We start from the raw sequence: 111,799 nt of genomic DNA, 5'->3' as shown, positions 1-111,799 counted from the left end.
CCCGGCGCCGTCTGGTACCGGGCCAACCTCAACCAGGACGTCGCCTTCGACCGCCGGCACCGCGACTTCCTGGCCTGGGTGGCCCGGCACAACGACGTCTACCGGCTCGGCCGTACCGAGGAGCAGACCTCGTTCGCCTGGTACGCGATGCGCGCCCGGCTGCGCGAGCACCCGGCGGGCGGCGTGGTCGGGCCGAGCGAGCTCGACGACGTCTTCAGCGCCGGCGGCTACTCCGACCGGCTCTGGCCCCAGCTCGCCTCCCTCTGGTCCCGGTACGTGCGCCAGGGCGAGGTGAGCGGCCTGCTCGACGGCTACGACCGGCTCGGCGGCCACACCACCGAGGACGAGAACGGCTACGCCGTCTACCTGAGCGTCCAGTGCGCCGACGCGCCGTGGCCGCGCGACTGGGCCGCCTGGCACGCCGACATGGCCCCGTTGCACCTCAGCGCCCCGTTCCTCACCTGGCCGAACGCCTGGTACAACGCCCCCTGCGCGTTCTGGCCGCAGCCCGGCGGGAAGCCCGTGGACGTCCGCGGCGGCGCGGGGCTGCCGCCCATCCTGATGATCCAGTCGCGGGGTGACGCCGCCACCCCGTACCAGGGGGCGCTCAACCTGCTGCGCAGGCTCCCCACGGCGCGGATGGTCGTCGAGGGCGGCGGCAACCACGGCGTCGCCCTGAGCGGCAACGCGTGCGTCGACCGGCATCTGACCGCCTACCTGAGCGAGGGCAAGGTGCCGCGGCGGACCGCCGTCTGCCCGGCCATGCCGGAGCCCCGCGCGGTGGACCGGATGGCCGCCCCGCGCTCCCACGGACAGGAATCCCTCACCCGGGCGCTGTCAGGATGAGCTAATCGGTGGGCCTTCGCGTAGTCTGACCATGTGATGCTGCGTACATCGGCGTCGCGCGTGCTCGACGACAGCGACCGGGACGAGGCTCTGGCCTTGCTCGACAGCGACCCGGTCGCGAACGTCTTCGTCTCCTCCCGCGTGCGGACCGTCGGCCTCAACCAGGCCCGGCTCGGCGGGCAGATGTGGGGGTTCGGGCCGCGTGGCGGGCTCGTCTCGCTGTGCTATGCCGGCGCCAACCTGGTGCCGGTCAACGCCGGCCCGGAGGCCGTGCACGCTTTCGCCGACCGCGCGCGCAAGCAGGGACGGCGCTGCTCGTCCATCGTGGGCCCGGCCGACGCCGTCTCGCTGCTGTGGGAGCGGCTGGAGCCGCACTGGGGCCGGGCGCGGGCCATCCGGTGGGCGCAGCCGGTCATGGCCATCTCGCAGAAGTCGCCCGTGCCGCCGGACCCGCTGGTGCGCCGGGTGCGGCCGGAGGAGTTCGACATCCTCCTGCCGGCCTGCGTGGCGATGTTCACCGAGGAGGTCGGGGTGTCGCCCAACCTGGGCGACGGCGGCGCCCTCTACCGCACCCGGGTCTCGGAGCTGATCCGCATCGGCCGCTCGTACGCCCGCATCGAGGACGGGCGCGTGGTGTTCAAGGCCGAGATCGGCGCGGTGACGCCGTTCGCCTGCCAGGTGCAGGGCGTGTGGGTGGATCCGGAGCTGCGCGGCCAGGGCTTCGCCGTCTCCGGCATGGCCGCGGTCGTCGAGGCGGCGCTGGCCTGCTTCGCGCCGGTCGTCAGCCTGTACGTCAACGACTTCAACACCCCGGCCCGGGCCGTCTACCGCAAGGTCGGCTTCCACGAGGTGGACACGTTCATGTCCGTGCTCTTCTAGAGCCTCACCAGCTTGTCGAAGAGGCGGGCCAGCTCGGTGCCGGGGTCGGCGGTGAGCCCGGCGTGCACCGGGCCCGCCTGCACGATCGTGCTGCGCGGCGCCGTGAGCCAGCGGAACCTGCCGCCCAGCGACTCGCCGGTCAGCGGCCCCGCCTCCTCGCCGCAGGCCAGCTCGTACGCGCCGAGGGCCCGCCCGACGGCGTCGAGGTCGGCGTCGGGGTCGAGGGCGCGCAGCCGTACGGCGTCGAGGTGGACCCGCGCGCACAGGTAGCCGCGCGGCTGGCAGTACAGGAGCACGCCCGCGTTGATCAGCTCGCCGCGCTCGACCCGGGGCACGACCCGGATCACCGCGTACTCGTAGACGTCCCTCACCAGGGGCTCCGTGGTGGTCATCGGCCGCCTCCCCGCCAGAACTCGCCGACCGACCCCGGACCGGGCCGGCGCGCGGGCGGCGGCTCGTGGGTGAGCCAGGCGCGGGGTCCGTGCGCGCGGCTCAGCAGGTGCTCGACGTAGGCGTCGCGGACGTCCTGCGCGGAGGCGAAGCCCGGCTCGCCGTCGAGCCACTCGTCGGGCACCAGCGCCGTGACCGTGCGCAGCAGGTCGGGCGTGATGCGCGCGGCCAGCTCGGCGCCGGCCGCCTCGACGGCGGTGGCGAACGGGGCCAGCACGTGGTCTCCCGCGTCGAACGGGCGCTGCGGGTCGGCGGTGCGCCAGTTGTGGTGGAACCACAGCGCCGCGCCGTGGTCGATCAGCCAGATGTCGCCGTGCCAGAGCAGCAGGTTGGGGTTGCGCCAGCTCCGGTCGATGTTGTGGATCAGCCCGTCGAACCAGACGACCCTGGAGGCGAACGCGGGGTCGGGCGTCCAGGCGAGCGGGTCGAAGCCGAGCGCCCCGGGCAGGAAGTCGATCGCGAGGTTGCGGCCGGAGCTGGCCTTGAGCAGGTCCTGGACCTCCTCGTCCGGCTCGCGGACGCCGAGCTGCGGGTCGAGGTCGATGAGCTTGAGGTCGGGCGTGCGCAGGCCGAGCCGCCGGGCCAGCTCCGCGCAGATGATCTCGGCGACGAGGACCCGCCGGCCCTGGCCGGCCTCGCGGAACTTCACCACGTACGTGCCCAGGTCGTCGGCCTCGACGACCCCCGGCAGCGATCCGCCCTCCCGCAGCGGCGTCACGTAACGCGTGGCCGCGATGGATTCCAGCACGCCACGAGGGTATCGGACCAGGGGCGCCGTACCGATCTCCGCGTCCCCCGCCGATCGTCACGCCGGGACCGGGCGGCCTTTTGCGTACCCGGACGCGTTCGGGCGAGGCGTCGATACCTCCGTACGGTTGCGTGTGGCGGGGACTGTACGCGACCGTACGGAAGCGCCCCTCGCGGGCGCCGGGACCGGGGAGAGGAGCGGGGATGACGCGGTTGACCGCGGACGACTGGGCGGCGGCGGCGCTGGCGGCGCTCGCGGAGGGCGGGCTGTCCGCCGTGGCGGTCGAGCCGGTCGCGCAGCGGCTCGGCGTGTCGAAGGGCAGCTTCTACTGGCACTTCGCCAACCGCCGCGCCCTGGTCGAGGCCGCACTGAGGCGCTGGGAGGCCGACACCGAGCGGGTCATCTCCGGGCTGGAGCGGATCCCCGAGCCCGCTGAGCGGATGCGGGCCCTGCTGGAGCGGGCCTTCGGCGACCCCCGCGACGCGGCCGTCTCCTTCCGGCTGATCAGCGAGGCCGACGACCCGCTGGTGGGGGAGGTGGCGCGGCGGGTGAGCAGCCGCCGCCTGGCGTACATGGAGGAGATCCTGCGGCAGGCGGGCCGCCCGGCCGAGGAGGCGCGCGGGCTGGCGGTGTCGGCGTACGGCAAGTACCTCGGGCTGGCCGCTCTGGTGCGCGTCGGCGCGCTCGACGAGCCGCCCGCCTCGGTGGACTCGGCGACGGCCGAACTCGGCCTGTGACGCCGGGCCGTGACGGCCCGGCGCGCCCCGCCGGTGCTCACGGATGCCGGGCTACAGCTTGGCGATGACCTCCTCGGCGAAGCGCTCCATCGTGGCGATCTTGAGTTCCAGGGTGCCCTCGCCGTGCCGGGCCTTCTCCTCGGGCGTGGCGAGCCACCACGGCGCCGCCATCGTCCCCGTGACGCCCTTGGCGGCGAAGCGGCGGTAGGTCGCGGCGTCCGGCGCGACGGCCAGCGGCGCGACGATCTCGAAGCCGTCGTCGTCGCGCCCGTGCTCGCGCAGCGACGCCCGCAGATCAGCCAGGACGCTCTCGAACTGCTCCTCGGTGTAGACGCGGTTGCCGATCCAGCCGTCGCCGAGCCGGGCGGCGCGGCGCAGCGCGGCCTCGCTGTCCCCGCCGACGATCACCGGGACCGGCCGGTCCGGCACGGGCGCGATCGACAGCTCGGGCAGGCCGTCCACCGTCACGGCCCGGCCGGTCCACAGCTCGCGCAGCACCGGGATCATCGCGTCGAGCCGGCGGCCCCGCGTGTGGAAGTCCTGCCCCGTGGCCAGGAACTCCTCCTTGCACCAGCCGACGCCCACCCCGAAGCTCACCCGGCCGCCGGACAGCACCGCCGCCGTCGAGACCTGCTTGGCCACGGTGAACAGGTCGCGGGCCGGGGCGATGTAGACGTTCGGCGCGAAGCGCAGCGTGCTGGTCACGGCGGCCATCGCGCCGATCGTCACCCACACGTCCGGCCAGTGCGTGTCCGCGTCCCAGCGCGGCCGGCCCGAGCGTGAGTAGGGGTACGGCGAGGCGAAGTCGGCGTAGAACAGGTGGTCCGACAGCGTCAGCGTGTCGAACCCGCACCGCTCGGCCGCCCGCGCCAGCTCCAGGTACTGGCCGGTGTCCGAGAACGAGGCCCCCAGCCAGAACCTCACTGGAACTCCGGGATGACCTTGGTGGCGAACAGCTCCAGGTTGCGCTTGACCGTGTCGAGCGGCAGCACGCCCTGCTGGCCCTGCATGTACAGGCCGAACCACTCCAGGTCCGGCATCCGGTCCAGCATCCGCTGGATGCCGCGCTTGACGTCGTCCGGGGTGCCGAACAGCGCCATCTCGACGTCGTTCATCCGCTTGGCGTCGCCCTTCTCCGGCGAGATGGGCTTGTGCTTCTCGTCCTCCTTCTTGCGCAGCACCTCCAGGTAGCCGAACGGGCCGAAGAAGGCGGCGAAGTCCTTGGGGATGCTGCGGCCGAAGGTGTTGATGGCCTCCTCGGTCGTGTCGGCGATGCCCACGATCTTGAGGATGCCGGTGTGCTCGCCGAGCTTGTACTCGCGGCCCTGCCGGGCCGACTCCTCCTGGTAGAGCTTGGCCTTGGCGGCGTGGTCGTCGGGGTTGGGGGTGAACATCCACGGCAGGATGTCCTCCTGCGCCGCCCTGATGACCGAGCGGTCGGAGATGGTGAACGGCTGCCACAGCTCCGGGTAGGGGTTCTGGTACGGACGCGGGCAGACCGAGACGGCCCGCACCCTGCCCTCGTCGTCGAGCTCGCCGGGCGCGCCGAAGGTCCGGGTCCAGTCCTGGGCGGGCCAGCCCTCGATCCCCTCGTACGGGTAGGGCACCTCGTACTCCAGCACGTCCGACTTGTAGCGGAGGGTCTCCTGCGTCCACGCCATCTTCATGATCTTCAGCACCTCGCCGAAGACGTCGAAGTTGCGCGTGTCGGAGGCCGAGCCGTCGGAGCGCGCCGCCGCCGCGTGCCAGCGCTGCCCGAGCACGTTCATCCACCGGTTCTGGTAGCCGCGCGCCACGCCCAGCCGCAGCCGGCCCTTGCAGAACTGGTCGAGCAGGGCCACGTCCTCGGCCGCCCTGATCGGGTCCCAGGCGGGCAGCACCATGCCGAGCGGCGCGAGCAGGATCCGCTCGGTCCGGGCCGCCAGGTCGGTGAGGAACATGAGCGGGTTGACCGAGAACTCCATGCCCTCCGAGTGGAAGTGGTGCTCGGTCATCATCAGCGCGTCGAAGCCGATCCGGTCGGCGTGGACGGCGATCTCCCGCACCTCGTGCAGCAGCCGCTGGTACGACTCCGTGTCGCGCCCGATGGGGCGCTTGGCCTTGGCGTTCTCCTCAGCCGCGTATCCGGAGCCTGGAATCTGCGGATTCAGGAAGATGGAAAACTTCACCGGGAGACCTCTTTCCACGGGGCGCTTCTCTGAGCGGCAAGCTACTCTAGAAATCTTAGCCGAGCAATCGCTTGGTTGATGTCAGGGAGGGCGCATGCTGCTCGGGGTCACGATGTTCGCCACCGACCGGGCCATGCCGGTCCACGAGCTCGCCCGGGCGGCGGAGGAGCGCGGCTTCGCCTCCCTCTACCTGCCCGAGCACACCCACATCCCGGTCTCCCGCCGCACGCCGCCGCCCAACGGCGAGGCCGAGCTGCCGGAGCCGTACCGGCGCACCCTCGACCCGCTGGTCGCGCTGTCGTACGCCGCCGCCGTCACCGAGCGGCTGCGCGTCGGCACCGGCATCCTGCTCGCCGCCCAGCGCGACCCGGTCGTCACCGCCAAGGCCGTCGCCACCCTCGACCACCTGTCGGGCGGGCGGGTCGTGCTCGGCGTCGGCTTCGGCTGGAACGTCGAGGAGATGGCCGACCACGGCGTCCCGTACGGGGCACGGCGCGAGATGGCGCGCGAGCACGTGCTGGCCATGCGGGCGCTCTGGCGTGACGAGGTGGCCTCCTACGACGGCCGGTTCGCGCGTTTCGCGCCCTCCTGGTCCTGGCCCAAACCGGTCTCCGGGCCGCCCGTCCACATCGGCGGCGCGGCGGGGCCGAAGATGTTCGCCCACGTCGCCGAGTACGCCGACGGGTGGATGCCCATCGGCGGCAAGGGGATCAAGGCGGCCCTGCCGGCGCTGCGTGAGGCGTGCGAGAAGGCCGGGCGGCCGATGGCCCGGGTGATCCCGTTCGGCACGCTGCCGACCCGCGAGAAGCTCGCCTACTACGCGGAGCTCGGGATCGAGGAGACGGTGGCGAGCCTGCCGAGCGGACCGGCCGACGTGGTGCTGCCCGTCCTGGACGAGTACGCGAAGCTCATCCAGCGGCCCGTCTGACAGCCGGGCTTACCCCGGCGGGGAGCATCGTGCCGCCCCGGGGTGCCAAGGATGTCACCACTTCGCGAAATGTCCGGCGGTTTTCTGACCTTGAGTGTCACGGTCCGGTGGCGATGCGGGCGGGACCGTTGACTGTCCGGCGTCGTTTGCCTTCAGTGGAAGGTGATGTGGGGTGGCGGCGAGGGGAGGCGCCCCGTGCCAACGGCGCAGCCGCTCAGGACGGGGGACCCGCGGCGGCTCGGCACGTACGAGCTCACCGGGCGCCTGGGCGAGGGCGGACAGGGCGTGGTGTTCCTCGGTTCGAGGGGCGAGGAGACCTACGCGGTCAAGCTGCTGCACGGACCCGTCGGGGACGAGCGGGCGGCGTTCCTGCGGGAGGTGGAGCTGGCCAAGCACGTGGCCAGGTTCTGCACCGCGCAGGTGATCGAGGCCGGGTTCGACGAGGGCCGGCCGTACATCGTGAGCGAGTACGTCGACGGGCCGTCGCTGCAACGGCACGTCGTGCTCACCGGGCCGCGCGGCGGCGCCGCGCTGGAACGCCTCGCGGTCAGCACCGCGACGGCGCTCGCGGCGATCCACCGGGCCGGCATCGTCCACCGCGACTTCAAGCCGCAGAACGTGCTGCTCGGCGTGGACGGGCCGCGCGTCATCGACTTCGGCCTGGCCAGGGCGCTCGACGCGGCCGCCACGGTCAGCGGCAGGGGAGTGGGCACCCCCGCGTACATGGCGCCCGAGCAGATCACCGCCTCGGCGGTCACCGGGGCCGCGGACGTGTTCTCCTGGGGCGCCACGATGTGCTTCGCGGCCAACGCGGTCGCGCCGTTCGGCCAGGACTCCGTGGCGCCGGTGCTGCACCGCATCCTCACCGCGCCGCCCGAGCTGGGCCGGCTGGACGGACGGCTGCGGGAGATCGTGGCGGCGTGCCTGGACAAGGACGCCCGCAACCGGCCGAGCAGCCGGGAGCTGCTGCTGGAGCTGCTGGGCGACGCGGAGGGCGTGCCGGCGGAGGTGCTGCGCTCGCCTCCGCCCCACATCCTGCGCACCCCGCCGGCGCCGGACCCGGCCGTCCCGGGCGAGGAGGGCGCGGCGTTGCCGTCGTCCCACGTGGCGTACGCGCTGGCGGGGCCCTCCCCGCTCGCGCAGCCCGAGGCGACCGGCGCCCCGTACGGCTACGTCCTGCCCGAGGCGACCGGCGCCCCGCACGACCAGGTCCTGCCCGGGGGCGCCTCCTTCCGCGCCGGGCGTCCCCCCGAGGGCGGCCCGTGGCCGAGCGGCGCCGTCCCTCCCGCGACGTACGGCTCCCCTCTCGGCACCGGCCCCGTACCGGGTGACACCGAGCAGACCCGGCGCGTCGGGCAGGCGTTCAACCGGGCCGGCCTCGCCGTCTCCGCCGCCCTCCTGGTGAGCGCCGCGGTGCTGGTCACGGTCGTGGTGCCGGCGTTCCGGCACGCCGGCCCGGACCCGGTCGCGGCCCGTCCCACCGTCATCACCACCGCCCGCGCCGGCACGATGCCCGACACGGGACACGCCACCCCCCACCGGGAACGGCACAGCACCGGGGCGCGGCAGCCCGCCGGCGACCCCGCCACGGCGCCGGCCGCCGACCCTCCGGCCCGGGTCCCCGCGGGCATCCAGGTCCCGTCGCTGACCGGTCTCGACCGCGGGGCGGCGGTCAAGGCGCTCCAGCGCGCCGGTCTGGTGCCCGGCGCGGTGACCCAGGTGGACTCCCCGCGCGAGGTCGGCCAGGTGCTCGGCACGCAGCCCCAGGCCGGGGCGGCCGTGCCCAAGGGGACATCGGTCGCGCTGCGGGTCTCGGCCGGGCTGGTCGTGCCCGCCGTCACCGGCCTGCGCCGCGGCGCCGCCGAGAGCGCCCTGACCGGCGCCGGGCTCGCGCCTGGCGCGGTCACCACGTCCTGCTCCGCCCGCCCGGACGGTCAGGTCCTGTCGTCCAGTCCGCAGGCGGGCACGCGGGTGGCCGGCGGCGGCAAGGTGGCGCTCGTGGTGTCCAAGCACGGGACGAAGATGCCGGGCGTGCTCGGCCGTACGGGGGAGGGCGCGAGCGGCACGCTGCGTACCGCCGGGTTCACGGTGACGCAGGACACGCGGCTGGTGACCGACGAGGCGCGCGCCGGCACGGTCCTCGCGCAGAGCGTCGCGGCCGGCACCTGCGCGAAGCCCGGCACGGGCGTGGTGCTCACGGTCGGCGTCCTGGCGCAGAGCGACCCCGACCCCACGGAACCCTCCGAACCCCCGGCCACGGAGAGCCCGGCCCCGACCTCCACCGCCACCGACCGACCCGCCTGAGAGCCCGCGCCCGGCTCACCTGAGGCTCGCGCCCGGCTCACCTGAGGCTCGCGCCCGGCTCACGTGAGGCTCGCGTTCCGGCGCGCGCTCCACACCGCCAGCGCGGCCATGAGGAAGAGCACGCCGGCCAGCCACAGGACGGCCTGGAGCGGCAGCGTGTCGACGATCGCGCCGCCCGCCAGCGCGCCGAGACCGATCGAGAGGTTGAACACCGCCACCCACAGGGCGGACGCCTCCTCGACGGCCCGGGGCGCGGCCTTGATCATCCACGTCTGGAGGCTCGTGGAGACCCCGCCGTACACCAGGCCCCAGACGACGAGCAGCGCCACCCCGCCCGCGCCGGTGAGCCCCGCCACGGGATAGGCCAGCACGGTCACCGCCAGGGCGACGGTGATGGCGAGGACCGTCCGGTGCAGCCGCTTCGCGACCGCGGCGCCCGCGACGAAGTTCCCCGCGATGCCGGCCACGCCGAATCCGAACAGCAGCGGCCCGACGAGCTGCTCGTCGATGCCGGACAGATCCCGCAGCACCGGGCCGATGAACGTGTAGGCCGAGAAATGGCCGGTCACGATCAGGAAGGTCGCCACGATGCCGACCAGGACGCCCCGGTCGCGGAGCCGGCCGGCCAACCGCCCCAGGCTGACGGGCCGGTCGGCGGCCAGCGGCGGCAGCACCGCCAGCAGGGCGGCCAGCACGACGAGCGCGAGGGCGCCCAGCGCGCCGAACGCGATCCGCCAGCTCGCCAGCCCGCCGATCACCGTGCCGACGGGGACGCCGAAGACGTTCGCGGCGCCGACGCCGCCGAAGATGATCGCGGTGGCGCGCGGCACGTGCGTGGCCGGGACGAGCCGGACCGCCAGGCCGCCGGCGACCGCCCAGAAGCCGCCGATCGCCACTCCGACCAGCACGCGGGCGGCGATCAGCAGCGGATAGCTCGGCGCCAGGGCGGAGGCCGCGTTGGCGAGCGTCATGAGCCCCATCAAGGCGACGAGCAGGAGCCTGCGGTCCAACCTGCCGACGAGCACCGGCACGACCGGCGCGGCCACGGCGGCGACGACGCTGGGGACCGTGACCATCAGCCCAGCCGCGCCCTCGGAGACCGACAGAGCCGATCCGACCGGAGCGAGCAGCCCGATGGGCAACTGCTCGGCCGTCACCAGGAGGAACGTGCCGAAGGCCACAGCGGACACCGCGAGCCACCGGCTCCTCGCCGGCGCGGCGGGCTGGGGCGGCGGCGCGGCGGGCTGGGGCGGCGGCGCGGCGGGCTGGGCCGGCATGGATGGGGTCGCCGTCATGTCGGAGGTCTCCTCTCTTATTTGGGAGCGATCGCTCCCGTATAACGGCACACCCTAATACGGGAGCGATCGCTCCACAACTCTGCTAGAGTGGCGCCATGGCACGACCTCGGGAGTTCGACGAGCAGGACGTGGTGGCCAGGGCGACCCGGCTGTTCTGGCGTCGCGGGTACAACGCCACGTCCGTCCGCGACCTGGGCGCCGAGCTCAGTCTCAAGCAGAGCAGCCTCTACCGCACCTTCACCGACAAGCGCACCCTGTTCCTGCGTGCGCTCGACCACTACCGGGCGACCGACTCCACGCAGGCCGAGGAGCAGCTCAACGCCCCGGGCCCCAGCCTCGACATCCTGCGCGCGTGGCTGATCTGGATGGTCAGCCACGACGCCGGTCTCGGCTGCTTCGTGGTCAACACGGCCGCCGAACTCGGCACCACCGACCCCGAGGTCCAGGAGCGGACCGAGGCGGCGTTCGAGGTCACCCGGGCGACCCTGGCGTCACTGCTGCGCCGCGGCGTCCGCGACGGCGACCTGCCCGCCGCGCTCGACGTCGACGCCGCGGTGGAGTCGCTGTTCACGACGGTGCTCGGACTGCGCGTGCGTGAACGCGCCGGGCACGACCCCCGGAGGCTCGCCACGGCGATCGACTTCGCGATCGGAGCGCTCGCGACCTCACCGTGAACGCGCCCGGGACGCCCGGAGAGCCCGGAACGACAAAACGACCTCGCGGGGCCGCAAAACCAGGCTGGAGGTGACCGGCCTGGGTCCCGCCCAGGGCTCAGCTCATCAAAAACCAGGTCACAGCCCCCTCGGCCGGGGCAGTCTCGGGACAGCCGGGGTGTTGTGGCGGAGGAGGGCGGGGGAGGTACCAGGACCCGCCAGAGATATCAAACGGAGAACACCATGTCTATCCTGAAGTACCTGGGCCTGCCCTACGTGCCGGTGTTCGATCCTCATCGCTCACCAGAGGACGACAGCTCTGGCGCGTCACTCGCGCGCCGCCGGCTCCGCAACCGTCACTGAGCTCGCACCCGACCCGGAAAGAGGCTCGGCGGGGAACCCCCTCGCCGGGCTTCCCGCTGCGGGCCCCAGGTGCGCGGGCGCGGAAACCCGCTGTCCACGAGGTCCGCGCCGCCGATATCTTCCGATCATGGACGAGCTGGCGCTGCTCAAGCACTCCGACGGCCCGGTGACCCGCGACCGGATCGCCCGCGACCTCACCGCTCTCGGCCTCGCCGAGGGGGACGTCGTCATGTTCCACACCCGCATGTCGGCCATCGGGTACGTGTCCGGCGGCACGCGAACCGTCATCGACGCCCTGCTCGACGTCGTGGGGGAGCGCGGCACCCTCATGGTCACCTGCGGCTGGAACGACGCCCCGCCGTACGACTTCACCGGCTGGCCCCGGCCGTGGCGGGAGGCCCTGCGCGAGGGGCATCCCGCGTACGACCCGGAGCTGAGCGAGGCCGACCACGCCAACGGCCGCCTGCCGGAGGCGCTGCGCCGCCGGCCCGGCGCGGTCCGCAGCCGGCATCCGGACGCGAGCTTCGCCGCCCTCGGCGCGTCGGCCGCCGAGCTGATGGCCGACCACCCGTGGGACGACCCGCACGGCCCCGGCAGCCCGCTGGCCAGGCTGGTCGCCGCCGGGGGCCGGGTGCTGCTGCTGGGCGCCCCGCTGGACACGCTCACCCTGCTGCACCACGCCGAGGCGCTGGCCGACGCGCCGGGCAAGCGGTTCGTGGAGTACGAGCAGCCGATCCTCGTGGACGGTGAGCGGGTCTGGCGCCGCTTCCGCGACATCGACTCGGAGGACGGGGCCTTCGACTACTCCTCCGTGGTGCCCGAGGGCCGCTGGCCGTTCGCCGTCATCGCCGAGGAGATGATCGCCGCGGGGATGGTGCGGCGTGGCCTGGTGGGCGCGGCGGACAGTCACCTGTTCGAGGCCGGGGACGTGGTGCGCTTCGGCGTCGCCTGGATGGAGGAGAAGCTGGGGAGGTCCTGACGGCGCATGCGCGGACGTCGCTCCTTCGGGCGTCCTGATCGACCTGACCGTCATGCGAACGAAAACGGGTTGCGGTCGCGGATCGGGGCGCGGGACGCTCACCGGCGTGAAGATGCACGCCGGCCAGCTGACGCTGACGCCCGACACGGTGCGGGCGCTGGTGGAGGAGCAGTTCCCGCAGTGGCGCGGGCTGCCCGTCAGGAAGGTCGCCTCCCAGGGAACGGTCAACGCCATCTTCCGCATCGGCGACGACCTGGCGGCTCGCCTCCCGCTGCAGCCCGGCGACGCCGAGTCGATCCGGCGCGTGCTGAGGACCGAGGCCGAGGCGGCCCGGGAACTGGCCGGCCGCACCCGGTTCCCGACGCCCGAGCCGGTGGCGCTCGGCGAACCCGGGGCGGACTACCCGCTTCCGTGGTCGGTGCAGACGTGGCTGCCCGGTGTCGTGGCCTCCGACGAGGACCCGGGGGAGTCGGCCGGATTCGCCCACGATCTCGCCGATCTCATCGGCGACCTGCGCGCGATCGGCACGCGCGGCCGGACCTTCTCCGGCGACGGCCGAGGGGGCGACCTGCGTACCCACGACGCGTGGGTGGAGACCTGTCTCAGGCACAGCGAGGAGCTGCGGGAGGCCGGCCGGCTGCCCCTGGACGTGGACCGGCTTCGCGACCTGTGGGCGAAGATGCGGAACCTGCCCCGCGACCCGGCGGGGGACGTGATGACCCACGGCGATCTGATCCCCGGCAACGTGCTGGTGTCGGACGGCCGGCTGAGCGGGATCCTCGACGTCGGCGGCTTCGGGCCCGCCGACCCCGCCCTCGACCTGGTGAGCGCGTGGCACCTGCTGGAGACCGGGCCGCGGCAGGTGCTCAGGGAACGGCTCGGCTGCGACGACGTGGAATGGGAACGGGGCAAGGCGTGGGCGTTCCAGCAGGCGATGGGGCTGGTCTGGTACTACCTCGACAGCAATCCGGCGATGAGCCGCCTGGGCCGGCGCACCTTGGAACGCATCCTGGCCGAGGCGTAGCGGCTCGTTGTCGACCGGATGTGCCATGACGTGGTGATCCCGGCGACCTCGTCCCGGGTGGGGCCAGACGCGGGTCATCGCTTGGATCGAGCCAACGGATGATCAAGCTAGAGGCTTGGTGGGCGCATGTGAAGATGGCCGCATGACCGGGACGATCCGTGGGGGAAGATCCGCGTTACGCAGAGCCGCGTACTGGGGTGCCGCGCGGTATCTCACCGGAAACCGCTGCACGAGGCGCTGCTCGGTCAACCGAGGGCGTGTGGGAACGTGCTGGATGCGGCGTCAGGCGGCCGGGCGGGGTGTGTCGTGCCGGTCGAGGAGGGCTCGACCGGCGTGGGTGGAGTGATGCAGGACACTGCTGTGATGCCGGCGTGTGGTGATCAGGCCGGCCTCGCGCAGCACGGCGGTGTGCTGGCTGATGGCCGCCGAGGAGACGTCCAGGCGCCTGGCCAGGGCGCCGGTGGTGTTCACGCCGTCGGCGATGGCGGTGAGCACCGACGCGCGGGTACGCCCGAGGAGGTTGGCCAGCGCCCGCGTCGTCGGGCCGCCCGTCCAGATGCTCGCGGCGTGGTCGACGCCGAGCGCGGCAGGATAGATCAGGATGCAGTCGGCGGGGTTGCCCGGTTCGTACATCACCGCGGGGAAGCGCAGGAAGAACGACGACACCAGGAGCAGCCCCCGCCCATTGAGGGGAAAATCAGCGTCGAACTGGCTGCTGTCGACATGGAGGATCGGCGGCGACCACCGGATGCTCGGGTGCAGGCTGGACAGCAGGCCGTCAACGCCGCGGTCGAGCAGGACCGTGCCGCGCTGGGCGCGCTCGGCGTCGAGATGGGCGCGAATACCCCGCCAATGCGGCCCGACAGCGCCACGATGGTACGCCTCCACCGTGGACAGCACCTCCCGCCGGGCGGTGAGGGTGTCGACGATCCCGGCCAGCGCGGCCGGCACCCGGCCGTGGTGGCCGGCGTAGAAATCCAGCTCCGCCCGGACAGCCTTCCTGGGGCTGGCCAGGAAAGTCTCGGCGTTCTCGGCCAGGTCGCGGCCCCGCCCGGCGAGCAGGGCCATGTCAAAGCTCGGCGGTCGCGCGGGGGTGATGGCGGCCAGGACGGCGAACCGCGAGTCGATGCCGCCGCGCACCCGGCGGCGCCACGCACCGAACATCGTCTCCTCCGCCCGCCCGCGCAGCGCGTACAGGCTGAACAGGGTCTCGGCCATGGGACCTAACGTCGGCGCCACCCGCACCCGCGCCAGGTCGTCGGCCGTGAAGTGAATTCTGTGCATCCGCCCCCCCACATACGCGTCGCAATCGCCTTAACGGAATGCCGCCGAGCGGTCACACAAGGCCCTGAGCGGCACGGTTAAGCCAGAACTTACAAGCCTCGCGGCACGCGATTTCTTCCTGCGACAGTGAGCAGACCGACTTTCCGAAGAAGGGACGGCACCGCCTGATGCCGGCCCACGGGATGAAAGGGTTCACTGAGCATGCGTGACCGAATTCGCACCACGCTGATGAGCCTGGCTGTCATGGCAACTGCAGCCGCCGGCACCGGACTGGCGCCGACGCCGACAAGTGCCGCGGTCGCCGCGCCGGTCACCCTGACACCGGCGGCCCAGGCAACATTGGCCGACTCCGGCTTCACCATGGAGCCGGCGAACGTCGGAGCCCAGGCGGCGGGCTACGTAAGGAACAAGGCCACGAACCGATGCCTGGAGCAGGGGTTCGGTGGCGCGGTGGGGCACGTTTTCACGAGTCCGTGCAACTACGGTCCCGCCCAGACCTGGACTTGGGTCGGTGGGGGAAATTACAGATCCCTGGTGAACTCGTGGAGCCAGGAGTGTCTCGACGGAACCTCAGCCACCGGCAGCGTCTACACGCTCGCCTGCAATGGCGGCGATTACCAGAAATGGAGGCTGTTCGACACCGGTCACATCATCCAATGGGAGTCGGATCAAGCCCTCGACAGCAACTGGGAGGGCTCGGTCTACCTTTCCCCGATCAACCAGGGCGACTACCAGAAGTGGTACTGAGCTCTCCTCGATCCGAGTGGAAAGGATCTTCTCGTACTCGGAGGCAGCTGGTGCCTCTGGTGCTTCAGAGAAATCGGCACGGCGCTCAGGCGCCTGTCCTTGCGTGAGGGATGAATGACTCTTCTCAAGGCCGCGACCAGATTCGCCGTAGCGGCGGCGGCAGTGGCGAGCGTCGCTTTTATGGCGCCGGCCGCTCAAGCGTCGTCCGCCGCCGGCGGAACGATCGCCACATATGTCGACCGCGAAGGCGGAGCAGGTACCGCTGAGGCTCCGATAGGGAGACAATGTGGCGCCTACCGAGACGCCACTCATCTCTGGTACAAGCATTGCGGGGACACTTACATCGTGGTCGAGATCGACAAGATCAACAGGTCGAACACGTTCACGTGCGTGGGTCCACGAGCAGACGTGGTCCTGGATTCACTTCTGTTCTCCGACAATGCATGGTATGCCGGGCAGCTGTGCTAGCCGAGCTCTCCTGAGAAAGCGTCCGGCTGCTTGCTCTCTGGAGTGGCGCTCTCGTCGGTCCTCGAAACTCTCCGGCGCATCATCTGTGCCTGGTGTCATCAACCTGGAAGGAGCGCGTATGTCGCTCGCACGTTGGGTTCGCCTGGCCCGCGGCGGAATGGTCGCCGCCATGGCGGCACTGGTGCTCGGTGCGTTCACGGCCATGCCCGGGACGGCCGTCGCGAGCACTCCCCGAGCGATGGACGCCCCGTCCGCGTCACCCGACACCTGGGTGCGCTGTGACGAGTGTGTCTACTACCGCAGTTACTACGATGACCTGCGATATGTAGCCGGGGATCGGTGTTCGGTCGACGGGCAGAACGGTCTCAGGAGCGCTTACTGGCGCAAGTTCGAGTGCCGGTACACCAACAACTACTACGGCGCCGACCTCTTCGTCCTGTGGAATGCATAGAAGGTCCGGCGGGTCGTTCGAGCGACGCCCTGGGCCAGGATTCGCGCCGTCGGACACGATGTTCATGCCCTTCCTCGCGCTCCGCGAGGAAGGGCATGTCATGTGCGCGGGGCTGTCGCAAAGGTCGAATTCGTCTTTTGTGTATCGCGTTTCACGCTCCGGTTCGTCGCCATTTCTCCCGGGCTGCGGTCCGTCCCCGGTCGATCGAGGACGGGACGGCACCAAGCATCGCCTGATCACTCCTCCGGCAGGTCCGTCGTGTGCACCACGGCCCACTGCAACGCTCCCAGCACCGCCCAGCCGCGTACCCGCGCCGCGGCGTCCGGTTCCGGGCCGACCGGTCGGGCGAACAGTTCGTCGCGGAAGGTCCTGATGGCTTCGCCGGGTGAGCCGGGTGGTGCGTCGTCGGCCCCGCCGACGTCCTCCATGACCAGGCGTAGCACGGTGCGGTGCCGGACGGTGAAGGCGACCAGCGCGTCCAGGAACGCCCCGCGGTCGGGGAACTCGGCGCCCAGCAGCGCGATGACGTCGTCGGCGCAGGGGGCGAGCAGTTCGGCCGCCAGCCGGTCCTTGGGTGGAAGTGGTAGGCGACGGCGGTCTTGGTCGGGCCGACGGCCGCCGCGGTGTCGGCCAGCGACGGGCCGTATGAGCCGGATGGGCCGGCGCACCTTGGAACGCGTCCTGGCCGACTCGTAGCCGCCGGAGGCCGTAGCCGTTCGACCGTTTTGCCGAGTCCTTGTCCTGACATAAACACTTTCGGGAGAAAACGGCCCTAATGCTGGCACAGATAGGGGCACACTCACGAATGTCATGATGCGATTCGCCGAACATCGTTCGAGCATCACCATCATCCGGGAACCAGGGGCATGCGTCGCACCACACGAGCCGCTCGGCTCACGGCCTTCGTGGTCGCCGCGGCGGCGACCCTGGCGGCCGCGGCCTGCGGCCCTGTCGCCTCTCGGGAGGCCGGGGAGCCCGAGATCAAGATCGGGCTGATCACCAAGACGGAGGCGAACCCGTACTTCGTGGCGATGAGACAGAGCGCGCAGGCCATGGCCGCGGCCCGGAGCGCGACACTGATGACCGCGGCCGGCAGGTTCACCGGTGACAACGCGTCCCAGGCCACCGCGATCGAGAACATGGTGAAGGCGGGCGTCAAGGGCATTCTGATCACCCCGAACGACGCCACGGCGATCGTCCCGTCGATCAGGAAGGCCAGGGCCGCGGGGGTGCTCGTCATCGCGCTCGACACGCCCACCAAGCCGCAGAACGCCACGGACGCCCTGTTGGGCACGGACAATTTCAAGGCCGGTCAGCTGATCGGCATGTACGCCAAGGACGTGATGGGCGACAGGCCGGCCAGGGTTGCCATGCTGGATGCGGCGCCGGTAAGTTCCACCAGCCGGCTCCGGCACGCCGGCTTCCTGAAAGGCTTCGGCCTTGCCGAGGGCGACCCGTCGATCGTGTGCTCCACCTACAGCTACGGCGACCAGACCCTGGGCCGGATCGTCATGCGGGACTGCCTGCGCGCAGTTCCTGACCTCAATGTGGTGTACACGGTCAACGAGCCCACCGCCTTCGGCGCCCACGCCGCCCTCAAGGCCGCAGGCGTGGAGAAGCACGTGCTCGTCGTGTCGGTCGACGGCGGTTGCGCCGGCGTCCGGGCCGTGGAGGTCGGTCAGATCGCGGCCACTTCGCAGCAGTCTCCGCTGAAGATGGCGGAGATGGGCGTCCAAGCCGTCGTCGAGTACGCGGAGTCGGGCGTGAAGGCGTCCGGTTTCACCGACACCGGCGTCAAGCTCATCACCAACAAGCCCGTCGCCGGCCTCGCCTCCAAGAACACCTCCTTCGGCCGTCAGTTCTGTTGGGACTGACTTCTCCCAGGCCAGGCCGCGAGTGGAGGTGGATCGTCCGCGATCAGACCACGGACCGTGCTACCGGGGCCATGGCCTCCCGTCTCGTGAGCGCATCCTGGCCGACGGGTGGCGGCTCGTCTCAGAGGAGGCGATCGAAGGTACCTCTGGGTGAGGCGTCGAACGCCTCGTCACCCCGCCAGCGTGTCAGCACGTCCGCCACCTCCTCCGGCGCCGCTGAGAAGAACTCGTGCGATCGCCTGGCGTATCCGTGGGGGTGGCCGAGAAGATTGTTCAGCACGTTGTTGACCGCGACGTCCCGCGCGTCGGCGTCGTCCACGTGCGGCCATGACGTGGGGATCGCGGCGACCTCGTCGCGCGTGAGGCCCATGAGGGTGTCGAACTCCCAGTCCTCGAAGACGGGCCGTGGACGGCGGCGTCCCGGCACTCCTGGATGATCCGCAGATCCCGCGCGGACATCGCTTCGATCGAGCCGACCTCTTCCACTCGTCGGCAAAGGGTACTGGCACGGGTTGGGAGTGTCCGCGATATATCACCGGAACGTGGTACCAAAAAGTGGTACCGTCGCCGGCATGGCTGAGACACGGCTTCGGCTGCCGGATGAGACGTACGAGCAGATCAAGAAGATCGCCGGTGATGACGGGCAGAGCGTCAACTCGGCGATGGTGGCGGCGATCGACGACTACATCGCCCGTCGGCGGCGTGAACGCTACCGGGCGATCGGGCGGAAGGTCGCCGAGCGCGACCGGGAACTCCTCGAGAGGCTCGCGCGGTGACCGGCTACCCGATCACCGAGGACCTTTTCGCTCTGGCCGAGGAGGTGCTGCCCGAGGTCTGTCTCCGCGACGGCGGCCAGATGCACGGCGCGGTGCTGCGCCCGCAGACGACCGTGTTCGGCGACGACGCCTATCCGGATCTGTGGGAGAAGGCGGCGGCCCTGATGCAGAGCATCCTGATCGGGCACCCGCTGGTGGACGGCAACAAGCGGCTCGCCTGGACGGCCGCCGTCGCCTTCCTGGAGGACAACGGGGAGATCCTGGAGTACCGGGACGTGGATGAAGCCGAAAGGCTGATCATCGCGGTGACGACGGGAGAGTTGGAGGACATTCCGGAGCTGGCGGGACGGCTTCGCCACTTGGGTGAGTGAGCGCGATGATGCCTGCCGAAATGTGCAGTTGAGGCGAGGAATGCGGTGGATCGGTGAATTTCGGATGCCGACGAGGTCCTGTGGCGCGGACGCAAGCAAACGCAGAGGTTCGACAAGCGCTTACCCGCCCGATGAGGTGCGCATGCTGGTTATGACCGGCGGCCGCTGGCGTGACGCGGGATCCAGATCGAGCCGTGGGCAGGAACCGCCCTCGCGCTTGCCGGTAGACGGCAGCTGACTCGCTGATATGAATCAGACCTGGCCACCCTCGAAGAGGAGGGGAGAACACATGATTTTCGATCGCTTGTCGACGAGAACCTCTCACAAAGGGTCGCCGAGCTGCTGACGAAGGCCGGCCATGACGCCGTCCATGTTCGCGACCTCCAGGCGACGAGTGCACCTGACACCATGGTCATGTCCCTTGCTGTGGCAGAGCAGCGGGTCATCGTCTCGGCGGACACGGACTTCGGCTTCCTCTCCGCTGAATTCCTCGAATCCGTTCGAGGCGCCTTCTTGCTGACCTGGTCCGGGACCGGGGGCGTGGGGGCCGGTAGGCCCCCACTGGGGGCGTAGCCCCCGGTAAGGCGTCCGAGCGGAGCGAGGGCCGTGCCCTTGGCGGGGGTCGAAGGGGGCGGGAGCCCCCTGGGAGGCGCTGCCCGAGCGCCCCTCGCGCGGAGCGCGTCCCTCTGTGAGGACCTTGCCTTCGAACGAACAGTCAGATCGCCTGGGCGGCGTGCAGCAGGACGTCTCGGACCTGGTCCTCCGGCAGGTCCGTCGTGTGCACCACGGCCCACTGCAACGCTCCCAGCACCGCCCAGCCGCGCACCCGCGCCGCGGCGTCCGGTTCCGGGCCGACCAGTCGGGCGAACAGTTCGTCGCGGAAGGTCCTGATGGCTTCGCCGGGTGAGCCGGGCGGGGCGTCGTCGGCCCCGCCGACGTCCTCCATGACCAGGCGTAGCACGGTGCGGTGCCGGACGGTGAAGGCGACCAGCGCGTCCAGGAACGCCGCGCGGTCGGGGAACTCGGCGCCCAGCAGCGCGATGACGTCGTCGGCGCAGGGGGCGAGCAGTTCGGCCGCCAGCCGGTCCTTGGGGTGGAAGTGGTAGGCGACGGCGGTCTTGGTCAGGCCGACGGCCGCCGCGATGTCGGCCAGGGACGTCTGCGCGTAGCCGCGCTCGGCGAACAGGCGGCGGGCGGCGGCGAGGATCCTGCTGCGGGTGTCGTCGGCTGTGGTCATCGTCTCATTTCCGTACTCGCCTCAGCCTTCGGGGATATATCGATCTATGGTAGCCCTGTACGACCGTACAGGACGGCCGTCGAGGAGGGGGCCTGCGATGACGCGGTTCTTGGGGCGGCTGGGCGGCTGGTGCGCCCGGCACGGGATGGTGGTACTGACCTTATGGGTGGTCGCGGCGGCCGGCCTGATGGGCGCCAGCCTCGTGCTCGGCAGCCCTGTCAGCAACGACGCGACGATCCCCGGCACGGACGCGCAGCGCGCTCACGACCTGATGCGCTCCGGCTTCGGCCCCGGTTACGAGACGGGCGGCACCGTGCAGCTCGTCCTCTACGCGCCTCAGGGGCAGCTCATCGACAAGCCCCGCAAGGAGGCCGTCGAACGGGCGATCGCCGACATCCGCGCGGTCCCGCACGTCAAGCAGGTCGACACGCCGTTCCGCCGCGGCGGCATCGCCTCCAACCTGCAGATCGGCCTCATCACCGTCCGGATGGAGGGTCACGACCCCGCCAAGCCCGCCGAGGCCGCCCAGGCCGTCTCGCGGGCCGCGCAGCCGGCCCGGGCGGCCGGCCTGGAGGTCGTCGCCGCCGACAGCTCCACCCCGGCCGACAAGGAGATCAAGACCGGGCCGAGCGAGATCATCGGCGTGCTGTGCGCGCTGCTGGTGCTCGTCCTCGCGTTCGGCACGCTGACGGCGGCGCTGGTGCCGATCTTCACCGCGCTGGTCAGCGTGGCCGCCGGGCTGGGCGTCATCGGCCTGCTCGGCCACGTCGCGGACGTGCCGAAGCAGGCCGGCATCATGGCCACGATGATCGGGCTCGGCGTGGGCATCGACTACGCGCTGTTCCTGCTGTCGCGGCACCGCAAGCTGCTGGCCGACGGCGTGCCCGTCCAGGAGTCGGTGCGCCGTACGGTGGCGAGCTCGGGCGGGGCTGTGGTGTTCGCGGGCGGCACGGTCATCGTCGCGCTGAGCGCCCTCGTGCTCGGCGGGTTCCCGCTGCTGCGCACGCTGGGCCTGGTCACCGGCGTCTCGGTGGTCACCGCCGTGCTCACCTCGATCACGCTGGTCCCGGCCCTGCTCGGGCTGCTCGGCCACCGCGTGAACGCGCTCAGGCTGCCCTTCCTCGGCCGGCGCCGCGGCGGCGACTCCTCCGGCTGGGCCGGGCTCGGCGCGTGGGTGGCCCGCCGCCCGTGGCGGGTGCTGATCGGCAGTGTCGTCGTGCTGGCGGCGATCACCGCGCCCGCGCTGGCGCTCAAGCTCGGGCCGCTCGACGACGGGTACGCCGCGCAGGGCTCCGAGCCGCGCCGCGCGTACGAGCTGATGGCCTCCGGCTTCGGCCCCGGCGTCAACGGGCCGCTGCTGGTCGTCGCCGAGCTCGACGAGAAGGCGGCCGACGCCAAGGCGCCCGTGGTGAAGCGGCTCAGCGACGCCGTCGAGAACGTGGACGGTGTCGCGCACGTCGCCCCCGCCAAGGTCGGCGACACGGGCCGGACGGTGCTGATCCAGGCGATCCCCGAGTACGCGCCCAGCGACAGCCGCTCCGCCGACGTCGTGCACGACGTGCGGGCCCTGTCGGTCCCCGGCGCCACGCTGCACGTCGGCGGCAAGGTCGCCGCGCTGACCGACGCCGGCGACCGCATGGCCGAGCGGACCCCGCTGGTCATCGGCGTGGTCGTGCTGCTCAGCGCCCTCCTCCTGCTGCTGGCCTTCCGCGCCCCGGTCGTCGCGCTGAAGGCCGCGGTCATGAACCTCATCTCGCTCGGCGCCGCCTTCGGCACGCTCGCGATGGTCTTCTCCGTCGGGCTCGGCAGCCGGCTCGTCGGCATGGACCCGCCGCTGGAGTCGTCCTCGCTCCAGACGTTCTTCTTCACGGTGCCGATCGAGAGCTACGTGCCGCTCATGCTGTTCGCGGTGCTGTTCGGGCTGTCGATGGACTATGAGGTGTTCCTGCTGACGGCCGTACGGCAGGCGTACCTGCGGCACCGGGACAACTCCCGCGCGGTCGCCGAGGGGCTGGGCTCGACCGGCCGGGTGATCACCTTGGCGGCGCTCATCATGGTGTCGGTGTTCGTGGCGTTCATCGCCTATCCGGACCCCATGGTCAAGACGTTCGGGGTGGGCCTGGCGGCGGCCATCGCGGTGGACGCCACGATCATCCGGGGCTTCCTCGTGCCGGCGACGATGGTGCTGCTCGGCCGGGCGAACTGGTGGTGCCCGCGCTGGCTGGACCGGCTGCTGCCCAACCTGTCGGTCGAAGGGCACGAGGAGGACGACCACGACGTCCGTCCCGGCGGCGGCGCCGGCCAGGAGCAGCGCGACGACCTGCCCGAGCCCGTGGGCGCCCGCGGCTGACCCGGCCTCGCCCCGCACAGGACCGCACGGGACCGCGCGAAACCGGACGGGACCGCACGGGACCGCACGGGAAGGGCCCCGCACCGCCCAGGCGGTGCGGGGCCCTTCGTCCACCGGGGAAGGTGTCCAGAGGTCGCGGGTTACGGCTTCTTCGGCGGCGTGCAGCTGTGGAAGCCGCTCATGTAACCGTTGCGGTAGCCCATGCTGAACGGGTCCGAGCCGGTGAAGTTCAGGTCGAACGGGGTGCCGGCCTTGCAGTCGAACCGGCCGTCGCTGAAGCCCTTGTTGTAGCCCTTGTTGTAGCGCTTCTTGCCGGGCTTGACGGCCACGGTGTGCACGGTGGCGCTCGCCTGGGCGACCGCTGCCGGCGCCTTGGCGGTGCCCGCGGAGGCGGACGCGGGAGAGGCCGCGGCCGGACCGAACGCGAGCGCGCCGAGGAGTGCCGGACCGGCCAGCATCATCACTCGCCTGGTACGCATTCCTGTCTCCTTGATCCCGCCGGCCCGCGGTGACGACCACCTGCGGGTAGTCCGGCGCTCACCAGAAAGCATGGCGGGGTTCCAGTCACCGCCCCGTGATGCCGGCGTGACGGCGGCATCACCGGCGTCGTCTAGCGCTCCTCCGGCGGGCGCAGGCCGGCGACCAGGCCGCGCAGCCGGGGCGTGGGCGACAGGCTGAGCTCCTCGCGCAGGCCGCGCACGTAGAGCCGGTACTGGCGCAGCGCCTCGGCCTGGTTGCCCTCGGCCAGGTGGGCCTCCACCAGGGCCGCGCAGGCGCTCTCCCGCAGCGGCTCGGCGTGCAGGGCCACGCTCGCCGCGGCCACCGCGTCGGCGAACCTGCCCGCCCGGACGAAACGGGCCGACAGCGCCTCCAGGGCGTGCAGGCGCTGCTGGTGCCACTGCTCGGCCTCGCCGAGGACCCAGTCGTCGTACCAGCCGGGCAGCAGGCCGTGCGACAGCACCTCGATGGCGCGGCGGTCGAGGTCGGGGCAGGCGGCGGCCGGGTCGAGGATCCGCTCGGCCAGGGCGCGGGCCTCGTGCAGGTCGACGTGCGTGTCGGGGGCCAGGCTCACCTCGGTGGCGCCGACGCGCAGCATCCGGCGTCCGGAGGCGTCCAGGCGGGCCAGCGCCGAGCGCAGGCTCGCGTACGCGCGGTGCTCCGGCGCGTCGGGCCACAGCGTGGCCGCCGCCAGGTGGCGTGAGACGGCCCGGCAGCCCAGCGCGATGAAGGCGAGCAGGCGTTCGGAGCCGTTGGAGACGTTGATCTGGTCGTCGCCGGCCAGAAGCCGGAAACCGCCGAGGAGTGCGAGACGGAGACTGCTGCCCATGGCCTTCGGTCCCTTCACTGTCCCGGATCGGAAACCCTTGGTCAACGCTCGGTGCCCGTGTGATTCACGCCCGTACTGTCCCGATATATACCCCTTTGTGGCGGTTTGTCAGCCGGGGGTGGTGGACCGCCCCGAGCGGCGCCAGCCGGTGATGCCTCCCTCCAGCGACAGCGCCCGGAAACCGTTGCGCCGCAGCACCCGCACCGCCTCGGGCGACACGACGCAGTACGGCCCGCCGCAGTAGGCGACGATCTCCGCCTCGCGTGGCAGCTCCTCCAGGCGGTCGCGCAGCTCGGCCAGCGGCAGCGACACCGCGCCCGGCAGGTGGGCCGTGGCGAAGGCCGTCGCCGAGCGCACGTCCACGACGATCGTGCCCGGGTCCTCCAGCCGGGCGGCCAGCTCGGCGGCCGTCACGCCCTCGGGTGAGCCCAGGTGGTGGGCCACCGCCTCGCGCAGGTCGGCCAGCCGTCCGTGCGCGAACGCCTGCATCTCCCCGAGGAAGCGCGACACCCCCTCGTCGGCCAGCCGGTAGAAGACCTTGGTGCCCTCCTTCCGGCTGGTGACCAGGTGGGCGGCACGGAGCTGCTGGAGCTGCGCCGAGGTGTTCTTCAGCGCGATGCCCGCCTCCTCGGCCAGCTCCTCCACCGTGCACTCCTGCTGGTCGAGCACGTCGAGCAGGCGCAGCCGCACCGGGTTGGACAGCACCTTGCCGATGCGGGCGAGCTGCTCGTAGATCGGCTCTTCGGGGAAAGCGGCCATCAGACCATGTACTGGTCGTGGCGGAGGAAGAGCTCGGTCCACTCCTCCTCGGTGAGCTCCCGGCCGGTCGTGGCGATCTCGGCCAGCTCCTCGAAGTACCCCTCGCGGGGGGCGCCGGGGGTGAACAGGATGAGCATGGTCGCCGGGGCGCCCGACTCGTTGCGGAAGCCGTGGATGCCGCCCTCGGGGACGAACAGGAAGTCGCCCGGGTTGCCGTCGATCCACCGGTCGCCGTTGAACAGGCGCACCGAGCCGTCGAGGACGTAGAAGGACTCGGTGATGGTGCGGTGGAAGTGCGCGCCGGCGCCGCCGGGACGCGGGCCCATCTCCCAGCGGTAGAGCCCGAACGCGCCGTTGGTGGTGGCGCCGGTGCCCAGGTGGTGGACGTGGGTGCGGCGCTGCGCCGGGTCGTCGGTGTGGGGGCCCATCACCAGGTCGGCGGGCGTTCCGGCGGGGCGGAACCGGGCGCTGACCTCGCCCTTCTCGGCGAGGTAACGGGGCTCGGGGTACGACATGACCATCTCCTCTGCTTTTCTAAGGATCGTTAGAATAACAGAGAAGTCGGGCGGTCAGAAGACGATGACCGTACGGGCGACCGTGCCCTGGCGGACGTGGGCGACCGCGTCGTTGATCTGGTCCAGCGGCAGCCGCTCCGTGATGAGCCCGCCCAGGTCCAGGCGGCCCCGCTGGTACTGCGCCGCGAGCATGGGCAGGTCGCGGTGCGGCGCCGCGTCGCCGCCCTGGGTGCCCATGAGGCGACGGGAGGAGAACAGCAGCGACGGGTCCACCTCCACCGGCCGGCCCGCCGGCGGGCTGCCGACCATGACGGTGGCTCCGCCCGGGGCCGTGGCGGCGAACGCCTGGGCGAGCACGCCCGGCACCCCCGTCACGTCGAAGGCGTGGTCCACGCCGCCCCGCACCACCTCGCCGACCTGCGCGGGCAGGTCCCCGGGGATGAGCGTGTGCGTGGCGCCGAAGCGCTCGGCGAGCTTGAGCTTGGCCTCCGCCACGTCGGCGGCGATGATCGTGGTCGCGCCGGCGAGCACCGCGCCCTGGATGACGTTGAGGCCGACGCCGCCGCAGCCCACGACGAGGACGCTGGAGCCCGGGGCCACCCGCGCCACGTTGAGCACGGCGCCGACCCCCGTCACGACGCCGCAGGCCAGCAGGGACATCACGTCGAACGGCGCCTCCGTGGCGATCCGCACGCACATGGGCTCGTTGACCACCGTGTACTCGGCGAACGAGCCGATGCCGATGAAGCGGCGGGTCTGCGCGCCGTCCAGCGTGACGCGCGGCTCGCCGCCCATGACGGCCCGCATGCGGGCCGGGCCGGAGCACAGGTGGAAGCGGCCGGCGCCGCAGTGGCGGCACCTTCCGCAGGGGCCGTTCATCGAGATGATGACGTGGTCGCCGGGCCGGACCGTGGTCACGCCCGGCCCGACGCTCTCGACGACGCCGGCGCTCTCGTGGCCGAGGATGTACGGCAGCCGCGCGACGACCGGGCTCTTGCCGTCGATGGCCTTGAGGTCGGAGCCGCAGACCCCCGACGCCTTGATCTGGACCCGCACCTCGCCGGGGCCGGGGTCGGCGATCTCCACCTCGCGGATCTCCATCGGCTGGTCGAAGGCGGTCAGCACGGCGGCGCGCATGAGCATGCGCTCACGCTAGCCCGGCCGCGCGATGTGAGCAAGCGATTGCTCGGCAAGATCTCGTCGTCCGTTGACACCCTCCGGGGCCGAATTTACGCTGGCCGAAACCAAGCGAGCGCTAGGCCAAGACGGGGGCGTGGCGCACGCCGTACCCAAGAGGTGAAGGCGATGGTGCGACGACATCACGAGGTGCGGCGGAGCACGGCGGGCCTGGCGGGCGCGCTGGCCGTGACGCTGCTGCTGACCGGCTGCGCCGCCGAGCGCAGGACACCCGCCACGACCGGCGGCGCCGCGCCCGGCGTCACCGCGACCACCGTCAAGGTCGGCGGCGTGCTCACCAAGACCAGCGCCAGCGGCTACTCCACCAAGGACGCCGAGATCGGCGCCAGGGCCCGCTTCGGACGGGCCAACGCCGAGGGCGGCGTCCACGGGCGCACGATCGAGTTCGTCGGCGCCGAGGACGACGGCCAGGACGCGGCCAAGGGCGACGCGGCGGCCCGCAAGCTCGTGCAGAAGGACCAGGTGTTCGCGCTGGTGCCCGTGCACGCGCCCAACTTCGGCGGGGCGGCGTTCCTGGAGCAGCAGGGCGTGCCGTGGTTCGGCTGGGCCACCGGCCCGCAGTGGTGCGGGACGAGGACCGGCTTCGGCTACAACGGCTGCCTGGCGCCCCGCAAGGGGGCCGGCTCGCAGACCTGGTGGGGCAGGCAGATGGCCGACCTGCTCGGGGGCGCGCGGGGCAAGAGCGTCTACGTCCAGACCACCGACTCCAGCGGCAGCAAGTACGGCGGGACGACGATCTCCCAGTCGTTCGCCGCGGCCGGGTTCGAATTGGCCGGCGTCAACTCCGGCCTGCCCGCCGCCGCGCCGCCCCCCGACTGGCTCCCGTACGTCAACAAGATCATGACCTCGGACGGCGGCGAGCCGCCCGACGTCGTCGTGTCGGTCATCGCCGGCACCAAGTTCAACGTCGGCCTCTACGCCGCACTCAAGCGCGCCGGCTACCGGGGCGTGCTCACCGACGCCACCAGCTACGACGCCGCCGTCCTCAAGGACCCGGCCAGCGCGCAGGCGCTGGAGGGCGTCGTCGCCGCGCCGATGTTCGAGCCGTTCGAGTCGACCGCCCCCGAGATCGCCGCGTTCAAGGCCGACGTCCAGAAGGTCGCGCCCGGCGCCACGCTCACCCAGCACATGGCGATCGGCTACTGGGCCGCCGACATCTTCCTCGACCTGCTCGCCAAGACGGGCAAGGACCTCACCCGCGAGAGGTTCCTGGCCACCGCCAACAGCGGCTACTCCTACGAGAACGCCGGATTCGGCCGCATCCGCTTCCCGCAGGACCACACCGAGCCGAACGGCTGCGGCGCCCTGGTCAAGCTGGAGGGCGGCGCGTTCACGGTGGCCAAGAGCCTGAAGTGCTTCGACAACGTGCCGCTGAAATGATCACCGGATACCTCCTCAGCGGGCTCGTCACCGGCGCCGTCTTCGCCGTGATGGGGGCGGGGCTCACCCTGTCGTACGCGGCCACCGGCGTGTTCAACTTCGCCCACGGCGCCGTCGGCTTCATGGCGGCGCTGCTGTTCTACCAGTGCGACCGGGCCGGGCTGCCCCCGTGGCTGTCGGCGCTGCTCGCGGTCGGCCTCTTCGCGCCCGCGCTCGGCTACGTGCTGCACCGCGCCATGTTCCGCGGCCTGGCCCGGGCCGGGGAGACGGCGCAGATCGTCGCCACCATCGGATTGACGATCGCGCTGCCCGCCCTCGGCCTGCTCGCCGTGGACCTGCTCGGCCTGCCGCCCGCCGACGCCACCGCCCTGCCGCGCGGCGTCGGCCCCCACCCGGCCGTCGCCCTCGACGTGCTCGGCGTCCGTCTCGACACCGACCAGCTCATCACGTTCGCGCTCTCCGCGCTCACCGCCGCCGGCCTGTGGGCGTTCCTCCGGCACACCCCGTACGGGCTGCGCATGCGCGCCTCCGTGGACCGGCGGCGCCTGGCCACGCTGCGCGGCGTGGACGTGGACGCCACCTCCGCCCTGGCCTGGATGCTCGGCTCCGGCCTGGCCGGGCTCGCCGGGGTGCTGGCCGTGCCGGTGATCGGGCTCGACGCCACCGCGTACACGGTGCTGCTGTTCGCCTCGGCCACGGCGGCGGTGTTCGGGCGGCTGCGGTCGGTGCCGTGGACGTTCGCCGCCGGGCTCGGGCTGGGCGTCGTGCAGAACCTGGTCGCCGGGTACACCGACTTCCTGGAGCAGGTCACCGGGCTGCGGACCGCCGTGCCGGTGATCCTGCTGTTCGCGGGGCTGGTGCTGCTGAACCGCTCCCGCGAGCGGGTGGCGGGCAGCACGGCCGAGGACGCGCCGCCGCCCGACCACCTGGCCGGGGTGCCGCCGTGGCGGCGCCGCCTGCCGTGGGCGCTGGCCCTGGCCGCGCTGCTCGCCTTCACCGCCGTGGGCCCGGAGTACTACGTGGGCGTCGCGGCCAACGGGCTGGTGCTGGCGCTGATCTTCTGCTCGTTCGTGGTGGTCACCGGGATCGGCGGCATGGTCAACCTGGCCCAGGCGTCGTTCGCCGCGATGGCGGCGCTGACCTGCGGGTGGGCGTACGCGTCGGGGCTGCCGTTCTTCGCCGCGATCCTGCTCGGGGTGCTCGCCGCGTGCGCGGTGGGCCTGCTGGTCGCGCTGCCCGCGCTGCGGCTCGGCGGACGGGTGCTGACGCTCGCCACGCTGGCCCTCGCGCTGCTCGCCGACCAGGTGCTGTTCCAGGTGGACGCGTTCAGCAACGGCACGATCGGCTGGCCGCTGCCCGCGCTGTCCCTCGGGTTCGCCGACACCTCCGACCCGCGGGTGCGGGTGGTGCTGCTGCTCGCGCTCGTCGGGCTGGCCGGGCTGCTGGTGCGCAACCTCGAACGCTCGGCCTCCGGGCGGGCGATCCTCGCGGTCCGCTCCTCGCCGGCCGCCGCCGCCACCTCGGGGCTGTCCGCGCCCCGCGCCAAGATCCTGCTGTTCGTGCTGGCGTCGGGGATCGCCGGGCTGGGCGGCGTGCTGTTCGCCGTCTCCAAGGAGTCGATCACGGCGACCGACCTGCCGGCCTTCTCCGGGTTCGTCTGGCTGGCCGTGGTGGTGCTCCAGGGGGTGCGCCGGGTCGGCGGCGCGGTGCTCGGCGGGCTGGTCGCCGCGGCCATGCCCGAGCTGCTGGCCGCGTGGGGTCTGTCGGCGCACGTGGGGGCCATCCTGTTCGGGGCGGGCGGGATGGTCCTGGCCCGGCATCCGGACGGGGTGCTGGCGCAGTTCGCCGAGTCCCGCCACCGGCGCCGGACGCGCCGCCGGACGCGCGACCAGGAGACGGAGCCCGCGGCGGCGCCCCCGCCGCGTGACGCCGCGGACCGGCCGTCCCCCTCCGCGTCCCCCACCCTCGACCGCGGACAGCCGTCCTCCCACCTCGACCGCGGGCGGTCGTCCTCCGCCCTCGACCGCGGGCGGTCGTCCTCCGCCCTCGACCGCGGGCGGCCGTCCCCCGTCCTCGACCGCGGGGAGCCCGTCCTGTTCCGGCTGGAGGACGTGATGGCGGGCTACGCCGACTGCACGGTGCTGCGCGGCGTCGAGCTGTCCGTACGGCCCGGCGAGGTGGTCGCGCTGCTCGGCGCGAACGGCGCCGGCAAGTCCACCGCCTGCGCCGTCGCCGCCGGCGACCTGCCCGTGGCCGCCGGCCGGGTGCTGCTCGACGGCCAGGACGTCACGGCGTGGCCCGCGCACCGCAGGGCCAGGGCCGGGGTGCTGCTGGCGCCCGAGGGCCGGGGCGTCTTCCCCGGGCTCACCGTGGAGGAGAACCTGCGCACCTGGCTCGACGACCCCGCCCCCGCGTACGAGCGGATGCCGCAGCTCGCCGCTCGCCGCGCCGTGCTCGCCGGGGAGCTGTCCGGCGGCGAGCAGCAGCTCCTCACCCTGGCCCCCGCGCTCGTCAGGCCGCCCCGCGTGCTCATCGCCGACGAGCCGTCGCTGGGGCTGGCCCCGCTCGTGGTCCGGCAGGTGTTCGAGGTGTTCGCCGAGCTGCGCGAGCGCGGGGTGGCCCTGCTGCTGGTCGAGGAGAAGGCCACCGAGGCGCTGGCCGTGGCCGACCGCGTGGCGTTCATGCGGCTCGGCCGGATCACCTGGGCCGGCCCGCGCTCCGAGGTGGACGCCGACCGCCTGACCGCCGCCTACCTGGGGGTGTCGTGATGCTGCGGGTGAGCGACGTGTCCGTGTCCTTCGGCGGCGTCAAGGCCCTGGACGGGGTGTCGTTCGAGGTGCCCCGGGGGCAGGTGTGCGGGGTGATCGGGCCGAACGGCGCGGGCAAGACGACGCTGTTCGACGTGGTGTCGGGGCTGCGCCGGCCGGGCGCGGGACGGGTGAGCGTGGCCGGGGAGGACCTGACCCGCGCGTCCGCGGTCCGGCGCGCCCGGCGCGGGCTGCGGCGCACGTTCCAGCGCACCCAGGTGTTCGGGCGGCTCACGGTGGCCGGCAACGTGCTAGCGGCCCTCGACTGGCACGGCGGCGGAGGCGGCCTGGCCGCCGACCTGGTGGGCGGGCCCGCGCGCCGGCGGCTGGAGCGTGAGCGGCTGGCGCGCGTGGCGGAGGTGCTGGAGATGTGCGGGCTGACCGCGCTGCGCGACGCGTACGCGGCGGCGCTGCCGGTGGGGCAGCGGCGGCTGGTGGAGCTGGCCCGCGCCCTGGCCGACCGGCCGAGGCTGCTGCTGCTCGACGAGCCCACCTCCGGGCTCGACGCCGAGCAGACCGCCCGGCTGCGCGCGGTCGTCGCGGCGCTGGACACCACGGTGCTGCTCGTCGAGCACGACATGGGTTTCGTGATGGACGCCTGCGACCGGCTGGTGGTGCTCGACCTCGGCCGGGTCATCGCCACGGGGCCGCCTGAGGAGGTCCGGCAGGACCCGGTGGTGCGGGCCGCGTACCTGGGCTGACCGCGAGCGGCGTGATCAGCGAGCGGCGTGATCAGCGAGCGGCGTGATCAGCGAGCGGCGTGATCAGCGAGCGGCGTGATCAGCGAGCGGCGTGATCAGAAGGAGGGGACGGCGCGGATCGCCGCGAGCAGGTGGGCGTGGACGCGGGCGACCGGCTCGGCGGACAGGCCGCCCGAGCGGACCGCGAGGTAGCCGGTGTTGATCGGCGGCACCTCCGGCTCGGCCAGCGCCACCAGCGCCCCGGACGCCAGGTGCGCGCGGCACAGGTACGAGGGCAGCACCGAGCACCCCATCCCGGCCAGCACCGCGTTCAGGACGCCCCGCAGGTCGGGGATCACCATCCGGGCGTCGGCCGACGGGCGGCGGCCGAAGACCGTGCGCCAGTAGCGCCGCACGATCGGCAGGTCCTCCGCGTAGGCGATCAGCGGCAGCTCGTCCGGCCACCGCCCCGCCGCGGCCGCGGCGGCGACCAGCACGAACTCCTCGTCGTACACCGGCTCGGCCTGGATGCCGCGGTGGCGCGGCCGGATCGTGGAGACCACCAGGTCGAGCCGCCCGGCGGCGAGGTCGGCGAGCAGGTCGTCGGACAGCCCGAACGTGAGGCGCACGCGCAGCCCGTCGCGCACCAGCGGCGCCAGCATCGGCACCACCTGCTCCGACAGGAACTCCGCCGGCCCGCCCAGGTGCACCGCGCGCCCGACCGGCAGCCGCGCGCCGACGACGGCGTCCAGCGTGTCCAGGGACGCGGCCACCCGGCGGGCCAGCTCGTCCGCGGCGGCCGTGGGCGTCACCCCGCGCGGCATGCGGTCGAACAGCGGCCGTTCCAGGGCCGCCTCCAGGGACTTGACCTGGGCGGTGACGGCGGGCTGCGACAGGCGCAGCGTCTGCGCCGCCGCCGTGATCGACCCCGTGCGGTAGACCGCGAGGAAGGTCCTGAGCAGATCCAGTGATACCGACATATCAGTATTCTGATGGCTGGACGGGCTGTGCGCTATTGGTGACTGATGGCGGCGCGCGGCATCCTGGGGACATGACCAAGCGCATTCTCATCGCACTGACCAGCCATGACGACCTCGGCGGCGTGCGCCGGACCGGCTACTACGTGTCCGAGGCGGCCCACCCGTGGGAGGTGTTCCGCGCGGCCGGGTTCCAGGTGGACGTGGCCAGCGTGCGCGGCGGCGAGCCGCCCCAGGACGGCCACGACCCGTCCGACGAGGTGCAGAACGCCTTCCTCGCCACGGAGGCGGCCCATGACACCGCCAGGCTGGCCGACGTGGACGGCTCCGCCTACGACGCCGTCTTCTACGCCGGCGGCCACGGCACCATGTGGGACTTCCCGCCGGACCCCGACGTCGCCCGCGTCGGGAGGGAGGTCTACGAGCGCGGCGGCGTGGTGGCCGCCGTCTGCCACGGGCCGTCCGCGCTGGTGAACCTCACGCTGTCCGACGGCACGCACCTGGTGGACGGCAAGCGGGTCGCCGCGTTCACCAACAGCGAGGAGAAGGCCGCCGGCGTGGCCGAGGTCGTGCCGTTCCTGCTGGCCGACGCGCTGGTGGAGCGGGGCGCGCGGCACGAGGGGGCGCCGGACTGGCAGGCCCAGGTGGTCGTGGACGGCCGCCTCGCCACCGGCCAGAACCCGGCCAGCGCGGCCCCGCTGGCCGAGCGCGTCGTCGAACTCCTCGCGTAGGCGCCGGCGAGGGTACGGGGCCCCGTACCGAGGAAAGACATGGGGCATGACGCTGCACCCCAACCTCGACCCGGAGCTGCGCGAGGCCCTGGAGCGGGCGCCGCTGCACACGCTGGAGGCGGCGACGCTCACGCCCGAGGTCGTCGCGGCCCGGCGGGCCGAACTGGACGCCCTGCTGGCGCTCGTGCCGCCGCCGGGGCCGGGGGTGGTGGTCGAGGACCGGCGTGTGCCCGGCCCCGAGGGCGACGTGCGCCTGCGCGTCCTCCTCCCGGCGGCCCCGCCCTCGGCCGCGGCCGGTAGGCCATGTCTGTACTGGATCCACGGCGGCGGCATGGTCTTCGGCCGGCCGGAGATGGACGACGGCCTGCTCGCCGGGTACGTGGAGCGGCTCGGCTGCGTCGCCGTCTCCGTCGACTACCGGCTCGCGCCCGAGCACCCGCACCCCGCGCCCGTCGAGGACTGCTACGCCGGGCTCGTGTGGACCGCCGCGAACGCCGCCGGGCTCGGCGCCGACCCGTCCCGGCTGGCCGTCGCCGGGATGAGCGCGGGCGGCGGCCTGGCCGCGGCCACGGCCCTGCTGGCCCGCGACCGGGGCGGCCCGGCCGTGGCGTTCCAGCTCCTGGCCGGCCCGATGCTCGACGACCGCGGCGTCACCCCGTCCAGCCGCCGCCTCGCCGACGCCCCGCTGTGGGACGGCGCGGCCAACGCCTTCGGCTGGCGGGCCCTGCTCGGCGACCGGGCGGGCGGCGCGGACGTCTCCCCGTACGCGGCGCCGGCCCGGGCCGCGGACCTGGCCGGGCTGCCTCCGGCGTTCGTGGACGTGACGGAGCTGGAGATCTTCCGGGACGAGGCGCTCGACTACGCCCGGCGGCTCGCCGAGGCGGGGGTCTCGACGGAGTTCCACCTGTATCCGGGCGGCTTCCACGGGTTCGACGTGCTGCTGCCGGACACCGAGCTGGGCCGGGCCGTCTCCGCGACCCGGCTGGCCGCGCTGCGGCGCGCCTTCCGGCCCCGATGAGGGACCGTCACGCGGGACCGCCGTGGCCGGAGGCCCGCAGGACGCCGCGCAGGGGACGCAGGCCCTCCTCGACGTAGCCGGCGATGGGGCGGCTGCCGCCGTCGAGGTACCACTGCTCCAGCGCGGCGAAGTAGCCGAAGACGAGGGCGTTCGTGACCACGCGGGCCTGTGTCCCGGTCAGTTCGCCGGCCGCCGCGAGCAGCGGCGCGATCCGCCGGCTCGCCCGGTCGAGATTGGCGAGGACGGCCACGCGGACGGACGGCTCGGCGAAGAAATAGCGCACCCTGCGCCACGGGCTCCTCGCGGCCTGAGGGCCTGTGGACGCGTCCGCGGAGCCGGTGGCGGCCTCCGGCGCGGCCTCGTAGGCGCGCACGGCGCGCAACAGGCTGCCGACGGGATCGCCGGGGTCCAGGAGGTCCGCCGGGTTCATCCGGTCGAACTCGTCGGCCACCACGATGCCTTCCTTGGTGCCGAAGTAGCGGTACACCGACGACGGCGACACCTCGGCCGCGGCCGCGATCTCCTCGATCGTGACCGCGGCGAACCCTCTCTCGTCGAACAGGTCGAGGGCGCATTCCTGGATGGCGCGCATGGCCTTGTCCCGCCGGCGCTCGCGAAGCCCGCTCATGCGGTCACCGTACCAGGACTCAGCATGTCACTGTCAGAAGACATTGACTGTCTCGAAGCTCGAAGCTTAGAGTCACTTTCAGAAGATAGTGACTTTCTGAATGAGGGGCTTCGCGCCATGACCGAGCTGAGGCAGCGACCGCGCAACCGGACACCGGTGGCGATGATGTACGTCGGGGCGGGACTCACCGTGGTCGCCGCCGTCTACCCGCTGATCGACCGGAGCGTCCTGGCCGACCACATCAAGGCGGGCTATCCGGCCTACGGGTCCGGCGCGATCGACTCCGCCGTCACCGCGTACCTGGCGATCCTGTCCACGATCGGGGTGCTGGGACTGCTCGGCTGGCTCGGCACGGCGTGGGCGGCCCGGGCCGGCAAGCGCTGGGCCCGCCCGCTGGCGGCCGGGCTGCTCGCGATCGCGGTCTGCGTCGCCGTCGCCGGCCTGACCGTCCGGGACACCTCGGGCGATGTCGGCCTCGCGCCCCTGCCGGGCTGGCTGCAGGTCCTTCCCTGCGTCGCCGGTCTCGCCGCGGTCGTGCTGTGGAGGAGGACGGAATGACCGCAGGGGCGCGCGCCGTCGTACGCGGGTTCGCGGCGCTCAAGCGCGCGATGTACCGGCGCGGGCGGCCGAACGCGTTCATGCGGCTCGTGAACCGGCTCGACGTCATGTTGTACGGGGCCCGGCGGCTGTCACCGCGCCAGTGCGCGGTGCTGAAGGTGGCGGGGCGCCGCAGCGGCACCGTCACGGCGGTCCCGGTCGCGGTCGCGGCCCACCGCGGCGGCGAGTTCCTCGTGTCGATGCTCGGGCCGGACGCGAACTGGGTGCGCAACGTCCGGGCCGCAGGGGGTGAGGCGGTGCTGCGCCGTCAGGGGCGCGAGACCCGGATCGTGCTGGAGGAGGTCCCGCCCGGGCGGCGCGCGGAGATCCTGCGCCGCTACCTGGCCGTCGCGCCTGCCGCCCGGCCCCACCTGGGACTGCGGCCGACGGACCCCTTGCCGGAGTTCCACCGCATCGCGCCGCGCCATCCCGTCTTCCGCATCCGTGAGGCCGGCGTCGCGGAGCAGCGCGCCGGAGTGTGAGCGGCGTCCCTCCCCGGCCGCGAGCCGCGGCGCCTGGTCAGCTAACCAAGCGTGCGCTAGGTTGGTCTCGTGGATCTCGACTTCACCAGGGCCGAACGGGACTTCCGCGCCGAGGTCCGCGACTGGCTGGCCCGGCACGTACCCGAGCGGCCGCCGTCGATGGACACCCCCGAGGGCTTCGAGGCGCACCGCGCCTGGGAGGCGCTGCTGGCCTCCGCCCGCCTGTCCGCCGTCTCCTGGCCCGAGGAGTACGGCGGGCGCGGCGCGTCGCTGGTCGAATGGCTGATCTTCGAGGAGGAGTACTGGGCCGCCGGCGCTCCCGGCAGGGTCAGCCAGAACGGGATCTTCCTGCTCGCCCCGACCCTGATGGCGTTCGGCACCGAGGAGCAGCGGCGCGCCTGGCTGCCCGGCATGGCCCGCGCCGACCAGGTCTGGGCGCAGGCGTGGTCCGAGCCCGAGGCGGGCAGCGACCTGGCCGCGCTCACCTCCCGCGCCGAGCGGGCCGACGGCGGCTGGCGGCTGTACGGGCAGAAGACGTGGAGCTCCCGGGCCGCGTACGCCTCGCACGGGTTCGGCCTGTTCCGCACCTCCGGGGCGCGCCACAAGGGGCTGACCTACGTCATGTTCCCGCTGGAGGACGTCGCCGTGCGGCCCGTCGCCCAGCTCGACGGGCTGCCCGGGTTCGCGGAGCTGTTCTTCGACGGCGTGTACGTGCCCGACACGATGGTGATCGGCGAACCCGGCGACGGGTGGCGCATCGCCATGGCCGCCACCTCCTCCGAACGCGGCCTCACCCTGCGCAGCCCCGGCCGCTTCCTGGCCACCGCCGACCGGCTCGTCGCCCTGGCCCGCGACGCCGACCCGGCGCTCGCCGACCGGGCCGCCCGGTGCTGGATCGACGCCGAGGCGTACCGGCTGCACACCTTCCACACCGCCCGCCGCATCACGGCCGGGGAGGAGATCGGGCCCGCGTCCAGCATGGGCAAGGTCTTCTGGTCGGAGCTGGACCTGCGGATGCACGGCCTGGCCATGGAACTGCTGGGCGAGCGGGCGGGGACGACGCCGTGGCTCGACGGGTTCCTGTTCGCCCTGGCGGGGCCGATCTACGCGGGCACCAACGAGATCCAGCGCACGATCATCGCCGAGCGCGTCCTGGGGCTGCCCCGGTGACGCCCACCCCTCGTGTGCGTACCGAGTCCTGTCCGTGCCGAGCCGGGAGGCCCCCTCGATGGACTTCGCCTTCACCCCGGACCAGCTCGCGCTGGCCGAGACCGTACGAGACGTCCTGACCGAGCACTGCCCGGCCTCGGCGTTGCGCAGCGAGCGGCTGCCCGCGTGGGACCGGCTCGCCGCCGTGGGCTTCTTCGGGCTGCTCGTGCCCCCCGAGGCCGACGGGCTGGGACTCTGCCTGGTGGACGCCCTGCCCGCCCTGGAGGAGACCGGCCGGGCCTGCCTGCCGGGGCCGGTCGTGGAGACGGCCGTCGTCGCGCCGTACCTGCTGCCGGGGGTGCCCAAGCTGGCCTCCGGGGCCGTGCGGGTGAGCGTGGTGCCGCCGGGCGGCGCCGGCGCGCCGGACGCGGACCTGGCCGACCTCATCGTGGTCGCCGCGCCGAGCACGAGGGGACGTGACGGCGGTGCGGTGGTGGTGGGACGCGAGGCGGCGCGGCTGCGGCCCCTGCCGGGACCGGACCCGTGCCGGCGTCTGTCCGAGGTGACGTACACGGAGTCCACGCCGCTGGACCGGCCGCTCGCCCCGGCGCTGCGCGCGGCCACCGTGGCGACCGCCGCCCAGCTCATCGGGGTGGCGCGGAGGCTGCTGGAGGTCTCCGTGGCCTACGCGCGGAGCAGGAGGCAGTTCGGCGCGCCGATCGGGTCGTTCCAGGCGGTCAAGCACCGGCTGGCCGACGTGGCGGTCGCCGTCGCCTTCGCCGCGCCGCTGGTCCACCGGGCCGCACTGGCCGTGGAGGCGGCCGTACCCGATGCGGGTCTGGAGGTGAGGGCCGTGCCTGATGTGGGTCGGGACGTGAGCGCCGCCAAGGCGGCGGCCGGCGAGGCCGCCGACCTCGCCGCCCGCGCCGCGCTCCAGACGCACGGCGCGATCGGCTACACCGAGGAACTCGACCTGAGGTTCTGGCTGGCCCGCGCGTGGTCGCTGTCGGCCGCGTACGGCGGCGCGGCCGAGCACCGGGCCAGGATCCGCGAGGCCCTCGCCGGCGGCGACCTGCGGCGGTACCCGTGAAGTACGGCGTGCCCCTGGGCCTCATCCACCCGGCCGCGTGGAAGGACGTCGCGGTGGCGGCCGACCGGCTCGGGTTCGAGTCGGTGTGGCTGCCCGAGCATCTGGTGTTCACCACCGACCTGTCGTCGGCGGTCTACCCGGGCACCTCGGACCCGGGCATCAAGCCGTCCACGCCCCTGTTCGACGCCCCGGCGTACCTGTGCTGGCTGGCCGCGCACACCACCCGCGTCCGGCTGGGCACCGCCGTGCACCTGCTCGCGTTGCGGCACCCGTTCGTGTCGGCGCGCGCCTTCGCCACGCTCGACGTGGTGTCGTCCGGCCGGGCGATCTGCGGGGTGGGCGCCGGGTGGTACCGGGGCGAATGGGACGCGGCCGGGGTGCCGTTCGCGGACCGGGGCGCCCGGCTGGACGAGGTCATCGAGGTGACCCGGCGGCTCTGGGACGAGCCCGTGGTGGCGCACTCCGGGAGGTTCTACTCGTTCCCGGAGGTGGCGTTCGAGCCGAAGCCCGTCCAGCACCGGCTGCCGATCCTGTGCGGCGGCGAGTCGCCCGCCGCGCTGCGCCGGGCCGCGCGGCTGTGCGACGGCTGGATCAGCATGCCGCACACGCTGGAGTCGATCCGGCCCCAGCTCGACCGCCTCGCGGCGCTCGGGGGGACGAGGTCGGTGACGGTCCACGCGTACGAGCTGGGGTCGCCGGACGAGGTGCCGTCCTGGGCGGCGCTCGGGGTGAACCGGCTCATCGTCCGTCCGTGGAAGCGGAGCAGGGACGCGGTGTCGGCTCTGGAGTCCTTCGCGGCCCGGTACGGCGTCACGCGCGCGTAGGACAGGGCATCGCGCGACTGACCGCGTTCTAGTCCGTCAGGACCGAGACGCCCGAGTTCCAGGCCCGCACGCCCGAGAGCTTGGTGTACAGGGCGGAGCAGTCGGTGCCCCCGGTGATGAGGCCCTGCGCGATCACCGTGCCGTCGCCGGCGTGGCGGGGCGGCCGGTCTCCACGCCGAATCGGCGGGGACGCGTTGGCGTCGCGAGGAGCCGGGGTCCCCGTGGCTTCCTCGTCGACGCCGTGGGCGTCAGGCGCGGTGGCGGCCCCTCCGGCGGCGGCCGTCCCGGGCGGGGGAGTCGGTGACCGCGGCGGCCGGGGAACGGTCCGAGACTCCCAGGACGGGGGTCGAGGGCGTGGGCTGACCCGTCGTCGCGCTCGCGGCGCCCGCGAAGACCCGGCTCTCCGTCGACGCCTCACGGAGGGGCGGCGCCGAGAGCGGCGGCGTGGCGGGCAAGCGGTGGCGGCGGCCCCGGAGCGGTCCATCCTGGGCGAACTGGTCGGACCAGCGGGGCTCCAGCTGGCGCACGTCCCACCGGCCACCCGCCCGGTGGGCGTCGCCGCGATGGGCGTCGGACCCGTGGGTGGTGGAGCGACGGGAGTCGCCGGGGTGCGCGTCCGCGTGAGGGGCGGCGGGCGTGTGGGAGTCGCTCCGGTGCGAGTCCGGGTGGTGGGGCGGAGTGTGGGAGTCGCTCCGGTACCAGTCCGCGTGGTGGGGCGGCGTGTGGGAGTCGCCGTGGCGGGACACGGGCTGCGGGTGGGCCCAGTAGGGGTCGATCCGGCGGGCGTCCATGTGGTGCGGCTGCTCGGCGCGGTGCTGCGCCGCCCCGCGGTGACGGCGGCCGCGAGGGGCGGCGTCGGGCGAGAACGCGGCCGGCTCCTCGACGGGGTGCCCGCTGCGCCGCCTCCGCCCCCGGTAGCCGCCGCTGGAGCGCGCCGAGCGGTCCCGGAGGCCGTCCTCGGTGCGGGCGTGGCCGCCGTGGCCGCCGTGGAGGCCGTCCGCGGCCGCCGCTCGTCCGTGAGAGGCGCCGCGAGGGCCGTCCAGGAGGGCGTACGGGGCGGGGGAGGGCTCGCCGGGGCCCACGGGCTCGCCGAGGCCCACGGGACGGGACGTACGGCCGAAGGCGTCCCACGGGTCCTGCTCGCGCGGCAGGCCCTGGGCGTCGCGCACGAGGGTCTGAGCGTCACGGAGCAGGTCGGCGACGTCCGGCATGGCGACCGGCATGGCGACCGGGCGGGCGCCGAACGCGTCGAACCGGCTCGTCGCCTCCGGGATCGCGAACGTGCCGGGCGGCAGCGACAGACGCGCGGCGATCGTCTCCAGAGGCGGCCCCCACTGCGCCGCGGCCGTCTCCAGCGGCACGAACCTGGGGTGGGCCGCCGGGTCCGGCGAGGTCTCGGCCGGGACGATGCGGCGGGCGCCGAGCGCCTCCAGCGGCGTTCCCTGGTGGATGGCCGTGGGCTCCAGCGGAGCCGCGGACGCGTCCTCCGAGAGGGAGGCGAGGATGTCGGGGTGCAGGGGCATGGGGCCCGTGGCGGCCGGGTCGACCGGGAAGAAGTCCGCGGAGGACGCGGCCCCGGCGCCGTACCCGGAAGCGGAGCGCGACGCGGAGGGGGAACCGCCGAGTGCCGCCGCGCGCGACGCGCTGACCGGCTCCACCGTCTCCAGCAGGGCGTCGGCGGCCCGGTGAGCGGAACGCCCCGCCCCGGCGGCAGAGGAGGCGCCGCCCGCGAGAGCCGCCGCGCCGCGGGCCGTGGTGATCGCGACCAGTGTCGCGCCGGCCGTGGCCGTGGCGCCGGCCGCCGGCGCCGCTCCGGCCGTGGCGCGGGCCGCGGCGGTGGTCCGGGTCGTCAGCGTGGCGTCCGCCGTCGTACGGCGCACCATCGTGGCCATGACCGGGGCGCTCCCGGCGGCCGGGGCGGCGGCCGGGCGGCGGGGACGGCGGTGGCGGCGGCGGCCGGGCGCGGCCGGCGCGGCGGCGGCCGGAGCGGGCCGGGCGCGCATGTGCCGGGTCTTGGCCACCGCGAGCAGCGCGAGGGCGGCCACCAGCGCGGAGCCCACCAGCGTCGGCGAATCCAGCACCGGGGACGGGTGCGAGGCGGAGGCGTCCACGAGCGGCGTCAGCGGCTCTCTGGTGACTGCCTTGGTGTCGGCCGTGGCGGGCTTGGCGTGCTTGCCCTTCTTGGCGGCCTTGTCGGCGTTCGTGGCGGCCGAGCTGGTGGCCTGCGGCAGCGCCTGAGGCTGGGTCTGGGGCTGGGCCTGCGGCTGGGCCGGCTGGCGCTGAGGCGTGGGGTCGGCGGCCTGCTGGGCGCCGTTGGTGGGCTTCGCGCTCGGCTGGGCGCGGGCGGCCAGCGGCGGCTGGACGATGGTGACCTCGGAGTACGGGATCAGCGCCCCGAGCGTGCTGTCGGTCTGCTGGAGGAGCCCGGTGTCGGTGTTCGCCGGAGGCAGGACGGGATCCACCTGGTTCTGGCGGGCCTCGCGGTCGAGACGCTCCTTGATCCGCCACGGGTAGCCGTAGCCGACCACCTTGCTCGTGTCGCGTTCCTTGCGCTTGAGGACGCCGCCGTCGATGTTGCCCTCGATCGTGTGGATCGTGTGGCCCTCGACCCGGGTCACGATGCCCACGTGGTCGATCCGGTCGAGGTCGTGGGAGCCGCTCCAGTCGAAGAAGACGAAGGCTCCGGGCTCGGGCTTGCGTCCCCAGGCGTCGTGCTTGCGGAACCACTTGGCGTGACTGACGGTCCAGGCGAACTGGCCCATCCACTCCTCGTAGCCGAGCTTGTGCGCGGCCCACGAGAGCATCATGTCGCACCACGGCGCGGAGGTGTAGTCGGCGTCGAACTCGACGTTCTTGCCGTACCAGTCGCCGAACTTGGTGTACGCACCGCCCCGCTCCGAGTAGCCGAGCTGGCTCTCGAGCAGGTCGATGAACTTCCGCATCTCTGGCGTCATGTAGTGCAGAGAAACCTTCCGGGCAAGACCGGATTCATCCGCGCAACCTGGGGTACACGGGGTACCCGGGACACGTGTGACAGATCCGGAGGCCTGTAGTTTTCGTGACGATCGAGGCTACCGTGACGAATAGCCAGGTAAAGCACCCGTCAAGCGCGTGTCGCGCTGATGGCGGAGGTGAAGGTGCAGGTCAAGAGCTTGCCAGATTTGTCCAAAGAACGTGCCGTTTATAGGCAAAAGATCTAGGTCTAGCGCCGAAGATCCTGATTTGCTAGAACATGTTCTAAGATGCGGCCATGACGATCGACGTCGCCGCCCAGGACGCCCGCCTCGAAGCCCTCTGCGCCCTCGCCCAGGAGACCAGGGACTTCATGGACGCCGTCGCCCTCACCGAGGTGGGCGGGAGCGAGATCGCCGCCGTCGCCGCCGAACTGGCCGCCCTGACCGCGCGCCTGCGCGCGGCCGCGCGGGAGACGCCGCAGCCGCTGGAGATCGGCGCGGACGGCACCGTGCGGCATCTCGGCAACGCCGTCACGGGCGCCGCCAACCCGCACGCGCTGCCCCTCGTGGTCGAGCGCGACCCCGAGCGCGGCGTCCGGGCCGACATCGCCTTCCGGCCCCTGCACGAGGGGCCGCCCTCCGCCGTCCACGGCGGGATCAGCGCGATGGTCCTCGACCACCTGCTCGGCCAGGCGGTCGCCGCCGCCGGGGTGGCCGGGCTCACCGGCACGCTCACCGTCCGCTACCGGGCGACCGTCCCGTACGGCCGGCCGCTCGTCGCCACGGCCGAGCACACCCGGTCGGAGGGCCGCAAGTCGTGGGCCGACGGACGCATCGCCCTGCCGGACGGCACCGTGCTGGTGGAGGCGACCGGCCTGTTCATCACCCCGGCCGAGTGGGTCGGCCTCAAGGTCACCTGAGCGAGGAAGCCGGCCGCCCCGCGTTCTCAGTAACCGGCGCCGGTGGTGAGGCCGCCGTCCACCGTGAACTCGCTGCCCGTGCAGTAGCTCGACCGGTCCGAGGCCAGGAACGCCACCACGTGCGAGACCTCCACCGGCTTGGCGAACCGTTTGATCACCATGGCGCGCACGAACGCCTCGGCGTCGACCTCGCCCATCATGTCCGGGTTCATGGCCATGGACGTGTTGATGGCGCCGGGGTGCACCGAGTTGACGCGGATCTTGAAGGGGGCCAGCTCCCGCGCCGCCGACTTGGTCACCCCGCGCACCGCGAACTTCGAGGCCGCGTACGCCGACAGCCCCTCGGCGCCGACGAAGCCCTCGATCGAGGAGATGTTGACGATCGAGCCGCGCCCGGCCGCCTTCATGGGCTCGATGACCGACTTGACGCCGAGCCACGTGCCCTTGAGGTTCACCTCGATCACGCGGTCGAACTCCTCCGGCTCCATATCGGCGATACGCCGAAATTTCAGGATCCCGGCGTTGTTGACCAGGACGTTCAGGCGGCCGTGCAGCGACACGGCGGTCTCCACGGCCCGCGCCCACTCCGCCCGGTCGGTCACGTCGTGGTGCACGAAGGTCGCGCCCGTCTCCTCCGCGAGCGCCTTGCCCTCCTCGTCCAGCACGTCGCCGAAGACCACCTCGGCGCCCTCCTCGCGGAACAGCCGCACGTGCGCCTCGCCCATGCCCCGCGCGCCGCCCGTGACCAGCGCCACCTTGCCGTCAAGCAGTCCCACCGCGACCTCCCGCCGCTCCCACGCCCACGCCGGCCGCTCCCGCGCCGGCCTTCACGATCCCGCCCGCCCGAATCCCCGCCCGAGCTCCGGCCCGTCACCGGCGCGCCCGTCTACGGCGGGTCCCTCAGTGGCGCGCCCGTCAACGGCGCGTCGCTCTACGGCGCGTCCGTCAACGGCGGGTCCGTCAACGGAGCGTCCGTCACCAGCGCGCCCGCGCCCTTCTGCGACAGGACGGTCCGAGGGGCGTCCGTCTCCGGCAGGCCCGTTCGAGAGGCGCCCGTTCGAGGGGTGCCCGTCCGGGGTGAGGCGGTCCAGTGTCCGGCCGGCCGCGACCGCCACCGCCGCCGCCTCCATCGACCGGTACACCGGGACGCCCGCCCGCGCGGCGATCCGCCGCACCTCGTCCTCCACCCCCGCCGGCGCGCACTCGCCGTTACGCGTGACCAGCGTGAACCTGGTCCCGGCCAGCTCCTCCTGCGCCCCGCCGAGGGCCCGGGCGTACTCCAGCAGCGGCTCGGCCGCCGTGCCGTAGGTGAAGAAGCTCTGCACGTTGACGTGCGCCACGACGTCCCGGTACGGCTGTCGCCGCAGGATCGCGGCGACGGCGTCGCGCACCAGATCGGGGCGGCTGCGCGGGCCGACGGGCACCTCCAGCGGGTTGGCCAGCGTGCTGCCCGCCCCGAGACCGAGCCCGCGCAGGTCCGGCAGGGCGCCCTCGGGCAGCGGCTCCAGCCGTACCCCGGCCTGGTCGAAGGCGTCGGCCGCGAGGACGCTCGCCCCGCCGCTCGGCCCGATCACCAGCACCCCGTCACCGGACGCGGGCCGCGCCCCGTGCGCCTGGAAGAACGACAGCACGCCGATCAGGTCGTCCTGGCTGCCGACCAGCGCGGCGCCGGTCTGCTCGGCCAGCGCCCGCCAGATCCGCCCGTCGCCGACCAGCCCGCCGGTGTGGGAGGCCGCCGCCCGGCGGCCCTGCGCGCTGCGCCCACCGACCAGCAGCGCGACGGGCAGCGTGGTCGCCGCCAGCGCCTCGTACAGGGCCCGCCCTTGGCGCGGGTCCTCCAGGTACAGGCCCACGGCCCTCGTCTCGGGGTCGTGCGACAGCCAGCGCAGCAGCTCGGCGGGCGTGACGTCGGCGGCGTTGCCCACGGTGGCGACCCGGCTGAAGGCCAGGCCGCGCCGCTCGCCGACCTTGATCACCTCGCCGGCGAGGCCGCCGCTCTGCGAGATCAGCGCCACCGTCCCGGGCGGGCCGAGCCCGCCGCCGGTGAACGTCTGGCGTCCCCGCGGGCAGTACACGCCCATGCAGTTGGGGCCGAGCAGCCGCGTGCCGGCCGCGCGCGCCGCCTCCACCAGCTCGGCCTCCAGCTGGGGGCGTCCCGCCTCGCCGAACCCTCCGCTCATGACCTGCGTGTACGCCACGCCGGTCGCCTGCCGTACGACGTCGGCGCAGCGTTCGGCGGGGACCGCGACCAGCGCGTAGTCGGCGCCCGCCTCGGCGAGCGACCGCACGGCCGGGACACCGGCGACCTCGGCGGCCTCGGGGTGAACGGCCACCACGGGCATCCCGGCGGCCCGGTAGAAGCCGAGGAACATGTTGCCGAAGTTCGGACGGGTGGTGGAGGCGCCGACCACGGCCACGGAGCGCGGCTCGAACAGCTTCCGGAAGTCACCGTCGCCGCCGCCGGTCGCGCGTTCCGGGGGGGACGCGGACGGGACGTGGCGGGCGTCCACGGCGACCACGCCCGACGGCGTGGCGATCACCGGGTTGGCCTCGAACTCGCCCAGCTCCAGCCGTTCCCACAGCCCGCCGGGCCCGCCCAGCGTCATGAGCAGCTTGACCACCGCGCCGACGTCCACCCCGGCCCGGCCCCGGTACCCGTGGAGCAGCACCGACCCGCGCAGCGAGCCGAGCATGCGGCGGGCGTCGTCCTCCGAGACCGGGCACAGGGCGAGGGCGGTGTCGCGCAGCGCCTCCGCCCACACCCCGCCCAGCCCCGCCAGCAGCACCGGCCCGAACCCGGGATCGCGCACCAGCCCCGCGATCAGCTCCACCCCGGCCTCGGCCTGCTCCTCCACGAGGAACCCGCTCGGCGTGATCCCGTGCTCGGCCAGCGCCGCGCGCATGCGCCCGGCCGCGTCCGCCACCTCGGCGCGCCGCAGCCCGAGCCGCACCGCGCCGGAGTCGGACTTGTGGAGCAGTCCGGGCCCGAACGCCTTGAGCACCAGCGGCTCGGCCAGCCCGCCGATCGCCCCGAAGTCCGGCGCGGGCCCGGTGACCACGACGCCGCGCGGCACCGGCACCCCGGCCTCCCGTAGCAGCGCCTTGGCCTCGTGCTCGAAGACGACCCCGGAGTCGTGCTCGCGCGTCGTCTCGCCCGCGGGCCCGCCCGCGTCGTCGCCGGCCGCCATCCCTCAGCGCTCCAGCAGCCGGTGCAGCTCCCGCCGCAGCAGCTTGCCCGGCCCGCCCGAGGCGTCCTGGAAGTGCGGCAGCTCGTCGGCCACCACGATGTGGTCGGGCCGCTGGTGCGCCGGCAGCGTGTCGGCCAGGGCCAGCGCCAGCTTGGAGGAGTCGAGGGTGTGACCGGCGCGGGGCACCACGGCCAGCAGGATCTCCTGCTCCACGGCCTCCTGGCCCTCGACGTGCGCCGGGACGCCCACCGCGCCCGCCTCGGCGACGCCGTCCAGCGCCGCGGCCGCCTCCTCGACGGCGACCGGCTGGCTCCACACGCCGCCCTTGAGTATCGCGTCCTCGCGCCGCCCGAGCACCCGCAGCACCCCGTCCTCGGACACCGTGCCGAGGTCGCCGCCGACGTACCAGCCGCCGCGCAGCACCTCGGCCGTCCGGTCCGGCAGGCCGTCGTACCCGGCCATCACGTGCGGGCCGGCGAGGTTGATCTCGCCGGTCTCGCCGACCACCCGCGCACCGGTGGGGCCGGTCACGCGGACCGCGTTGCCGGTGCGGGCCCGTCCCGACGAGCCGAGCGGGGTCGAGCCGTCGTCGACGCGGCCCATGCAGGTGTACGGGGCCTCGGTCTGGCCGTAGTAGGAGTAGACGGCGGCGCCGGGCAGGCGCCGCTTGATGCGCTCCAGCATGGTGGCGGTCAGCGGCTCGCCGCCCAGCATGATGACCTCGACGGACGACAGGTCCACGCCCTCGTGCCCGGCCGAGCCGAGCAGCGCCGCGTAGAACGAGGGGATCTGCGACACGTGGGTGACCCGTTCGCGCGGCACGACGCGCAGGAAGTTCTGCGGACCCCAGTCCTGCTCCAGCACCAGCCGCATGCCCGCGTACAGGGCCGGGCCCACGATGGCCGGGAACCCGATGCCCCAGATGATCGCGCCGGTGCCGAACACCGACTCGGGCCCGCGCGGCACGTCCAGCCAGATCTGGGCCGTGGCCAGCGACGAGGCGTGCGTGTGGACGACCGCCTTCGGCAGCCCGGTCGTGCCGGAGGTGTAGTAGAGGGCGAGCGGGTCGTCGTGGCCGCCCGCGATCGGCGGCTCGTCCTCGGGCGCCTCGGCGGCCAGCGCGTCGAGGTCCACCGCGCCGTCGCCGGGCCCGCCCACCTTCATCCACGTGGTCACCCCCGGGAGCGCGGGCCGGATCTCGGCCACGGCCGCCTCCACCGTCGCGTCGTACACGAACGCCGTGCAGCCCGACTGCTCGACGACCGCGCGCAGGGTGCCGACCGGCCAGTACGGGTTCAGCGCGGCGGTGACGACGCCCGTCTTGGCCTGGGCGAGGTAGACCTCGGCGACGTGCAGGGTCTCGTTGAGCAGCGCGCCGACCCGCTGGCCGGGGGTGATCCCGGCGGCGAGCAGGGCGTGGGCGCGGCGGTTGACGAGCCGGTTGAGCCGGTCGTAGGTGAAGCGGCGCTCGCCGCAGTAGGTGAGCGCCTCGCGGTCCGGGGTGCGCATCGCTCCGGCGGTCAGGATCGCGTGGCCGTAGTTGCCGTAGGGGGATCGCGCCATGGGGGCCTCCGGATCAGGCGGTCGGGCTGGTGGAGCAGGGGCCGGCGGGCGGTCGGGCTCGGGTGCGGCGGGCGGGTGGCCGGGTTCGGGCGGGTGCGGCGGGTCGGGCGGGGCGCGTACGGGACGGGGTCGGCGCGGCGTCAGAGGGGCGCGTACAGGACGAAGACGTTGCCCGACGGGTCGCGCAGGACGGCGCGCGTCTCGTGCGGCCCCTCCTCGGGGGCGCGCACCACCTCGCCGCCGCGCGCCGACAGCTCGCGCACGGCCCGCGCCACGTCGTCCACCTTGTACGAGGGCGCCGCCGTGTCGGTGACCTGCTCGGCGGGGCCGGCCAGCGCCACGGTCACGCCGCCGCCGTCCAGGGCCGCGAACCGGTCGCCGTCGCGGAACTTCACCGGCAGCCCGTAGAAGGCGATCGCCTGGTCGAGGTCGGCCACGGGGATGAGCACGTTGCCGAGCTTGCCGAGCACGCTCACAGGGGTCTCCAATGCGGTAGGTCGTCCACGAACGTCACCCGCACCGGCATCCCGATGCGGACCTCATCCGGCGCGCAGCCCACGACCTGCCCGAACACGCGGGCCCCTTCCGGCAGGTCCACCCAGGCCAGCACGTACGGCTCGCGTCCCCGGTAGCCGGGTGCGAAGGACCGGTGCACGACGGTGCAGGTGTGCACCACGCCGTCGCCGGAGACCGGCTCGAAGACCAGCCCGCCTCCGCCGCACCAGGGGCAGGCCGCCTCGGGGAGGTGGACCCGCCGGCCGCAGTCCGTACAGCGCTGGACGACCAGCTCGCCGCGCCTGCAGGCGGCCCAGTAGGCGGAGGTGTCACCGGTCATCGCTTGCCAAGCTAGCGCACGCTTGGTTGCCCGACAAGGGCCGGACGACCGCTGGACGAGGGGGTGGGCACGGCGTCCACCGGGCGTACGTGAGCCCGGGCCGCGAGGCGGCTCCGCACAGCGGGCAGATCTGCCATGTGAAATTGCTCTGCCCGGCGCCGCTGCTCGCGGCGCGGGAGACGGCTCCGGGCGCGGGTCATCGCCCGGCGGGCCCGGGAGCCGCCGGCGGCCCGCCGCACCCCGCCCAGCCTGGCGAAATGCGGCGATAAATCATGATCTATGCGGATTTATAACGAATTGTTCACTTTCCCGATGCCCTCTTGGCGGTCATCCGCCACCGTCCTAGGGTGCAGTGCAATGCCACACAGCACAAGTGCAATGGCACGCATCAGGAGGAGCCGCCCGCATGTCCCTGGAGTCCAAGCCGCCGGCCGGAGCCGTACGGACCGAGGCCGGGGCCGTCTCCCCGGTCGCGGGCGTCCGCATCACCGGTGGCCTGCTTCGTGAGTGGCAGGAGCGCAACCGTCGCGCGACCATCCCGCACACCGTCGAGCAGCTCCGCGCCGCGGGCAACGTCGCCAACCTGCGCCGGCTGACCGAGGACGACGCGCCGCCCTACCGGGGCCGCTACCCGTTCCTCGACACCGACCTGTACAAGACCCTGGAGGGCCTGGCGTACGAGCTCGGCCGGGGCGAGGCGGGGGAGGCCGAGCGGGAGTTCTTCGACGAGGTCGTGGGCCTGCTGGAGCGGGTACAGGCCGAGGACGGCTACCTCAACTCGTTCTTCCAGGACCCGGCCGCGGACAGGAAGCCGTGGGAGGACCTGGCCTGGGGACACGAGATGTACAACCTGGGCCACCTCATCCAGGCCGCCGTCGCCGCCTCGCGCCGGATGGGCGACGACCGGCTGCTCGCCGTGGCGGTCAGGTTCGCCGACCTCGTCGTGCGGCGCTTCGGCGCGGGCCGCGAGGAGGCCGTCTGCGGTCACCCCGAGGTGGAGATGGCCCTCGTGGAGCTCTACCGGGAGACCGGCGAGCGCGACTACCTGACGCAGGCCGCGCTGTTCGTCGAGCGGCGCGGGCGGGGCAGGCTCAAGCACAGCATCTTCCCGCCGGAGTACTTCCAGGACCATGTGCCGCTGCGCGAGCTGCCGTCGGTCACCGGGCACGCGGTGCGCATGGCCTACCTCGCCGCCGGTGCGGCCGACGTGGCCGTCGAGACCGGCGACCGGACCCTCCTCGACGCGCTGGAGCGCCTCTGGGACGACATGGTCGCCACCAAGCTCTACATCACCGGCGGGCTCGGCAGCCGGCACTCCGACGAGGCCATCGGCGACCGCTACGAGCTGCCGTCCGAGCGCTCCTACAGCGAGACCTGCGCCGCCATCGCCGTGATGCAGTGGGGCTGGCGGATGTTCCTGGCCACGGGGAGCGCGCGCTACCTCGACGTCTTCGAGCGGGTGCTCTACAACGCCTACGCGGTGGGCCTGTCCGCCGACGGCAAGGCGTTCTTCTACGACAACCCGCTCCAGCGCCGCCCCGACCACCAGCAGCGCAGCGGCGCCGAGACCGGCGGCGAGGAGCTGCGCCGGTCGTGGTTCGGCTGCCCGTGCTGCCCGCCGAACATCGTGCGGTGGATGGCGCAGCTCGGCGACTACGCGGCGGCCGAACGCGACGGCGTGCTCCACCTCGCCCAGTACGCCGAGTCCCGCGTCGAGACGGACGCCGTCGCGCTGGCCGTCGAGACGGCCTACCCCTGGGACGGCGACGTCCGCGTCACGATCGAACGCGCCCCCGAGCGTCCGTACGCCCTGAAGCTGCGGATCCCCGCCTGGGCGCGCGGCGCGACGCTGGACGGCGAGCCCGTCGCGGCGCGGGACGGCTGGCTGACCGTGGAGCGCCGCTGGGCCGAGGGCGACGTGCTGCGCCTGCGCCTGCCGATGCCGGTGCGCGCCCACGTGCCGCACCCGTACGTGGACGCGGCCCGCGGCGCGGTCGCCGTGGCCCGCGGGCCATTGGTCTACTGCGTCGAGCAGCAGGACGTGCCGGCCCCCGTGGACGACCTCGTGCTGTCGCCGGCCGCTGTTGTTAGCGCAAACATCGGCGCGTCCGAGGAACTCCCGGGAGCCGTCGTCCTCCGGGTGCCGGCCGGCGTCGCCGCGCCCCCGCCGGTGGAGCTGTACCCGGAGTTCGGCGCGCAGCCCCCGTCCACCCCGGCGGCGGACGTCTCCGCCGCCCTCGTCCCCTACTTCCTGTGGGGCAACCGCAGGCCCGAGGCCATGCGCGTGTGGGTCAGGTCGCGGTGACGGCAGCTCACCGCCGCCGCTGCAACTGCAACAACTGATGAAAGAAGGCGAAATGAGGAGATCGGCCGCCCTCGCCGGCGTCTCGGTGCTCACCACGTTGGCGGTCGCGGCGTGCGGCGGCGGCGGAAGCGGTGGGAAGGGCACCGCGGCCTCGGGCTCCGAGGCCAAGGCCGCCGCCTCCGGCGGCACGGTCCACGTCCTGCAGACCGCGGACTACTCCCACCTGGACCCGGTCCGGGGCTGGGACGGCGGCGTCAACAACTTCTACCGGCTCATCTACCGGGGCCTGACCACGTTCGGCGCGGGTCCCGGCACGGAGGGCACGAAGGTGGTCCCCGACCTCGCCACCAGCACCGGCACCCCCTCCGACGGCAACAAGACCTGGACGTTCACCCTCAAGGACGACATCTTCTTCGAGGACGGCACGCCGATCACCAGCGAGGCGATGAAGTTCGGCGTCGAGCGCGCGTGGGACCCCGAGGCCGGCATCGGCTCGCCCTACGCCAAGCTGCTCATCGACGCGCCCAAGGACTACAAGGGCCCGTACGTCTCGGGCGAGCTCGACACGATCGAGACCCCCGACCCCAAGACGATCGTCTTCCACCTGAAGAAGCCGTTCGCCGACTTCGCCAGCGCGCTGGTGCAGCCCAACTTCGTGCCGTTCCCCAAGGGCACGGGCGCGGCCGGCGCGTTCGACACCAAGCCGATCGCGTCCGGCCCGTACAAGGTGGAGAGCTACCAGCGCGGCGCGAAGCTGAAGCTGGTGCGCAACCCGCACTGGAAGGCCGCGACCGACACCGTCCGCGCCGCCAGGCCGGACTCCTTCGAGATCACCTTCGGGCTCGACGGCGCGACCATCGACGAGCGCATGCTCGCCGGGCAGGGCGCCGACGCCGACGCGATCGCGGGCGCGATCCAGCCGGCCACCGTGGCCCGCATCCAGGACCCGCGCTACAAGGCGCGCACGCTGTCCGGGTACATGGGCTGCACCACGTACATGAGCCTGAACACCACCAAGAAGCCGCTCGACGACGTGAAGGTCCGCCAGGCGATCAACTACGCGATCAACAAGGACAACGTGGTCGCCGGTGACGGCGGCACGACGCTGGCCACCAAGGGCGGCGCGATCCAGCCGCCGACCATCGTCGGCCGCCTCGACTACGACCCCTACCCGACGGACCCGGCCAAGGCCAAGCAGCTGCTCGCCGAGGCGGGCCAGGACAAGGGCTTCGACCTGACCCTCGACGTGCGCCCGGTGCCCCGCCAGCAGGGCATGGCCGTCGCCATCCAGGAGTCGCTGAAGCCGCTGGGCATCAACGTCAAGATCAACAACATGGACACGTCCACCTTCTACGAGGTGATCGGCACGCCCGCCCGGCAGCACGACGCGGCCCTCACCGGCTGGTGCCCGGACTGGTCGTCCGGCGCCACCTTCCTGCCTCCGCTGTTCGACGGCCGCAACATCTTCGAGAAGGGCAACAGCAACCTCGCCCAGATCGACGACGAGGCCATCAACAGGCGCATCGACGAGATCGCCGCGATGACCGACGTCAACGCCGCCAACGCCGCCTACGGCGAGCTGGACAAGCAGATCATGGAGAAGGCCCCCATCGTGCCCCTGCTCTACGAGAAGAACGTGACCGTCATCGGCGAGAACATCGCGGGCGCCTACCTCCACGACTCGTACTCCGCCGGGATCGACCTGGTCTCGGTCGGGCTCAAGGACCCGAGCAAGTAGGACACCCATGACCACCGCCGCACCCTCGCACGAAGCGATGGCGGACCCTCCGGCGGGCGCGGGAGACGCGCCCGCCACGGAGGGGCGCCGGATCGCGCGCGCCCTGCTGCGCGACCGGGGAGCCGTCCTCAGCACGGCGTTCCTCGGCCTGGTCGTGCTCATGGCGATCTGCGCGCCGCTGATCTCCGCCGTCACCGGGCACGGGCCGAACGACTTCGACCCCGCCGCCGTCGACACCAATCTCGGCGGCCTGCCGCGCGGCTCGTTCGGCGGCGTCAGCGCCGACCACCTGCTCGGCGTGGAGCCGCAGAACGGGCGCGACATCCTGGCCCGCATCGCCTACGGCGCCCGCGTGTCGTTCCTGATCGCGATCTCGGCGACCGTGCTGACCACCCTGCTCGGCGTGGTGCTCGGCCTGCTCGCCGGGTTCTACCAGGGCTGGGTGGACCAGGTCATCTCCCGGATCATGGACTTCCTCATGGCCTTCCCCGCGCTGATCTTCATGATCGCGATCCTGTCGTCCCTGCCGACGGGTGACCGCTCGGTCCTGCTGGTCACGGTGATCACCGTGTTCGGGTGGCCGTACCTCGCCCGCGTGGTGCGCGGGCAGACCCTCACGCTGGTCAACCGCGAGTTCGTCGAGGCCGCCCGCGCCTCCGGCGCCTCCACCGGCGCCATCGTGTTCAAGGAGATCCTGCCCAACCTGCGCAACTCGCTGATCGTCATGACGACGCTGGCCGTGCCCGGCTACATCGGCACCGAGGCCGGCCTGTCGTTCCTCGGGGTGGGCGTCACCCCGCCGACCCCCTCGTGGGGGCAGATGATCTCCAGCGCGGTGAGCTGGTACGCGACCGACCCCATGTACTTCGCGGTGCCCGGACTGTTCCTGTTCCTCACGGTGCTGTCGCTGACCGTGCTCGGGGACCGGATCCGGGCGGCGTCGGACGCGGGGGAGGCGTCCTGATGGCCCGCTACGTCGCCGGCCGGCTGGCAGGGCTGGTCTTCCTGCTGCTGCTCGTGTGCGTGTTCACGTACCTGATCTTCTTCAAGCTGTCGCCGGACCCGGCGCTGATGATCTGCGGCAAGACCTGCACCCCTGACCGCGTCGCCCAGATCCGCGCCTCCCTGGGGCTCGACAAGCCGTTCCTCACGCAGTTGTGGGACTACCTGAGCGGGCTCGTCGCCGGCCGCGACTACGGCAGCGGCCCCAACCTCGTCCACTGCCCGGCGCCCTGCCTCGGCTACTCCTTCCAGAGCAGCCAGTCGGTGACCCAGATGATCGTGGACCGGTTGCCGGTCAGCGCCACGGTCGCGGTGGGCGCGGCGGTCCTGTGGCTGATCGTCGGCATCGCCGCCGGGCTGCTCAGCGCGGTCAAGGAGGGCTCCTGGTGGGACCGGACCGCCATGGGCCTGGCCCTCGGCGGCGCCAGCATCCCCAACTACGTGCTCGCGCTCACCCTGCAGTACGTGCTCGTGGTCAAGCTGCAGATCCTGCCGTTCCCCTCGGCCGTGCCGTTCTCCGAGGACCCGCTGCTGTGGTTCCAGTCGTACCTGATGCCGTGGCTGGTGCTCGCCACCGGCTACGCCTGCCTGTACGCCCGCCTGACCAGGGCGAACGTGATCGACACGCTGGCGCAGAACTTCATGCGCACCGCGCGGTCCAAGGGCCTGAGCCCGGCGCTCACGATGCGCCGCCACGCGCTGCGGCCCGCGCTGACCCCGATCGTCACCATCTTCGGCATGGACTTCGCCGCGCTGCTCGGCGGCGCGCTGATCACCGAGACGGTCTTCGGGCTCAACGGCATCGGCAAGATGGCGGCCGACTCGATCGCCAAGAACGACCAGCCGGTCATCATGGCGGTGACCCTGCTGGCCGCGTTCTTCGTGATGGCCGGCAACGTCGTCGTGGACCTCCTCTACACCGGCCTCGACCCGAGAGTGAGGGTGTCATGAGCGAGCTGCTCGTCGTGGAGGACCTCACGGTCACCTTCCCGACCACCCGCGGTCCCGTGGACGTGGTCAAGGACGTGTCGTTCACGGTGGGACGCAACGAGACCGTCGGCATCGTCGGCGAGTCCGGCTCCGGCAAGTCGATGACCAGCCTGGCCGTCATGGGCCTGCTGCCGCCCGGCGCCACGACGCGGGGCAGCATCCGGCTGGACGGCGTCGAGCTGCTCGGCCGCCCGGACCGGGAGATGCGCCGCGTCCGGGGCGAGCAGGCTTCGATGATCTTCCAGGACCCGCTGTCGTCGCTCAACCCGTACTACACGGTCGGCCTGCAGATCGAGGAGATGTACCGGGCCCACCGCAGGTGCTCGCGCAAGGAGGCCCGCCGGGTCGTGGTCGAGGCCCTGACGCAGGTGGGCATCCCGGAGCCCGAGCGGCGGGCCGGCTACTACCCCCACCAGTTCTCCGGCGGGCAGCGGCAGCGCGTCATGATCGCGATGGCGCTGGTGTGCTCGCCGGCGCTGCTCATCGCCGACGAGCCGACCACCGCCCTGGACGTGACCGTGCAGGCGCAGATCCTCGGCCTGCTGGCCGGCCTGCAGCGGGAGACCGGCACCGGCATGGTGTTCGTCACCCACGACCTGGCCGTGATCAGCTCGATCGCCACCCGCGTGCTCGTCATGTGCCGCGGCGAGCAGGTCGAGTACGGCGACGCCGAGCAGGTCTTCGCCGCCCCGCGCCACGACTACACGCGGATGCTGCTGGAGAGCATCCCGCGCATCGACGACGAGGTGGTCCTGTGAGTGACGTCCTGCTCCGCGTCCGCGACCTGACCAAGCGGTTCACCACGCGCGGGCCGTACCGGCGCAAGAACGAGTTCACCGCGGTGGACGGCGTCAGCTTCGACGTGCGGCTCGGCGAGACGCTGGCCGTCGTGGGCGAGTCCGGGTGCGGCAAGTCCACCAGCGCGCGGATCGTCGCCAAGCTCATGGAGCCCACCTCCGGCACCCTGGAGTTCGACGGCGAGGACATCACCCACGCCGCCGGGGCCCGGCTCGCCCGCTACCGCGCCAAGGTGCAGGTCGTCTTCCAGGACCCGTTCTCCTCGCTCAACCCGCGGCACACCGTCGAGCGCATCCTCATGGCGCCCCTGGACTACCAGGGCATCGCGCCGAAGGGCGGCCGGCGGGCGTACACCCGCGAGCTGATGGAGCGGGTCGGCCTCAACCCCGACCACGCGCACCGCTACCCGGCGCAGTTCTCCGGCGGGCAGGCCCAGCGGATCGGCATCGCCCGCGCCCTGGCCGTCGATCCCAAGCTGGTGATCTGCGACGAGGCCGTCTCGGCGCTCGACGTCTCCGTCCAGGCGCAGATCATCGAGCTGCTGCGCAGGCTCCAGCGGGAGAGCGGCTTCAGCTACATCTTCATCGCCCACGACCTGGCCGTGGTCCGGCAGCTCGCCCAGCGGGTCGCCGTCATGAACAAGGGCAAGATCGTGGAGCAGGGGCCGTGCGAGGAGGTCTTCAAGGCCCCGGGCGACCCCTACACCAAGACGCTGCTGGCCGCGATCCCCCGGATCAACCCCGAATGGGACCGCAGAAGGAGGGCCGCCCGGTGACCGTCACCGCGACCTACACCATCCCCGGCATGCACGTGCGCGAGCACGTCGTCCCCGTGCCGCTCGACTGGTCCGACCCGGGACGCGGCGAGATCGAGGTCTTCTTCCGCGAGATCACCGACCCCGGGCGCGCCCGCGAGGACCTGCCGTGCCTGGTCTACCTCCAGGGCGGCCCGGGCGGCAAGGGCCCGCGCCCGCTCGCCCCGGACGGCTGGATCGGGCAGGCGCTGAAGACGCACCGCGTCGTCGTGATGGACCAGCGCGGCACCGGCCGCAGCACCCGGATCGACGGCCGCCGCATGAGCGCGTTCGCCACCGCCGAGCAGGGCGCGGACTTCCTCGCCTGCTTCCGCGCCGACTCCATCGTGGCCGACCACGAGCACGTGCGCAGGACCGTCTACGGCGGCCGGCGCTGGAGCACGATCGGCCAGTCGTACGGCGGCTTCCTCACGCTGACGTACCTGTCGAGGGCGCCGGAGGCCCTGCGCTCCTGCCGCGTCACGGGCGGCCTGCCCGGCCTCGACCCGTCGGCGGCCGAGGTGTACCGGCGCACCTACCCCCGGGTCGAGGCCAAGAACAGGGAGTTCTACCGGCGCTACCCGCAGCACGCCGAGTTGGCCGGCCGCGTCGCCGACCGGCTCGCGGCCGGCGACGTGCGGCTCCCCGACGGCGACGCGCTCACCGTGCGGCGCTTCCAGTCGCTCGGCATCGACCTCGGCATGAAGCCCGGCTACGAGCGCATGCACTACCTGCTCGACGAGGCGTTCAACGGCGAGGAGCTGTCGGCGACGTTCCTGCACCAGGTGCTGGCGCGCACCTCCTACAGCGACAACCCGCTGTTCGCGGCGCTGCAGGAGAGCATCTACGGGCACGGCCCGGGCGCGACCGCGTGGGCCGCGCAGGCCGAGCGGCCCCGGCACCCGGCCTTCGCCGAGGACGCCCGCCCGCTGCTGTTCACCGGCGAGATGATCTACCCCTGGATGTTCGAGGAGATCGCCGAGCTGCGCCCGTTCCGCGGCGCCGTCGAGCTGATGGCCGCCCGCGAGGAGTGGCCGCCGCTGTACGACCACGACCGGCTGGCCGCCAACGAGGTGCCGGTCGCCGCGGCCGTCTACCACGACGACATGTTCGTGGACGCCGGCCTGCAACTGGACACGGCCTCCCGGACCGGCAACACCCGCTGCTGGATCACCAACGAGTACGAACACGACGGCATCACCGACCCCCGCGTCTTCGACCGGCTGGGCGAGATGATCCGCGACATGGGAGGAGAGATCACCGGTGCGTGACGGCAGGCCCCCGAAGCTTTCCGAGATCCCCGCGTTCACCGCGTACATGGACACCGGCTGGGGCACCCCCGACCGGACCCCGCCGGTCGTCCCGGGCGCCGCCCGGGCCGCGGCCGAGCACCGGGCCAGGCTGGCCGAGGCGCTGCCCGGCCGGACCCTCGTGCTGGGCGCGGGCGAGGCCCCCGTCCGCAGCAACGACACGGCCTACGACTTCCGCCCGGACAGCGACTTCTTCTGGCTGACCGGCTGCTCCGTCGAGAACGCCGTCGTGGTTTTGCGCGGCGCCGACGCCACCCTCTACCTGCCGCCGCCCGCCTACCCGGGCGACCCGGCGTTCTGGACCGACGCCCGGTACGGCGAGCTGTGGGTCGGGGCCGCGCCGGGACTCGACGACTGGGCGCGGGCCCTCGGCGTCCCGGTCCGGCCGCTGGCGGAGCTGGCCGAGCTCGGCCTGGAGCCGGGCCTGGACGAGGAGGCCGGCCGCACGCTGGCCGACCTGCGCATGTACAAGGACGAGTGGGAGGTCGGGCAGCTCCGGGAGGCGGTGGACCGCACGGTCGAGGGGTTCGCCGCGGTCATCCGCGAGATCCCGGCGGCCGTGGCGGGAGCCGGCGAGCGGTGGCTCCAGGGCACCTTCGACCGCTACGCCCGCGCCTACGGCAACGGCCCCGGCTACGCCACCATCGTCGGCAGCGGCCGGCACGCGCCCACCCTGCACTGGGTGCGCTGCGACGGCCCCGTGCTGCCCGACGAGCTGCTGCTGCTCGACATGGGCGTGGAGACCAACTCCTACTACACGGCCGACGTGACCCGGACCTTCCCGGCCTCCGGGACGTTCTCCCCGGTCCAGCGGCAGGTGCACGACCTCGTGGAGCGGGCGCACCGCGCCGGGCTCGCGGCGGTGGCTCCCGGCCGCCGCTTCACCGACTTCCACCACGCCGCCATGGAGGTCATCGCGCACGGCCTGGCCGACTGGGGGCTGCTGCCCGTCTCGGTGGACGAGGCGCTGTCCGACACCGGCCAGCACCACCGCCGCTACCTGGTGTGCGGCATCGGCCACCACCTCGGCCTCGACGTCCACGACTGCGCCCGCTCCACCCCCGAGGCCTATCAGGACGCGGCCATGGCCCCCGGCATGGTCCTCACCGTCGAGCCGGGGCTCTACTTCCACGCCCACGACCTGACCGTGCCGCCCGAGCTGCGCGGCATCGGCGTGCGCATCGAGGACGACCTCCTGGTGACGGAGACGGGCGCCGAGGTGCTGTCCGGCGTGCTGCCCCTGGACGCCGGTGAGCTGGAGAAATGGATGGCGCGCGTGTAGACAATGTGACATTGCACTAGTAATCTCGGATACCCTGACAAAGGAGAGACTTCAGCATGACCACCGCCGCCACGCCCTGGCGCGGCATCCACGTCGCGTCGGCCCTTCCCTTCACCGACGACCTGTCCGTCGACTACGACGCGTTCGCCGACCACGTGCGCTTCCTCGCCGCCGGCGGCTGCGACGGAGTGACGCCCAACGGGTCGCTCGGCGAGTACCAGACGCTCACCGCCGAGGAGCGGGCCCGCGTCGTCGAGACCGCCGTCCAGGCCGCCCCCGCCGGGTTCGGCGTCATGCCGGGCGTCGCCGCCTACGGCGCGCTGGAGGCCCGCCGCTGGGCCGAGCAGGCGGCCGAGGCCGGGGCCACCTCCGTGCTCCTGCTCCCGCCGAACGCCTACCGGGCCGAGCGCGAGGCCGTGGTCCAGCACTACCGCGAGGTCGCCAAGGCCGGGCTGCCCGTCGTCGCCTACAACAACCCCATCGACACCAAGGTCGACCTGACCCCCGACCTGCTCGCCGAGCTGTTCCACGAGGGCCTGATCGTCGCGGTCAAGGAGTTCACCGGCGACGTGCGCCGGGCGTACCAGATCGCCGAGCTCGCGCCCGACCTGGACCTGCTCATCGGCGCCGACGACGTGCTGCTCGAACTGGGCATCGCCGGGGCGGTCGGCTGGATCGCCGGCTACCCGAACATGATCCCGCAGGCGACGGTCCGCCTCTACCGGCTGGCCACCTCCGGCGACCCCGCCGACCTGGCCGAGGCGGTGCGGATCTACCGCGACCTGCACCCCCTGCTGCGCTGGGACTCCAAGACCGAGTTCGTCCAGTCGATCAAGCTGTCGATGGACCTCGCCGGGCTCAAGGGCGGCGCCTGCCGGCCGCCGCGCCTGCCGCTGTCGCCCGAGCTGACCGCCCGCATCACCGCCGACACCGAGGCGGTCATCCGCAAGGGCTACAAGTGAGATCGCGTCGCACCTTCCACGCCGTCGACTCCCACACGGAGGGCATGCCCACCCGTGTGATCGTCGGCGGCGTGGGCGTGATCCCCGGCGCCACCATGGCCGAGCGCCGGCAGTGGTTCATGGACAACAGCGACGACGTGCGCACGCTGCTCATGTACGAGCCGCGCGGCCACGGCGCGATGAGCGGCGCCATCCTGCAGCCGCCCACCCGCCCCGACGCCGACTACGGCGTGCTGTTCATCGAGGTCTCCGGGCTGCTGCCGATGTGCGGGCACGGCACCATCGGCGTCGCCACCGTCCTCGTCGAGACCGGCATGGTGCCCGTCGTCGAGCCGGTCACCACGATCAGGCTGGACACCCCGGCCGGGCTCGTGGTCGCGTCCGTGGCGGTCGAGGACGGCGCGGCGACCTCGGTCACCATCGAGAACGTGCCGTCGTTCTCGTACGCGCTGGACCGGAAGGTCGAGGTGCCCGGGTTCGGCGAGGTGGGCTACGACCTGGCCTTCGGCGGCAACTTCTACGCCGTCGTCGAGCTGGCGGAGCTGGGCCTGCCGTTCGACCGCTCGCGCGCCGGCGACCTGCTGGCCGCCGGGCTCGCCGTCATGGACGCCGTCAACGAGCACGACCGCCCGGTCCACCCCGAGCGGGCCGACATCAACGGCTGCCACCACGTCTACCTCAAGGCGCCCGGCTCCACGGCCAAGCTGTCCCGGCACGCCATGGCGATCCACCCGGGCTGGTTCGACCGCTCGCCGTGCGGCACCGGCACGAGCGCGCGGATGGCGCAGCTCCACGCGCGGGGCGAGCTGGCGATCGGCGAGGACTTCGTCAACGAGTCGTTCATCGGCACGCGCTTCACCGGCCGGCTGCTCGGCGAGACCACGGTCGGCGGGCTGCCCGCGGTGCTGCCGTCGATCACCGGCCGCGCCTGGGTCACCGGCACCTCGCAGTTCCACCTCGACCCCACCGACCCGTTCCCCGCGGGGTTCCTGCTGTGAGCCTGTCCCCGGTCCCGGAGCTGCCCGGCATCGGTCCCCGAGAGAACCTCCGGGACCGGATCCGGGCGGCGCTGCGCGCCGCGATCATCTCCGGCGAGCTGGAGCCCGGCGTCGTCTACTCGGCGCCGGCGCTCGGCACCCAGTTCGGCGTCTCGGCCACCCCCGTGCGGGAGGCCATGCTCGACCTGGTGAAGGAGGGGCTGGTCGTCCCGCAGCCGAACAAGGGCTTCCGGGTCACCGAGGTGTCGGAGGAGGACCTCGACAACCTGGCCGCCGTGCGGCTGCTGATCGAGCCGCGGGCGGTGCGGGAGAGCGTCTGCGCCGTCCCGGAGGACGACTTCCCCGGGCTGCGCAGGCTCGCCCAGGACATCGTGGACGCCGCCGAGCGCGGCGACCTGGTGGGCTACGTCGAGGCGGACCACGTCTTCCACCTGACCCTGCTCGGCTACAGCCGCAACCCGGTGCTGGTGGACGTCGTGTCCGGCCTGCGCTCGCGGACCCGGCTGCTCGGCCTGACCCCGCTGCTGCAGAGCGGCCGGCTGGGCCGCTCGGCCGCCGAGCACCACGAGCTGCTCGACTTCATCCAGGCCCGCGACCCGGCCGGGGCCGAGCTGCTGATGCACCGCCACATCGGGCACGTCCGCGGGCTGTGGGCGGGCGGCGCCGAGGGGGCGACATGACGCCGCAGTGGTTCGGGCGGTCGGCGGGCCGGCGCCGCGAAGGCGCCGACCTCGTCGTCGTCGGCGCCGGCGTGGTGGGGGCCGCGAGCGCGTACTTCGCCTGCCTCGCCGGGCTGCGGGTGGTCGTCGTCGAGCGCGGCGCCATCGCCGGGGGCACCTCCAGCGCCGGCGAGGGCAACCTGCTGGTCTCCGACAAGGAGGCCGGCCCCGAGCTCGACCTGGCCCTGTACTCGCAGCGGGTGTGGCGCGAGGACCTCGCCGAGCACGCCCCGCTGTGGGAGTTCGAGGCCAAGGGCGGCCTGGTCGTCGCGGCCTCGGAGCCGAGCGTGGCGGCGCTGCGCGAGCTCGGCGACCACCAGCGCCGGCACGGCGTCGAGGTGCGCGACGTCGGCCGGGATGAGCTGCGCGACTACGAGCCGCACCTGTCGCCGCGGCTCGCCGGGGCGGCCTTCTACCCGCAGGACGCCCAGGTCCAGCCCATGCTGGTGGTCGCGCACCTGCTCCGCCTGGCCCGCGGGCTGGGGGCGGAGGTGCGCACCCGTACCGAGGTGACGGGGTTCCTGCGCGACGGCGACCGGGTGACGGGCGTGCGCACCACCGGCGGCGACATCCCCGCCGGGGCGGTGCTCAACGCCGCCGGAACCTGGGCCGGCGCCGTGGCCGGGCTGGCCGGCGTGCGCGTCCCCGTGCTGCCCCGGCGCGGGTTCGTCCTCGTCACCCAGCCCATGCCGCCACGCACGATCCGGCACAAGGTGTACGCCGCCGAATACGTGGGCGACGTGGCCAGCTCCGACGCCGGCCTGCAGACCTCGCCCGTGGTCGAGGGCACCGACAGCGGCACGATCCTCATCGGCGCCTCCCGGGAGCGCGTCGGCTTCGACCGCACGGTGTCCGTCGAGGCGATCAGCGCCCTCGCCGCCAAGGCGATCGCGCTGTTCCCGATGCTGCGCGAGGTCCGCGCCATGCGCACCTACCTCGGCTTCCGGCCGTACTGCCCGGACCATCTGCCCGTCATCGGCCCCGACCCGCGCGCGCCCGGCCTGTGGCACGCCTGCGGCCACGAGGGCGCCGGCATCGGGCTGTCCGCCGGCACCGGCAAGCTGGTCGCGCAGGCCCTCACGGGACGCGCCCCCGACCTCGACCTCAAGCCGTTCGCCCCCGACCGCTTCCCGGACGCCGCTCCGGACACCGAGGAGGTGCCCCAGTGACCTATCGGATGACCTTCCGAGGGGCCGCCGTCCCCGCCGAGCCCGGCCAGAGCGTCGGCGCCGCCCTGGTCGCGGCGGGGATCCTCGACTGGCGCAGCACGCGCAAGGCGGGCCGGCCCCGCGGCCTGTTCTGCGGCATCGGCGTCTGCTTCGACTGCCTGATCACGATCGACGGCGTGCCGGACCGGCGCGCCTGCCTGGTCCCCGCCGCCGACGGCATGCGGCTCGGCGACTCCGCGCAGGACCGCTCTCTCGGCTCCCCGCAGGACCGCTCCGTCGGCTCCCCGCAGGGCGACGAGTCGCGGGGCGGCGGCTCCCGTGACGCTTCTCAAGGAGGTGGCCGTGACGAGGACGCATGACGTCGCCGTGGTCGGCGCCGGTCCGGCCGGTCTGGCCGCCGCCGTCGAGGCGGCCGAGGCCGGGCTCGACGTGGCGCTGGTGGACGGCGCCGCGCAGCCCGGCGGCCAGTACTGGCGGCACTACGACGAGCGGCACGCCCGGCCGGACGACCGGGCGGGCCACCACGGCTGGCCCGTGTTCACCGGGCTCCGCGAGCGCCTGCGCACGGCGCGTGCCGCCGGCCGCATCCGCTACCTGCCCGGCCGCCAGGTCTACCTCGTCACACGGGACGAGGCCGGCACGTTCACCCTCCGCACGACGCCATCCGGCGCGGTCGGGACCCCGGAGAGCATCTCGGCCTCCGGTGCGGTCGGGACCCCGGAGAGCACCTCGGCCTCCGGCGCGGGCGAAGCCGCGAAGACCTTCGCGGCCTCCTCACCCTCGGGCGCCTCCGCGCCGGACGCGGCCGGGCAGGTCACGGCCCGGGCGCTGATCCTCTGCACCGGCGGGTACGACCGGCAACTGCCCGTGCCCGGCTGGGACCTGCCCGGCGTGATGACCGCCGGGGGAGTGCAGGCCCTGCTCAAGGGCCATCGCGTGCTCGCGGGCAGGCGCGCCGTGGTCGCCGGGACCGGGCCGTTCCTGCTGCCGGTCGCCACCGGGCTCGCGCGGGCCGGGGCGTCCGTCGAGGCCGTCGCCGAGGCCAACGGCACGCTCGGCTGGCTGCGCGACCCCGTGGGGGCCGCCTCCGTCCCGGGCAAGGCCGTCGAGGCGGCGCAGTACGCGGCGCTGATGGCCCGCCACCGCATCCCGTACCGCACCAGGACCGTGGTCACCCGGATCCTCGGCCAGGACCGGGTCGAGGCGGTGCGGATCAGCCGCGTCGACCGGGACGGCCGCCCGGCCGGACCGGTCAAGGAGATCGCGGCCGACCTCGTCGCCCTGGGCTGGGGCTTCACCCCGTCGCTCGAACTCGCGCTCATGCTCGGCGCCGACACCAGGAAGGACGTCGACGGCTCCCTCGTCGTGGCCGTGGACGGCTTCCAGCGCAGCAGCGTCGAAGGCGTGTACGTCGCCGGGGAGGCGACCGGGGTGGGCGGCGCCGTCCTGGCCACGCAGGAGGGCCGCCTCAGCGCCCTGGCCCTCGCCCGCTCGCTCGGCCGGCCGGCCGTCCCGGGCCTGATGGGCCGGCTGCGGGCGGCGATCGGCCGCGGGCGCCGGTTCGCGGCGGCCATGCACCGGACGTACCCGGTGCCGAGCGCCTGGACGGAATGGCTGGAGGAGCGCACGCTCGTCTGCCGGTGCGAGGAGGTCTCCTACGGCGACCTGCGCCGGGCGCACACCGACCTCTGCGCCCACGACCCGCGCACCCTGAAGATGCTGGCCAGGCCGGGCATGGGCTGGTGCCAGGGACGGGTGTGCGGCTTCGCCACCGCGGGCATCGCGGCCTGCCTGAACCGCCGCGAGACCACCGCCGAGGACCTGCGCCCGCTGTCCACCCGCAGCCTGGCGGCCCCGGTGACCCTGGGCGAGCTGGCCGCGCTCGACCGCTCCCGCACGTCACCAGACGACCCCCACCACGACCAGTGACACGACCGACGAAAGAGGACGAGATGGCCAACGCCGTGCTGAGCGTGGACCCGCGTACCGGGGAGCCCCGCGAGCGCGTCGCGACGGAGTCGACGCCCCAGGACGTGGACCGCGCGGTGCGCGCGGCGGCCGCCGCGACGCAGGCCCTCGCGGACCGCGCCGCGCGCGCCGACCTGCTCCGCGCCGCCGCCGCGCTCCTGGAGGACGCCGCCGAGGAGATCGTCGCGACCGCCGACGCGGAGTCCGCGCTCGGCCGGCCGCGCCTGACCGGCGAGCTCGCGCGCACCTGCTACCAGCTGCGCGCCTTCGCGGACGTGGCCGAGTCCGGCGCCCACCTCGACGTGATCATCGACCACGCCGACCCGGACGCCAGGCCCGCCCCCCGGCCCGACCTGCGGCGCTACAAGGTGCCCCTGGGCGTGGTCGCCGTCTTCTCCGCGAGCAACTTCCCGCTGGCCTTCAGCGTGCCCGGCGGCGACACCGCGAGCGCGCTGGCCGCGGGCTGCCCCGTCGTGGTCAAGGCGCACCCGGACCACCCGGCCACCAGCGTCCTGTGCGCGCGGATCCTGCGCGCGGCGGCGGTCAAGGCCGGGCTGCCGGAGGACGTGGTGGGCCTGGTCCACGGCTTCGACGCGGGTCCCGAGCTGGTACGCCACCCGCTGACCGCGGCGGTCGGCTTCACCGGGTCGGTGCGCGGCGGCCGGGCCCTGTACGACATCGCCTGCTCGCGGCCCCGGCCGATCCCGTTCCACGGCGAGCTGGGCAGCCTCAACCCGGTGGTGGTGACCGAGCGCGCGGCCGAGACGCGGGCCGCGGAGATCGGGGCGGGCCTGGCCGCCTCCTACACCCAGGGGCTCGGCCAGTTCTGCGTCAAGCCCGGCCTGGTGCTCCTCCCCGAGGGTCCGGCGGGCGACGCCGTCGTCGAGGCCGCCGTGTCGGCGGCGGTGCCCTCGGGGCCGCTGCTCGACCCGCGCATGCGGGCGGCGTTCCTGGCCGGGGTCCGCGAGCGGGCCGCGCTGCCCGGCGTACAGGAGGTCCTGGCGGCCGGCGAGGCGGACGCCGACGGAGAGGCCCCGCTCGCGGTGCGGCCCGGCATGCTCACCGTGGCGGCGGCGCGGCTCGCCGGCGGCGGGGAGCACCAGGAGCTGCTGGAGGAGTGCTTCGGGCCGGTCACCGTCCTGGCCCGCTACGGCTCGGCCGAGGAGCGTGACGCGGTGCTGGACGCGCTGCCCGGCAACCTCACGGCGACCGCGCACCTCGCCGCCGACGAGGGCGGGGACGGGGACGCGGCGCGCCTGGTGGCCAGGTTGAGCGGGCTGGCCGGACGCGTCGTCGTGGACGGCTGGCCCACCGGCGTGACCGTCGCCCCCGCCATGCAGCACGGCGGCCCCTACCCGGCCTCCACCAGCGGCTCCACCTCCGTGGGCAGCACCGCGATCGAGCGCTGGCTGCGGCCGGTGTGCTTCCAGAACACCCCGGACGCCCTGCTTCCCCCGGAGCTGCGCGAGGACAACCCGCTGGGCGTCCCCCGCACGGTCGACGGCGTCCACCTGCCGTCGTAGGCGGTCGGCTCGGGGGAGCGGACCGCCGCCGGAGCCGGGTCTCCCTCCGGCTCCGGGGACCCAACCCTTGAGCGGTCCCGCCGTCCACCGCGCCGCACGTCAGCGACCTCACCCGCCGACCCGACCCGACCCGATCTGGGCGGGCGCGGCGGGGCGGCTCGCACGCCGCCTCATGCGCCGCCTCGCGCGCCGGCTCGTGCGCGGGGGTCGTGTGCCGCTTCGTGCGCCGGCTTGTGCGCCGCTTCGTGCGCCGCTTCGTGCGCCGGGGTCGTGCGCCGCTTCGTGCGCCGGCTCGCGCGTCGGCGCGGGTGTCAGGACCGTGGGACCGCCGGAGAGGAGTCCCCGGTGTGGGTGAGGTCACCGATGAGGAGGTCGATCGGCTCGGGTAAGTCGGCCGGCTCGCCGGGGTCGCCGGGGTCGATGGGGTTGGCGGGATTGCCGGGCTCGACGCGCTCGCCCGGGGCGTCGGTGCGGAGGCCGGGCGGGTCGGTGGGGTGGTCCGGGTCTCCGGTGGTGAGGCCGGCGGGCTCCGTCGGGACGCTGGCGGGCTCCGTCGGGACGCCGGTGGGCGGGCTCGGCGGCGCGGCCGCCCGGCCGGCGGTCGGCGTGGGCGCTCCGGTCGCCGTGGCCGTGCCGGGCGGGGTGGGCGTCGGCGACGGGCAGGGGCCGCCGTCCACCTCGACCTCGCTGATCTGCGGCCCGTTGTCGGCCGCGGGCTCGGTCGCCACCAGGAGGCCGAAGTGCGCCCGCGTGCCGCACGGCACGTCGCCGAGGTCGCGCAGCACCCCGCTGGTGTACACGGTGCCGCCGGTCAGCGTGCGCGTCTCCCGGGCGACCGTACGGGCCGGCCCGTCGCCGTCGCGCCGCGTGTACGCGATGCGCAGCCGTACCGGTCCCGTGCCGTCGGCGGAGACCCGTACCGACCCGGCCGACCCGCTCCACCGCACGATGCCGGCGGAGCGGACCACCGGCGCGCCCCCGCCCTGGCGGCCCGTCGGCGCGGTCACGGCGGACGACGAGGTGGGCGCGGGCGGCCCCGAGGAGACCTGCCCCGAGGGGACGGGCCGCGACGAGGCCGGGACGGGCGCGACGGGACCCGAGGTGGCCGGGCGCGACGAGGCGGGCACGGACGGGCGCGGCGTGGCGGTCGCGCGCCCGCGTGCCGGGTCCGCGGGGTCGCCGGTCGTGGAGCGCCGTGGGTCCGCGGGGTCGCCGGCCGTGGAGTTTCCCGGGTCCTGCGGCATCAGCACAGTGCCCGGGTCGCGGCCCGGCCGGTCGCCCGACGCCGCGATCGCGATGGCCATGACGGTCACGGCCGCACCGGCGATCCACAGGTGGGGCGGCAGCGTCGGCACCCTCCGCAGCCGGTCGCGCAGCGGCCGGCCCCTACGGGACCCCGCCGTGGCGCCGGAAGGGGCCAGCGGGAAGCGGAGCGCGAGCAGCGTGGCCAGCTCCGCCAGATGGCGACGGCCCCGCTGCTCCCAGTCCGCGCCGTAGCCCGCGACCGCGTCCTCCTCCAGTTCGGCCGCGAACCGCCGCGCCGACGCGTACCTGTCCGCCGGGTCCTTGGCCAGGCCGCGCCGCAGCAGGTCGCGCAGCGTGTCGGGCACCACCTCCAGCGGCACCGGCTCACTCAGGTGCAGTCCGCGCAGCTCGGCGACGCCGCCGCCCCGGAACGGCGGCCGTCCCTTCACGGTCTCGAACAGCAGGCACGCCGCCGCGTACAGGTCGGCGGGCGGCCCGGCGGCGCCGCGCGTCCACAGCTCCGGCGCCATGTACGGCGGGCTCCCGGCGGGCACGCCCGGCTCCTCGGCGTGGACCACGACGCCGAAGTCGCCCAGCTTGGCCGTGCCGTCGGCCTGCACGAGGACGTTCTCGGGTTTGACGTCCCGGTGCGCCACCCCGCGCTCGTGCGCCGCCGCGAGGGCCAGCAGCGTGCCCTTGAGCACGACCAGCGCCGCCTCCGGGCTCGCGTGGCCGTGCTCGGCCAGCAGGGCGCGCAGCGGGACGCCGTCGACCAGCTCCATCACCACGGCCGCCCGGCCGGGCGTCTCGACGTACTCGTGCAGCCTGACCACGTGCGGGTCGTCGATCTCGACGAGGGACGCGGCGTCGGTCCGGAAGCGCTCCATGAACTCGGCGTCCCTGCGCAGGGTGGCGTTCAGGTACTTGATCGCCACGTAGGCGCCGGTGGTCTCGTAGGTGGCGAGGAACACGCGACCGGTGTGACCGGCGCCGAGCTGGCGCACTTCCCGGTACCCAGGGACCACGTTCAACCCCCATCACGTGAGCCGTCCGGCCCGCCGCCGTGGCGTGCTGCCGCCTTTTCGGGCGGCTCCGGGCCTTTCCGGCTGCTGCGGTCTTACGGGTTCGACGGTCTCATCCGGGGTGCGGGTTGTCACGACTGGCGATATTTCGCCCAAGGTTGCGCTGGTGTCACTCGGGGCGGCGGGGATGGCTCGTGTACGCTTGACCTGCTCCCAAGCAAGCGCTCGGCTAGATGGAGGCCAGGTGGACCGCGAAGCGGTGCTCGTCATGGAGATGCAGAGGGGCGTCATCGGCGATCGCACGAAATTTCCGGACCTCGTGACGGCATGCCGGGTCCGGGACGTCGTGCCCAACGCCGCGACGGTCCTCGACGCCGCCCGGGCCGCCGGGATCCCCGTCGTCCACTGCACCGCCGCCTTCCGCGCCGACCGGGCGGGCTCCCACACCCGCAACTGCCCGTTCATCGTGTCGCTGCTCGACGACCCCGCCCACATGCTGGAGGGCACGCCGGCCGTCGAGGTGCTGCCCGAGCTGCGCGGCCCCGGAGACCTGGAGAGCCGGCGGTACCACGGCTTCTCCCCGTTCACCGGCACGTCCCTGGACATGACGCTGCGCTCGCTGGGGGTCTCGTCGGTGGTCGCCGTCGGCGTGTCGCTGAACCTGGGCATCCCGGGGCTGGCGCTGGAGGCGGTGAACCTCGGCTACCGGGTCACGGTGGTCACCGACGCGGTCGCCGGGATCCCGGAGGAGTACGCGCGGGCCGTGCTCAAGCACACGGTCAGCCTCCTCGCGACCCGGGTGACGACGTCCCGGCTGGTGGAGCGCTGGAAGGCGGGCGAAAGGGAGGGGACGCGGTGACGATGGAGGGGCTGCGGCTCGACGGGCGGAGCGCCGTGGTGACCGGCGCGGCGGGCGCCATCGGCTCCGCCATAGCCGCCGACCTGACCGCCCTGGGCGCCCGCGTGGTCGTCGCCGACGTGGACGCGGACGGCGCCGACGCGGTCGCCGCCGGGCTGACCGGCGCCGTACCGCTGGCCGTGGACCTCTCCGCGCCCGAGTCGGTGGAGCGGTTCTGCCGCGAGCTCGGCGAACGGGGCCTGGAGCCGGACATCGTCGTCCACAACGCCGGCCTGTCGATCGTCGAGCCGTTCGCCGAGAGCGACCCGGCGGGCTGGGACCTCATGTGGCTGGTGAACCTGCGCGGCCCCATGCTCATGACCAAGCTCCTCCTGCCCGGGATGACGGCGCGGGGCTGGGGCCGGCTGGTGTTCGTCTCCTCCGACGGGGCGCGGGCGGGCTCGGGCGGCGAGGGCGCGTACGCGGCCACGAAGGCGGGACTGTTCGGGCTGGCCAAGACCCTCGCCAGGGAGGCGGCCCGGGCGAACGTCACCTCCAACGTGGTCTGCCCCGGCCCCACGGACACCCCGATGCTGCGCCGCGTGTCCGCCGCCGAGCCGGGGCTGGTTGAGAAGATCTCCCGGGGCATCCCGCTGCGCCGCCTCGGCACGCCCGCCGACGTGGCCGGCCTCGTCGCCTACCTGTGCACCGACCGCGCCGCCTACATCACCGGCCAGACCCTGTCGGTGAGCGGCGGGGTCACGATGCAGTGACCGCCCGGTCAGAGGGACCGGTAGACGGCCTCGGTGAGCCGGTACGCGCGCAGGCTGCCGGAGACAGCGCCGGCCATGCGGTTCATGACGTAGCCGACGGCCAGGCCGTGCTCGGGGTCGCCGAGACCGAGGAAGCCGCCGAGCCCCGTGTGGCCGAACGCGGTGGCCGATGGGACGAAGAACGTCATCGCCGGGCGCATGTAGCCGAGACCGAAGGAGCTGTCCACGTACAGGACCCGGTCGGGCCCGGAGACCCGGGGGCGCAGGGCGTCGCCGAGCGTGCCGGGCCGCAGGAGCTCGCCCGCGAGCAGCGACCGGTAGAACCCGGCCAGGGCGCGGGCCGTGGTGACGACCCCGGCGGCGGGCCAGCCGGCGCGCATGACGACGGGATGGTTGGCGCCGCCCTTGAGCCGCTGCATGGAGGGGTTGCCGAGGGCCCGGTTCATGAGGCTGTCCGGATCGCGCACGGCCCTGGCCATCATGCCGAACGCGCCGCCCTCACCGCCGGCCGGCGCGTCCTGCCGTCCCTCGGGCGTGCCGGCGGCGGCCGTCAGGCGGGCGGCGCGGGCGAGCACCGGGTCGGGGGCGCCCACCCACAGGTCCAGCCCGAGCGGCCCGGCGATCTCCGCCGCGACCAGCTCGCCCACCGTCTTGCCCGTCACCCGCCGCACCACCTCGCCGACCAGGAACCCGTACGACAGGGCGTGGTAGCCGTGCGCCGAGCCGGGCTCCCACAGCGGGCGCTGCCCGGCCAGGCGGGCCGCGATGGCCGCGTGGTCGCCGAACTCCGCCACGGGCACCGGGTCCTCCACCACCGGCAGCCCCGCCGCGTGCGTCAGCAGGTGCTCGACGGTGACGCCCTGCTTGCCCTCGGCGGCGAACTCCGGCCACACGTCCGCGACCGGCGCGGAGAGGTCCACCAGCCCCCGTTCGGCGAGCTGGAGCAGGACGGTCGCGGTGACGGCCTTCGTGCACGAGTACGCGAAGGCGGGCGTGTCCTCGGCCCAGGGGCGCCCGGTGCGGCGGTCGGCCACGCCGCCCCACAGGTCCACCACCGGCTCGCCGTCCAGGAACACCGCGAACGCGGCGCCCAGCTCCTCCCCGTCCGCCAGGTGCCGCTCGAACACCTCCCGCACCCGCGAGAACCGGGGTTCGCACCACATGAGGACCTCCCGACCCATCATGAAAGGAAGCGCTTACTTGGTTGCCGAGCCTAACAACTGGGGCCGCTTCGGCCCAGCCGACCAGCGCGGCACGCTCAACCTCCTCACCCCCGGGACCGTCCTGGACGCGCTGGGCTCCGCCGTCACGGGCGAGGTGCTCAGCCTCGCCCTGCCGATCAGGGGCTCCACGTCCTCGCCCGCGCCCGGCACCGTGCCGCACCTGAAGGGCAGGCCGCTCCCGCAGCACTTCATGTCGGTGGACGGCGGCGACTACGCGGCGGGCGCGCGACCGGTCGGCGCGGGGCTGCGGGTGGCCGACGACGCGCTGATCGTGTCCCACCACGGCACGACCACCCACATGGACGCGCTGTGCCACATGTGGTCCGGCGACGAGCTCTACAACGGCCACCCGGCCGCCCGGGTGCGCTCCTACGGGGCCACCCGGTGCGGCATCGAGCAGGTGGGCGGGGTGGTGGGGCGGGGTGTCCTGTTCGACGTGCCGCGCCGGCTGGGCCTGGACCACCTGCCGGCCGGGCACCGGATCACGCCCGAGGAACTGGCGGCGTGCGGCCCCGAGCCGCGGCCGGGGGACGTGGCGGTGGTCCGTACCGGCTGGCCGGCGGTGTGGCGGCGCTCGCGCGAGGAGTACTGGTCGGGTCAGCCCGGCCTGTCGGCGGACGCCGGCCGGTGGCTGGCCGCGCGGGACGTCGCCGTGGTCGCCTCGGACAACGCGGCGATCGGCGGCCTGGACGGACGCCAGCTCGCGGGGGAGGACCTGGAGGACGACCTGCACCTCATCCTGCTGCACCGGCACGGCGTCCACCTGGTGGAGATGCTGTGGCTGGAGGAGCTGAGCGCGCGCGACCGGACGGAGTTCGTGTTCGTCGCGGCGCCGCTCAGGATCGAGGGCGGCACCGGCAGCCCCGTCAACCCGCTCGCCGTCCTCTGACGGCCCCGGGCGAAGCGCCGTCGAACGGTCCGCGGCGAAGGGCCGTCAAACGGTCCGCGGCGGACGGTCATCGAACGGCCCACGCCACCGCGAGAGCCGCGGCGACGACGCTCCAGAGCAGCAGCGACGCCGCCGACGTCACCCAGCGTCCCCGCCGGGGCTCCCTCGCCAGAGGCAGCCGGGGAGCGCGCAGGAGCCCCGCCGTGACACCGGCCGCGAGCAGGGCCGCCGCGGCGGGCCACAGCGCGGGCCACAGGACGTTCCACGCGCCCAGGGGCAGCAGGAGGGCCAGCAGCACCATCGCGCGCCAGGTCATGGTCAGCAGCTTCAGCCGGTCGGGCGGCGGCAGCAGGCGCCGCCGCCCGCGCCGCGTCGCCACCTCCACCGTCCTGGCCACGGCCAGCAGGCCGAGGACCGAGAGCGCGATCGCCGGCAGCTCGAAGACGAGCTGTTGCCCCGGCGTCGGAGCGTCCGCGCCGAGCAGGGCCAGACCGATGGAGTCGACGGGCGCGGACGTGTTCCCGAGGACCACGACGCCGCGCCGGGCTTTCGCGTCGAACCCCACGTAGCTGGAGAAACCGCCGGTGTCGCCGTTGTGCCAGGTGATCCCGTCGGTGACGCGCCAGCCGTAGCCGATCTGGTCGCCGGGGGCGATCTGCCGGCGCGGCGTGGTCGCCGACATCCCCGGCGCGGTGCCCTCCAGGAGCGCGGAGACGAAGCGGGCCAGATCCTCGGCCGTCGTCCAGCCGCCCGCCCCGGCCGGCGCGTACCCCTCGCTGGACCAGGGACGTGCCTCCTGCCCCGAGGTGAGGTAGCCGCGCGCCCGGTCCGCCGGCAGGGCGGCGGCGTCGCCGATCAGGACCGTGTCGCGCATCCCGAGGGGGCCGAGGAGACGGTCGCGCAGCAGCGCCCCGTACGTGGTGCCGGCCCTGGCCGCGAGCGCCTGGCCCAGCAGCGCGAAGCCATGGTTGGAGTAGGAGATCTCGCCCTTGCCCGCCGGGACGGCCCGGACGGCGTCGGCGACGACGTCCGTGGCGCTCTGCCCGCCGTAGGGGTTGCCGCCGACCAGGCTGCCGAGCAGCGCCGGGACGCCGAGCGACGGCGCCACGCCGGGGATGCCCGACCGGTGTTGGGCCAGCTCCTCCAGGGACGTCGCCGCCACCGCGGAGCCGCGCAGTTCGGGGAGGAGCGAGGCGAGCGTGGTCTGCGGCCGGACCTCGCCCTTCTCCACCATGTCGGCGAAGAGCATGGCGGTCATGGCCTTGGTGACCGAGCCGAACTCGAACAACGTACGCAAGCCGACCGGCCGTCCCTCGGGCAGCCGGTCGGCGCCGATCCCCGCCGTCCTGGTCACGCCGTCCGCTATCAGCGCGACCGACAGGCCCGCGTGGCCCGCCCACGGCGAGGCCACCTGCCTCACGGCCCGCGCCAGGGCGGCGTCGCCCGTGCTCTGCCCGCTCGGGCTCGGGCTCACCGGCATGATCACTGCAGCCGCGACGGCTGCCAGCCCGGCCGCGATCGCGCTCGTCCAGGCCGTGGTTCGCATGTTGACCACCAGGTCCACCTCCGGCGACCGAACGTAACCAGGAGGCGGGCGCGGGCCCAGGGTGCCGGCCTCACGCTCGCGAAGGCGGCGATCCGGAGAAGAACTGAGGCCAGCCACAGGAAGAACGCGCTCGGCGCTGCCATCATCGGCCTGATGGGGAACAGCGCGCCCGGCCATGGGCCCTCGCCCGGCGACCGGCCGTGCCGCCGCCGTCCACGGCTGCGATACCGTGGCCCGGCCGTCACGTCCACCGGCCCGAGGGGGTGCTGACCGTCATCGGCGCAGGAGCCGGGCCCGTTCCGCTCGAAGCCCGCACATCCGCCGGCGGACCGGCCAGGGCGCTGCCCACCGTGATCGCCCTGACGGCGGCCGGCGGCTCGATCACCGGGAGCGTGCTGGAGAGCGGGGTCCCCGTACCCCTGTCCCAAGGGCTGTTCATCGCCGCCGGGATGCCGCTTCCGCTGCTCGCGTGGCTGATCGCCACGCGCCGGCCGGACAACCGCTTCGGCCGGCTGCTGCTGGCCGTCGCCCTGTGCTTCGGCATGGGCGGGCTCGGGGCCGGCTACCTCCTCCGCTTCGGGGTGACCGCGCCGGGAGCCGGCCTCGCCCTGGTCGCCGCGGCGTTGTTCGGTGTGCACTACGGGCTCGTCTGGATCTTCGTCCCGCTGCTCTTCCCCGACGGGCGGCTGCCTTCGCCCCGGTGGCGGCCTCTTGCCTGGATCGGCGGTCTCTGCATCGCGGTGCGGGCGCTCGGGGTGCTGTTCGCGCCGGGAGCCGTGGATCACGGGGTGCCCGCCGCCAACCCCCTGGCGCTGCCCGGCGCGGCCGGTTCGGCCGCGAGCGCCATGGCCGTCGCCGGCACGGTCGCCACTCCGGTGATCGCCGCCTGCGCCCTCGGCTCGCTCGCGTTCCGCCGGCGCTCCGCGCCGCCGGCCGAGCGGCTCCCCCTGCGCTGGCTGGCCGGGGGCGTCCTGCTGAACGCCGCCGGCTTCGTCGCGATCCTGGTGGCCGGGGACGGGAACGCGTACTGGAGCGGCCTGGCCGTGCTGTCGCTGCTCGGCGCCGTCCCCGCCGCCCTCGGGGTGGCTCTCGTCCGCCATCGGCTCCTCGACATCCGCGTCGTCGTCCGGGGATCGTTCGCCTACGGGACGCTGTGGGCCGCGATCGCGCTGCTCTACGTCACCGTGGCGACGGTGTTCGGCGTCGTGGCCGGCGAACGGCTGCCCGTCGCCGTGGCCGTCGCCCTGGCCGTGCTGATCACCCTCGTGTTCCAGCCGATCCGTGCGCGGCTGGAGACGCTCGCCGACCGGCTGGTCTTCGGGGCGCGGCCCTCGGCGGCCCAGGTGCTGGCCCAGGCGGGCACGGTCCTGGACTCCCTGACGGAGTCCGGCGGCCAGCTCCAGCACCTCGCGCACGTGGCCCGCTCGGCGCTCGGCACGACGTGGGTCCTGGTGGAGCTGGACGACGGCACCCGCGCCGACGCCGGGACCGTCGCCGGTGAACCGGCCCGGACGGCGCCCATCAGGTCGGAGGGCGCGGAGGTCGGCCGGTTGTCGTGCGGCCCCAAGACCGACGGCAGGTTCGCCGACCGGGACGACGCGCTCCTGCCGGCCCTGGCCGCCCAGGCCGGCCTCGCGCTGCGGGCCGCCCGGCTGGCCGCCCGCCTCGTCCACGCCCAGGAAGGCGAACGCAAGCGGATCGAGCGCAACATCCACGACGGCGTCCAGCAGCAGATCGTGGCCCTGATCGCGGGGCTGGAGACGGCGCGCGCCCTGCCGCACCGCCCGGAGACCCTGCTGCACCTGCGCGAGCAGGCACGGGCCATCCTCGAGGACCTTCGTGAGCTGGCCGCCGGCATCTACCCCACGGCGCTGGTCCAGGGCGGACTGGCCGAGGCGGTGGAGGAGCGCTGTGCCCGGCTGCCCCTGACCGTGCGGCTCGCCGTCGACGACGACCTGCGCGGCCGGCGCCTGCCCGGCGACGTCGAGGGAGCAGCCTACTTCACGATCAGCGAGTCGCTGGCCAACGTCCTCAAGCACGCCGACGCCACCCGCGTCGAGGTCCGGCTGGCGCTCGACGCGGGCCGCCTCGTCGTGACGGTGTCGGACGACGGCGTCGGGTTCGACCACCGGACGGCGGCGCTGCGCGGCCTGGGCGCGCTGGCGGACCGCCTCAGCGCTCTCGGCGGCGGCTTCGACGTGGTCAGCGCCTTCGGAGAGGGAACACGGGTGAGCGCATGGACGCCGATCGATGACTGAGCGCGTGCGGACGGTCCTCGCCGACGATCACTACCTGGTACGTGAAGGACTCCGGCAGTTGCTGGAGGCCTCCGGCGAGGTCAGCGTGGTGGCGGCGGTGGGCAACGCCGGCGAGCTCCTCGACGCGACCCGGCGGTTGCGGCCCGACGTGGTCATCAGCGACATCCGGATGCCCGGCCCTTCCTTCCGGTCCGGGTTCGAGGGCATCGACGCCGCGCACCGCGTGCGGGCCGAGCATCCGGAGATCGGGGTCGTGATCCTCTCGCAGTACCGGGACGCGCTGTTCGCCTTCGAACTCTTCCGCCATGGCAGCGAAGGGCTGGCCTACCTGCTGAAGGACCGGATCGGGAACCTCGACGACCTGCTGTCGGCGATCAAGGCCGTGCTGGCCGGTGGATCGGTGCTGGAGCCGCAGGTGGTGGACGGGCTGGTCAACCGGCGCGTACGACGGGGCGGCACACCGCCGGGCGACCTCACGCCGCGTGAGCGTGAGGTGCTCGGCGAGATGGCCCTCGGCAAGTCCAACGCGGGCATCGCCCGTTCCCTCCACCTGTCCGTGTCCGCGGTGGAGAAGAACATCAACACGATCTTCCACAAACTGGGGCTGGAGAACGCCCCCGACGTGCACCGGCGCGTGGCGGCCGTGGTCAGGTACCTCGGCGCCCGGAGCGACGTCTGAGGGCGCCGCCGGCCGCTCGTCCGCCGTCCCGTCCGGCGTCAGGCGCCCGGGTAGTTGCCGCCGCCGTGGGCCTGGTCGAGGGCGTCGTAGTCGGGCGTGAAGCCGCGCTTCGGTATCGCGTCCGCGAACACCACGTCACGGGGCTTCTTGTACGCGGCCAGCAGGCCCTTGACGTGGCCGATCAGCTCTTCGGCCGTCGCCGTGGCGTCCGGGGCGAGCACCACCACAGCCCGCACCGCCTGGTGCCAGCGCTCGTCCGGGACGCCGATGACGGCCGCGTCCGCCACCGCGGGGTGCGCCTTGAGCGCCCGCTCGACCTCGGCGGGGTAGACGTTCTCGGCGCCCGACTTGATCATGCGGAGGCGCGGGCCGACGAAGGTGATCGTGCCGTCGGGCTCGCGGCGTCCGAGATCGCCCGTGTGATGCCACCCATGGGCGAACTTCGCTGCATTTAGCTCCGGCCGGGCGAAATATCCGGAAAAGAGGGATTTGCCGCGCGCGCAGATCTCGCCCACCTCCCCGTCCGGCACCTCGCCGCCGTCCGGCCCCAGGATCCGCACCTGGACGAACGGCGACGGCCGCCCCGCGAACCCCGCCGCCCCCGGAGCCAGCCCCAGGAACGTGAGCATGCCGCCCACCTCGGTCTGGCCGTACCCGCCCATCCTGGACCGGCACCACGGCGAGTCGTCCACGGTGATCAGCTCGTCCCACTCCACCGAGTGCGAGACGAACCGCAGCGACGACAGGTCGTACTTGCCCTGCGGCCGTACCGCCACCACGGCGTCGATCATCGGCCCGAACAGGAACGCCTGCGTGACCCGCTCGGCGTCGATCAGCCGGCAGACCTCCTCGGGGTCGAAGGCGGGAGTGAACACGTTCGTCCCGCCGATCTGCAGCGTGGCCAGGCAGAACATCATCGTGCCCACGTGGAACAGCGGCCCGCTGCTGAGGAAGGTGAACCCCGGCTCCATCTGCCGGACCACCAGCAGCGACGCGCTGTGCGCGACCAGGGCGGCGCTGCTGAGCAGGGCCGCGTTCGGCCGGCCGTCGAAGGCGGCGGTGTAGAGGGCGAGCGCCGGCTCGGTGTCGGCGACCTGCGGGAAGTCGCGGACCGAGCCGCCCGCCACCATCTCCTCGTACGCCCGCCCCGCCCGCACCCACACGGCGTCGGACGCGCCCAGCGCCTCCTGCACGGCTGTCGTCGCCTCCGACGGCTCCCAGACCACCACGCGCGGCGTCAGGTCCTCGACCACGAAGCGCAGCTCGTCGGCCGACTGCCGCCAGTTCGCCGGGCAGCAGACCGCCCCGAGCCGCGAGCAGGCCAGCAGCAGCTCCAGCACGGCGTGGGAGTTCTGCCCGAGCCAGAGCACGCGCTCGCCCGGCGCGACCCCGCGCGCCGCCAGGGCGTCCGCCAGCCGCGAGACGCGCTCGTCCAGGGCGGGATAGGTGAGCCGGACCTCGCCGTCCACGACCGCCGTCGTCTCCGGGCGGCTGCGGGCGTGCTCGGCGAGGACGTCCGAGAGGGTCAGGCTGTGGATCATCGCGCCTCCAGGGGGGTGAACGCCGGGGGGTCGAGGGACGGCGAGGGGTCAGGCGAAGGCGGGCATGACCTCGGCGGCGAAGAAGCGCATGACCTTCTTCATCTCCTCCAGCGGCATGGGCCGCGTGCTGCCGAAGTCGCACAGCAGGTTGGCGAAGCCGGCGTCGCGCAGCAGCGTGATCTGCTCGACGACCCGCGCCGGGTCGCCGATCACGTCGAGCTGCTCCCACCGGAAGTCCGGCGACAGGCTGCCGCCCTTGAGGTAGCGGTCCTGGTAGTACTCGAAGCCCTGCGCGGCCTTGCCCGTGCGCGGGTCGATGGGCGCGCTGCGCTCGTTGAAGATGCGCGAGCGGTCGAAGGCCGCCTCGAAGCGGGCCTGGTCGTCGCGCGCCTGCTCGGCGGTCGGCGCCACGTAGACGCTGCGCGCCACGACCAGTTCGGCGTCCGTGCCGTGCCCGGCGCGGGCCGCGGTGTCCCGCCACGTCTCGGCCGCCTTGACGACCTTGCGGAACGTCGCCACGGGGTCGGCCAGGATGGGCAGCCCGCGCTCGGCGTACATGGTGACGGTCTCGGGCGACACGGCGGCCACGTGCAGCGGCGGGTGCGGGGCCTGGAGGGGGCGGGGGACCAGCGACACCTCGGTGCCGGTCCGGTAGAACTTGCCCTCGTGCTGGAACGACTCGCGCGTCCAGAGGCCCAGGATCACCTCCAGCGCCTCGTTGAAGCGGTCGCGGGCCTCGGCCAGGTCCACGCCGAAGCCCTCGAACTCGTAGCTCTGGTAGCCGCGGCCGATGCCGAGGTCCAGGCGCCCGCCGGAGAGCACGTCCACCTGGGCGGCCTCCTCGGCCACGTGTATGGGGTTGTGCAGCGGCAGCACCACGATGCCGGTGCCGAGCCGCAGGCGCGAGGTGCGGGCGGCGGCGTGGGCCAGCATGGTGAACAGGTTGGGCGCCACGCCGTAGTCGCGGAAGTGGTGCTCGGCCAGCCGCACCCCGTCGAAGCCCAGCTCCTCGGCCAGCTCGATGAGCTCCAGATGGTAGGCGTAGACGTCCTCGAAGCTCTGCCCGTCGAAACGGTGGAAGAGGTGGAAGGTTGAGAACTTCATGCGGCGGCCTCTCGGAGGGGTAAACCAAGCGCTCGCTTGGGAGCGTATCAGGTTCACCCCCGCTTGAGACCCCCGCCACGCGAAGCTTTGTCCCGGCCGCCTTCCCCGGCGTCTCAGGCCAGGGCGGTGATCAGCCCCATCGTCAGCGCCGTCCGCTCCGGGATGTGGCCGACGACCACGTGCTCGTGCCGCGCGTGCGCGCCGCCGCCCACCGCGCCCAGGCCGTCCAGCACCGGCCGGCCCAGCGCCGAGACGAAGTTCGCGTCGCTGGCGCCGCCCACCGAGATCTCCTCCAGCGGCATCCCGAAGCCCGCCGCCACCGCCTGGGCCTCCTTGAACAGCCGCTGCGAGGCGGGGTTCTGCGTCATCGGCGGCCGGTTCCACACGCCCGACACGGTGACCGAGACGCGCGGGTCGGCGGCCCGCACCGCGGCGAACGCCTCCTCGACCCGGGCCATCTCCGACGGCTCGCTGACCCGCACGTCGATGCCCGCCGTGGCGTGTCCCGCCGCGACGTTGCGGCCGGTGCCGCCGCTGACCAGGCCGACGTTGACCGTGGTGCCGCGCTCGGGGGCGGCCGCCCCGGTGACCTGGGTGATGATCTCGGCCAGCGCGTGGACGGCGCTCGCCCCCGCCTCGGGGTCGAGGCCCGCGTGCGCCTCGATCCCGGTCACGGTCACGTCGAACAGGCCGACGCCCTTGCGCGCCGTCTTCAGCGCGCCGCCGCCCGACGCCTCGAACACCAGCGTCGCCAGCGCGTCCTCGCTGGCGGCCTCGATGTACGGGCGGGAGAACGGGCTGCCGATCTCCTCGTCGCCGTTGAACAGCAGCCGCACCGACGGGTGGGGCAGGCCCAGCTCGCGCAGCCCGCGCAGCGCCCAGATCGACTGCACCAGGCCCGTCTTCATGTCGAACACGCCCGGGCCGGTCGCCTTGCCCCCCGACACGGTGAACGGCCACGCGGCCAGCGTGCCCGTCGGCCACACCGTGTCGTAGTGGCTGGCCATGAGCACGGTGCCGGGAGCGGTGCCGTGGTAGGTCAGCTCCAGCACGTCGCCGAGCTCGCCGCCGTCGTGCACGGCGGCCACGTCGGGCGGGCCCAGCCGCTCGGCGGCGAGGGCGCGCACGCCGCTCAGACCGGCGGTCAGCATGGCCTTGTCGGAGCTGTGGGTCTCCAGCTCGACGACCGTGCGGAGGTCGTCGAGCATGGCGGGCAGGGCCTCCCGGGTCCAGTCGGTGATCGACACAAGTCTCCTTCCTGGGGCCGCCGGACGGCCGCCCCGGCTCTGGGGGCTAGCGGACGGGTGCGCCGGGGCCCAGCGGGAGGCCGAGCCACCAGAACACGAAGAACAGCACTGTCCATACCACGAGCAGCGTGAGCGACAGCGGAACGGTCATCGAGGCCAGCGTGCCGATGCCGGCCGAGCGGCGGTAGCGCTGCAGGAAGCCGAGCGCCATCACGAAGTAGGGGCTCATCGGCGTGATCGCGTTGGTGCAGGAGTCGGCGATGCGGTAGAGCGCCTGGGTGTACTCCGGCGGGATGTCCAGCAGCATCAGCATCGGCACGAACACCGGCCCGACCAGCGCCCACTGCGCCGAGCCGCTGGTCACGACCAGGTTGATGACGGTCACCACGGCCAGGATGCCGAGGAAGACGACCGGGCCGGTGACGCCGGCCGACTTCAGCAGGCCCGCGCCGTCGATGGCGAGGACCTCGCCGATCCCGCTCCACCTGAAGTACGCCAGGAACTGCGAGATCGCGAAGAACAGCACGAGGATCGGGGCCAGCTCGCGCATGCCGTGGGCCATGAACGCGGGCACGTCCCGGCCGGAGGTGACGGTGCCGGCCGCCCTGCCGTACGCCCAGCCGGCGGCCAGGAACGCCAGCGCGAGGAAGACCGCGATGGAGGTGAGCAGCGGCGAGCGCACGATGCTGCCGCCCTCGCCGCGCAGCGGCGAGCCTGAGGGCAGCACCGCCAGCACCACGGCGGCGACGAACACGACGAGCGTGAGTAGCGCGGCGCGCAGCCCGCGGCGCTCCTCGGGGCGCAGGGCCAGCTCGCCCAGGTCGTCCTTCAGGGCCTCGGCGTCCTCGTCGGCCGGCAGCGCCTCGGCCCGGCGGGCGAGCAGCTTCTCGGTCACCAGCGTGATCGTGGCGGCCAGCACGAGCGAGGAGGCGAGGGAGAAGAAGTAGTTGGCCAGCGGGGTGACGACGTAGGCGGGATCGACGGTGTGGGCCGCCGCGGTGGTCAGCCCGGACAGGATGGCGTCCACCGGCGTGACGAGCGGGCTCGCGTCGTAGCCGGCCGAGACCGACACGAACGCCACGACCACGCCCAGCACCGGGCTGCGGCCCACGGCCCGGAAGGCCAGCGCGCCGAGCGGGATGAGCACCACGTACGCCGCGTCGGAGGCGACGTGCGCCACCATGCCGGTGAAGGCCAGCGCGAACGTCACCCAGCGCGGCGACACCTTCGACACCCCGGAGCGCAGCACGGCGGCGAGCAGCCCGGACCGCTCGGCGACCGCGACGCCGAGCATGACGACGAGGATGGTGCCGAGCGGCGGGAAGGAGGTGAAGTTCTCGATCGCGTCGCCGACCATCATCCGCACGCCGTCGGCCGACAGCAGGTTCTTGACCGCCACGGTCTTGGAGGTGGCCGGGTTCACCGCCGACACGCCCGCCGCCGCGAGGCCCCAGCTCGCCAGCGCCAGCGCCGCGCTGAGGATGACGAACAGCCAGAACGGGTGGGGCAGCCGGTTGCCGAGCCGCTCGATGCCGCCGAGGGCGCGCAGCATGCCGTTCAGCGGTCGTGACTCCGCGGTCGCCCCGGTCGTGCCCACCCGATCCTCCTCCTGCGTTTATGGCCATCCATTACACGCACTATGACGGAATATGGCAAGCAGACACTCCGGCTTGACTGAATCGGTCGCTTCTTTGCCATCGCATGCGCGATACAGTCTCGGTGTGTTGGACGACGCGGACCTCGACCTGGTCGCCGCCCTGCAGATCGCGCCGCGCGCCTCGGCCGCGGCGCTCGCCGACGTGCTCGGCATGTCGCCCAGCACGGTCGGGCGGCGCCTCGGCCGGCTGGAGGAGCGGCGCGTCCTGCGCGTGATCGGGCAGGCCGAATGGTCGGTCCACGCCGACGGCAACCCGCGCCACGTCTGGGTGAAGACCGCGCCGGGCGCGACCGAGCGGGTCGCGGCCGCGCTGGCCGAGCTGCCGGAGGCCCAGCTCGTGGCCGAGACCACCGGCCGGGCCGACGTCTACTGCGCCCTGCACCCGGCCGACCGCGCGCAGGCCCGCGAGCTGCTGACCACCCGCGTCCCGGCCGTGCCGGGCGTGGTGTCCACCCACGCGGAGCTGGTGCTGCGCGCGCTGACCAAGGCCGACTCGTGGCGGCTGCGCCGGCTCGCCGACGACCAGGTCAAGGCCCTGGCCGAGGCCGAGGAGCCCCTGCCCGCGAGGCCCGCGGTCACGGGCCCCGAGGAGGGCGGCGTCCTGCGGCTGCTGCGCGCCAACGGCCGCATCACCGCGGCGCAGGCCGCCCGCGCCCTCGGCATGAGCCAGTCGACCGCCTACCGGGCGATCCAGTCGCTGCTGCGGCGCGGCGTCGTCCGGCCGAGGGTTGAGGTCGAGCCCGCCCTGCTGGGCTACGCGCTGGAGGTCATCGTCGCGCTGACCACCTCGCCCGGCGCCATCCAGCCGGTGGCCGAGGAACTGGCCCGCCACCCCTCGGCCCGCTACGTGAGCATCGTGGCCGGCACCACGTCGGTCATCCACCAGGGCGTCTTCCGGCACGAGGAGGAGCTCGGCGACTTCCTCACCCGCGACCTCGCCCACCTGCCGGGCATCAACGCCCTGGACGTGTCGGTGGTGCTGCGCGTGCTGCGCCGTTACTGGATCCGTCGGGAGGACGGCCGCCTGATCGGCTGAGCCGTCCCCGCGTCCGGGTCACTCCGCTGTGTCACTCCTCGGTGGAGGAGGCGGGCTCGCGCAGCGGCAGGCGCACCTCGAACCACGTCTCGCCGGGCACCGACCGCACCTTGATCTCGCCGCCGTGCCGCCCGGCGATGATCCGGTACGAGATGTCCAGCCCGAGCCCGGTGCCCTGGCCGACGCTCTTGGTGGTGAAGAACGGCTCGAAGATCCGGTCCTTGATCGCGTCGGGCACGCCGGGGCCGGTGTCGCCGATCTCGACGATCGCCTCGTCCTCGTCGTGCGCGGTGCGGATCGTCAGCGTGCCCTCCTCGCCCATGGCGTCGAGGGCGTTGTGGATGAGGTTCGTCCACACCTGGTTCAGCTCGCCGCCGTAGGCGGGGATCGGGGGCAGCGTCCGGTCGTAGTCGGTGACCACGCTGATGCCCGGCGGGATCTTCCCGCGGAAGATCGCGATCGTGCTGTCGAGCAGGTCGTGCACGTCCAGGATCTGGAACGGCGCGCGATCCATCTGGGAGTACTGCTTGGCCGAGCGGATCAGCGACGCGATGCGCTCGGTGGCCTCGGTCACCTCGCCCAGCATCTGCGAGATTTCGACCGCCTCCGACAGCCAGCGCAGCGCGGCCGGGGCGTGCTCGTCGCCCACCTTCCTGCGCACCTTGTCCAGGTGCGCCGGGCCGAAACCGGCCTGGACCAGCGCCGGGGCCAGCTCCCAGGCGCCGTCCACGCCCAGCTCCTCCAGCGCCTCGCCCAGCTCGTCCTCGGCGTCGGAGATCTCCAGCGGGGAGCGCGGCGGCAGCTTGCCCAGGGCCTCGGTGCAGCTCTCCTGCATCTCGACCAGCGCGCGCAGCCGCTCCGGCGGTATGCCGTTCTCGGCCAGCTGCGCCAGCTCCATCCGGGACGACCTGATCAGCGTGCGCAGCTCGCCCACGGCCCGCACCGCCGCGGCGGCCGGGTTGTTCAGCTCGTGGGTGAGCCCCGCGGTGATCGTGCCGAGCGCCGTCAGCCGCTGCCTGCGGTCGATGACCTCCCGCTGCATCCGGCCGCCCGACAGCATGCCGTCGAGCAGGTGCATCGCCATCGGGAACCACTCGGCCACGATGTGCGCGAACTTCCGGGCCGGCAGCAGGAACATCCGGGTCGGCGCGGTGGCCCGCAGCGAGTTCTGGTAGGTCTGCGGCGCCCGGTCGCCCAGGTAGGCGGAGGTCGCCCCGCCGTACACGCCGGGCTGGGAGGTGCGGGGCATCGCGACGGTGCCGGCGCTGACGGTCTCCTGGACCATCTGGACCTCGCCCTCGATGAGCACCGCGAAGCACTCGGCGGGGTCGCCCTGCCGGACGACCAGGTCGCCGGCCTGGTACGACCGCACCTGGCCGCTCATGGCCAGCTTGGTGAGCTGCTCGTCGGTGAGCCGCTCGAACAGGAACAGCTTGCGCAGCTCGTCGATGTCGATCGTGGTGGTGGTCACTGCTTCTCCAGGTAGCGGTGCACGAGCGCGACGGCCATCGCGCCCTCCCCGACGGCCGAGGCGACCCGCTTGATCGACTCGGCGCGCACGTCGCCCGCGGCCAGCACGCCGGGGACGTTGGTCTCCAGGTAGTACGGCTCGCGGCGCAGCGTCCAGTTGCGCGGACGCCGCCCGCCCTGCAGCAGGTCGGGCCCCGTCAGCACGAAGCCCTTGGAGTCGCGCTCGACCGTGTCGCCCAGCCAGGAGGTGTACGGCTCGGCGCCGATGAAGACGAACAGCCACTGCGCGTCGACGGTGCGCTCCTCGCCCTTCGTGCTGAGCGTGAGCCGCTCCAGGTGCCCGTCGCCGCTGCCTCCGGTGACCTGGGTCTGGGTGTGGACCTCGATGTTGGGGATCGCGTCGATCTGCTCGATGAGGTAGTGGGACATGGACCTCTCCAATCCATCACCTCTCACCAACAGATGGACCTTGCTCGCGAATCCCGACAGGTAGACCGCGGCCTGCCCGGCCGAGTTGGCCGCGCCCACGATGTAGACCTCCACGCCGCGGCACGACGGCGCCTCGGTGAGCGCGGCGCCGTAGAAGACGCCCCGGCCGGTGAACTCGTCCAGGCCCGGCGCGTCCAGGCGCCGGTAGGTGACGCCGGTGGCCAGGATCACCGCGTGCGCCGCGATCTCGCCGCCGTCCTTGAAGCCGACCACCCGGGCCTGGCCGCGCGGCTCCAGGTGGGTGACCTTGCGCGCGGTCAGCAGCTCGGCGCCGAACTTCAGCGCCTGCCGGCGGGCCCGGTCGGCGAGCTGCTGGCCCGAGACGCCGTCGGGGAACCCCAGGTAGTTCTCGATCCGTGAGCTCTGACCGGCCTGGCCGCCGGACGCCTGCGCCTCCACCAGGACCGTGTTGAGCCCTTCGGAGGCGCCGTAGACCGCCGCCCCCAGCCCGGCCGGGCCGCCGCCGACCACGATGAGGTCGTAGAAGTCGGTGGCCGGTGTCGTGGACAGCCCCACGGCCGAGGCCAGCGTGGACGGGTCGGGCGCCTGCAGGGACGTGCCGTCGGCCGTGACCACCAGCGGCAGGTGGCACTGCTCGCCGACCGCCGCGACGAGCTGGGCGCCCTCGGGGTCCTCGGCCAGCATCCACTGGTACGGGACGTGGTTGCGGGCCAGGAAGTCGCGCACCCGGTACGACGGGGCCGACCACCGGTCGCCCACCACGCGCAGCTCCGCCACCTCCACCCGGTCGGTGCGGTGCCAGGCGTCGAGCTGGCCGTCGATCACCGGGTAGAACTTCTCCTCCGGCGGGTCCCACGGCTTGAGCAGGTAGTGGTCGAGGTCCACCACGTTGATCGCCTGGATCGCGGCGTCGGTGTCGGCGTAGGCGGTCAGCAGCACCCGGCGGGCGTACGGGTACATGTCCATGGCCGCTTCGAGGAACTCCACGCCGTTCATCTGCGGCATGCGGTAGTCGGCGAGGATCGCCGCCACCTCGTCGCCGCGCAGGCGCATCTCCTTGACGGCCGCGATGCCCTGGTCCGCCGCCTCGGCGCGGACGATCCGGTAGCTCTGCCCGTACCGGCGGCGCAGGTCACGGGCGACCGCCCGCGACACACCCGGGTCGTCGTCCACCGTCACGATGACCGGCTTGTCCATGGCCCTGCCTTCCACGAGGTTCTCATTTGAAGCATGTCACGCGAAACGGGCCTACCGGTAAGTCGGTGCCGGCAGGCCGTCCAGTCGCGGGGGTCAGGCGATGACCCGGCTCTCCCCGCCGTCCACCAGCAGGGAGACGCCGTTGACGTACGAGGCGCGCTCGCTGGCGAGGAACGCCACCACGTCGCCCACCTCCTCGGGCTCGCCGATCCGGCCCACCGGCACCGCCGCGGCCCGCCCGGCCAGGCCCTCGTCGCCGCCCGCCAGCTCGCGCAGCCGGTCGGTCGCGATCGGGCCCGGCATCACGTTGTTGACCAGCACGCCGTCGCCGCCGACCTCCCGCGCCAGGGTCCGGACGATGCCGGCCACGCCCGAGCGGGTGGCGTTGGACAGGGCGAGGCCGTCGAGCGCCTCGCGCGCCGAGCGGCTGGTGACCGTGACGATGCGGCCCCAGCCGCGCGAGCGCATCTCGGGCAGCACCGCGTGGATGAGGCGGACCGTGCCCAGCAGGTTGCGCTGGATCGCCACCTCCCACTCCTCCATGCTCTTGTCGGTGAACCGCCCGGCGGGCGGGCCCCCGGCGTTGGCCACGAGGATGTCCACCGGTCCCAGCACGTCGCGCGTCTCGGCCGCCACGCGGGCGGCCGAGGCCGGGTCCTCCACGTCGGCCAGCACCGCGTGGACCACGCCGCCGAACTCCTGGAGCCCCACCACGGCGTCGGCCAGCCGCTCCGGGTCGCGGGCCGTCACGCAGACGTCGCACCCCTCCCGCGCCAGGCTGCGGGCGGCGGCCAGGCCGATGCCCGCGCTGCCTCCCGTGACGAGTGCGACCTTGCCCGCGATACCGAGATCCATGAGGGTGACTATAGGAGCCCCGCCTGGACCGCCCGCCGCCGGGCGCGGGCCGGTCACCTCGTGTCCCACGGCGGGACGCGGCGGTGGAAAAGCCGCGGCGGGCGTGATGGGGTGGGGCGATGGCGAGAAATCTGATCCTGTCAGGAGGCCCGTTCCACGACTTCGACGCCACCTCCGCCGCGCTCGCCGAGGTGCTGGCCGAGGTCGGGATCGAGTCGGAGATCACCGAGGACATCGCCGGCGCGCTCAGCGAGCCCTCCGAGACCCAGCTCATCACCGTCAACGCCCTGCGCTGGCGGATGGGCCAGGACCGCTTCGCCGACCTGCGCGGGCAGTGGCGCTTCGAGCTGCCCGCCCAGGCCCGCACCACGTTGCTGGACCACCTGGAGCGCGGCGGCGGCGTGCTGGCCATGCACGCCGCCGCCGTCTGCTTCGACGACTGGCAGGGCTGGCCGCGCGTGCTGGGCGGGTGCTGGACCTGGCCCAAGTCGCACCACCCGCCGCTCGGCTGGACCGGGGTGCGGGTCCACGGCGAGCACCCGATCGTGGAGGGGCTGCGCGACTTCGACGTGGTGGACGAGGTCTACAGCGACCTGGACGTGCTGCCGGACGTGCGGCCCCTCGCCTCGTCCGGCGGGCAGCCCCTCGTCTGGGCCCGGCCGGTGCGGCGCGGGCGCGTGGTCTACGACGCGCTCGGCCACGACACCCGCTCCTACGACAACGAGATCCACCGCACGCTGCTGCGGCGCGCCGCGCTGTGGTTACTCAAGCGTCCCGTCACCGTCGGGGACTGACGCCAGGAACTCCCGGATCTCCCGCGCCAGCTCGCCGGGGATCTCCTCGGCCATGTGGTGGCCGCTGTCGACGGCGTGCCCGCGCACGTCGTCGGCCCAGGAGCGCCAGAGCGCGAGCGGGTCGCCGTACAGGTCCTCCATGTCGTCCTTGGAGCCCCACAGGAACAGCGCCGGGCAGCGCACCCGGCGGCCCTGCGCCTGCGCTGCCTCGTCGGCCTCCCGGTCGACGCCCAGGCCGGCCCGGTAGTCCTCGCACATCGCGTGCACGACCCGCGGGTCGTGCAGGGCCGCGCGCAGGTCCTCGTACGCCTCCCGGCCCATGTGCTCGTCGGTGTACCGGTACCAGGCGTCGGGGTCGGCGTTGATGACCCGTTCGGCGGGCTTGGCGGTCTGGCCGAGGAAGAACCAGTGCCACCAGCTCGCGGCGAAGCGCGCGTCGCAGCGGGCCAGCGCCTCGCCGATCGGGACGGCGTCGAGCACGATCAGCCGGCTGACCGCCTCGGGATGGTCCACGGCCAGCCGGTGGGCGACGTACGCGCCCCGGTCGTGGCCCACGACGGCGAACCGGTCGTGGCCGAGGGCGCGCATCAGCGCGACCATGTCGCGGGCCATCGCCCGCTTCGAGTACGGCTCGTGGTCGGGGGTGGTGGGTGGCTTGGAGGAGCGGCCGTAGCCCCGCAGGTCGGGGCAGACCACGGTGTGGTGGGGGGCCAGCCGGGCGGCCACCTGGTGCCAGGTGGCGTGGGTGCGGGGGTGGCCGTGGAGCAGGAGCACGGGCGTGCCGGCGCCGCCGTGGCGGACGAACAGCTCGGCCTCGCCCACGTCGATCCTGCCTGCCGCGAAGTTCTCGAACATGGGAGCGCGCCTACCCGGTGGGCCCGCTTTGATCCTTCCCGGCCGCGCGGGCCTCCGGGGCCTCTCCGGCGGGGGAGTCCTCCGGGACGAGGCCGAGGCGGTGGGCGGACTCCGACTCGTGGGCCATGCGGCGCAGCGTGTCCAGCGCCCGGCCGTACAGGACCGTGCCCAGCACCAGCGCCTCCACGGCGCTCTCCCGGGGCGCGTCGAGCGGGATCGTGTCCATGTCGTCGCGGGCGATCCGCCGCGCGGCCTCGGCGTAGCGGGTCACGTCGGTGGACATGCCGAGGCGGCGCAGCGTGAGCAGCGTCTGGGCCAGCTCGGCCCGGGTCGGCGCGTGCGGCGTGATGGTCCAGCCCTGGCCGGCGATGATGGCGTCGGTCTGGGCCAGGGCCGCGTCCCACGGCTCGCCGGACTCGGGCTCGACCGTGGGGCCGAGGGCGTAGTGGGCGGTGCCGAGGACCTGGTGGACGGGCAGCGTCTCGTCCTCCACGGCCTCGACCACCTGCTTGATGGCGGCCACGGGCAGCCTGCCGACCTCCAGCAGGGCCCGGATCAGCCGCAGCCGGCGCAGATGGGAGTCGTCGTACTCGGCGCGGGTTGCGGCGACCTGCTCGCCCTGGTGCAGCAGGCCCTCGCGCAGGTAGTACTTGATGGTCGCGAGGGCCACGCCGGACCGGGTGCTCAGCTCCGAGATGCGCATCGTTGGATAATACCGCTATCCAGTGCGGGCGAGGTGCCGCGCCGCGTGGGCCAGGTCGTCCACCTCGGCCTGGCGGTTCCACAGGAAGACCACCTCGATCGGCGGCACGTCCTCCGCCAGCGGCACGAACACCAGGCCGTCCGGCACCGCGACCTCCTCGCGCACGCTCAGCGAGTACCCGGCGCCCGCCTCGACCATGGTGATCACCGCGTCGTGCCCGGCCGCCGACGGGCCGAGCCGCGGGTGCAGGCCCATCCGGACGAACCCCTCCAGGAAGCGGCGGGCCCCCGCGACCGCGTCGGAGTCGGGCATCACCAGGGGGAGCGCGGCGAGCTCGGCCAGGGAGAGGGGGTCGAGCCCGGCCAGCTCGTGCCCCCGGGGCAGCAGGGCGCGCACCCGGCAGCGGCGCACCGTCATGCGGGCCACGCCCCGCGGCAGCGAGCCCGGGGCGTACCCGAGGCCGGCCTGGAGGGTGCCGTCGGAGATGGAGACGAGCTGCTCGGCCGTGCTCATCGGCGCCACTCGCAGCCTGGTCCCCTCGACGCGGGAGAGCATGCGCGCCACGACGTCGCCGAGGCCGTCGGCCACGCCGAGCCGGATCGCGCGGCCCTTGCCCCGGGCGGCGGTGACGGCCCGCCCCAAGGCGTCCACGGCGACCGTCGCCTGCGCCAGGAACGCCTCGCCCGCCTCGGTCAGCCGCACGCCGCTGGGTGAGCGCGTGAACAGCTCGACCCCGATCTCCTTCTCCAGGGCGCGCAGTTGCTCCGACAGGGTCGGCTGGGGAACCTGGAGCACCGCGGCGGCCCGCCGGAGGCTGCCCGCGCGGGCGATCGCGATCGCGTGCCGTACGTGCCGTAGATCCATCGCTCACCTCTTGGTGATGGGGATCGGGTATCGCTTGATCACCTTCCCGTATTACAGCCGGAGATTGCCGAAGCAAGCGCTTGTCTAAAGAACAGGGGCGCGTTAGCGTGACGGCGAGCACCGCAGACGTCGCCCGCCGGGACGGATCGCGCCCCGTCCCGGCGGGCGACCGCGACCCGGTCCAGCCCATCCGCGCCGCGCCAGGGGAGGACGTCCATGCAGCCGTTCGCCGGGCGCGCGGCCGTGGCCGGGATCGGGATGACCGCACTGACCCGCGAGTCCGGCCGCACGGTGCTGGACCAGGCGGTCGAGGCCTGCCGCGCCGCCTGCGCCGACGCCGGCCTCGTCCCCGCCGAGGTGGACGCCGTCCTCAGCTACCACCTGAACGACTCGGCGCCCGTCGTGCAGGTGGCCCGCGCGCTCCGGATCGAGCGCCTCGGCTGGCACAACGACATCGCCGGCGGCGGCACGCAGGCCGCCTCGATCCTCGGCGACGCCGCGATGCTCGTCCACGCCGGGCTGGCCCGCAACGTCCTGGTCTACCGGGCGCTCAACGGCCGCTCCGGGCGGCGCATGAACACCGTCTCCACCGGCCCGCAGGAGCGCTTCACCTACGGCATGGCCGGGCCGATCCCGCTGTTCGCCCTGGCCGCCACCCGCTACCTGTACGACACCGGCCTCACCGAGGAGCACCTGCACGCCGTCGTCGCCCAGTCGCGCGCCAACGCCAAGACCAACCCCCGGGCGCTGCGCCGGGGGCCGATGGAGCTCGACGACTACCTGGCCCGGCCGTACGTCTGCACGCCGCTGCGCACCGCCGACTGCTGCCAGGAGACCGACGGCGCGTGCGCGCTGCTGGTCAGCGGCGTGCTCGGCGGTCCGCGCGTGCGGGCCGTGGTGCGCGGGGGCGGGCCCGGCTGCTCGGCGATGGACCGGGCGCCCGACGTCACGGACATCTTCTCGGCGTACGTGGCGCCCATGCTGTGGGAGGCGTCCGGCATGCGGCCCGCGGACCTGGACGCGGCCCTTCCCTACGACGCGTACTCGTGGCTGGTGCCCCGGCAACTGGAGGACTTCGGGCTGGTGGAGCGGGCCGACCTCGGCGCGTACCTGCTGGAGCGCCGCCACGCGTGGGTCAACCCGCACGGCGGCCTGCTGTCGGAGGGGTACGTGCACGGCCTCAACAACGTGGCGCAGGCCGTTAGGGAGCTGCGCGCCGGCCGCGAGGCGGCGCTGGTCACGGGCTTCGGCGGCAGCTACGGAAGCGCCGCGATCCTCACCTCATGAAAAATCCTGAAATGCTCTGGCGTCTCCCGACATGAAGGGGATGTTCCACCATCCCCTGACACAGGAGGCCGCCCATGGGGACCGCCCGTGGATGACGACCGGAGGACCCGGTTCGAGGCCGTTTACGAGCAGACGTACGAGCAGATCCTCGGATACGCGGTGCGCCGCTGCGACTCGCCGGAGGACGCCGCCGACGTGGTGTCCGAGACGTTCGCCGTCGCCTGGCGCCGCGCCGACGCGCTGCCGCCCGGCGACGAGGCCCGGCTGTGGCTGTACGGCGTCGCCCGCAACGTCCTGGCCAACCACCGCCGCGGCGCGGCCCGGTGGCGCCTGGTCGCGCTCGACGTCGACGTGGCCGACCTCTACGCCCACTCGCCCGAGGGCAGCGTCGAGCTGAGCGCCATCGCCCGGGCCTTCAAGGAGCTGCCCGACGGCGACCGCGAGCTCCTGGCGCTGGTCGCCTGGGAAGGGCTCGACCCGGGCCAGATCGCCAAGGTCCTGGACTGCTCCCGCAACGCCGTGCGCATCCGCCTCTACCGCGCCCGCAGGCGGTTCTCCAAGGCGCTGGCCGGCGCGGGCGTCTCCGCCAACCGCTACGCCGTGGAGGCCGTATGAACGAGCTGACCGACCTCGCCCGCGTCCGCGACGACGAGCTGGCGGGCCGGGCGTCCGGCGCGGGGGCGCGGGCGCTGCTGGCCTCCGTCGCCGCCACGGACCCGGCCGAGCGCCCGTCGCCCGTGCCCCTGCCGGGCGCCGCGAGCAGGCGCCGCGCCCGCCGCCTGCTCGCAGGGGCTCTCGCGACGGCCGCGCTCGCCGCCGCGATGGTGCTCGGGCCCAGCTTCCTGGAGGACGGCTCGGGCCCGGCGACCTCCTACGCCAACGCGGCCATCGAGATCGAGCAGCGCGGCGACTGGTGGGTGGCCAGGATCCGCGACCCGTTCGCCGACCACGCCCTCTACTCGGAGGCGTTCCGGGCGGTGGGTCTCGACGTCACGCTGGAGCTGGTGCCGGTCCCCCCGGACCGGGTCGGTGAGGTGGTCAAGATCGGAGGCAGCGGCACCACCGGTCCGAGCCTGGGCATCGGCGGTGAACTCGAGCCCGAGGGCTGCACGATCGGTCAGGCCGGCTGCGCGCTCACCGTTCAGGTGGGCCGGGACCTCACCGGCAAGGCCGTCGTGTCCCTGGGCCGCGTCGCCAGGCCCGGGGAGAGCTACCAGTCGAGCGTCGTGGCCACGCGGAAGGGCCAGATGCTGGCCGGGTTCCGCGTGGACGAGCGGCCGGTGCGCGAGGTCATGGCCGAGGTCCGCAGGCGCGGCCTGAAGGCGGTCTTCCGGATCATCGACCCGAACGAGAACGGCGGAGGGTACGGCATGGACCCGGCGGCGCAGTCGCGGCCGGTCGGGGACGACTGGACCGTCTGGGAGGCGGAGGCGGACCGGCCGGGCGTCGTCCGCCTCTACGTGTCGGAGAAACGGGTCGCCCAGAACCCGATCTACGGCGGCCCCAAGCCCCCGGAGGACACGAGCGAGTGATCAGCGGACGGCGGTGAACAGCGGGTGCAGCTCGCGTGCCCGCTCCGGCGGCATCAGCTCGCGGGCCGCGAGCCAGGCCGCCGCCCCGGCCCCGTCGCCCGCCGTCGTCACCTCCCGGCCCGCCAGCAGCGCGCCCACCGCCTGCCGCACGGGCCCGTCGCTGGTGAGCACGCTCCCGGCCAGCACGGTCGGCCCGGACACGTGGACCCGCCCGACCGTGGCCGCCAGGTGGCCGGCCGCCTCGCGGACGATCTCCACGGCCATCGGGTCGCCCGCCGCGGCGGCCCTGCTCACCGGCGCCGCCAGCGACGCCAGCCGCATGTGGTCGGCCTGGGCGAGCCGCACGACCCGGTCGGCGTCGGCGCGGGCGGTGGCGCCGCGCCATCCGCCCAGGAAGTCGTCCAGGACCAGCTCGACGAGAGCTCCCTCGCGGGTGCCGCGGTCGAGGGCCGCGACCACGGCCTTGGCGGCGGCGCGGCCGATCCAGAAGCCGGAGCCCGCGTCGCCCAGCAGCCAGCCGAGCCCGTCGGCGATGGCCTCCAGCTCGTGGTCCGTGACCCGGGCGGCCACCGCGCCCGTGCCGGACAGCAGCAGCGAGCCGGACGGCTCGGGCGTGCCCGCCACGTACGCGATCACCACGTCGCCCGTGACCCGGGGCCCGGCGGCGACGCCGTGCTCGGCCCAGACCTCGGCCAGCTCGCGGGGCAGCTCCTCGACCTGCCCGGCCACGCCGGCCAGGGAGGCCACCACGCGGGACGGGTCGATGCCGTCGAGCGCCTTGCCGAGAGCCTCGCCGATCGCCGCGAGCGCCTTGCCGAGGCCGTGGGCGCTCGGGTTGCCGGCGCCGGCCCGGGCGTAGCCGGCGCGGGAGCCGTCCAGCGCGTGGACCGCCACCCGGGTGGAGGTGGCGCCGGCGTCGACCCCGATCACGAACGACTTCGTCACGGTCCGATTCTGGGGGTTGACTCGACCAGCTAGCAAGAATAATTTTCGCCAGAAGACCGGGTATTCGGAAGGAATATTCGTGACTTCAGGAGCGCTCGGGCGCGTCGAAACAGAACTACCCGGTTTGCCGGAGGCGTTGCGCCGGGTCGGCGAGGTGATCCTCGGCGATCCCGCCGAGGCCGCGCGCTCGACGATCATCGCGCTCGCCGAACGGGCGGGCAGCTCGCCCGCCACCGTGACGCGCTTCTGCCGCGCGTTCGGCTTCTCCGGCTACGCCGAGCTGCGGGTGGCGCTGGCCACCGAGACCGGCCGGGCCGCGCAGGCCGGATGGGGCGCGGGCGTGGGCCACGAGATCGGCCCGGACGACCCGCTCGACTCCGCCATCGAGGTCATGGCCGCCGCCGACGCCCGGCTCATCCAGGACACCGCCGCCCAGCTCGACTCCGAGACGGTCGCCCGGGTGGCCGACGCGGTCGTGGCCGCCCGCCGCGTGCTGCTCGTCGGCGTCTCCACCAGCGGCAACGTCGCCACCATGCTCGAAGGGCGGCTGCGCCGCATCGGCCTGCCGTGCTGGAGCGCGGGCGACGCGCACGTCGCGCTGTCGGACGCCGCGCTGCTCGGCGCGGGCGACGTGGCGATCGGCATCAGCCACCGGGGCCGCACCCGCGAGGTGATGGAGGCGCTGGCCGAGGCCGGCAGCCACGGCGCGACGACGGTCGCCGTGACCTCCTTCGCCCGCTCGCCGCTGGCCGAGCTGGCCGACCTCGTGCTCACGACGGCCAGCCGGGAGACCACGTTCCGGCTCGGCGGGCTGGCCGCCGTGCACTCGCAGCTGTTCGTGCTGGACGCCGTGTACGTGGCGGTCGCCCAGCGCACCTACGAGCGCACCAACGAGGCGTTCGAGCGCACGATCAGCGCCGTGGAGAGCCACCGGGTGGAGAGAGGCTGAATGACGTACGCGACCAAGGCCCTGGAGCTCGCGCACCGGGTCGCCGAGAGCCAGGCCGAGCCCGTGAACCGGGCGGCGGGGCTGATCGTCGAGGCGCTGCGGGCCGGCGGGGTGGTCAACGCCTTCGGGTCCGGGCACTCCGAGGCGATCGCCATGGAGATCGCCGGCCGCGCCGGCGGGCTGGTGCCCAGCAACCGGCTCTCGCCGCGCGACCTCGTCCTGTACGGCGGTGAGCCGCCCGGCGTGCTGACCCCCGAGCTGGAGCGCGACCCCGCGATCGCCCGCCGGATCTACGACCTCGCCCCGGTGGACCCGCGCGACGTGTTCGTGCTCGTCTCCAGCTCCGGCGTCAACGGCACGGTGGTGGAGCTGGCCACGATCGTCAAGGACCGCGGCCACCCGCTGATCGCGATCACCTCGGTCGCGCACAGCACCCGGATGACCTCGCGCCACCCGTCCGGCCGGCGGCTGCTGGACCTGGCCGACGTCGTCCTGGACAACGGCTCGCCGTACGGGGACGCCGTCCTCGACCTGCCCGGCGGCGGCACGTACGGCGCCGTCTCCACGATCACCTCGGCGCTGCTCGCGCAGATGGTCGTCACCGAGGCGGTGGAGCGCCTGGCGGCCCTCGGCGAGACGCCGCCCATCTACCTGTCGGTCAACGTGACCGGCGGCGACGAGCACAACAAGGCCCTGGAGAGCCGCTACGCGGGGCGCATCAGACGCGGAGCCTGAAAGTCAGGAGAGCACCATCATGACCGACACCCCCCAGAACATCACCCGGCGCCAGCTCCTGCGGGGCGCCGCGCTGGTCCCCGTGGCCGGCGCGCTCGCCGCCTGCGCCACCCCGGCGTCCAAGGCGCCGGCCTCGTCCTCGGCCGCACCGGTGGCCACCAGCGCCGCCAACCCCTTCGGCGTCGCGGCCGACAAACCGCTGGAGGTCTGGATCTTCGACGGCGGCTTCGGCACCGCCTACGCCAAGGACATCCACCAGCCGCTGTTCAAGACCAAGTACCCGCAGGCGCAGATCAAGATCGAGTCCACCAAGGAGATCACCAAGGTCCTGCAGCCGCGCTTCGCCGGCGGCAACCCGCCCGACGTCATCGACAACTCCGGCGCCAACGCCATGGACTTCGGCGCGCTCGCCCAGGACGGCCAGCTCCACGACCTCACCCCGCTGCTCGACGCGCCGAGCTGGGACGACCCCAACGTCAAGGTCCGCGACCTGCTCGACCCGGCCGTCATCGAGATCGGCACCTACGACGGCACGTTCAGCGTGCTCGGCTACGTCAACTACATCTTCGGCATCTGGTACTCCCAGAAGGCCTTCCGCGACAACGGCTGGCAGCCGCCGAAGACCTGGGACGAGTTCCTCAAGCTCTGCGACACGATCAAGAAGTCCGGCAAGATGGCGCCCTTCACCTACGCCGGCAAGTTCCCGCAGTACCTGTACGAGCCGCTGCTCACCCTGGCCGCCAAGATCGGCGGGCCGGAGGTGCTCGTCAACATCGACAACCTGGAGGACGGCGCCTGGACCAGCGAGCCGATGAAGCAGTCGGCCGCCGCCTGGGCCGAGATCGGCGCGAAGTACCTCATGGAGGGCACCGCCGGCCTCGACCACGTCCAGACCCAGACCGCGCAGAACAAGTACAAGGTCGCCATGCTGCCCTCGGGGTCGTGGCTGGAGAACGAGCAGAAGACCACCACGCCCGCCGACTTCGAGTACGGCATGTTCCCGCTGCCCGACTTCACCGGCTCCGACAAGATGCCGTACGGCACCCTGCACACCTCGCCCGGCGAGAACTTCATCGTCCCGGCCAAGGGCGCCAACCCCCAGGGCGGCATGGAGTACCTGCGCGCCATGCTGTCGAAGAAGGCGGCCGGCGACTTCAGCGAGCTGGTCCGCACCGTCTCGGTCGTCAAGGGCGCGGGCGAGGGCCGGCAGCTCTCCCCGGGCGCGGCCAGCGCGTCCAAGGCCGTCACCGCCGCGGGCGCCAACACCGTCACCTACCGCTGGCAGACCTGGTACGCCCAGCTCAAGGACGAGGCCATCGCCGCCACCGGCGAGCTCATGACCGGCGGCCTGACGCCCGACAAGTACCTGGAGCGGCTGCAGAAGAAGGCCGACGAGATCAAGGGCGACTCCTCGATCAAGAAGTTCAAGCGCTGATGCTGTTCCAGCGCTACCGGCGCGGGCTGTTCATCACCGCGTTCCTCGCGGCCCCGGTGACGCTCTACCTGGTGTACGTCATCTCGCCGTACATCCAGGCCTTCTACATCGCGATGACCGACTGGCGGGGTGTGACCGCCACGCCGAGGTTCGTCGGGTTCGACAACTTCGCCAGGCTGTTCGCCGACGGGATCTTCTGGAAGGCGGTGCGGCACAACGCGGCGCTGCTCGTGCTGCTGCCGCTGCTGACGATCGTCATCGCGCTGTTCTTCGCCTTCCTGCTCAACGTGGGCGGCGGCAACGGCGGCAGCGGCGGTCTCGGCGGCATCAGGGGGTCGAAGCTCTACCGGGTGATCTTCTTCTTCCCGCAGGTGCTGGCCGTGGCGGTGGTCGCGGTGCTGTTCCAGCAGGTGTTCCGGCCCGACGGCAGCGGCATGCTCAACGGGCCGCTCATGGCGCTCGGCGTCGAGCCGGTCGGGTTCCTGTCGAACCCGGACGTCGCCTTCTGGTCGGTCCTCGGCGTGATGGTCTGGCAGGCCGTCGGCTTCTACGTGGTGCTCTTCTCCGCCGGCCTCGCCTCGATCCCGCGCGACATGTTCGAGGCGGCGCAGATCGACGGGGCCGGGCGGGGGAGCCTGTTCTTCCGCATCACGCTGCCGCTGCTGTGGGACACCGTGCAGGTGGCCTGGGTGTACCTCGGCATCCTGGCGCTCGACGTGTTCGCGATCGTGTGGGTCATGACCGACCAGCACGGCGGCCCCGACTTCTCGACGACCGTCATGGCGGCCGAGATCTACCGCAACGCGTTCTCGTACTTCCGCTTCGGCTACGCCTCCGCGCTCGGCGTCGTGATGTTCTTCTTCACCGTCGGCTTCGCGATCATCTCGCTGCGCCTGTCGAGGCGCGAACGAATCGAGTACTGATGACAACGACGATGACCTCGGGGACGGTCGCGACCTCGCGCCGGGAGGAGCGGCGCGAGCGCCGCAAGCGCCTCGGCCCGCTGGGCGTGCTGTCGCACGTGGCGCTGCTGGTGTGGACCGTGCTCGTCGTGGTGCCGATCCTGTGGACGTTCCTGGCCTCGGTCAAGAGCGAGGACGAGATCTTCGGCGACGCCTGGTCGCTGCCGCGGACCCTGCACTGGGACAACTTCGCCCGGGCCTGGGAGCAGGCGCACATCGGGCAGTACACGCTCAACAGCGTCGTCGTGGTGACGTTCAGCACGTTCGGCACCATGCTGCTCGGCTCCATGGCCGCGTACGTGCTGGCCCGCTACCCGTTCCGCGGCAACCGGGCCTTCTACCTGATGTTCGTCTCCGGGCTGGCCTTCCCGGTGTACCTGGCGCTGACCCCGCTGTTCTTCGTGGTGCAGAACATGGGCAACGTGCCGGTCCTCGGGCCGTTCATCGGGCTCAACACCCACGCCGGGCTGGTGCTGGTCTACATCGCGTACTCGATGCCGTTCACCGTGTTCTTCCTCGCGGCCTTCTTCCGCACCCTGCCCACCGCGGTCGGCGAGGCGGCCATGGTGGACGGCGCCTCGCACACCCGCGTGTTCTTCCAGATCATGCTGCCGATGGCCCGCCCCGGCATCGTGAGCGTCACCATCTTCAACGTGCTCGGCCAGTGGAACCAGTACCAGCTCCCGCTGGTGCTGCTCCAGGAGCGCGACAAGTGGGTGCTCACCCAGGGCATCGCCGACATCTCCACCGCGGCCGGCTACGACCAGGACTGGTCGGCGCTGTTCGCCGCCCTGACCCTGGCCATCCTGCCCATGCTGGTCGTCTACACGATCTTCCAGCGGCAGATCCAGGCCGGGCTGACCGCCGGGGCGCTGAAGTGACCGGGTGACGCGGTCGGCACGGGCCCTCGCACGGCGGGCCCGGCGGGCCTAGGCTGCGCAGTGTGATCGCCGACATCCGCGCGTTGCTGGCCCGCCATCTGCCCGGCCACGAGATCCACTCCATCGTCCGGCTCGGCGAGGGCCTGGACAACGTCGTGTACGAGGTCGACGGCGAGCTGATCGTCCGCGGCGCGCGGGTCGCCGACGGCGAGGAGACCCGGCGCGAGACCGCGCTGCTCGCCGCCGTGCGCGCCATCTCCCCGCTGCCGGTGCCCGAGGTCGTCTTCAGCGACCCGGAGGCCGCCGTCATCGCCTACCGCAAGCTGCCCGGCCGGCCGGTCAACCTGCACCCGGTGCCCGACCCGATGCGGCTGGCCGAGCCGCTGGGCGCCTTCCTCGGCGCCCTGCACGCCGCCCCCGCCGACGGGCTGCGCGAGCTGGCCCCGCCCGACCTCTACCCCGCGCCGACGCTGCTCCAGGACGCCGGCCAGGACTACCGCGACGTCGAGGAGCACGTGCCGGAGGAGCAGCGCCCGCTGGTCGAGGCGTTCCTGCGCGCCCCGGTGCCCGCCGACACCGACACGCTGCGGTTCTGCCACAACGACCTCGGCGCCGAGCACCTGCTGGCCGACCCGGAGACCGGCCTGCTGACCGGCGTCCTCGACTGGACCGACGCGGCCTTCACCGACCCGGCCCACGACTTCGCCCGCCTCTACCGCGACCTCGGCCCCGAGGTGTTCGAGGCCGTCGCCGCGCACTACGACGGCGGCCTCGGCGAGGACGACCGGGCGCGGGTGCGCTTCTACGCCCGGTGCGCCCTCATCGAGGACCTGGCCTACGGACTCAGCACGGGCCCCCGGCACTACGCGGACGCCGCCCTGGCCAACCTGGTCCGCACGTTCAGCTGACGGCCGACGACGGACGCGTCAGGCGATCAGCTCCTCGCGCAGGCGGCGGGTGGCCGCCACCACGTTGGCCAGCGCCGCCTCGACCTGCGCGTACGTGCGGGTCTTCAGCCCGCAGTCCGGGTTCACCCACAGCCGCCCGGCCGGCAGGGCCTTCAGCGCCTCGCGCAGCAGCCGCTCCACCTCCTCGCCGCCCGGCACCCGCGGCGAGTGGATGTCGTACACCCCCGGACCGAGCCCGCGCCCGAACCCGCCGACCGCCCCCAGGATCCGCCCGCCCGAGCGGGCCGACTCGACGGTGGTGACGTCGGCGTCCAGGCCGTCGATCGCGGCCAGGATCTGGTCGGCGTCCGAGTAGCACAGGTGCGTGTGGATCTGGGTGGCCGGGCCCGCGCCCGAGGTGGCCCGCCGGTACGCGGCGACGGACCACTCCAGGTAGTCGGCCTGGGCGGCGCGGCGCAGCGGCAGCAGCTCACGCAGCGCCGGCTCGTCCACCTGGATCACCGGCACCCCGGCCGCCTCCAGGTCGGACACCTCCTCCCGGATCGCCTCCGCCACCTGGAACACCACGTCGCGCAGCGGCAGGTCGTCCCGGACGAACGACCAGGCGACGATCGTGACCGGCCCCGTGAGCATGCCCTTGACCGGGCGGTCCGTCAGCGACTGGGCGAAACGGGCCCACCGCACGGTGATCGCCCCGGGCCGCGAGACGTCGCCGTGCAGGATCGGCGGGCGCGTGCAGCGGCTGCCGTACGACTGGACCCAGCCGTTGCGGGTGACGGCGAAGCCGTCCAGGTGCTCGGCGAAGTACTGCACCATGTCGTTGCGCTCCGGCTCGCCGTGGACGAGCACGTCGAGGCCGAGCCGCTCCTGGGCGCGCACGGCCCGCTCGATCTCCGCCTCGACCAGCCGGTCGTACTCCGGCTCCGGCAGCGTCCCGGCCGCCACGGCGGCGCGGGCGGCGCGCAGCTCGCCGGTCTGCGGGAACGAGCCGATCGTGGTGACCGGCAACGGCGGCAGCCCCAGTCGCTCGGCCTGGGCGGCGGCGCGCACCGCGTACGGCGCCCGCTCCCCGGCCGGGACGGGCGCGGCCAGCGGCACCGACGCCGCCGCCGGCTCGGGGCCGTCCCAGGAGGAGCGCGCCAGCTCCACCACCTCGGCGACCTTCTGCTCGGCGAAGGCCAGCCGCGCCCGCAGCGCCGGGTCGAGGTCCGGCTCGGCCGCCACGTCGTAGGGCACGTGCAGCAGCGAGCAGGACGTGCCGACCACCACGTGGGCGGCGTGCGCCCGGACCGTCCGCAGCGCGTGCGCGGCCCGCTCCGGCGGGGTGCGCCACACGTCGCGCCCGGACACCACGCCCGCCACCACGGTCTTGCCCGCCAGCGCCGCGACCCCGTCCAGGCCGCCGCGCACCAGGTCGAGGCCGATCGCCTCCACGGGCGTGGCGGCCAGCACCGGCAGCGCCTCGCCCAGGTCGCCGTAGGGGGCGGCGACGAGCAGGCCGGGCCGCTCGGCCGCGCCGCCGAGCCGCTCGTAGGCCTCCCGGACCGCGGCGAGCCCGGCCGGCCCGAGGTCGGTCACCAGCGCGGGCTCGTCGAGCTGCACCCAGGCGACACCCTCGGCGGCCAGCTCCGCCAGCAGCCGCTCGTAGCAGGCCAGCACGTCGCCGAGCCGGTCCAGCGCCGCCGCGCCGCGCTCCGACAGCAGCAGGAACGTCACCGGCCCGAGCACCACGGGCCGGGTCTCCAGGCCCAGCGCCCGCGCCTGCCGCACCTCGCCGAGGGGCTTGGCGGCGTCGAGGGCGAAGGCCGTGTCGGGCCCGATCTCGGGCACGATGTAGTGGTAGTTCGTGTCGAACCACTTGGTCATCCGCAGCGGCGCGAGGCCGTCCGTGCCGCGGGCCATGGCGAAGTAGGGGTCCGCGGCGTCCAGGTACCTCTTCGGCACCGCCCCCAGCAGCACGGCCGTGTCCAGCACGTGGTCGTAGAGGGAGAAGGTGTTGGACGGCAGCGCCTCCAGCCCCAGCTCGGCGAGCCGGAGCCAGGTCCGCTCCCGCAGCTCGGCCCCGGCGAGGTCCAGTTCCTCGCGGGTCGAGCGGCCGTCCCAGTACGCCTCCAGGGCGCGCTTCAGCTCGCGGCGCGGGCCGATCCGGGGATAGCCCAGCACGGTGGAGGCGGGGAAGGCGGGCGGCGTGGACATGTCTGCTCCCTGGGTCGTCGTGGCGCGATCGCCACGCGTCGGTGATCAATGCCGGGAATCGTGCCCGGCACTCCCCGGTGGGTGCACCATGGATTCGTGACGCTTATGCTCCGGGAGATCCAGTGCTTCGCCCGCGTGGCCGACCGGCTCAGCTTCTCGCGGGCCGCCGCCGACCTCGGGATGTCGCAGCCCGCCATGAGCCAGGCGATCACCCGGCTGGAGCGGTCGGCCGGGCTCCGGCTCTTCGAGCGCAGCGCGCGGGCGGTCCGGCTCACGGCCGAGGGCAGGGCCCTGCTGCCGTACGCGGAGCAGGTGCTGGAGTCGGCGTCGGCCTTCTCGGCGGAGGCGTCCCGGCTGGCCCGGCCGAGCATTCACCTTGCTTATCCACCGCTCGTGGGCTCGCTCGTCGCCCGGGTCGCCAGGCGGCTGGCCGCGCGCACCCCGCCCGTCGGGGTGGAGCTGCGCGTCGCCGACCGCGCCGAGGCGTCGGCCGCGCTGGCGGGGGGCGAGGTGTCGGCGGCGGTGCTCGTCGTCCCCGCGCCCGCGCCCCTGGTCACCGGGGCCCGCTTCCACGTGTCGGTGGACCATCTGGCCGTGCCCGCCGGGCATCCGCTCGCCGCCCGGCCCCGCGTCGAGCCGCGCGACCTGGCGGGCCGCACGGTGCTCGCGCCGGGCGGGCGGCCGTGGCCGGGGCTGCCGGGCCGCACCCGGGCGGCGCCCGGAGACGACTTCGCCGCGGCCCTCGACCTGGTCGCGGCCGGCGCGGGGCTGTTGCCGGCCCCGCAGCTCCTGGTGCGGGCCGTGCGCCGCGACGACGTGACCTTCGTGCCGCTGGCGGCCGGCGACCTGCGAATCACCTACGGGCTGGCGTGGTCGCGGGAGCGGGTCACGCCGGAGCTGATGGCGCTGGTGCAGGCCGTGCAGGACGCCCTGTGGACCCGCTGAGGCCGGTGGACCGGCCGAGGCGTGGGAACCCGCTGAATGTGGACCCGTTGAGGCGGCGGGCTCAGGCTACGGGCAGGTTCTTCAGCGCCTCGCGGCGGCTGAGCCCGCTGATGCCCTTGGCCCGCACGTAGCGCACGACCTCGTCGGGGTTGGTCTTGGCGTACTCGCGCAGCGCCCACCCGATCGCCTTGCGGGCGAAGAAGTCGTTGTCGGACAGGCTCGGCTCGATGCAGGCGTAGAGCAGCGCGGTGTCGGTGCGCTGCCTGAACCGGTTCTGGCACAGGATGGCCGTGCGCCGCTTCCACAGGTCGCCGTCGTGCGCCCATTCCAGCAGCAGGGGCCGCATCGCCTCGGGGAAGGCGGCCAGCAGCCCGCCGACGCGGTGCGTGGCCAGCTCGTCCACGAAGTCCCACCAGGCGCCGCTGACGATCATCTCCTCGTACATGGGCAGCGTGTAGAGCGTCTGGAACGCGCGGTAGTGCGCGTGGCCGGTCAGCTCGACCGCCGCGTAGCGCTCCTCGCGGTACTCGGCCTCGCGCCAGAGCGCGAGCACGGCCTGCCGCCACTCGGGCGCGGTGGCGATGCGGTGGCCGGCGAAGACCCGCTTGAGCGCGGCCCGGCGCGGCCCCGCCTGGACGCCGAGGAAGGGCATCGAGGACTTCATGTACGCCTGCATGAGCGGGGCCTTGGCCGGCTCGGCCGCCGCGCGCAGGGCCGTGCGCACCGCGTCGCGCACGGCCTCGGGCGCGCTCGTCCCTCCGGGCGCGCTCATCCCTTCTGGGTGGTGCGCTCGCCGGTGGCCAGTCCGTCGAAGAGCACCGTGATGTAGTGCTCGGCCAGGCCGGTCGTGTTGAGCCGGCCGCCGGGCCGGAACCAGCGCACGGCCACCCAGATGGTGTCGCGGATCATGCGGTAGGTGAGCTTGGGGTCGACGTCGGCGCGGAGCTGCCCGGCCGCCTGGCCGGCCTTGATCTGCGCCACCCACATCTGCTCGACCTCGTCCTCGGCCTTGACGAGGTAGTTGAACCGCTCGAACTGGCGCAGGTAGTTCCAGTCGTTCTGCATGACGGTGATCGCGGCGCGGTGCGGCTCCAGCGTGCCGAAGCCGATGCGCACCATCTCCGACAGCACCGTGCGCGGGTCGGAGCCGGACTCCAGGGCGGCGCGGTAGCGGGCGATGAGGTCGTCGAGGAAGGTGGACAGCACCTCGTCGACGATCGTCTCCTTGGAGTCGAAGTGGTGATAGAGACTGCCGGAGAGAATGCCCGCCTCTGTGGCGATCTCGCGTACGGTCGTGGCCTGGAAGCCCTTGCGTGCGAAGATCTCCGCGGCGAGCTTGACCAGATGGTCGCGGCGCTCCGAGGCCGAGCCCGAGGAACCCGCGCGCTGGCGCTTGGCGGGGGCGGCCGTGGTGGAGCCGGAGCTCTTACGCGTTGTCACGCTTCCCATTATGGGCCCTGAGGCAATCGCTTGTTCACGGAAGTGTGCCTGCTCATGAGGCGTTCTCGACCTGACCAAGCGCTTGCTACCATACGGTGATGAACGAGGCCTACATCGTCGGCGCGGTCAGGACCCCGGTCGGGCGCAGGAACGGCGGCCTGTCGCGCGCCCACCCCGCCGACCTCGGCGCCCACGTGCTGAAAGAGCTGATGGCGCGCACCGGGGCCGACCCGGCCGCCGTGGAGGACGTGGTCTTCGGCTGCGTCGACACCATCGGGCCGCAGGCCGGCGACGTCGCCCGCACCTGCTGGCTGGCCGCCGGGCTGCCCGAGGAGGTGCCGGGCGTCACGGTGGACCGCCAGTGCGGCTCCTCCCAGCAGGCGCTGCACTTCGCCGCGCAGGCGGTCCTGTCCGGCACCGCCGACCTGGTCGTGGCGGGCGGCGTGCAGAACATGAGCATGGTGCCGATCTCCTCGGCCATGCACGCGGGCGTGCCGCTCGGCCACGAGACGCCCTTCTCCGGCTCCAAGGGCTGGAGCGAGCGGTACGGCACGCGGGAGATCTCGCAGTTCGCCGGGGCCGAGCAGATCGCCGCCGCCTGGGACGTCTCCCGCGAGGACATGGAGGCCTACGCCTACGCCTCGCACCGGCGGGCGATCGCGGCGATCGACGGGGGCCGCTTCGCCCGGGAGATCACGCCGTACGAGGGCGTCGCCGACGACGAGGGGCCGCGCCGCGACACGAGCCCCGAGCGGATGGCCGCGCTGAAGACGCTCGTGGACGGCGGCCGGCTCACCGCCGCGCTGGCCTCGCAGATCTCCGACGGCGCCGCCGCCCTCCTCGTCGCCTCCGGGCGGGCCGTGCGGGCGCACGGACTGACCCCGCGAGCCCGCGTCCACCACCTGTCCGTACGCGCCGCCGACCCCGTCGTGATGCTCTCGGCGCCGATCCCCGCCACCGCGTACGCGCTGCGCAAGGCCGGCATGTCCATCGGCGACATGGACGTGGTGGAGATCAACGAGGCGTTCGCCTCGGTCGTGCTGGCCTGGATCAAGGAGACCGGCGCGGACCCGGAGCGGGTCAACCCCAACGGCGGCGCCATCGCGCTCGGCCACCCGCTCGGCGCGACCGGCGCCGTGCTGGCCGTCAAGCTGCTGCACGAGCTGGAGCGGACCGGCGGCCGGTACGGCCTGCAGACCATGTGCGAGGGCGGAGGCCAGGCCAACGTCACCATCCTGGAACGCCTCTGACGCCCCTCCACGTCCGAAAATGCCACTAGCAAATAGGAAACTTTCCTATTAGATTGCGAGGCATGCCCAACAGCGCCCACCTGCTACGCCTGGCCGACGCCGTCCTCATGCCGGGATTCGAGGGGACGACCCCTCCCGACTGGCTCCGGCGCCGGCTCGGCGAGGGGCTCGGCGGGGTGGTGCTGTTCACCCGCAACATCACCGGCCCCGCCCAGGTGGCCGCGCTGACGGCCGCCCTGCGCGCCGAGAACCCCGCCGTGCTCGTCGGCACCGACGAGGAGTCGGGCGAGGTGACGCGGCTGGAGGTGAGCACCGGCAGCAGCCGGCCCGGCGGCTACGCGCTCGGCGTCGTGGACGACGTGGAGCTGACCGAGACGCTCGCCCGCGACCTCGGCGCCCAGCTCGCCGCCGCCGGGATCACCATCGACTTCGCCCCGTCCGCCGACGTCAACTCCAACCCGGACAACCCCGTCATCGGGCTGCGGTCCTTCGGCGCCGAGCCGGCGCTGGTCGCCCGGCACGCCCGGGCGTTCGTCCGCGGGATCCAGTCGGCGGGCGTGGCGGCCTGCGCCAAGCACTTCCCCGGCCACGGCGACACCTCGGTCGACTCCCACCACGACGTGCCCGTCGTGGCGGCCGGCGGGATCGAGGACGCGCTGCGCCCCTTCCGCGAGGTGATCGACGAAGGGGTCAAGGCGATCATGACCGGGCACCTGCTCGTCCCGTCGTTCGACGGCGTGCTCCCGGCCACCCTCAGCCCCAAGATCCTCACCGGCCTGCTGCGGGAGGAGCTGGGCTTCGACGGGCTGATCGTCACCGACGGCATCGAGATGGCCGCCGTCGCCGGCGCGTACGGGATCGGCGGCGCGGCGGCCCGCGCCATCGCGGCCGGCGCCGACGCGATCTGCGTCGGCGGCGAGCACGCCGACGAGGCGACCGCCGTCGAGGTGCGCGACGCCGTCGTCGCCGCCGTCACCGCGGGCGTGCTGCCCGAGGAGCGCCTGGCCGACGCCGCTCGCAGGGTCCGCGAGCTCGGCGCCTGGGCCGCCTCCTCGGGCAGCGCCACCACCCCGCCGTCCCTCTCACCCGACGGGCACGCACGTGACGGGCACGCACGTGACGGGCACGCACGTGACGGGCACGCACGTGACGGGCACGCACGTGACGGGCACGCACGTGACGGGCACGCATCTGACGGGCGCGCGCTCGACGGGCACCCGCTCGGCGGGCACGCGGGGCTCGCCGCCGCCCGGCGGGCCGTCCGCGTCACCCGCAGGTCCGCGGAGCCCGTGCTGCCGCTCACCGCCGCGCCCGTCGTGATCGAGCTGGCCCCCGAGATGAACCTGGCCATCGACAAGGCCACCCCCTGGGGCGTGGGGGAGCCGCTGGCCCGGCTGCTGCCCGGCACCTCCGTGACCCGCCTCACCGCGGCCCTCACCACGGGCCCGGCGCTGGAGGAGCTCCTGCGCGGGGCCGCCGGGCGGCCGCTGGTCGTGGCCGTCCGCGACGCGCACCGCCACCCCTGGCAGAGCCAGGCCCTGCGCCACCTGCTCAGCGCCCGGCCCGACACCGTGGTGGTCGAGATGGGCCTGCCGCTGCGCGCCGACGTCGGCGCCGTCCACATCGCCACGTACGGCTCGGCGACCGTCTGCGGCCAGGCCGCGGCCGAGGTGATCACGGGTAGGCTCTGACGGCACGCGGCTCCACGGCCAGGAGCTTCGGCACGCGGGTCTACGGCGAGGAGCTCTGACGGCATGGACGTCGAAGGCGAGGACCTGTCCCACTCCGCGCTGGGCGAGCGGCTCGCGCCCGGTGAGGTCCACGTCTTCCGCCGCTGCGACCTGACCGGCGCCGACCTGCGCGGCGCCGCCCTCGGCGGGGCGCGCTTCGAGTCGTGCGTGCTGGAGCGGGCCGACTTCCGCAAGGCCGACCTCGACGGGGCCGTCTTCGGCGGAGGCGGCGGCATGGGCCTGCGCTTCGACGACGCCGACCTCGTCGACGCGAGCTTCACGGACGTCGACCTGGCCTCGGCCCGGTTCGGCGGGGCGCTGCTGAGCGACGTCTCGTTCACCGGATGCCGCATGATCGGCGCGTCGCTGACCGCCACGCGCGGCACCGGCTTCACGCTCACCCGCTCCAACCTCACCCTGGCCAACCTGGGCGGCTGCTCCCTGCGCGGGCAGGTCATCGAGGGCGTGCGCTTCGACGACGCCGACCTGTCGGGCTGCGACTTCACCGGGGCGACGTTCAGCGACTGCCGCCTGCGCGGCACCAAGCTGATCAGGACCGTCTTCGCCAAGGCCGACCTGCGCGGCGCCGACCTCGGCGAGCCCGACGACGCCAAGCTGAGGGCGTTCGCGGGCGCGATCGTCAATCAGGCGCAGGCGGCCGCCATCCTGGCCGCCCGCGGCATCACCGTGCTCTGATCGTCCTGACCCTCCTGACCGTCATCGGGCGGCGTGGGCCAGGTCCACGAGGACCTGCGTGCCGCGTCCCGTCTGGTACCACACCATGCCGTCCTGCAGGTGGAGGGTCGGCGGGGCCTTGTCGCCCTTGCGGGTCGGGGTCGTGAACAGCAGGCCGGTGCGTCCCGTGGCGATGTCGTGCACGGCCGTGGCGGCCCTGCCCGCCCGGTCCCGCTGGTGCAGCAGGACGAAGCGGCCCGACAGGAGCGCGTCCGTGGCCGCGCCCGGGAGCGCGCGCCGGCCCGTGCCGTCGCGCCGCCACGCCTCGGCACCGTTGAGGCACCACGTCAGCCCGCAGTCGTTCCACGACGTCCGCCCGGAAGGGGCTCTCGCGTCGCGGGTCTCGCCCGTGATCACGTTCTTGAGGTGCTCCATGGGGCGGGTGACCTCGTGATCCAGCCCGCGCTCCTTCCGCGGCCAGCCGGCCCACGGCCACTCCACCAGGTGGAAGCCCTTCGACCCGAGGACCAGCATCCACTCGGCGCCCTTCGAGTTCAGCCGGACGCGGTAGACCCCGCCGTCCGACGCCGACCACACGGCCATGCCGTCCGCGATGGCCAGGCTCTGCGCCCCGAAGATCTCGTTGTCGCTGGAGACCGGGGCCGTGACCGAGGCGAGGCGGCGCGGGACCCCTCCGCCGACGGGCACGGCCCAGATCTCGACGTTGCCGTCGTGGATCGTCGACCACGCGACGTACCCGTCGCCGGAGACCACCGGCCCGTGCGGCTGACGCCCCTTCACGAGCGGGGCGATCCTGGTGAAGCGCCGCTTGTCCACGTCGTACGACCAGATGCCGTCGGGCCGGTTCTTCGTGAGCCCTTGTCCCACCACGACCCGGTCGCTGACGAACCCGTTCGGCACGAACGCCCGGCCGCCCGGCGCCGTGGTCGGGATCTCGTGCACCGCGCCCGGCCACACCTGCCGGACCGGCGGCGCCAAGCCGCCGAGGGCGGAGGTGACCGGCGCGGCCGGGACAGGCGGCGCGACCGGCGCGACCGTGCGCGTGCCCACCACGGTGGCCGCCACCACGACGACGATCGCCGCCGCCACCGCCACCGGCGCCCACCACCTGCCGCCGGACCGCCTCGCGCGCGGCACGGGCAGCACCCCCGTCGCCCCGTCGTCCGGCACGGTCGCGGCCTTGGCGGCCAGCGCGTCCCTGAGTCGTTCCTCGACGCCGGTCATGCCTTGTCCTCCAGCTCTCCCAGTTCGCGCTTGAGCCGGTCCAGGGCCCTGGAGGCGGTGGACCGCACGGTGCTCTCCCGGACGCGCGTCGCCTGCGCGATGTCGGCGTCGGACAGATCGAGGTAGTAACGCAGCACGAGGATCTCGCGCTGCCGCCTGGGCAGCCGGCCCAGCGCGGCCAGCATCTCCTGCCGTGCCTCGCCGAGCAGCGCGGCCGTCTCCGCGGAGCCCACCGGCTCCTCCCGCCGTCCCGGCAGGACCCGCGCGGCGACGGCGCGCCGGCGCAGGAGCGAGCGCGCGGCGTTCAGCACGCCGACGCGCACGTACGCCAGGCTCAACGTCTCGGGACGCCTGCCGTGCATCCTGGAGAAGACGTCCTGGACGACGTCCTCGGCGCTCTCCCGGTCCCCGACGAGCAGCAGCGCCAGGCGCACCAGCGCGAGCCGGTGCTCGGCGTACAGGCCGGCCAGCACCGCCTCGGCGCCCGGCGGGGCGGGCGCGCGGGCGGCTGTCTCCATGTTCATGACCTGAGAACGCGCGTGGACCCCGATCCGCTGCTTCCGCCGGGGCACGCCCTCAGCGGACGGCGTGCCCCGGCGCCCGCCGTCAGCGGACGGGCAGGCGCTTCAGCGCCGCCTCCGCCTCCGCCATGATCCGCCCGATCAGCTCCTCGCACGACGGCAGGTCGCCGATCACCCCCACCACCTGGCCCGAGGCCATCACCCCGAGGTCGCCGCGGCCCTCCACCATGGCCGCCCGCAGCAGCACCGGCGTGTTCGCCGCCTGGAGCACCTGCGCCCACGTCAGGTCGCGGCCGTGCCGCATGCGCCGCCCCTCGCGGATCATCGCCGCCCACGACAGCCCGGACAGCCGCTTGAACCGCGCCCCGTTGACCACCGCCCGCCACAGCCGTGAGCGCTCCAGCGACTCCACGAACGGCGTGCGCAGCACCCGGTGCGGCACGCCGTCCACCTTCGTGGTGACCAGCGTCTCGGCCGCCTCCAGGTAGAGCCGCTTGACCGCGTCGGGCACCGGCGAGTCGCGGGTCAGCAGGAACCGCGTGCCCATGGCGATCCCGCACGCCCCGTACGCCAGCGCCGCCACCAGCCCCCGCCCGTCGAAGAACCCCCCGGCGGCGACCACCGGGATGTCCACGGCGTCCACCACCTGCGGTAACAGCAGCGTCGTGGCCAGCGGCCCGGTGTGCCCGCCGCCCTCGCCGCCCTGCACGATCACCGCGTCGGCGCCCCAGGAGGCCACCTTCTCGGCGTGCCGCCGCGCCCCGACCGACGGGATCGTCACCACGCCCGCGTCCTTCAGCCGGGCGATCAGCTCCCTGCGCGGCGCCAGCGCGAACGAGGCGACCCGCACCCCCTCGCGGATCATCACCTCGACCCGCTCGGCGGCGTCGTCGGCGTCGGAGCGGATGTTCACCCCGAACGGGGCGTCCGTGCGCTCCTTGACGGTCCTGATCGCGCCGGTCATCTCGGTCACCGACATCGTGGCGGCGGCGATGATCCCGAGACCGCCCGCGCGGGAGGTGGCCGCGGCCAGCCGGGCGCCCGCCACGTACCCCATGCCGGTCTGCACGATCGGGTGGCGGCAGCCGACGAGCTCGGTCAGCGCGGTCCTCACGCCGCGCCCCCGGCAGCTCCGTTACCTCCGGCGCGGGGCTCGGGGACCTCGCGGTGGCGCAGGCCGCGCGGGTCCAGCACCTCGTCCAGCAGCCGCAGCTCCCCGGCCGTGGGCGTCCGGGTCTCGGGCACGTCGGCGGGCACGTCCAGCTCGAACCCGGTGGCCGCCACCACCTCCTCCACGCTCACCCCGGGATGCGCCGAGACCAGCCGCATCGTGCCCCCGGGCCCGCCGAGGTCCAGCACCGCGAGGTCCGTCACCACCCGCCGCAGCCCGTGCGCGCCCCTGTCGGTGCCGACGCCGCTGACCATGTCCACCTTCGGCACGAACACCCGGGGGGAGTGGCGCGGGATCCAGTAGCTCGTCGGGTCGCAGCGGGTGTTGCCCGGGGCCCCGCGCACGCCGAGGAGCTGCGCCCTGGGCCGGTCCCAGTCGCCGATGCACGAGATGTTGGTGTTGCCGTGCCGGTCGATCTGGCTCGCGCCCAGCATCACGTGCCGCCGGCCGTTCAGCACCAGCCACAGGTGGTCGCGGAACGGCAGCCAGCCCTCGACCACCTCGGGCGCCTCGCCCAGCGCCGGCACGTCGCCGGTGAGCAGGCAGACGCCGTCACTGGTCAGCAGGTCCGGCTCGAACGTCAGCCGCGCCAGCCGCGCCCCCAGCACCGTGACCGCCCCGCCGATCCCCGCC

Annotated in this window: 105 protein-coding genes (2 of these 105 cut by a window edge); 62 read left to right on the top strand and 43 right to left on the bottom strand. The window is 73.7% G+C overall.

The genetic code is table 11. The annotated features are described in order from the left end of the window. Together HT134_RS10900 and HT134_RS10895 are read left to right on the top strand one after the other, a co-directional pair. Positions 1-846, top strand: the 3' portion of a protein-coding gene (locus tag HT134_RS10900; RefSeq protein ID WP_175599990.1) for an alpha/beta hydrolase. It extends 819 nt beyond the left edge of the window; only the last 846 of its 1,665 coding nucleotides appear in the window; the start codon falls outside the window, past its left edge; it ends in the stop codon at positions 844-846. A 36-nt stretch (positions 847-882) separates the two neighbouring features. Continuing rightward, on the top strand, positions 883-1,725 hold the full coding sequence (locus HT134_RS10895) for a GNAT family N-acetyltransferase (RefSeq protein WP_175600292.1): 843 nt from the start codon (positions 883-885) through the stop codon (positions 1,723-1,725). On the opposite strand, the gene HT134_RS10890 is transcribed toward HT134_RS10895, so the two are convergent. Together HT134_RS10890 and HT134_RS10885 are read right to left on the bottom strand one after the other, a co-directional pair. Beyond that, complete coding sequence (locus tag HT134_RS10890) at positions 1,722-2,117, bottom strand: DUF3037 domain-containing protein (RefSeq protein WP_175599989.1); 396 nt, start codon at positions 2,115-2,117, stop codon at positions 1,722-1,724. The genes HT134_RS10895 and HT134_RS10890 overlap by 4 nt on opposite strands. Beyond that, positions 2,114-2,923 (bottom strand): HipA family kinase, encoded by an 810-nt coding sequence (locus tag HT134_RS10885; protein WP_175599988.1) that lies wholly within the window; start codon positions 2,921-2,923, stop codon positions 2,114-2,116. Before HT134_RS10885 ends, HT134_RS10890 begins: the two co-directional genes overlap by 4 nt. Before the next feature lie 203 nt (positions 2,924-3,126). Here HT134_RS10885 and HT134_RS10880 point away from each other — a divergent pair, with 203 nt between their 5' ends. Further along, positions 3,127-3,660 carry a TetR/AcrR family transcriptional regulator gene (locus HT134_RS10880; RefSeq protein ID WP_175599987.1) on the top strand — a complete coding sequence of 178 codons (534 nt, stop codon included), beginning with the start codon at positions 3,127-3,129 and terminating at the stop codon, positions 3,658-3,660. 51 nt (positions 3,661-3,711) lie between these two features. Here HT134_RS10880 and HT134_RS10875 read toward each other — a convergent pair whose 3' ends face one another. Both HT134_RS10875 and HT134_RS10870 read right to left on the bottom strand, forming a co-directional pair. Next, on the bottom strand, positions 3,712-4,584 hold the full coding sequence (locus HT134_RS10875; RefSeq protein ID WP_175599986.1) for a TIGR03619 family F420-dependent LLM class oxidoreductase: 873 nt from the start codon (positions 4,582-4,584) through the stop codon (positions 3,712-3,714). Beyond that, positions 4,581-5,828: an LLM class flavin-dependent oxidoreductase gene (locus HT134_RS10870; protein WP_175599985.1), complete on the bottom strand. Its 1,248-nt coding sequence runs from the start codon at positions 5,826-5,828 to the stop codon at positions 4,581-4,583. Before HT134_RS10870 ends, HT134_RS10875 begins: the two co-directional genes overlap by 4 nt. A 94-nt stretch (positions 5,829-5,922) precedes the next feature. Here HT134_RS10870 and HT134_RS10865 point away from each other — a divergent pair, with 94 nt between their 5' ends. Then, positions 5,923-6,756 (top strand): LLM class F420-dependent oxidoreductase, encoded by an 834-nt coding sequence (locus HT134_RS10865; protein WP_175599984.1) that lies wholly within the window; start codon positions 5,923-5,925, stop codon positions 6,754-6,756. A gap of 195 nt (positions 6,757-6,951) precedes the next feature. Further along, entirely contained in the window at positions 6,952-9,060 is a 2,109-nt protein-coding gene (locus tag HT134_RS10860) for a protein kinase domain-containing protein (protein WP_312888068.1), read from the top strand. 59 nt (positions 9,061-9,119) lie between these two features. Here HT134_RS10860 and HT134_RS10855 read toward each other — a convergent pair whose 3' ends face one another. Next, positions 9,120-10,355 (bottom strand): MFS transporter, encoded by a 1,236-nt coding sequence (locus HT134_RS10855; RefSeq protein WP_246363638.1) that lies wholly within the window; start codon positions 10,353-10,355, stop codon positions 9,120-9,122. A 98-nt stretch (positions 10,356-10,453) separates the two neighbouring features. Here HT134_RS10855 and HT134_RS10850 point away from each other — a divergent pair, with 98 nt between their 5' ends. From HT134_RS10850 to HT134_RS10840, 3 genes are all read left to right on the top strand, one after another. Further along, entirely contained in the window at positions 10,454-11,032 is a 579-nt protein-coding gene (locus HT134_RS10850; RefSeq protein WP_175599982.1) for a TetR/AcrR family transcriptional regulator, read from the top strand. 469 nt (positions 11,033-11,501) lie between these two features. Continuing rightward, on the top strand, positions 11,502-12,353 hold the full coding sequence (gene aac(3) / locus HT134_RS10845) for an aminoglycoside 3-N-acetyltransferase (RefSeq protein WP_175599981.1): 852 nt from the start codon (positions 11,502-11,504) through the stop codon (positions 12,351-12,353). A gap of 112 nt (positions 12,354-12,465) precedes the next feature. Continuing rightward, positions 12,466-13,377, top strand: a complete 912-nt coding sequence (locus HT134_RS10840) for an aminoglycoside phosphotransferase family protein (protein ID WP_175600290.1) — start codon at positions 12,466-12,468, stop codon at positions 13,375-13,377. Positions 13,378-13,659: 282 nt separating this feature from the next. On the opposite strand, the gene HT134_RS10835 is transcribed toward HT134_RS10840, so the two are convergent. Beyond that, positions 13,660-14,661, bottom strand: a complete 1,002-nt coding sequence (locus tag HT134_RS10835; RefSeq protein ID WP_175599980.1) for an ArsR/SmtB family transcription factor — start codon at positions 14,659-14,661, stop codon at positions 13,660-13,662. A gap of 201 nt (positions 14,662-14,862) precedes the next feature. Between HT134_RS10835 and HT134_RS10830 the strand changes: the two genes are divergently transcribed. The 3 genes from HT134_RS10830 (at position 14,863) to HT134_RS10825 (ending at position 16,327) form a co-directional block, all read left to right on the top strand. Continuing rightward, on the top strand, positions 14,863-15,408 hold the full coding sequence (locus HT134_RS10830; RefSeq protein ID WP_175599979.1) for an RICIN domain-containing protein: 546 nt from the start codon (positions 14,863-14,865) through the stop codon (positions 15,406-15,408). A 114-nt stretch (positions 15,409-15,522) separates the two neighbouring features. Beyond that, positions 15,523-15,876, top strand: a complete 354-nt coding sequence (locus tag HT134_RS48050) for a DUF6355 family natural product biosynthesis protein (RefSeq protein ID WP_376768080.1) — start codon at positions 15,523-15,525, stop codon at positions 15,874-15,876. A 118-nt stretch (positions 15,877-15,994) separates the two neighbouring features. After that, positions 15,995-16,327: a hypothetical protein gene (locus HT134_RS10825; protein WP_175599978.1), complete on the top strand. Its 333-nt coding sequence runs from the start codon at positions 15,995-15,997 to the stop codon at positions 16,325-16,327. Positions 16,328-16,563: 236 nt separating this feature from the next. On the opposite strand, the gene HT134_RS10820 is transcribed toward HT134_RS10825, so the two are convergent. Beyond that, on the bottom strand, positions 16,564-16,995 hold the full coding sequence (locus tag HT134_RS10820) for a hypothetical protein (protein WP_175599977.1): 432 nt from the start codon (positions 16,993-16,995) through the stop codon (positions 16,564-16,566). Positions 16,996-17,193: 198 nt separating this feature from the next. Here HT134_RS10820 and HT134_RS10815 point away from each other — a divergent pair, with 198 nt between their 5' ends. Next, on the top strand, positions 17,194-18,201 hold the full coding sequence (locus HT134_RS10815; protein WP_175599976.1) for a substrate-binding domain-containing protein: 1,008 nt from the start codon (positions 17,194-17,196) through the stop codon (positions 18,199-18,201). Between the two features lie 121 nt (positions 18,202-18,322). On the opposite strand, the gene HT134_RS10810 is transcribed toward HT134_RS10815, so the two are convergent. Then, positions 18,323-18,628: a hypothetical protein gene (locus HT134_RS10810; RefSeq protein WP_175599975.1), complete on the bottom strand. Its 306-nt coding sequence runs from the start codon at positions 18,626-18,628 to the stop codon at positions 18,323-18,325. Between the two features lie 145 nt (positions 18,629-18,773). Between HT134_RS10810 and HT134_RS10805 the strand changes: the two genes are divergently transcribed. From HT134_RS10805 to HT134_RS48045, 3 genes are all read left to right on the top strand, one after another. Next, on the top strand, positions 18,774-18,977 hold the full coding sequence (locus tag HT134_RS10805; RefSeq protein ID WP_175599974.1) for an Arc family DNA-binding protein: 204 nt from the start codon (positions 18,774-18,776) through the stop codon (positions 18,975-18,977). Further along, positions 18,974-19,348 carry a type II toxin-antitoxin system death-on-curing family toxin gene (locus HT134_RS10800; protein WP_312888067.1) on the top strand — a complete coding sequence of 125 codons (375 nt, stop codon included), beginning with the start codon at positions 18,974-18,976 and terminating at the stop codon, positions 19,346-19,348. Before HT134_RS10805 ends, HT134_RS10800 begins: the two co-directional genes overlap by 4 nt. A 258-nt stretch (positions 19,349-19,606) precedes the next feature. Continuing rightward, the gene (locus HT134_RS48045) at positions 19,607-19,921 is read left to right on the top strand and encodes a DUF5615 family PIN-like protein (RefSeq protein ID WP_175600288.1); all 315 of its coding nucleotides are present in this window, start codon (positions 19,607-19,609) and stop codon (positions 19,919-19,921) included. Positions 19,922-20,063: 142 nt separating this feature from the next. On the opposite strand, the gene HT134_RS10790 is transcribed toward HT134_RS48045, so the two are convergent. Continuing rightward, positions 20,064-20,585, bottom strand: a complete 522-nt coding sequence (locus tag HT134_RS10790; RefSeq protein WP_175599973.1) for a TetR/AcrR family transcriptional regulator — start codon at positions 20,583-20,585, stop codon at positions 20,064-20,066. Positions 20,586-20,682: 97 nt separating this feature from the next. Here HT134_RS10790 and HT134_RS10785 point away from each other — a divergent pair, with 97 nt between their 5' ends. Continuing rightward, positions 20,683-22,935 (top strand): MMPL family transporter, encoded by a 2,253-nt coding sequence (locus HT134_RS10785; RefSeq protein WP_175599972.1) that lies wholly within the window; start codon positions 20,683-20,685, stop codon positions 22,933-22,935. A gap of 140 nt (positions 22,936-23,075) precedes the next feature. Here the strand turns inward: HT134_RS10785 and HT134_RS10780 are convergent, their stop codons facing one another. The 5 genes from HT134_RS10780 to HT134_RS10760 all read right to left on the bottom strand — a co-directional run bounded on the left by HT134_RS10780 (position 23,076) and on the right by HT134_RS10760 (position 26,679). Then, the gene (locus HT134_RS10780; protein WP_175599971.1) at positions 23,076-23,414 is read right to left on the bottom strand and encodes a hypothetical protein; all 339 of its coding nucleotides are present in this window, start codon (positions 23,412-23,414) and stop codon (positions 23,076-23,078) included. A gap of 131 nt (positions 23,415-23,545) precedes the next feature. Continuing rightward, a complete protein-coding gene (locus HT134_RS10775) occupies positions 23,546-24,262 on the bottom strand; it encodes an AfsR/SARP family transcriptional regulator (protein WP_175599970.1) in 717 nt (238 codons plus the stop codon). 108 nt (positions 24,263-24,370) lie between these two features. Next, on the bottom strand, positions 24,371-25,021 hold the full coding sequence (locus tag HT134_RS10770; protein WP_175599969.1) for an ArsR/SmtB family transcription factor: 651 nt from the start codon (positions 25,019-25,021) through the stop codon (positions 24,371-24,373). Then, complete coding sequence (locus tag HT134_RS10765) at positions 25,021-25,536, bottom strand: cupin domain-containing protein (RefSeq protein WP_175599968.1); 516 nt, start codon at positions 25,534-25,536, stop codon at positions 25,021-25,023. Before HT134_RS10765 ends, HT134_RS10770 begins: the two co-directional genes overlap by 1 nt. A 54-nt stretch (positions 25,537-25,590) precedes the next feature. Continuing rightward, positions 25,591-26,679 carry an alcohol dehydrogenase catalytic domain-containing protein gene (locus tag HT134_RS10760; RefSeq protein ID WP_175599967.1) on the bottom strand — a complete coding sequence of 363 codons (1,089 nt, stop codon included), beginning with the start codon at positions 26,677-26,679 and terminating at the stop codon, positions 25,591-25,593. A 162-nt stretch (positions 26,680-26,841) separates the two neighbouring features. On the opposite strand from HT134_RS10760, the gene HT134_RS10755 reads away from it, so the two are divergent. From HT134_RS10755 to HT134_RS10745, 3 genes are read left to right on the top strand one after another with little or no spacing between them, the layout of a single operon-like run. Continuing rightward, entirely contained in the window at positions 26,842-28,113 is a 1,272-nt protein-coding gene (locus tag HT134_RS10755; RefSeq protein ID WP_175599966.1) for an ABC transporter substrate-binding protein, read from the top strand. After that, on the top strand, positions 28,110-30,881 hold the full coding sequence (locus HT134_RS10750) for an ABC transporter permease subunit (protein WP_175599965.1): 2,772 nt from the start codon (positions 28,110-28,112) through the stop codon (positions 30,879-30,881). The genes HT134_RS10755 and HT134_RS10750 overlap by 4 nt, the downstream gene beginning before the upstream one ends. Further along, on the top strand, positions 30,881-31,621 hold the full coding sequence (locus HT134_RS10745) for an ABC transporter ATP-binding protein (RefSeq protein ID WP_175599964.1): 741 nt from the start codon (positions 30,881-30,883) through the stop codon (positions 31,619-31,621). The genes HT134_RS10750 and HT134_RS10745 overlap by 1 nt, the downstream gene beginning before the upstream one ends. A 95-nt stretch (positions 31,622-31,716) precedes the next feature. On the opposite strand, the gene HT134_RS10740 is transcribed toward HT134_RS10745, so the two are convergent. Then, positions 31,717-32,580: a LysR family transcriptional regulator gene (locus HT134_RS10740; protein ID WP_175599963.1), complete on the bottom strand. Its 864-nt coding sequence runs from the start codon at positions 32,578-32,580 to the stop codon at positions 31,717-31,719. Between the two features lie 71 nt (positions 32,581-32,651). Between HT134_RS10740 and HT134_RS10735 the strand changes: the two genes are divergently transcribed. Further along, positions 32,652-33,308, top strand: a complete 657-nt coding sequence (locus HT134_RS10735; RefSeq protein WP_175599962.1) for a type 1 glutamine amidotransferase domain-containing protein — start codon at positions 32,652-32,654, stop codon at positions 33,306-33,308. 46 nt (positions 33,309-33,354) lie between these two features. Further along, a complete protein-coding gene (locus HT134_RS10730; RefSeq protein ID WP_175599961.1) occupies positions 33,355-34,326 on the top strand; it encodes an alpha/beta hydrolase in 972 nt (323 codons plus the stop codon). Positions 34,327-34,333: 7 nt separating this feature from the next. Here HT134_RS10730 and HT134_RS10725 read toward each other — a convergent pair whose 3' ends face one another. Continuing rightward, a complete protein-coding gene (locus HT134_RS10725; RefSeq protein WP_175599960.1) occupies positions 34,334-34,954 on the bottom strand; it encodes a TetR/AcrR family transcriptional regulator in 621 nt (206 codons plus the stop codon). Between the two features lie 117 nt (positions 34,955-35,071). Between HT134_RS10725 and HT134_RS10720 the strand changes: the two genes are divergently transcribed. The 5 genes from HT134_RS10720 to HT134_RS10700 all read left to right on the top strand — a co-directional run bounded on the left by HT134_RS10720 (position 35,072) and on the right by HT134_RS10700 (position 39,096). Continuing rightward, the gene (locus HT134_RS10720; RefSeq protein WP_217707272.1) at positions 35,072-35,512 is read left to right on the top strand and encodes a hypothetical protein; all 441 of its coding nucleotides are present in this window, start codon (positions 35,072-35,074) and stop codon (positions 35,510-35,512) included. Then, positions 35,509-36,033 carry a nitroreductase/quinone reductase family protein gene (locus tag HT134_RS10715; protein ID WP_217707271.1) on the top strand — a complete coding sequence of 175 codons (525 nt, stop codon included), beginning with the start codon at positions 35,509-35,511 and terminating at the stop codon, positions 36,031-36,033. Before HT134_RS10720 ends, HT134_RS10715 begins: the two co-directional genes overlap by 4 nt. Before the next feature lie 69 nt (positions 36,034-36,102). After that, the gene (locus HT134_RS10710) at positions 36,103-37,203 is read left to right on the top strand and encodes an acyl-CoA dehydrogenase family protein (RefSeq protein ID WP_175599959.1); all 1,101 of its coding nucleotides are present in this window, start codon (positions 36,103-36,105) and stop codon (positions 37,201-37,203) included. Positions 37,204-37,237: 34 nt separating this feature from the next. Continuing rightward, positions 37,238-38,272 carry an acyl-CoA dehydrogenase family protein gene (locus HT134_RS10705; protein WP_217707270.1) on the top strand — a complete coding sequence of 345 codons (1,035 nt, stop codon included), beginning with the start codon at positions 37,238-37,240 and terminating at the stop codon, positions 38,270-38,272. Beyond that, positions 38,269-39,096 carry a TIGR03619 family F420-dependent LLM class oxidoreductase gene (locus tag HT134_RS10700; protein WP_175599958.1) on the top strand — a complete coding sequence of 276 codons (828 nt, stop codon included), beginning with the start codon at positions 38,269-38,271 and terminating at the stop codon, positions 39,094-39,096. Before HT134_RS10705 ends, HT134_RS10700 begins: the two co-directional genes overlap by 4 nt. 248 nt (positions 39,097-39,344) lie before the next feature. Here HT134_RS10700 and HT134_RS10695 read toward each other — a convergent pair whose 3' ends face one another. After that, the gene (locus HT134_RS10695; RefSeq protein WP_175599957.1) at positions 39,345-42,038 is read right to left on the bottom strand and encodes a CHAP domain-containing protein; all 2,694 of its coding nucleotides are present in this window, start codon (positions 42,036-42,038) and stop codon (positions 39,345-39,347) included. 308 nt (positions 42,039-42,346) lie between these two features. On the opposite strand from HT134_RS10695, the gene HT134_RS10690 reads away from it, so the two are divergent. Further along, positions 42,347-42,970, top strand: a complete 624-nt coding sequence (locus HT134_RS10690) for a PaaI family thioesterase (protein ID WP_175599956.1) — start codon at positions 42,347-42,349, stop codon at positions 42,968-42,970. A 26-nt stretch (positions 42,971-42,996) separates the two neighbouring features. On the opposite strand, the gene HT134_RS10685 is transcribed toward HT134_RS10690, so the two are convergent. The 5 genes from HT134_RS10685 to HT134_RS10665 form a co-directional block, all read right to left on the bottom strand. Then, positions 42,997-43,746, bottom strand: a complete 750-nt coding sequence (locus HT134_RS10685; RefSeq protein ID WP_175599955.1) for a glucose 1-dehydrogenase — start codon at positions 43,744-43,746, stop codon at positions 42,997-42,999. A 51-nt stretch (positions 43,747-43,797) separates the two neighbouring features. Continuing rightward, complete coding sequence (locus tag HT134_RS10680) at positions 43,798-46,158, bottom strand: acetate--CoA ligase family protein (protein WP_175599954.1); 2,361 nt, start codon at positions 46,156-46,158, stop codon at positions 43,798-43,800. 3 nt (positions 46,159-46,161) lie between these two features. Beyond that, the gene (locus HT134_RS10675) at positions 46,162-47,721 is read right to left on the bottom strand and encodes a class I adenylate-forming enzyme family protein (RefSeq protein WP_175599953.1); all 1,560 of its coding nucleotides are present in this window, start codon (positions 47,719-47,721) and stop codon (positions 46,162-46,164) included. Positions 47,722-47,861: 140 nt separating this feature from the next. Continuing rightward, a complete protein-coding gene (locus tag HT134_RS10670) occupies positions 47,862-48,197 on the bottom strand; it encodes a VOC family protein (protein ID WP_312888066.1) in 336 nt (111 codons plus the stop codon). Further along, positions 48,194-48,556, bottom strand: coding sequence for a Zn-ribbon domain-containing OB-fold protein (locus HT134_RS10665; protein WP_175599952.1), 363 nt, complete (start codon positions 48,554-48,556; stop codon positions 48,194-48,196). Before HT134_RS10665 ends, HT134_RS10670 begins: the two co-directional genes overlap by 4 nt. A 406-nt stretch (positions 48,557-48,962) precedes the next feature. On the opposite strand from HT134_RS10665, the gene HT134_RS10660 reads away from it, so the two are divergent. Genes HT134_RS10660 through HT134_RS10590 form a run of 15 tightly spaced genes read left to right on the top strand, consistent with a single transcriptional unit; the run spans position 48,963 to position 66,113 of the window. Beyond that, positions 48,963-50,861 (top strand): glycoside hydrolase family 127 protein, encoded by a 1,899-nt coding sequence (locus tag HT134_RS10660; protein WP_175599951.1) that lies wholly within the window; start codon positions 48,963-48,965, stop codon positions 50,859-50,861. A gap of 52 nt (positions 50,862-50,913) precedes the next feature. Then, positions 50,914-52,599 carry an ABC transporter substrate-binding protein gene (locus HT134_RS10655; protein ID WP_175599950.1) on the top strand — a complete coding sequence of 562 codons (1,686 nt, stop codon included), beginning with the start codon at positions 50,914-50,916 and terminating at the stop codon, positions 52,597-52,599. 7 nt (positions 52,600-52,606) lie between these two features. After that, a complete protein-coding gene (locus HT134_RS10650; RefSeq protein WP_175599949.1) occupies positions 52,607-53,563 on the top strand; it encodes an ABC transporter permease in 957 nt (318 codons plus the stop codon). Beyond that, the gene (locus tag HT134_RS10645) at positions 53,563-54,552 is read left to right on the top strand and encodes an ABC transporter permease (RefSeq protein WP_175599948.1); all 990 of its coding nucleotides are present in this window, start codon (positions 53,563-53,565) and stop codon (positions 54,550-54,552) included. Before HT134_RS10650 ends, HT134_RS10645 begins: the two co-directional genes overlap by 1 nt. Then, positions 54,549-55,349, top strand: a complete 801-nt coding sequence (locus HT134_RS10640; protein ID WP_175599947.1) for an ABC transporter ATP-binding protein — start codon at positions 54,549-54,551, stop codon at positions 55,347-55,349. The genes HT134_RS10645 and HT134_RS10640 overlap by 4 nt, the downstream gene beginning before the upstream one ends. Further along, the gene (locus tag HT134_RS10635; RefSeq protein WP_175599946.1) at positions 55,346-56,164 is read left to right on the top strand and encodes an ABC transporter ATP-binding protein; all 819 of its coding nucleotides are present in this window, start codon (positions 55,346-55,348) and stop codon (positions 56,162-56,164) included. The genes HT134_RS10640 and HT134_RS10635 overlap by 4 nt, the downstream gene beginning before the upstream one ends. Further along, positions 56,161-57,453, top strand: coding sequence for an alpha/beta fold hydrolase (locus tag HT134_RS10630; RefSeq protein WP_312888065.1), 1,293 nt, complete (start codon positions 56,161-56,163; stop codon positions 57,451-57,453). The genes HT134_RS10635 and HT134_RS10630 overlap by 4 nt, the downstream gene beginning before the upstream one ends. Next, the gene (locus HT134_RS10625; protein ID WP_312888064.1) at positions 57,446-58,774 is read left to right on the top strand and encodes an aminopeptidase P family protein; all 1,329 of its coding nucleotides are present in this window, start codon (positions 57,446-57,448) and stop codon (positions 58,772-58,774) included. The genes HT134_RS10630 and HT134_RS10625 overlap by 8 nt, the downstream gene beginning before the upstream one ends. 56 nt (positions 58,775-58,830) lie before the next feature. Then, positions 58,831-59,736 carry a dihydrodipicolinate synthase family protein gene (locus tag HT134_RS10620; protein WP_175599944.1) on the top strand — a complete coding sequence of 302 codons (906 nt, stop codon included), beginning with the start codon at positions 58,831-58,833 and terminating at the stop codon, positions 59,734-59,736. Beyond that, positions 59,733-60,734: a proline racemase family protein gene (locus tag HT134_RS10615; RefSeq protein WP_175599943.1), complete on the top strand. Its 1,002-nt coding sequence runs from the start codon at positions 59,733-59,735 to the stop codon at positions 60,732-60,734. The genes HT134_RS10620 and HT134_RS10615 overlap by 4 nt, the downstream gene beginning before the upstream one ends. Then, entirely contained in the window at positions 60,731-61,414 is a 684-nt protein-coding gene (locus HT134_RS10610) for a GntR family transcriptional regulator (protein WP_312888063.1), read from the top strand. The genes HT134_RS10615 and HT134_RS10610 overlap by 4 nt, the downstream gene beginning before the upstream one ends. Beyond that, on the top strand, positions 61,411-62,622 hold the full coding sequence (locus HT134_RS10605; RefSeq protein WP_175599942.1) for an NAD(P)/FAD-dependent oxidoreductase: 1,212 nt from the start codon (positions 61,411-61,413) through the stop codon (positions 62,620-62,622). Before HT134_RS10610 ends, HT134_RS10605 begins: the two co-directional genes overlap by 4 nt. Beyond that, a complete protein-coding gene (locus tag HT134_RS10600; protein WP_312888062.1) occupies positions 62,619-62,981 on the top strand; it encodes a (2Fe-2S)-binding protein in 363 nt (120 codons plus the stop codon). Before HT134_RS10605 ends, HT134_RS10600 begins: the two co-directional genes overlap by 4 nt. Continuing rightward, positions 62,965-64,551, top strand: a complete 1,587-nt coding sequence (locus tag HT134_RS47595) for an FAD/NAD(P)-dependent oxidoreductase (RefSeq protein WP_175599941.1) — start codon at positions 62,965-62,967, stop codon at positions 64,549-64,551. Before HT134_RS10600 ends, HT134_RS47595 begins: the two co-directional genes overlap by 17 nt. Positions 64,552-64,574: 23 nt before the next feature. Continuing rightward, positions 64,575-66,113, top strand: coding sequence for an aldehyde dehydrogenase (NADP(+)) (locus HT134_RS10590; protein WP_175599940.1), 1,539 nt, complete (start codon positions 64,575-64,577; stop codon positions 66,111-66,113). Positions 66,114-66,424: 311 nt separating this feature from the next. Here the strand turns inward: HT134_RS10590 and HT134_RS46850 are convergent, their stop codons facing one another. Next, complete coding sequence (locus HT134_RS46850; protein ID WP_175599939.1) at positions 66,425-68,383, bottom strand: serine/threonine-protein kinase; 1,959 nt, start codon at positions 68,381-68,383, stop codon at positions 66,425-66,427. A gap of 241 nt (positions 68,384-68,624) precedes the next feature. Here HT134_RS46850 and HT134_RS10580 point away from each other — a divergent pair, with 241 nt between their 5' ends. Next, positions 68,625-69,239 (top strand): cysteine hydrolase family protein, encoded by a 615-nt coding sequence (locus tag HT134_RS10580; protein WP_312888061.1) that lies wholly within the window; start codon positions 68,625-68,627, stop codon positions 69,237-69,239. A 2-nt stretch (positions 69,240-69,241) separates the two neighbouring features. Beyond that, entirely contained in the window at positions 69,242-69,991 is a 750-nt protein-coding gene (locus HT134_RS10575; RefSeq protein WP_175600279.1) for an SDR family NAD(P)-dependent oxidoreductase, read from the top strand. 8 nt (positions 69,992-69,999) lie between these two features. Here the strand turns inward: HT134_RS10575 and HT134_RS10570 are convergent, their stop codons facing one another. Then, positions 70,000-71,154: a serine hydrolase domain-containing protein gene (locus tag HT134_RS10570; RefSeq protein ID WP_175599938.1), complete on the bottom strand. Its 1,155-nt coding sequence runs from the start codon at positions 71,152-71,154 to the stop codon at positions 70,000-70,002. 37 nt (positions 71,155-71,191) lie between these two features. Here HT134_RS10570 and HT134_RS10565 point away from each other — a divergent pair, with 37 nt between their 5' ends. Further along, positions 71,192-72,103 carry a cyclase family protein gene (locus HT134_RS10565; protein ID WP_175599937.1) on the top strand — a complete coding sequence of 304 codons (912 nt, stop codon included), beginning with the start codon at positions 71,192-71,194 and terminating at the stop codon, positions 72,101-72,103. Positions 72,104-72,170: 67 nt separating this feature from the next. Here HT134_RS10565 and HT134_RS10560 read toward each other — a convergent pair whose 3' ends face one another. Next, the gene (locus HT134_RS10560; RefSeq protein ID WP_246364352.1) at positions 72,171-73,649 is read right to left on the bottom strand and encodes a serine hydrolase domain-containing protein; all 1,479 of its coding nucleotides are present in this window, start codon (positions 73,647-73,649) and stop codon (positions 72,171-72,173) included. A gap of 263 nt (positions 73,650-73,912) precedes the next feature. Between HT134_RS10560 and HT134_RS10555 the strand changes: the two genes are divergently transcribed. After that, on the top strand, positions 73,913-75,907 hold the full coding sequence (locus HT134_RS10555) for a sensor histidine kinase (protein ID WP_175599935.1): 1,995 nt from the start codon (positions 73,913-73,915) through the stop codon (positions 75,905-75,907). Beyond that, the gene (locus tag HT134_RS10550; RefSeq protein ID WP_175599934.1) at positions 75,900-76,586 is read left to right on the top strand and encodes a response regulator transcription factor; all 687 of its coding nucleotides are present in this window, start codon (positions 75,900-75,902) and stop codon (positions 76,584-76,586) included. Before HT134_RS10555 ends, HT134_RS10550 begins: the two co-directional genes overlap by 8 nt. 38 nt (positions 76,587-76,624) lie before the next feature. On the opposite strand, the gene HT134_RS10545 is transcribed toward HT134_RS10550, so the two are convergent. The 4 genes from HT134_RS10545 to HT134_RS10530 all read right to left on the bottom strand — a co-directional run bounded on the left by HT134_RS10545 (position 76,625) and on the right by HT134_RS10530 (position 82,030). Beyond that, positions 76,625-78,127: an AMP-binding protein gene (locus HT134_RS10545; RefSeq protein ID WP_175599933.1), complete on the bottom strand. Its 1,503-nt coding sequence runs from the start codon at positions 78,125-78,127 to the stop codon at positions 76,625-76,627. A gap of 48 nt (positions 78,128-78,175) precedes the next feature. Further along, a complete protein-coding gene (locus HT134_RS10540; protein ID WP_175599932.1) occupies positions 78,176-79,231 on the bottom strand; it encodes an LLM class flavin-dependent oxidoreductase in 1,056 nt (351 codons plus the stop codon). A gap of 113 nt (positions 79,232-79,344) precedes the next feature. Next, entirely contained in the window at positions 79,345-80,439 is a 1,095-nt protein-coding gene (locus HT134_RS10535) for a M20 family metallopeptidase (protein WP_175600278.1), read from the bottom strand. 85 nt (positions 80,440-80,524) lie between these two features. Then, the gene (locus HT134_RS10530; RefSeq protein WP_175600277.1) at positions 80,525-82,030 is read right to left on the bottom strand and encodes an AbgT family transporter; all 1,506 of its coding nucleotides are present in this window, start codon (positions 82,028-82,030) and stop codon (positions 80,525-80,527) included. A 169-nt stretch (positions 82,031-82,199) separates the two neighbouring features. On the opposite strand from HT134_RS10530, the gene HT134_RS10525 reads away from it, so the two are divergent. Further along, positions 82,200-83,171 carry an Lrp/AsnC ligand binding domain-containing protein gene (locus HT134_RS10525; RefSeq protein ID WP_312888059.1) on the top strand — a complete coding sequence of 324 codons (972 nt, stop codon included), beginning with the start codon at positions 82,200-82,202 and terminating at the stop codon, positions 83,169-83,171. A gap of 31 nt (positions 83,172-83,202) precedes the next feature. Here HT134_RS10525 and HT134_RS10520 read toward each other — a convergent pair whose 3' ends face one another. From HT134_RS10520 to HT134_RS10510, 3 genes are all read right to left on the bottom strand, one after another. Further along, a complete protein-coding gene (locus tag HT134_RS10520; RefSeq protein WP_175599930.1) occupies positions 83,203-84,642 on the bottom strand; it encodes an ATP-binding protein in 1,440 nt (479 codons plus the stop codon). Beyond that, the gene (locus tag HT134_RS10515) at positions 84,639-86,303 is read right to left on the bottom strand and encodes an NAD(P)/FAD-dependent oxidoreductase (RefSeq protein ID WP_312888058.1); all 1,665 of its coding nucleotides are present in this window, start codon (positions 86,301-86,303) and stop codon (positions 84,639-84,641) included. Before HT134_RS10515 ends, HT134_RS10520 begins: the two co-directional genes overlap by 4 nt. Before the next feature lie 78 nt (positions 86,304-86,381). After that, positions 86,382-87,143 (bottom strand): SDR family NAD(P)-dependent oxidoreductase, encoded by a 762-nt coding sequence (locus tag HT134_RS10510; RefSeq protein WP_175599929.1) that lies wholly within the window; start codon positions 87,141-87,143, stop codon positions 86,382-86,384. Between the two features lie 119 nt (positions 87,144-87,262). Between HT134_RS10510 and HT134_RS10505 the strand changes: the two genes are divergently transcribed. Continuing rightward, on the top strand, positions 87,263-87,937 hold the full coding sequence (locus HT134_RS10505) for a ThuA domain-containing protein (RefSeq protein ID WP_175599928.1): 675 nt from the start codon (positions 87,263-87,265) through the stop codon (positions 87,935-87,937). On the opposite strand, the gene HT134_RS10500 is transcribed toward HT134_RS10505, so the two are convergent. From HT134_RS10500 to HT134_RS10490, 3 genes are read right to left on the bottom strand one after another with little or no spacing between them, the layout of a single operon-like run. Beyond that, a complete protein-coding gene (locus HT134_RS10500; protein WP_175599927.1) occupies positions 87,905-88,792 on the bottom strand; it encodes an alpha/beta fold hydrolase in 888 nt (295 codons plus the stop codon). The genes HT134_RS10505 and HT134_RS10500 overlap by 33 nt on opposite strands. 10 nt (positions 88,793-88,802) lie before the next feature. Then, on the bottom strand, positions 88,803-89,495 hold the full coding sequence (locus HT134_RS10495) for a MerR family transcriptional regulator (protein ID WP_175599926.1): 693 nt from the start codon (positions 89,493-89,495) through the stop codon (positions 88,803-88,805). A 15-nt stretch (positions 89,496-89,510) separates the two neighbouring features. Next, the gene (locus tag HT134_RS10490; protein ID WP_175599925.1) at positions 89,511-90,359 is read right to left on the bottom strand and encodes a LysR family transcriptional regulator; all 849 of its coding nucleotides are present in this window, start codon (positions 90,357-90,359) and stop codon (positions 89,511-89,513) included. Positions 90,360-90,575: 216 nt separating this feature from the next. Between HT134_RS10490 and HT134_RS10485 the strand changes: the two genes are divergently transcribed. The 3 genes from HT134_RS10485 to HT134_RS10475 all read left to right on the top strand — a co-directional run bounded on the left by HT134_RS10485 (position 90,576) and on the right by HT134_RS10475 (position 93,178). Then, positions 90,576-91,646: a thiolase C-terminal domain-containing protein gene (locus tag HT134_RS10485; protein ID WP_175599924.1), complete on the top strand. Its 1,071-nt coding sequence runs from the start codon at positions 90,576-90,578 to the stop codon at positions 91,644-91,646. A gap of 87 nt (positions 91,647-91,733) precedes the next feature. Next, the gene (locus tag HT134_RS10480; protein ID WP_175599923.1) at positions 91,734-92,261 is read left to right on the top strand and encodes an RNA polymerase sigma factor; all 528 of its coding nucleotides are present in this window, start codon (positions 91,734-91,736) and stop codon (positions 92,259-92,261) included. Then, positions 92,258-93,178 (top strand): hypothetical protein, encoded by a 921-nt coding sequence (locus tag HT134_RS10475; protein WP_175599922.1) that lies wholly within the window; start codon positions 92,258-92,260, stop codon positions 93,176-93,178. Before HT134_RS10480 ends, HT134_RS10475 begins: the two co-directional genes overlap by 4 nt. On the opposite strand, the gene HT134_RS10470 is transcribed toward HT134_RS10475, so the two are convergent. Then, positions 93,179-94,123: an N-acetylglucosamine kinase gene (locus tag HT134_RS10470; protein ID WP_175599921.1), complete on the bottom strand. Its 945-nt coding sequence runs from the start codon at positions 94,121-94,123 to the stop codon at positions 93,179-93,181. A gap of 79 nt (positions 94,124-94,202) precedes the next feature. Between HT134_RS10470 and HT134_RS10465 the strand changes: the two genes are divergently transcribed. The 6 genes from HT134_RS10465 (at position 94,203) to HT134_RS10440 (ending at position 99,993) form a co-directional block, all read left to right on the top strand. Further along, positions 94,203-95,072, top strand: a complete 870-nt coding sequence (locus HT134_RS10465) for a MurR/RpiR family transcriptional regulator (protein WP_175594269.1) — start codon at positions 94,203-94,205, stop codon at positions 95,070-95,072. Next, positions 95,073-95,807, top strand: a complete 735-nt coding sequence (locus HT134_RS10460) for a sugar isomerase domain-containing protein (RefSeq protein WP_175599920.1) — start codon at positions 95,073-95,075, stop codon at positions 95,805-95,807. A gap of 19 nt (positions 95,808-95,826) precedes the next feature. Then, positions 95,827-97,242, top strand: coding sequence for an N-acetylglucosamine/diacetylchitobiose ABC transporter substrate-binding protein (gene ngcE / locus HT134_RS10455; protein WP_175599919.1), 1,416 nt, complete (start codon positions 95,827-95,829; stop codon positions 97,240-97,242). After that, positions 97,242-98,165 carry a carbohydrate ABC transporter permease gene (locus HT134_RS10450; protein ID WP_175599918.1) on the top strand — a complete coding sequence of 308 codons (924 nt, stop codon included), beginning with the start codon at positions 97,242-97,244 and terminating at the stop codon, positions 98,163-98,165. The genes ngcE and HT134_RS10450 overlap by 1 nt, the downstream gene beginning before the upstream one ends. Continuing rightward, complete coding sequence (locus HT134_RS10445) at positions 98,165-99,085, top strand: carbohydrate ABC transporter permease (protein ID WP_246363632.1); 921 nt, start codon at positions 98,165-98,167, stop codon at positions 99,083-99,085. Before HT134_RS10450 ends, HT134_RS10445 begins: the two co-directional genes overlap by 1 nt. Before the next feature lie 62 nt (positions 99,086-99,147). Further along, on the top strand, positions 99,148-99,993 hold the full coding sequence (locus HT134_RS10440) for a phosphotransferase family protein (protein ID WP_175599917.1): 846 nt from the start codon (positions 99,148-99,150) through the stop codon (positions 99,991-99,993). Positions 99,994-100,011: 18 nt separating this feature from the next. Here the strand turns inward: HT134_RS10440 and metE are convergent, their stop codons facing one another. Beyond that, on the bottom strand, positions 100,012-102,189 hold the full coding sequence (gene metE, locus HT134_RS10435; protein ID WP_175599916.1) for a 5-methyltetrahydropteroyltriglutamate--homocysteine S-methyltransferase: 2,178 nt from the start codon (positions 102,187-102,189) through the stop codon (positions 100,012-100,014). Positions 102,190-102,294: 105 nt separating this feature from the next. Here metE and HT134_RS10430 point away from each other — a divergent pair, with 105 nt between their 5' ends. After that, positions 102,295-103,134 (top strand): LysR family transcriptional regulator, encoded by an 840-nt coding sequence (locus HT134_RS10430; RefSeq protein ID WP_246364348.1) that lies wholly within the window; start codon positions 102,295-102,297, stop codon positions 103,132-103,134. 61 nt (positions 103,135-103,195) lie between these two features. Here HT134_RS10430 and HT134_RS10425 read toward each other — a convergent pair whose 3' ends face one another. Together HT134_RS10425 and HT134_RS10420 are read right to left on the bottom strand one after the other, a co-directional pair. Further along, the gene (locus tag HT134_RS10425; protein ID WP_175599914.1) at positions 103,196-103,906 is read right to left on the bottom strand and encodes a DNA alkylation repair protein; all 711 of its coding nucleotides are present in this window, start codon (positions 103,904-103,906) and stop codon (positions 103,196-103,198) included. Next, a complete protein-coding gene (locus tag HT134_RS10420; RefSeq protein WP_217707267.1) occupies positions 103,903-104,583 on the bottom strand; it encodes a TetR/AcrR family transcriptional regulator in 681 nt (226 codons plus the stop codon). Before HT134_RS10420 ends, HT134_RS10425 begins: the two co-directional genes overlap by 4 nt. An 89-nt stretch (positions 104,584-104,672) precedes the next feature. On the opposite strand from HT134_RS10420, the gene HT134_RS10415 reads away from it, so the two are divergent. The 3 genes from HT134_RS10415 to HT134_RS10405 all read left to right on the top strand — a co-directional run bounded on the left by HT134_RS10415 (position 104,673) and on the right by HT134_RS10405 (position 108,250). Beyond that, positions 104,673-105,824 (top strand): acetyl-CoA C-acetyltransferase, encoded by a 1,152-nt coding sequence (locus HT134_RS10415; RefSeq protein ID WP_175599912.1) that lies wholly within the window; start codon positions 104,673-104,675, stop codon positions 105,822-105,824. 62 nt (positions 105,825-105,886) lie between these two features. Continuing rightward, positions 105,887-107,515 carry a glycoside hydrolase family 3 N-terminal domain-containing protein gene (locus tag HT134_RS10410; RefSeq protein ID WP_175599911.1) on the top strand — a complete coding sequence of 543 codons (1,629 nt, stop codon included), beginning with the start codon at positions 105,887-105,889 and terminating at the stop codon, positions 107,513-107,515. Between the two features lie 63 nt (positions 107,516-107,578). Next, on the top strand, positions 107,579-108,250 hold the full coding sequence (locus HT134_RS10405) for a pentapeptide repeat-containing protein (protein WP_175599910.1): 672 nt from the start codon (positions 107,579-107,581) through the stop codon (positions 108,248-108,250). A gap of 21 nt (positions 108,251-108,271) precedes the next feature. Here HT134_RS10405 and HT134_RS10400 read toward each other — a convergent pair whose 3' ends face one another. From HT134_RS10400 to HT134_RS10385, 4 genes are all read right to left on the bottom strand, one after another. Further along, complete coding sequence (locus HT134_RS10400; RefSeq protein WP_175599909.1) at positions 108,272-109,474, bottom strand: TolB family protein; 1,203 nt, start codon at positions 109,472-109,474, stop codon at positions 108,272-108,274. Continuing rightward, the gene (locus tag HT134_RS10395) at positions 109,471-109,998 is read right to left on the bottom strand and encodes an RNA polymerase sigma factor (RefSeq protein ID WP_246363629.1); all 528 of its coding nucleotides are present in this window, start codon (positions 109,996-109,998) and stop codon (positions 109,471-109,473) included. The genes HT134_RS10400 and HT134_RS10395 overlap by 4 nt, the downstream gene beginning before the upstream one ends. An 82-nt stretch (positions 109,999-110,080) precedes the next feature. After that, positions 110,081-111,109 (bottom strand): NAD(P)H-dependent flavin oxidoreductase, encoded by a 1,029-nt coding sequence (locus HT134_RS10390; RefSeq protein ID WP_175599908.1) that lies wholly within the window; start codon positions 111,107-111,109, stop codon positions 110,081-110,083. Continuing rightward, on the bottom strand, positions 111,106-111,799 hold the 3' portion of the coding sequence (locus tag HT134_RS10385) for a CoA-transferase subunit beta (RefSeq protein WP_175599907.1). It continues 68 nt past the right edge of the window; only the last 694 of its 762 coding nucleotides appear in the window; its start codon lies beyond the right edge, outside the window; it ends in the stop codon at positions 111,106-111,108. Before HT134_RS10385 ends, HT134_RS10390 begins: the two co-directional genes overlap by 4 nt.

Source organism: Nonomuraea rhodomycinica (genome assembly GCF_013363995.1).
GTDB lineage: Bacteria > Actinomycetota > Actinomycetes > Streptosporangiales > Streptosporangiaceae > Nonomuraea > Nonomuraea rhodomycinica.
This window is presented reverse-complemented; position numbering and strand designations above follow the sequence as displayed.

What these genes read in the sequence shown, in the direction of transcription:
- HT134_RS10760 (WP_175599967.1), bottom strand. Translation starts at nt 26,679, where the DNA reads ATGCTCATGCGCGCCGCCGTGCTGACCGCCTTCGACCAGCCGATGGAG.
- HT134_RS10690 (WP_175599956.1), top strand. Translation starts at nt 42,347, where the DNA reads ATGACGATCGACGTCGCCGCCCAGGACGCCCGCCTCGAAGCCCTCTGC.
- HT134_RS10400 (WP_175599909.1), bottom strand. Translation starts at nt 109,474, where the DNA reads ATGACCGGCGTCGAGGAACGACTCAGGGACGCGCTGGCCGCCAAGGCC.
- HT134_RS10405 (WP_175599910.1), top strand. Translation starts at nt 107,579, where the DNA reads ATGGACGTCGAAGGCGAGGACCTGTCCCACTCCGCGCTGGGCGAGCGG.
- HT134_RS10805 (WP_175599974.1), top strand. Translation starts at nt 18,774, where the DNA reads ATGGCTGAGACACGGCTTCGGCTGCCGGATGAGACGTACGAGCAGATC.
- HT134_RS10740 (WP_175599963.1), bottom strand. Translation starts at nt 32,580, where the DNA reads ATGTCGGTATCACTGGATCTGCTCAGGACCTTCCTCGCGGTCTACCGC.
- HT134_RS10815 (WP_175599976.1), top strand. Translation starts at nt 17,194, where the DNA reads ATGCGTCGCACCACACGAGCCGCTCGGCTCACGGCCTTCGTGGTCGCC.
- HT134_RS10560 (WP_246364352.1), bottom strand. Translation starts at nt 73,649, where the DNA reads ATGCGAACCACGGCCTGGACGAGCGCGATCGCGGCCGGGCTGGCAGCC.
- HT134_RS10850 (WP_175599982.1), top strand. Translation starts at nt 10,454, where the DNA reads ATGGCACGACCTCGGGAGTTCGACGAGCAGGACGTGGTGGCCAGGGCG.
- HT134_RS10865 (WP_175599984.1), top strand. Translation starts at nt 5,923, where the DNA reads ATGCTGCTCGGGGTCACGATGTTCGCCACCGACCGGGCCATGCCGGTC.
- HT134_RS10590 (WP_175599940.1), top strand. Translation starts at nt 64,575, where the DNA reads ATGGCCAACGCCGTGCTGAGCGTGGACCCGCGTACCGGGGAGCCCCGC.
- HT134_RS10650 (WP_175599949.1), top strand. Translation starts at nt 52,607, where the DNA reads ATGACCACCGCCGCACCCTCGCACGAAGCGATGGCGGACCCTCCGGCG.
- HT134_RS10545 (WP_175599933.1), bottom strand. Translation starts at nt 78,127, where the DNA reads ATGATCCACAGCCTGACCCTCTCGGACGTCCTCGCCGAGCACGCCCGC.
- HT134_RS10640 (WP_175599947.1), top strand. Translation starts at nt 54,549, where the DNA reads ATGAGCGAGCTGCTCGTCGTGGAGGACCTCACGGTCACCTTCCCGACC.
- HT134_RS10840 (WP_175600290.1), top strand. Translation starts at nt 12,466, where the DNA reads ATGCACGCCGGCCAGCTGACGCTGACGCCCGACACGGTGCGGGCGCTG.
- HT134_RS10665 (WP_175599952.1), bottom strand. Translation starts at nt 48,556, where the DNA reads ATGACCGGTGACACCTCCGCCTACTGGGCCGCCTGCAGGCGCGGCGAG.
- HT134_RS10620 (WP_175599944.1), top strand. Translation starts at nt 58,831, where the DNA reads ATGACCACCGCCGCCACGCCCTGGCGCGGCATCCACGTCGCGTCGGCC.
- HT134_RS10775 (WP_175599970.1), bottom strand. Translation starts at nt 24,262, where the DNA reads ATGGGCAGCAGTCTCCGTCTCGCACTCCTCGGCGGTTTCCGGCTTCTG.
- HT134_RS10410 (WP_175599911.1), top strand. Translation starts at nt 105,887, where the DNA reads ATGCCCAACAGCGCCCACCTGCTACGCCTGGCCGACGCCGTCCTCATG.
- metE (WP_175599916.1), bottom strand. Translation starts at nt 102,189, where the DNA reads ATGTCCACGCCGCCCGCCTTCCCCGCCTCCACCGTGCTGGGCTATCCC.
- HT134_RS10645 (WP_175599948.1), top strand. Translation starts at nt 53,563, where the DNA reads ATGGCCCGCTACGTCGCCGGCCGGCTGGCAGGGCTGGTCTTCCTGCTG.
- HT134_RS10535 (WP_175600278.1), bottom strand. Translation starts at nt 80,439, where the DNA reads ATGCTCGACGACCTCCGCACGGTCGTCGAGCTGGAGACCCACAGCTCC.
- HT134_RS10605 (WP_175599942.1), top strand. Translation starts at nt 61,411, where the DNA reads ATGACGCCGCAGTGGTTCGGGCGGTCGGCGGGCCGGCGCCGCGAAGGC.
- HT134_RS10505 (WP_175599928.1), top strand. Translation starts at nt 87,263, where the DNA reads ATGGCGAGAAATCTGATCCTGTCAGGAGGCCCGTTCCACGACTTCGAC.
- HT134_RS10395 (WP_246363629.1), bottom strand. Translation starts at nt 109,998, where the DNA reads ATGAACATGGAGACAGCCGCCCGCGCGCCCGCCCCGCCGGGCGCCGAG.
- HT134_RS10835 (WP_175599980.1), bottom strand. Translation starts at nt 14,661, where the DNA reads ATGCACAGAATTCACTTCACGGCCGACGACCTGGCGCGGGTGCGGGTG.
- HT134_RS10550 (WP_175599934.1), top strand. Translation starts at nt 75,900, where the DNA reads ATGACTGAGCGCGTGCGGACGGTCCTCGCCGACGATCACTACCTGGTA.
- HT134_RS10880 (WP_175599987.1), top strand. Translation starts at nt 3,127, where the DNA reads ATGACGCGGTTGACCGCGGACGACTGGGCGGCGGCGGCGCTGGCGGCG.
- HT134_RS10725 (WP_175599960.1), bottom strand. Translation starts at nt 34,954, where the DNA reads ATGAGCGGGCTTCGCGAGCGCCGGCGGGACAAGGCCATGCGCGCCATC.
- HT134_RS10890 (WP_175599989.1), bottom strand. Translation starts at nt 2,117, where the DNA reads ATGACCACCACGGAGCCCCTGGTGAGGGACGTCTACGAGTACGCGGTG.
- HT134_RS10790 (WP_175599973.1), bottom strand. Translation starts at nt 20,585, where the DNA reads ATGACCACAGCCGACGACACCCGCAGCAGGATCCTCGCCGCCGCCCGC.
- HT134_RS10490 (WP_175599925.1), bottom strand. Translation starts at nt 90,359, where the DNA reads ATGGATCTACGGCACGTACGGCACGCGATCGCGATCGCCCGCGCGGGC.
- HT134_RS10750 (WP_175599965.1), top strand. Translation starts at nt 28,110, where the DNA reads ATGATCACCGGATACCTCCTCAGCGGGCTCGTCACCGGCGCCGTCTTC.
- HT134_RS48050 (WP_376768080.1), top strand. Translation starts at nt 15,523, where the DNA reads ATGACTCTTCTCAAGGCCGCGACCAGATTCGCCGTAGCGGCGGCGGCA.
- HT134_RS10450 (WP_175599918.1), top strand. Translation starts at nt 97,242, where the DNA reads ATGCTGTTCCAGCGCTACCGGCGCGGGCTGTTCATCACCGCGTTCCTC.
- HT134_RS10855 (WP_246363638.1), bottom strand. Translation starts at nt 10,355, where the DNA reads ATGACGGCGACCCCATCCATGCCGGCCCAGCCCGCCGCGCCGCCGCCC.
- HT134_RS10415 (WP_175599912.1), top strand. Translation starts at nt 104,673, where the DNA reads ATGAACGAGGCCTACATCGTCGGCGCGGTCAGGACCCCGGTCGGGCGC.
- HT134_RS10420 (WP_217707267.1), bottom strand. Translation starts at nt 104,583, where the DNA reads ATGGGAAGCGTGACAACGCGTAAGAGCTCCGGCTCCACCACGGCCGCC.
- HT134_RS10575 (WP_175600279.1), top strand. Translation starts at nt 69,242, where the DNA reads ATGGAGGGGCTGCGGCTCGACGGGCGGAGCGCCGTGGTGACCGGCGCG.
- HT134_RS10675 (WP_175599953.1), bottom strand. Translation starts at nt 47,721, where the DNA reads ATGGCGCGATCCCCCTACGGCAACTACGGCCACGCGATCCTGACCGCC.
- HT134_RS10695 (WP_175599957.1), bottom strand. Translation starts at nt 42,038, where the DNA reads ATGCGGAAGTTCATCGACCTGCTCGAGAGCCAGCTCGGCTACTCGGAG.
- HT134_RS10445 (WP_246363632.1), top strand. Translation starts at nt 98,165, where the DNA reads ATGACAACGACGATGACCTCGGGGACGGTCGCGACCTCGCGCCGGGAG.
- HT134_RS10735 (WP_175599962.1), top strand. Translation starts at nt 32,652, where the DNA reads ATGACCAAGCGCATTCTCATCGCACTGACCAGCCATGACGACCTCGGC.
- HT134_RS10680 (WP_175599954.1), bottom strand. Translation starts at nt 46,158, where the DNA reads ATGGCGGCCGGCGACGACGCGGGCGGGCCCGCGGGCGAGACGACGCGC.
- HT134_RS10765 (WP_175599968.1), bottom strand. Translation starts at nt 25,536, where the DNA reads ATGTCGTACCCCGAGCCCCGTTACCTCGCCGAGAAGGGCGAGGTCAGC.
- HT134_RS10770 (WP_175599969.1), bottom strand. Translation starts at nt 25,021, where the DNA reads ATGGCCGCTTTCCCCGAAGAGCCGATCTACGAGCAGCTCGCCCGCATC.
- HT134_RS10475 (WP_175599922.1), top strand. Translation starts at nt 92,258, where the DNA reads ATGAACGAGCTGACCGACCTCGCCCGCGTCCGCGACGACGAGCTGGCG.
- HT134_RS10570 (WP_175599938.1), bottom strand. Translation starts at nt 71,154, where the DNA reads ATGTGGTGCGAACCCCGGTTCTCGCGGGTGCGGGAGGTGTTCGAGCGG.
- HT134_RS10425 (WP_175599914.1), bottom strand. Translation starts at nt 103,906, where the DNA reads ATGAGCGCGCCCGGAGGGACGAGCGCGCCCGAGGCCGTGCGCGACGCG.
- HT134_RS10485 (WP_175599924.1), top strand. Translation starts at nt 90,576, where the DNA reads ATGCAGCCGTTCGCCGGGCGCGCGGCCGTGGCCGGGATCGGGATGACC.
- HT134_RS10745 (WP_175599964.1), top strand. Translation starts at nt 30,881, where the DNA reads ATGCTGCGGGTGAGCGACGTGTCCGTGTCCTTCGGCGGCGTCAAGGCC.
- HT134_RS10530 (WP_175600277.1), bottom strand. Translation starts at nt 82,030, where the DNA reads ATGCTGCGCGCCCTCGGCGGCATCGAGCGGCTCGGCAACCGGCTGCCC.
- ngcE (WP_175599919.1), top strand. Translation starts at nt 95,827, where the DNA reads ATGACCGACACCCCCCAGAACATCACCCGGCGCCAGCTCCTGCGGGGC.
- HT134_RS10720 (WP_217707272.1), top strand. Translation starts at nt 35,072, where the DNA reads ATGACCGAGCTGAGGCAGCGACCGCGCAACCGGACACCGGTGGCGATG.
- HT134_RS10825 (WP_175599978.1), top strand. Translation starts at nt 15,995, where the DNA reads ATGTCGCTCGCACGTTGGGTTCGCCTGGCCCGCGGCGGAATGGTCGCC.
- HT134_RS10755 (WP_175599966.1), top strand. Translation starts at nt 26,842, where the DNA reads ATGGTGCGACGACATCACGAGGTGCGGCGGAGCACGGCGGGCCTGGCG.
- HT134_RS10785 (WP_175599972.1), top strand. Translation starts at nt 20,683, where the DNA reads ATGACGCGGTTCTTGGGGCGGCTGGGCGGCTGGTGCGCCCGGCACGGG.
- HT134_RS10715 (WP_217707271.1), top strand. Translation starts at nt 35,509, where the DNA reads ATGACCGCAGGGGCGCGCGCCGTCGTACGCGGGTTCGCGGCGCTCAAG.
- HT134_RS10830 (WP_175599979.1), top strand. Translation starts at nt 14,863, where the DNA reads ATGCGTGACCGAATTCGCACCACGCTGATGAGCCTGGCTGTCATGGCA.
- HT134_RS10500 (WP_175599927.1), bottom strand. Translation starts at nt 88,792, where the DNA reads ATGTTCGAGAACTTCGCGGCAGGCAGGATCGACGTGGGCGAGGCCGAG.
- HT134_RS10540 (WP_175599932.1), bottom strand. Translation starts at nt 79,231, where the DNA reads ATGAAGTTCTCAACCTTCCACCTCTTCCACCGTTTCGACGGGCAGAGC.
- HT134_RS10460 (WP_175599920.1), top strand. Translation starts at nt 95,073, where the DNA reads ATGACGTACGCGACCAAGGCCCTGGAGCTCGCGCACCGGGTCGCCGAG.
- HT134_RS10495 (WP_175599926.1), bottom strand. Translation starts at nt 89,495, where the DNA reads ATGCGCATCTCGGAGCTGAGCACCCGGTCCGGCGTGGCCCTCGCGACC.
- HT134_RS10655 (WP_175599950.1), top strand. Translation starts at nt 50,914, where the DNA reads ATGAGGAGATCGGCCGCCCTCGCCGGCGTCTCGGTGCTCACCACGTTG.
- HT134_RS10430 (WP_246364348.1), top strand. Translation starts at nt 102,295, where the DNA reads ATGCTCCGGGAGATCCAGTGCTTCGCCCGCGTGGCCGACCGGCTCAGC.
- HT134_RS10510 (WP_175599929.1), bottom strand. Translation starts at nt 87,143, where the DNA reads ATGGATCTCGGTATCGCGGGCAAGGTCGCACTCGTCACGGGAGGCAGC.
- HT134_RS10660 (WP_175599951.1), top strand. Translation starts at nt 48,963, where the DNA reads ATGTCCCTGGAGTCCAAGCCGCCGGCCGGAGCCGTACGGACCGAGGCC.
- HT134_RS10730 (WP_175599961.1), top strand. Translation starts at nt 33,355, where the DNA reads ATGACGCTGCACCCCAACCTCGACCCGGAGCTGCGCGAGGCCCTGGAG.
- HT134_RS10780 (WP_175599971.1), bottom strand. Translation starts at nt 23,414, where the DNA reads ATGCGTACCAGGCGAGTGATGATGCTGGCCGGTCCGGCACTCCTCGGC.
- HT134_RS10895 (WP_175600292.1), top strand. Translation starts at nt 883, where the DNA reads ATGCTGCGTACATCGGCGTCGCGCGTGCTCGACGACAGCGACCGGGAC.